Origin of the sequence: Actinomyces sp. Z16, assembly GCF_003111765.1 — a bacterium.
GTDB lineage: Bacteria > Actinomycetota > Actinomycetes > Actinomycetales > Actinomycetaceae > Actinomyces > Actinomyces glycerinitolerans.
On the sequence record NZ_CP027862.1, the window covers coordinates 1,439,697 to 1,555,039 of the forward strand.

General features: G+C 69.1%; 83 protein-coding genes, 1 tRNA gene, 5 pseudogenes and 1 riboswitch (2 of these 90 cut by a window edge). Of the genes and pseudogenes, 51 read left to right on the forward strand and 38 right to left on the reverse strand.

From position 1 onward, the window contains the following. The 4 genes from C3B71_RS05960 to C3B71_RS05975 all read right to left on the reverse strand — a co-directional run. On the reverse strand, positions 1-1,431 hold the 5' portion of the coding sequence (locus C3B71_RS05960) for a TIM-barrel domain-containing protein (protein ID WP_108966778.1). The gene continues 1,056 nt to the left of window position 1, outside the view; the window shows 1,431 of its 2,487 coding nt (coding positions 1-1,431); its start codon is at positions 1,429-1,431; the stop codon falls past the left edge of the window. Between the two features lie 4 nt (positions 1,432-1,435). Continuing rightward, positions 1,436-2,257 carry a carbohydrate ABC transporter permease gene (locus C3B71_RS05965; RefSeq protein WP_108966780.1) on the reverse strand — a complete coding sequence of 274 codons (822 nt, stop codon included), beginning with the start codon at positions 2,255-2,257 and terminating at the stop codon, positions 1,436-1,438. Next, entirely contained in the window at positions 2,254-3,186 is a 933-nt protein-coding gene (locus C3B71_RS05970; RefSeq protein WP_083565231.1) for a carbohydrate ABC transporter permease, read from the reverse strand. The genes C3B71_RS05965 and C3B71_RS05970 overlap by 4 nt, the downstream gene beginning before the upstream one ends. Before the next feature lie 80 nt (positions 3,187-3,266). Next, a complete protein-coding gene (locus C3B71_RS05975) occupies positions 3,267-4,673 on the reverse strand; it encodes an ABC transporter substrate-binding protein (protein WP_234416135.1) in 1,407 nt (468 codons plus the stop codon). 104 nt (positions 4,674-4,777) lie between these two features. Between C3B71_RS05975 and C3B71_RS05980 the strand changes: the two genes are divergently transcribed. Then, positions 4,778-5,794 (forward strand): LacI family DNA-binding transcriptional regulator, encoded by a 1,017-nt coding sequence (locus tag C3B71_RS05980; RefSeq protein ID WP_108966783.1) that lies wholly within the window; start codon positions 4,778-4,780, stop codon positions 5,792-5,794. Positions 5,795-6,530: 736 nt separating this feature from the next. Here the strand turns inward: C3B71_RS05980 and C3B71_RS05985 are convergent. Beyond that, the gene (locus C3B71_RS05985; RefSeq protein WP_108966785.1) at positions 6,531-7,691 is read right to left on the reverse strand and encodes an ROK family transcriptional regulator; all 1,161 of its coding nucleotides are present in this window, start codon (positions 7,689-7,691) and stop codon (positions 6,531-6,533) included. A gap of 143 nt (positions 7,692-7,834) precedes the next feature. On the opposite strand from C3B71_RS05985, the gene C3B71_RS05990 reads away from it, so the two are divergent. The 4 genes and pseudogenes from C3B71_RS05990 to C3B71_RS06005 all read left to right on the forward strand — a co-directional run bounded on the left by C3B71_RS05990 (position 7,835) and on the right by C3B71_RS06005 (position 13,047). Continuing rightward, positions 7,835-9,103 (forward strand): ABC transporter substrate-binding protein, encoded by a 1,269-nt coding sequence (locus C3B71_RS05990; RefSeq protein WP_108966787.1) that lies wholly within the window; start codon positions 7,835-7,837, stop codon positions 9,101-9,103. A 20-nt stretch (positions 9,104-9,123) separates the two neighbouring features. Then, positions 9,124-10,059 carry a carbohydrate ABC transporter permease gene (locus C3B71_RS05995; RefSeq protein WP_234416136.1) on the forward strand — a complete coding sequence of 312 codons (936 nt, stop codon included), beginning with the start codon at positions 9,124-9,126 and terminating at the stop codon, positions 10,057-10,059. Positions 10,060-10,065: 6 nt separating this feature from the next. Beyond that, on the forward strand, positions 10,066-10,986 hold the full coding sequence (locus tag C3B71_RS06000; RefSeq protein ID WP_108966789.1) for a carbohydrate ABC transporter permease: 921 nt from the start codon (positions 10,066-10,068) through the stop codon (positions 10,984-10,986). A gap of 220 nt (positions 10,987-11,206) precedes the next feature. Beyond that, positions 11,207-13,047, forward strand: a pseudogene (locus C3B71_RS06005) (alpha-glucosidase). 134 nt (positions 13,048-13,181) lie between these two features. Here the strand turns inward: C3B71_RS06005 and C3B71_RS06010 are convergent. From C3B71_RS06010 to C3B71_RS06030, 5 genes are all read right to left on the reverse strand, one after another. Beyond that, a complete protein-coding gene (locus C3B71_RS06010) occupies positions 13,182-13,961 on the reverse strand; it encodes a CPBP family intramembrane glutamic endopeptidase (RefSeq protein ID WP_108966793.1) in 780 nt (259 codons plus the stop codon). 16 nt (positions 13,962-13,977) lie between these two features. Beyond that, on the reverse strand, positions 13,978-15,297 hold the full coding sequence (locus C3B71_RS06015; protein ID WP_396027137.1) for a chloride channel protein: 1,320 nt from the start codon (positions 15,295-15,297) through the stop codon (positions 13,978-13,980). Between the two features lie 108 nt (positions 15,298-15,405). After that, on the reverse strand, positions 15,406-16,284 hold the full coding sequence (locus C3B71_RS06020; RefSeq protein WP_108966795.1) for a carbohydrate ABC transporter permease: 879 nt from the start codon (positions 16,282-16,284) through the stop codon (positions 15,406-15,408). Further along, positions 16,281-17,009 (reverse strand): carbohydrate ABC transporter permease, encoded by a 729-nt coding sequence (locus C3B71_RS06025; protein WP_199912586.1) that lies wholly within the window; start codon positions 17,007-17,009, stop codon positions 16,281-16,283. The genes C3B71_RS06020 and C3B71_RS06025 overlap by 4 nt, the downstream gene beginning before the upstream one ends. Positions 17,010-17,190: 181 nt before the next feature. Continuing rightward, on the reverse strand, positions 17,191-18,525 hold the full coding sequence (locus C3B71_RS06030; RefSeq protein WP_073326985.1) for an extracellular solute-binding protein: 1,335 nt from the start codon (positions 18,523-18,525) through the stop codon (positions 17,191-17,193). A gap of 129 nt (positions 18,526-18,654) precedes the next feature. Between C3B71_RS06030 and C3B71_RS06035 the strand changes: the two genes are divergently transcribed. Together C3B71_RS06035 and C3B71_RS06040 are read left to right on the forward strand one after the other, a co-directional pair. After that, positions 18,655-21,423, forward strand: coding sequence for a GH92 family glycosyl hydrolase (locus tag C3B71_RS06035; protein WP_234416137.1), 2,769 nt, complete (start codon positions 18,655-18,657; stop codon positions 21,421-21,423). Next, positions 21,420-21,806 (forward strand): hypothetical protein, encoded by a 387-nt coding sequence (locus C3B71_RS06040; protein ID WP_108966799.1) that lies wholly within the window; start codon positions 21,420-21,422, stop codon positions 21,804-21,806. The genes C3B71_RS06035 and C3B71_RS06040 overlap by 4 nt, the downstream gene beginning before the upstream one ends. A gap of 13 nt (positions 21,807-21,819) precedes the next feature. On the opposite strand, the gene C3B71_RS06045 is transcribed toward C3B71_RS06040, so the two are convergent. Both C3B71_RS06045 and C3B71_RS06050 read right to left on the reverse strand, forming a co-directional pair. Next, a complete protein-coding gene (locus C3B71_RS06045) occupies positions 21,820-22,890 on the reverse strand; it encodes a LacI family DNA-binding transcriptional regulator (protein ID WP_073326980.1) in 1,071 nt (356 codons plus the stop codon). A 57-nt stretch (positions 22,891-22,947) separates the two neighbouring features. Beyond that, the gene (locus C3B71_RS06050; protein ID WP_108966801.1) at positions 22,948-25,326 is read right to left on the reverse strand and encodes a 6-phosphofructokinase; all 2,379 of its coding nucleotides are present in this window, start codon (positions 25,324-25,326) and stop codon (positions 22,948-22,950) included. Positions 25,327-25,594: 268 nt separating this feature from the next. Here C3B71_RS06050 and C3B71_RS06055 point away from each other — a divergent pair, with 268 nt between their 5' ends. The 6 genes from C3B71_RS06055 to C3B71_RS06080 all read left to right on the forward strand — a co-directional run bounded on the left by C3B71_RS06055 (position 25,595) and on the right by C3B71_RS06080 (position 32,344). Continuing rightward, positions 25,595-26,884 carry a cell division protein PerM gene (locus C3B71_RS06055; RefSeq protein WP_108966802.1) on the forward strand — a complete coding sequence of 430 codons (1,290 nt, stop codon included), beginning with the start codon at positions 25,595-25,597 and terminating at the stop codon, positions 26,882-26,884. 3 nt (positions 26,885-26,887) lie between these two features. Continuing rightward, a riboswitch (ZMP/ZTP riboswitch) is annotated at positions 26,888-26,985 on the forward strand. Positions 26,986-27,008: 23 nt separating this feature from the next. Next, a complete protein-coding gene (purH, locus tag C3B71_RS06060) occupies positions 27,009-28,727 on the forward strand; it encodes a bifunctional phosphoribosylaminoimidazolecarboxamide formyltransferase/IMP cyclohydrolase (RefSeq protein WP_108966804.1) in 1,719 nt (572 codons plus the stop codon). Between the two features lie 98 nt (positions 28,728-28,825). After that, entirely contained in the window at positions 28,826-29,200 is a 375-nt protein-coding gene (locus C3B71_RS06065) for a hypothetical protein (RefSeq protein ID WP_234416138.1), read from the forward strand. Positions 29,201-29,344: 144 nt separating this feature from the next. After that, positions 29,345-30,736 carry a dicarboxylate/amino acid:cation symporter gene (locus tag C3B71_RS06070; RefSeq protein ID WP_073326976.1) on the forward strand — a complete coding sequence of 464 codons (1,392 nt, stop codon included), beginning with the start codon at positions 29,345-29,347 and terminating at the stop codon, positions 30,734-30,736. Between the two features lie 142 nt (positions 30,737-30,878). Continuing rightward, on the forward strand, positions 30,879-31,865 hold the full coding sequence (locus C3B71_RS06075) for a malate dehydrogenase (protein WP_073326974.1): 987 nt from the start codon (positions 30,879-30,881) through the stop codon (positions 31,863-31,865). Positions 31,866-32,044: 179 nt separating this feature from the next. Next, a complete protein-coding gene (locus tag C3B71_RS06080; protein WP_234416139.1) occupies positions 32,045-32,344 on the forward strand; it encodes a hypothetical protein in 300 nt (99 codons plus the stop codon). Between the two features lie 23 nt (positions 32,345-32,367). Here the strand turns inward: C3B71_RS06080 and C3B71_RS06085 are convergent, their stop codons facing one another. After that, positions 32,368-32,889, reverse strand: a complete 522-nt coding sequence (locus C3B71_RS06085) for a hypothetical protein (protein WP_234416141.1) — start codon at positions 32,887-32,889, stop codon at positions 32,368-32,370. A gap of 66 nt (positions 32,890-32,955) precedes the next feature. Here C3B71_RS06085 and C3B71_RS06090 point away from each other — a divergent pair, with 66 nt between their 5' ends. Next, complete coding sequence (locus tag C3B71_RS06090; RefSeq protein ID WP_234416143.1) at positions 32,956-33,378, forward strand: GntR family transcriptional regulator; 423 nt, start codon at positions 32,956-32,958, stop codon at positions 33,376-33,378. 35 nt (positions 33,379-33,413) lie between these two features. On the opposite strand, the gene C3B71_RS06095 is transcribed toward C3B71_RS06090, so the two are convergent. Next, positions 33,414-34,814, reverse strand: coding sequence for a hypothetical protein (locus C3B71_RS06095; RefSeq protein WP_073326970.1), 1,401 nt, complete (start codon positions 34,812-34,814; stop codon positions 33,414-33,416). Between the two features lie 382 nt (positions 34,815-35,196). On the opposite strand from C3B71_RS06095, the gene C3B71_RS06100 reads away from it, so the two are divergent. From C3B71_RS06100 to C3B71_RS06110, 3 genes are all read left to right on the forward strand, one after another. Beyond that, positions 35,197-36,393 (forward strand): hypothetical protein, encoded by a 1,197-nt coding sequence (locus C3B71_RS06100; RefSeq protein WP_139240667.1) that lies wholly within the window; start codon positions 35,197-35,199, stop codon positions 36,391-36,393. Then, positions 36,390-37,421, forward strand: a complete 1,032-nt coding sequence (locus C3B71_RS06105) for a hypothetical protein (protein ID WP_108966806.1) — start codon at positions 36,390-36,392, stop codon at positions 37,419-37,421. Before C3B71_RS06100 ends, C3B71_RS06105 begins: the two co-directional genes overlap by 4 nt. 104 nt (positions 37,422-37,525) lie before the next feature. Further along, complete coding sequence (locus C3B71_RS06110) at positions 37,526-38,452, forward strand: tetratricopeptide repeat protein (RefSeq protein WP_108966808.1); 927 nt, start codon at positions 37,526-37,528, stop codon at positions 38,450-38,452. A gap of 32 nt (positions 38,453-38,484) precedes the next feature. Here the strand turns inward: C3B71_RS06110 and C3B71_RS06115 are convergent, their stop codons facing one another. After that, the gene (locus C3B71_RS06115; protein ID WP_108966810.1) at positions 38,485-39,315 is read right to left on the reverse strand and encodes a glycyl-radical enzyme activating protein; all 831 of its coding nucleotides are present in this window, start codon (positions 39,313-39,315) and stop codon (positions 38,485-38,487) included. A 142-nt stretch (positions 39,316-39,457) separates the two neighbouring features. Between C3B71_RS06115 and C3B71_RS06120 the strand changes: the two genes are divergently transcribed. From C3B71_RS06120 to C3B71_RS06135, 4 genes are all read left to right on the forward strand, one after another. Then, entirely contained in the window at positions 39,458-40,306 is an 849-nt protein-coding gene (locus C3B71_RS06120) for a DeoR/GlpR family DNA-binding transcription regulator (protein WP_199912587.1), read from the forward strand. Between the two features lie 11 nt (positions 40,307-40,317). Further along, positions 40,318-42,759 (forward strand): glycyl radical protein, encoded by a 2,442-nt coding sequence (locus tag C3B71_RS06125; RefSeq protein ID WP_108966812.1) that lies wholly within the window; start codon positions 40,318-40,320, stop codon positions 42,757-42,759. Positions 42,760-42,800: 41 nt separating this feature from the next. Next, positions 42,801-43,469, forward strand: coding sequence for a fructose-6-phosphate aldolase (locus tag C3B71_RS06130; RefSeq protein WP_108966814.1), 669 nt, complete (start codon positions 42,801-42,803; stop codon positions 43,467-43,469). A 264-nt stretch (positions 43,470-43,733) separates the two neighbouring features. Beyond that, positions 43,734-45,029, forward strand: coding sequence for a DDE-type integrase/transposase/recombinase (locus C3B71_RS06135; protein WP_108966214.1), 1,296 nt, complete (start codon positions 43,734-43,736; stop codon positions 45,027-45,029). A gap of 400 nt (positions 45,030-45,429) precedes the next feature. On the opposite strand, the gene C3B71_RS06140 is transcribed toward C3B71_RS06135, so the two are convergent. The 8 genes and pseudogenes from C3B71_RS06140 to glgX form a co-directional block, all read right to left on the reverse strand. Then, a complete protein-coding gene (locus C3B71_RS06140) occupies positions 45,430-47,793 on the reverse strand; it encodes a glycogen/starch/alpha-glucan phosphorylase (protein WP_108966816.1) in 2,364 nt (787 codons plus the stop codon). A gap of 290 nt (positions 47,794-48,083) precedes the next feature. Continuing rightward, entirely contained in the window at positions 48,084-48,851 is a 768-nt protein-coding gene (locus C3B71_RS06145) for a class I SAM-dependent methyltransferase (RefSeq protein WP_108966818.1), read from the reverse strand. 791 nt (positions 48,852-49,642) lie between these two features. After that, positions 49,643-51,894, reverse strand: a pseudogene (gene glgB / locus C3B71_RS06150) (1,4-alpha-glucan branching protein GlgB). Positions 51,895-52,005: 111 nt separating this feature from the next. Then, a complete protein-coding gene (locus C3B71_RS06155) occupies positions 52,006-53,472 on the reverse strand; it encodes a maltokinase N-terminal cap-like domain-containing protein (protein ID WP_234416145.1) in 1,467 nt (488 codons plus the stop codon). Continuing rightward, positions 53,469-55,205 carry a maltose alpha-D-glucosyltransferase gene (gene treS, locus C3B71_RS06160; protein ID WP_234416146.1) on the reverse strand — a complete coding sequence of 579 codons (1,737 nt, stop codon included), beginning with the start codon at positions 55,203-55,205 and terminating at the stop codon, positions 53,469-53,471. Before treS ends, C3B71_RS06155 begins: the two co-directional genes overlap by 4 nt. 48 nt (positions 55,206-55,253) lie before the next feature. Next, a pseudogene (locus tag C3B71_RS06165) lies at positions 55,254-57,364 on the reverse strand (alpha-1,4-glucan--maltose-1-phosphate maltosyltransferase). Positions 57,365-57,486: 122 nt separating this feature from the next. Beyond that, positions 57,487-58,638 (reverse strand): tryptophan--tRNA ligase, encoded by a 1,152-nt coding sequence (gene trpS / locus C3B71_RS06170; RefSeq protein ID WP_108966823.1) that lies wholly within the window; start codon positions 58,636-58,638, stop codon positions 57,487-57,489. A 115-nt stretch (positions 58,639-58,753) separates the two neighbouring features. Further along, the gene (gene glgX, locus C3B71_RS06175) at positions 58,754-61,087 is read right to left on the reverse strand and encodes a glycogen debranching protein GlgX (RefSeq protein ID WP_108969633.1); all 2,334 of its coding nucleotides are present in this window, start codon (positions 61,085-61,087) and stop codon (positions 58,754-58,756) included. Between the two features lie 145 nt (positions 61,088-61,232). On the opposite strand from glgX, the gene C3B71_RS06180 reads away from it, so the two are divergent. The 5 genes from C3B71_RS06180 (at position 61,233) to C3B71_RS06200 (ending at position 66,342) form a co-directional block, all read left to right on the forward strand. Then, positions 61,233-62,012, forward strand: a complete 780-nt coding sequence (locus tag C3B71_RS06180; RefSeq protein WP_073326949.1) for an electron transfer flavoprotein subunit beta/FixA family protein — start codon at positions 61,233-61,235, stop codon at positions 62,010-62,012. Between the two features lie 33 nt (positions 62,013-62,045). Continuing rightward, the gene (locus C3B71_RS06185; protein ID WP_108966825.1) at positions 62,046-63,068 is read left to right on the forward strand and encodes an electron transfer flavoprotein subunit alpha/FixB family protein; all 1,023 of its coding nucleotides are present in this window, start codon (positions 62,046-62,048) and stop codon (positions 63,066-63,068) included. A gap of 1,302 nt (positions 63,069-64,370) precedes the next feature. After that, positions 64,371-64,766 carry a GntR family transcriptional regulator gene (locus tag C3B71_RS06190; RefSeq protein ID WP_108966827.1) on the forward strand — a complete coding sequence of 132 codons (396 nt, stop codon included), beginning with the start codon at positions 64,371-64,373 and terminating at the stop codon, positions 64,764-64,766. After that, a complete protein-coding gene (locus C3B71_RS06195; RefSeq protein ID WP_108966829.1) occupies positions 64,763-65,527 on the forward strand; it encodes an ABC transporter ATP-binding protein in 765 nt (254 codons plus the stop codon). The genes C3B71_RS06190 and C3B71_RS06195 overlap by 4 nt, the downstream gene beginning before the upstream one ends. Beyond that, complete coding sequence (locus C3B71_RS06200) at positions 65,527-66,342, forward strand: hypothetical protein (protein ID WP_108966831.1); 816 nt, start codon at positions 65,527-65,529, stop codon at positions 66,340-66,342. Before C3B71_RS06195 ends, C3B71_RS06200 begins: the two co-directional genes overlap by 1 nt. A gap of 28 nt (positions 66,343-66,370) precedes the next feature. On the opposite strand, the gene mnmA is transcribed toward C3B71_RS06200, so the two are convergent. Then, positions 66,371-67,489 carry a tRNA 2-thiouridine(34) synthase MnmA gene (gene mnmA / locus C3B71_RS06205; RefSeq protein WP_073326942.1) on the reverse strand — a complete coding sequence of 373 codons (1,119 nt, stop codon included), beginning with the start codon at positions 67,487-67,489 and terminating at the stop codon, positions 66,371-66,373. A 291-nt stretch (positions 67,490-67,780) separates the two neighbouring features. Here mnmA and C3B71_RS06210 point away from each other — a divergent pair, with 291 nt between their 5' ends. Both C3B71_RS06210 and C3B71_RS06215 read left to right on the forward strand, forming a co-directional pair. Next, positions 67,781-69,535 (forward strand): alpha,alpha-phosphotrehalase, encoded by a 1,755-nt coding sequence (locus tag C3B71_RS06210; protein WP_108966833.1) that lies wholly within the window; start codon positions 67,781-67,783, stop codon positions 69,533-69,535. A 14-nt stretch (positions 69,536-69,549) separates the two neighbouring features. Next, on the forward strand, positions 69,550-71,580 hold the full coding sequence (locus C3B71_RS06215) for a glucose PTS transporter subunit IIA (RefSeq protein ID WP_108966835.1): 2,031 nt from the start codon (positions 69,550-69,552) through the stop codon (positions 71,578-71,580). A gap of 71 nt (positions 71,581-71,651) precedes the next feature. Here the strand turns inward: C3B71_RS06215 and C3B71_RS06220 are convergent, their stop codons facing one another. Both C3B71_RS06220 and C3B71_RS06225 read right to left on the reverse strand, forming a co-directional pair. Beyond that, entirely contained in the window at positions 71,652-72,419 is a 768-nt protein-coding gene (locus C3B71_RS06220) for a UTRA domain-containing protein (protein ID WP_234416147.1), read from the reverse strand. Between the two features lie 82 nt (positions 72,420-72,501). Continuing rightward, the gene (locus C3B71_RS06225; RefSeq protein WP_108966838.1) at positions 72,502-73,740 is read right to left on the reverse strand and encodes a cysteine desulfurase family protein; all 1,239 of its coding nucleotides are present in this window, start codon (positions 73,738-73,740) and stop codon (positions 72,502-72,504) included. A gap of 41 nt (positions 73,741-73,781) precedes the next feature. On the opposite strand from C3B71_RS06225, the gene nudC reads away from it, so the two are divergent. After that, positions 73,782-74,924, forward strand: a complete 1,143-nt coding sequence (nudC, locus tag C3B71_RS06230; protein ID WP_108966839.1) for an NAD(+) diphosphatase — start codon at positions 73,782-73,784, stop codon at positions 74,922-74,924. A 93-nt stretch (positions 74,925-75,017) separates the two neighbouring features. Further along, on the forward strand, positions 75,018-77,135 hold the full coding sequence (locus C3B71_RS06235; protein WP_108966841.1) for an ATP-dependent helicase: 2,118 nt from the start codon (positions 75,018-75,020) through the stop codon (positions 77,133-77,135). A gap of 20 nt (positions 77,136-77,155) precedes the next feature. Here the strand turns inward: C3B71_RS06235 and C3B71_RS06240 are convergent, their stop codons facing one another. Together C3B71_RS06240 and C3B71_RS06245 are read right to left on the reverse strand one after the other, a co-directional pair. Further along, positions 77,156-78,169 carry a thiamine biosynthesis protein ThiF gene (locus tag C3B71_RS06240; protein WP_234416148.1) on the reverse strand — a complete coding sequence of 338 codons (1,014 nt, stop codon included), beginning with the start codon at positions 78,167-78,169 and terminating at the stop codon, positions 77,156-77,158. Between the two features lie 121 nt (positions 78,170-78,290). After that, positions 78,291-79,541 carry a YlbL family protein gene (locus C3B71_RS06245; protein ID WP_395994418.1) on the reverse strand — a complete coding sequence of 417 codons (1,251 nt, stop codon included), beginning with the start codon at positions 79,539-79,541 and terminating at the stop codon, positions 78,291-78,293. A 173-nt stretch (positions 79,542-79,714) separates the two neighbouring features. Here C3B71_RS06245 and C3B71_RS06250 point away from each other — a divergent pair. Continuing rightward, positions 79,715-81,189 (forward strand): annotated as a pseudogene (locus C3B71_RS06250) (zinc-dependent metalloprotease). A 73-nt stretch (positions 81,190-81,262) separates the two neighbouring features. Here the strand turns inward: C3B71_RS06250 and C3B71_RS06255 are convergent. Further along, positions 81,263-81,844 (reverse strand): PPA1309 family protein, encoded by a 582-nt coding sequence (locus C3B71_RS06255; RefSeq protein ID WP_108966845.1) that lies wholly within the window; start codon positions 81,842-81,844, stop codon positions 81,263-81,265. 248 nt (positions 81,845-82,092) lie between these two features. Here C3B71_RS06255 and C3B71_RS06260 point away from each other — a divergent pair, with 248 nt between their 5' ends. From C3B71_RS06260 to C3B71_RS06305, 10 genes and pseudogenes are all read left to right on the forward strand, one after another. Continuing rightward, a complete protein-coding gene (locus C3B71_RS06260) occupies positions 82,093-85,488 on the forward strand; it encodes a UPF0182 family membrane protein (RefSeq protein WP_199912588.1) in 3,396 nt (1,131 codons plus the stop codon). A gap of 353 nt (positions 85,489-85,841) precedes the next feature. After that, positions 85,842-86,981, forward strand: a complete 1,140-nt coding sequence (locus tag C3B71_RS06265) for an SMI1/KNR4 family protein (protein ID WP_234416150.1) — start codon at positions 85,842-85,844, stop codon at positions 86,979-86,981. Positions 86,982-87,124: 143 nt separating this feature from the next. Then, positions 87,125-87,201: transfer RNA gene (locus C3B71_RS06270), tRNA-Met, on the forward strand. A gap of 79 nt (positions 87,202-87,280) precedes the next feature. After that, positions 87,281-88,795: a purine-cytosine permease family protein gene (locus C3B71_RS06275; RefSeq protein WP_108966849.1), complete on the forward strand. Its 1,515-nt coding sequence runs from the start codon at positions 87,281-87,283 to the stop codon at positions 88,793-88,795. Beyond that, positions 88,792-89,706 (forward strand): purine-nucleoside phosphorylase, encoded by a 915-nt coding sequence (locus tag C3B71_RS06280; protein ID WP_108966850.1) that lies wholly within the window; start codon positions 88,792-88,794, stop codon positions 89,704-89,706. The genes C3B71_RS06275 and C3B71_RS06280 overlap by 4 nt, the downstream gene beginning before the upstream one ends. A 149-nt stretch (positions 89,707-89,855) precedes the next feature. Further along, on the forward strand, positions 89,856-91,283 hold the full coding sequence (fumC, locus tag C3B71_RS06285) for a class II fumarate hydratase (protein ID WP_073328112.1): 1,428 nt from the start codon (positions 89,856-89,858) through the stop codon (positions 91,281-91,283). Positions 91,284-91,377: 94 nt separating this feature from the next. Beyond that, positions 91,378-91,485, forward strand: a pseudogene (locus C3B71_RS16400) (VOC family protein); the annotation flags it as partial. A 67-nt stretch (positions 91,486-91,552) separates the two neighbouring features. Continuing rightward, positions 91,553-92,236 (forward strand): DUF1345 domain-containing protein, encoded by a 684-nt coding sequence (locus tag C3B71_RS06295; protein ID WP_234416151.1) that lies wholly within the window; start codon positions 91,553-91,555, stop codon positions 92,234-92,236. Positions 92,237-92,320: 84 nt separating this feature from the next. Then, the gene (locus C3B71_RS06300; protein ID WP_073328117.1) at positions 92,321-92,725 is read left to right on the forward strand and encodes a DUF1304 domain-containing protein; all 405 of its coding nucleotides are present in this window, start codon (positions 92,321-92,323) and stop codon (positions 92,723-92,725) included. A gap of 69 nt (positions 92,726-92,794) precedes the next feature. Then, entirely contained in the window at positions 92,795-93,577 is a 783-nt protein-coding gene (locus C3B71_RS06305; protein ID WP_234416152.1) for an SGNH/GDSL hydrolase family protein, read from the forward strand. 16 nt (positions 93,578-93,593) lie between these two features. Here C3B71_RS06305 and C3B71_RS06310 read toward each other — a convergent pair whose 3' ends face one another. Together C3B71_RS06310 and C3B71_RS06315 are read right to left on the reverse strand one after the other, a co-directional pair. Further along, complete coding sequence (locus C3B71_RS06310) at positions 93,594-94,604, reverse strand: zinc-binding dehydrogenase (protein WP_199912589.1); 1,011 nt, start codon at positions 94,602-94,604, stop codon at positions 93,594-93,596. Positions 94,605-94,624: 20 nt separating this feature from the next. Next, positions 94,625-95,218: a PadR family transcriptional regulator gene (locus tag C3B71_RS06315; protein ID WP_108966855.1), complete on the reverse strand. Its 594-nt coding sequence runs from the start codon at positions 95,216-95,218 to the stop codon at positions 94,625-94,627. A 158-nt stretch (positions 95,219-95,376) separates the two neighbouring features. Between C3B71_RS06315 and C3B71_RS06320 the strand changes: the two genes are divergently transcribed. Genes C3B71_RS06320 through C3B71_RS06335 form a run of 4 tightly spaced genes read left to right on the forward strand, consistent with a single transcriptional unit; the run spans position 95,377 to position 98,493 of the window. Further along, entirely contained in the window at positions 95,377-96,231 is an 855-nt protein-coding gene (locus C3B71_RS06320; protein ID WP_073328163.1) for an ABC transporter ATP-binding protein, read from the forward strand. Continuing rightward, positions 96,228-96,887, forward strand: a complete 660-nt coding sequence (locus tag C3B71_RS06325) for an ABC transporter permease (RefSeq protein ID WP_073328121.1) — start codon at positions 96,228-96,230, stop codon at positions 96,885-96,887. Before C3B71_RS06320 ends, C3B71_RS06325 begins: the two co-directional genes overlap by 4 nt. Continuing rightward, entirely contained in the window at positions 96,884-97,561 is a 678-nt protein-coding gene (locus C3B71_RS06330) for an ABC transporter permease (RefSeq protein ID WP_108966857.1), read from the forward strand. Before C3B71_RS06325 ends, C3B71_RS06330 begins: the two co-directional genes overlap by 4 nt. Further along, positions 97,552-98,493 carry an ABC transporter substrate-binding protein gene (locus tag C3B71_RS06335; RefSeq protein WP_108966860.1) on the forward strand — a complete coding sequence of 314 codons (942 nt, stop codon included), beginning with the start codon at positions 97,552-97,554 and terminating at the stop codon, positions 98,491-98,493. The genes C3B71_RS06330 and C3B71_RS06335 overlap by 10 nt, the downstream gene beginning before the upstream one ends. A 38-nt stretch (positions 98,494-98,531) precedes the next feature. On the opposite strand, the gene C3B71_RS06340 is transcribed toward C3B71_RS06335, so the two are convergent. The 4 genes from C3B71_RS06340 to C3B71_RS06355 all read right to left on the reverse strand — a co-directional run bounded on the left by C3B71_RS06340 (position 98,532) and on the right by C3B71_RS06355 (position 101,215). Next, complete coding sequence (locus C3B71_RS06340; protein ID WP_432416222.1) at positions 98,532-99,080, reverse strand: dihydrofolate reductase; 549 nt, start codon at positions 99,078-99,080, stop codon at positions 98,532-98,534. 65 nt (positions 99,081-99,145) lie between these two features. Beyond that, positions 99,146-100,042: a thymidylate synthase gene (locus C3B71_RS06345; RefSeq protein WP_073328129.1), complete on the reverse strand. Its 897-nt coding sequence runs from the start codon at positions 100,040-100,042 to the stop codon at positions 99,146-99,148. Between the two features lie 107 nt (positions 100,043-100,149). Next, positions 100,150-100,596 (reverse strand): OsmC family protein, encoded by a 447-nt coding sequence (locus C3B71_RS06350; protein WP_073328131.1) that lies wholly within the window; start codon positions 100,594-100,596, stop codon positions 100,150-100,152. Between the two features lie 121 nt (positions 100,597-100,717). Then, positions 100,718-101,215: a DUF2505 domain-containing protein gene (locus C3B71_RS06355; protein ID WP_073328134.1), complete on the reverse strand. Its 498-nt coding sequence runs from the start codon at positions 101,213-101,215 to the stop codon at positions 100,718-100,720. 117 nt (positions 101,216-101,332) lie between these two features. Here C3B71_RS06355 and C3B71_RS06360 point away from each other — a divergent pair, with 117 nt between their 5' ends. Then, the gene (locus C3B71_RS06360; protein WP_073328137.1) at positions 101,333-102,793 is read left to right on the forward strand and encodes a sensor histidine kinase; all 1,461 of its coding nucleotides are present in this window, start codon (positions 101,333-101,335) and stop codon (positions 102,791-102,793) included. Positions 102,794-102,870: 77 nt separating this feature from the next. Here C3B71_RS06360 and C3B71_RS06365 read toward each other — a convergent pair whose 3' ends face one another. Beyond that, entirely contained in the window at positions 102,871-103,119 is a 249-nt protein-coding gene (locus tag C3B71_RS06365) for a WhiB family transcriptional regulator (protein WP_067939003.1), read from the reverse strand. 236 nt (positions 103,120-103,355) lie between these two features. Then, a complete protein-coding gene (locus C3B71_RS15860) occupies positions 103,356-106,628 on the reverse strand; it encodes an FtsK/SpoIIIE domain-containing protein (RefSeq protein WP_159097653.1) in 3,273 nt (1,090 codons plus the stop codon). A gap of 166 nt (positions 106,629-106,794) precedes the next feature. Between C3B71_RS15860 and ligA the strand changes: the two genes are divergently transcribed. Beyond that, on the forward strand, positions 106,795-109,212 hold the full coding sequence (gene ligA / locus C3B71_RS06380) for an NAD-dependent DNA ligase LigA (RefSeq protein ID WP_108966862.1): 2,418 nt from the start codon (positions 106,795-106,797) through the stop codon (positions 109,210-109,212). A gap of 87 nt (positions 109,213-109,299) precedes the next feature. On the opposite strand, the gene C3B71_RS06385 is transcribed toward ligA, so the two are convergent. Next, the gene (locus tag C3B71_RS06385; protein ID WP_108966864.1) at positions 109,300-111,162 is read right to left on the reverse strand and encodes a L,D-transpeptidase; all 1,863 of its coding nucleotides are present in this window, start codon (positions 111,160-111,162) and stop codon (positions 109,300-109,302) included. Positions 111,163-111,519: 357 nt separating this feature from the next. On the opposite strand from C3B71_RS06385, the gene gatC reads away from it, so the two are divergent. From gatC to C3B71_RS06405, 4 genes are all read left to right on the forward strand, one after another. Further along, positions 111,520-111,825, forward strand: coding sequence for an Asp-tRNA(Asn)/Glu-tRNA(Gln) amidotransferase subunit GatC (gene gatC, locus C3B71_RS06390; protein WP_073328145.1), 306 nt, complete (start codon positions 111,520-111,522; stop codon positions 111,823-111,825). Between the two features lie 5 nt (positions 111,826-111,830). Continuing rightward, positions 111,831-113,375 carry an Asp-tRNA(Asn)/Glu-tRNA(Gln) amidotransferase subunit GatA gene (gatA, locus tag C3B71_RS06395; protein WP_108969644.1) on the forward strand — a complete coding sequence of 515 codons (1,545 nt, stop codon included), beginning with the start codon at positions 111,831-111,833 and terminating at the stop codon, positions 113,373-113,375. A gap of 1 nt (position 113,376) precedes the next feature. Further along, positions 113,377-114,873 (forward strand): Asp-tRNA(Asn)/Glu-tRNA(Gln) amidotransferase subunit GatB, encoded by a 1,497-nt coding sequence (gatB, locus tag C3B71_RS06400; protein WP_073328147.1) that lies wholly within the window; start codon positions 113,377-113,379, stop codon positions 114,871-114,873. Between the two features lie 208 nt (positions 114,874-115,081). After that, positions 115,082-115,343, forward strand: partial view of an NAD-dependent malic enzyme gene (locus tag C3B71_RS06405; protein ID WP_073328150.1) — the 5' portion only. It continues 1,124 nt past the right edge of the window; 262 of the gene's 1,386 nt are visible here — the first part of the coding sequence; the start codon lies at positions 115,082-115,084; its stop codon lies off the right edge, out of view.

The window sequence follows — 115,343 nt, forward strand, 5'->3', positions numbered from 1 at the left end:
CACCCAGCGGGCCGTCATTTGATCGTCCTTGACGCCGAGCATGTGGCCACCGATGTCGTTGGACCACCAGTAGTAGCCGATGTTGGCGGAGGTGGCGGTGAATTCCGGCTGGAAGCGCAGCGACTCCCAGGATGTGACCGTGTCTCCGGAGAAGCCGATCGGGGTGCGGTGACTGGAGGCGTCGGCGAACCGGGAGAAGGTGATGGGACGACGCCGATAACTGGTCCGGCCGGGACCACTGCGCTCGCGCCCGGAGTCGAGGTAGTGGACGTGGTTGAGCATCCACAGCGGGTCCAGTCCCGGAATGTCGGTGTCGCCTCCCTGCTGCCAGTCCAGCCACCAGAAGTCGACGCCCTGCGTCTCCAGGGTGTGGTGGGCGTGCTCCAGGTAAGCGGCGGTGAAGTCCTTGTCTCCGATGTTGAAGGGGATGTCGGCTCCCGTGGCGGGATCCAGCCCCAGTGCGCGGGCCACAGGCTCGTAGGCGTCCTCGTGGCGGCGTATGCCCGAGGCAGGATGCAGGTTGAGCGTCACCTGCATGCCGCGCTCGTGCAGGGCCGCCAGGAAGCGTTCCGGATCGGGGAACAGTTCGCGGTTCCAGGTGTAGCCGGTCCAGCCATTGCCGATGGCGGGATCAATGTCCACCAGGTGCCAGTCCATATCGATCACGGCCACCGAGAAGGGCAGCTGTTCGGCGGCGAAGCGGTCCATCAACTCCAGGTAGGACCCCTCGGAGTACCGGTGGAAACGGCTCCACCAGTTGCCCAGCAGCGCGCGCGGGATCAGCGGCGTAGGACCGGTCAGTGCGAAGAAGTCGCGCAGGGCCGAGCGGTAGTCCTGCCCGTAGCCGAAGAAGTACAGGTCCTTATCCGGGGCGGTTGCGGTGTTGGCGGCGTGGGAGTGCGGACGTGGGCGCACCCATTCGTCCTCCTGTACCAGCAGTGAGCCGGAGTCGTCGATGACCGAGTGCCCGGTGATTGACAGCAGACCGGGCTGCACCGCGGTGGCGCCATCCACGGTGTCGAGGGTGCGGACGGTGCCGCCCAGGTTGGTGCGGTAGGCCTCTTCCGGGTCCCACCGGTCCCCGTAGCGCCAGGTTCCGCCGTGGGCGCCAATGACGGCGGTGCGGAGGGTGACGTTGAGGCCGGAGCGGGAAAAGCCGCGCGCGGGCAGGTACGTCAGGTGCAGGTGCTCGGTGATGATCTCGACGCGGTCCTCGCTGCGGCGCACCTCGAAGTCCGGAACCGGGCCCAGATCGCGGGAGACCACCAGCTGGGTGGCTGCGTCCACGAAGTTGCCTTCGCGGGAGTATTCCATGCGGATCAGCCGCGAGGTCAGCACCGTGAACCGCCAGTCGGGGCCCGCGACGACGGCGCCGACGGGGGCAGGCGCAGGACGGGGGTCGTTTGAAGCGGAGGAAAGAGGGGAAGCCATGTAATCAGCCCTTTACTGCCGCGGCGGCGGCGCCGGCGATGAAGCGTTTCTGGAAGATAAGGTAAACCACGAGAACGGGGATGACCGAAATTGTAGTGGCGGCGAACAGGCCGCCGTAGTCGGTGCCATAGCGTCCGTTGAAGGTCGTAAGGCCGACCGCGAGAACCTGCATCTTCTCATTGTCAATCATGAGGTATGGCCACAGGTAGTCCTCCCATGCCCACAGGAACTGAAAGATCGCGAGCGCCGAGATCGGGTTACGGCTCATTGGCAGGACTATGCGGTGGAAGATGTAGATCTCGCTGGCGCCGTCTATGCGCGCCGCCTCGAGTACTGCATCAGGTATGTCATCCATCGACTGCCGCATCATGAAAATGCCGAAGCCGCTCATCGCTGCCGGCAGGATCAGCGATAGATAGTTGTCGCGCAGGCCCCATGCGGCGAACATGGTGTAACGCGGGATGATGGTCACGGCCCAGGGGATCATCATCGTGCCAAGGATGAAACCGAAAATGGCGCTACGGCCGGGGAACCGGTACTTAGCGAGCACGAAGCCGCACAGGCAACTGGTGTATATAGTTACTCCGGTCACAATGAGCGCAATGCCCAGCGAGTTCGTGAAGAAGCGGATGAAGTCGAACTTGTCCTGCAGGTTAAGGAAGTTGTCGAGTGTCCACTCCTGCGGGAGGAGCGTCTGGTTGAGTGCGCGGATCTCCGAATTGGGCTTGAAGGCCGAAAACAGCATCCACACGAAGGGGAACACCGTCGTGACGCCGATAATGAGCAGGACCGCTTCTAGGGCGATGGTTTGGACGCGCTTGGTCATCGCTGGCCTCCTGAACGCCGTGAGTTGAGGCCGAATGACGCCGCAGTGAGTGCCGCGGTGATAACCAGAAGCACGAACGCAATCGCGGACGCATACCCGAAGTCATACTGTTGGAAGGCCTCGTCGAAGATGATGTATGAAATGAGGAACGTGGACTTTCCTGGCCCACCCTGGGTCATGATGAGGATTTGAACGTAGGCTTGCACGTAGCTTATGAGAGAGGTGATGACTACGAATATTGTCATCGGCCGCAGTAGGGGCCAAATGATGTGGCAGAAACGCTTCCATGAACTCGCTCCATCGACGCTGGCGGCCTCAAGAGCGTCCTCGGGCAGGGAGTGCAGTGCGGATAGAAAGAGGATAACCGCATAACCGAAGTCCTTCCACACCGTCATGAGCATGATCGCGGGCAAAGCCCAGTGCGAGTCGTACAACCAGTTGATGTCAATGTTGAGGAAGCTGTGAAAAATGCCGATTTGAGGGTTGTACATCATCTTCCACACGTAGGCGATAGCTACCATCGGAGTGACGGTCGGCATGTAGAAGATGGTGCGGAAGAGGGTCTTGTGGCGAGTCACTTTCGACCAAATGGCGTAGGCGAGCGCGAGGCCGAGACCGACTCGCAGGACGATTACGACGACAGAGAAGTACAGGGTATTGGTGAGGGAGGTCCAAAAAGTCGGATCTCGAAAGAGGTCGGCATAGTTTTGCGTGCCGACCCACTTATAGGTTCCGTTCAGTGGGTTCCATTGGTGAAAGGATCCCAGGAGCGCCTTGCCTATCGGGTAGACGAGCAGAACGGCGTTGAACAGGACGATCAGGGTGACGACGCTGTTGCGGAGAGTTCTTTCTCCCTTGTAAGCGCGGCGGTGCCGCGCGATGGTGCGAGACGGGGCCGATGAGTCGGCCGCTAATACTTGTTGGTTCATGACGATAGGTGGGCGGGGAGACCCCCTCCCCGCCCACCCGTCCTCCTTTAGGTGGCGTCTGGCTGGGTGCGCCGTGGATGTCAGCCGACCAGCTCGTCGGCGTGGGCGTACAGACCTTCGACAGAGCTGAAGTCGGTCTTGGCGATGTCAGCGTCAATGGCCGCCTTTGCGGTGGTCAAGGCCTCGGGGATGCCGACGCCGTTGTAAAGCACGTCGGACACGGCAATCTTCATGTTGTCTTCAACGGTGGCAGGCATAGGCCCGGGCCACACGTAACGGTCGATCGAACCGAGCGCGCTGGTGACGGGGTGCTGCTTGATCTCGGTGTTGTCAGCGAGCGCGACCGACGAGGGGAAGAGACTGTAGTTGAGGCAGAGGTCGACGAGCAGATCGTTACTCGTCAGGAAGAACTTGAGGAAGTCCTGCGCGACCTCGCGTGCGCCGTCAGAGGCGTTCTTGTTGATGCCGGGAGTGGATTCCCCGTTGTAGCGGTCGTATGCGTAGGGGGTCTCGTCTGCGTTGTTGACGGGGAACTGGAAGGTACCGAACTCGATCTCGGGGTAGTCGTTAGCCATCGTGCCGTAAAGGTGTCCCCACGAATAGTGCATGGCGGATAGGCCCTGGCCAAAGGCTTCCTGCGCGTTGGGGCCGAAGTCCGGTGATCCCACCTGGTCTACGTCGTACAGGTCCTTGAAGTACTGGAAATCAGATTTCATCACTTCGTTGTCGACCTGGACGGAAGTTCCGGAAGCGTCGAACAGGTTATAGCCTGACTGGTAGTGCTTCCCCAACAGCATGAGGTAGAGGCTGTCATTGAAGTCGAATCCGGCCTGTTGGAACGAGTTGCCGTCACGCACGGTGAGCTTCTTCGCTATCTCACGGAACTCGTCCCACGTCGTCGGAATATCTTCATCCGTCAAGCCGGCGGTCTCCCACATGGCCTTGTTGTAGAAGATCAGGCCGGTCATGAGTCCGTAGTCGATGTAGTAAACCGAGTCGTCTATTACATGGCCGTCGACTCCGACGAAGTCCTGGGAGAGACTGTCCAGGTCCATATTGTAAGCCTCGCAGTAGGGCAGGACGTTCTCATGGTAGGAGTTGTGGATGTTGAACAAGGCTGGCCCGTCATCACCCTGGAGGGCGAGAGGCAGCTTGGTCCAATAATCGTCCCAGGCCTGGTTTACGATCTTGATCTCTACGTTGGGGTGGATCTTGCTGTAGGCATCGGCAAATGCCTTGAACTTTTCGTCGCCGTCCCATAGCCACCACTCGATAGTGATGGGGTCTCCGTTGTTGACCAGAGTATTCGGGTCGTATGTCAGGTGGTCGCCCTGAATGTCGAGGCCCTTTGCGGCCTGGGTGTCCTGGACTGTCGCGGTTGTATTCCCGCCGCCGCAGGCGGCCAGGGTGGTCAACAGAGCAGCGCTGGTTCCGGCGGCGATGAAACCGCGTCGAGAGATTGGCTTGGGGGAGGGGGTGTGCATCATGGAGTCCTTCGTCGGTACCGGGCTGAGGTTTACCGGTAAACGTCATACACTGTATCGACGGGAAGTACGGCCGTCAAGGTGTTGCTAGCAGGCAGGAGTGGTTCATGTCGACGTTACGAGACGTGGCGGCGCGCGCCGGTGTGAGCGCCATGACGGTGTCCAACGTCATCAACGGCCGCACTGGCAAGGTCTCGGCGCCGACCATCGCCCGCGTGCAGGAGGCCATCGCCGCCCTGGGGTACGTGCCCAGCGCCGCGGCCCGCTCGCTGGCGGGCTCGTCCTCGCGGATCCTCGCCCTGGTTTACGAGGCGGTTCCGGGGCGACCGGCACTGGAGTCCCCGTACGAGTCGATGTTCGTGGGCGTGTGCGAGCAGGCGGCACGGGCGGAGGGCTATGCCCTCATGCTTTGCGGCGCCTCCAAGGCGGAGGACACGGTCGCCCAGCTGCGCTCATGGAATGTCGCCGGCGCGATTGTCATGGCCACCACCCGCATGGCTCCCAGCGAGTTCCTGGAGCGCTCCGGTGTGCCGGCGGTGTTCATCGACTCCTACCGTGACGGCGACGGTATCTCCTACGTCAACATCGACGACGCCGGGGGTGCGCGGATGGTGGGCGAGCGGCTCGGGGCTGTGGGGCATAGGCGTGTGGCTTTCGTCGGCCCCACGACTGATATCCCCGGGGTGGTGCGCGAGCGCTTGCGCGGCCTGCGTGAGGGTCTCGCCGCCCACGGCGGTGGAGTGGAGCGGCGGGACGTGCTGCTCACCGAGGTCGGTTTCGATGAGGGGATTGCCGCGGCGGCGCGGCTGACGGAGCGCAGGTCTCCCGTGACCGCTGTGTTCGCCTCCGGTGACGTGCTCGCCCTCGGCGTTGCCGCGGGACTGCGCCGGGCGGGGCGCCGGGTGCCCGACGACGTCTCCGTGGTCGGCTTCGACGGCCTGGACCTGGCGCGCTACGTCGACCCGCCGCTGACGACGGTGCGTCAGCCGATTCGCGACAAGGCCACCGCCGCGGTTGCCTACCTCCTGGATGAGTTGCGCGACGGCGACGGCGCGCCGCGGCAAGTTGTCCTGCCGGTCACCTGGCAGGAGGGTGGGACGCTCGGCCCTGTTCCGGCGAGCTGATTCAGATAATGACCTGGGTGCGTGTTGCACGACCCCGGGAGTCCCGGGCGGGCGTAAACCAACTCTTCAAGCTCCGGGGTGTGATGCCGGATTCCGGCGTGACGTCGGGTGCGCGGGCGGCCTGCCCACTCGCGGCCCGCCGTCGGCGCCGAGTGCCGTGCGTGGCGGCCCAAAGTGTCCAGGATCGGCATAAACGACTCCGACGTCGCCGGCGACTGTGGGCAGAACGTTGGAATCATGCGGTTTCAAACTCGACCCCTGCGGTCGTCGACGGCCTTTGTGCCGGATTTGGACGTTCCGCCTCCGGCGGGGCGTCCGGGGGCGCGCCCACACCCACCACCCAACATGCCAGGGCAGCAGCGCTCACCCCCACACCCACGAAACAGACAAGCCCGTTTGAGGTCGCCCGCATCCACGTTGACCATGGCGTGCCGGAATCGGCCGCCGGCCGTGCTCGAGTCGGCTGCCGGCCGTGCTCGAGTCGGCTGCCGGCCGTGCTCGAGTCAGCCGCCGGCATCCCGCGTCCGAGTCGGCTGCCGACATACCCATGCCCGGAACCGGGGACGTCTGCAACGCCACTTCGGGGTTAACAACGCCGGTTAACCGTCTGCTGAAGGGCTCCGAGGTATACAGCAGACCGTTAAGTAGCGTTGTTAACGTCTAACCCGCGTAGCAGACGCTCTTGCCCGCCACACCCCCAGACACGAAGGGCCCGTTTTGGGGCGGTCGGCCGCGTTTACAACTGCCCCAGGACTCGGGCACGCAGGGCCAGGGCGGCAGCGCCGGTGGCCCATTCGGCCCGGTCGTGCTCGCGCACGACCACGTCGAGCGGAGTCGCGCTGGCACGGCGCACCGCGGCGATCCCCTGCTGCACCTCGTCCTCGAAGAGCGTGGCGATGGCGGCGCGCTCGCCCGCAACCACCACGACCTCGGGCAGGGTGAACGCCGCGGCCATGCCCAGCAAACGCCCGAGCCTGCGCGCGTAGGAAGCGCATAGAGACACGGCTTCGCCGTCACCCGCGGTCGCCAGCTCGACGACGTCCGCCGCCGCCAGCCAGTCGTGGCCGCGCTGTACCCAGGTGCGTTCGATCGCCTCATTGGTCAGGCAGTCCATCGCCGCTGCGGCGCTGGCCGGCCGAGCGCCGTCGGGCACCGGCACCGTGCCCAGTAGACCCATCTCGGCGTCGGCGTTGGTCACGACCTGGCCGTCCACTACCAGTCCATGGCCGACGCCCGCACCGACCGTGAGTAGGCTGAAGCGGCCGTGTTCCCGTCCCACTCCGAACCAGGCCTCCCGCAGCGTCAGTGCGGTCAGGTCGTTGCCGATAATGGTCGGCACGCCCAGCCGGGCCTCAACGAAATCGGCCAGGGGAACTCGGTGCCAGCCGTAGAACACGGCCTCGTCCACCGTGCGCCCGTCGCGCGCTGTGCCGCCCAGGCTGATCCCCAGGCAGGAGGGTGGCGGGGCGTCCGCGGCGCCACCGGCGAGATCGGTGAGCGCGGCGGCCAACTCGGTGACGATCTCTGCGGGGGAGTGGCCCGTAAGCGGGCGGCGCACAGTGGCGAGCACGCCCAGGCGCAGGTCGGTCAGGACCGCGGTCAGCAAGTTCGTTGACAGGCCAACCCCCACGACGGACTCGGCGTCGGCGCGTACCTCAAGCGGGGACTGCGGCCGCCCGGTGTCGGCCACCTGCAGTGTGTGCGTGGTGAGAAGTCCGGCCTCTACCAGCGGTGTCGTCAGTCGGGTGACCGAACCGGGGGAGATGTCGACGATGCGCATGATCTCGGGGCGCAGTAGTCGCCCGTAACGCAGTAGGGCCAGCACGATCTCGCGCTGGGTGTCGCTGAGAGCGGTCCAAAGCGATGTGGGCCCGGCCGGGGCGCTTGAGTCGGCCATGACCCCATCATGCCCGACTCGGGGGCGACACCTGTGCGCGTGGGCTTGCGCACGGGTTTCTTCTGGTGCAGAATAATCTTTGTTGCCGCCGACCGGTGGCATTCCCACCCCCCCAACCTCAGCAAGGATGCACGGAGGTACCCATGAGAGCACTGAGCAGGCGCTCCTTCCTCGCCGGCACGGCGACGGCGGCGGCGCTCGCGGCCACGGGCGGAACCCTCGCCGGCTGCTCGTCCGGAGACGGCAAGGTTCACCTGGAGCTGTTCCAGTTCAAGAGCGAGGCCATCACCCTGTTCGATCAGATCTGTGAGGACTTCAATGCCGCCAACCCGGACATCGTCGTCACTCAGAACTTCCAGGCCGACAACATCACCTCGTTGCGCGCCCGCCTGGTCAAGGGCGACACCCCGGACCTGATCACCATCAACGGCGACTACAACTACGGTGCCCTGGCCGACACGGGCATCTTCTACGACTTCAACCGCACCGACCTGCTCGACGGCGTGAACCCGTCCATCGCCTCCATCCTGGACACGCTCGGCACCGGTGGTGAGGGCCAGACCAATGGCGTCGCCTTCGCCGACAACGGCTCGGGCATCATCTACAACAGGGACGTCTTCGATGCCACCGGCCTCGAGCCGCCGACCACCTGGGACGAGCTCATCGAAGTCTGTGACGAGTTCACCGCCCAGGGGATTGATCCCTTCTACTGGGCCATCAAGGACAACTGGACCGGCGCACCCGCCTTTAACTCCCTGTCCGGTTCCTTCCTCGCCGACGGCGTCGCCGCCTGGTACGACCAGCGCCGCGACCTCGACTCGGGCACCTCCTTCGCCGAGCTCAGCCCGGTGTTCGAGAAGATGTACCAGGCGATCCAGTACGGCAACGCAGACAAGGCCGCCCTGGGCTACAACGACGGCAACCAGGGCTTCGCGCAGGGCAAGGCGGCCATGTACTGGCACGGCACCTACGCCATCCCCGCCATCCGCTCCTACAACCCGGACATCAACCTGGGGACCTTCGCCGCTCCCGCCGACAACGCGGCCGACACCAAGGTCGTCTCCGGCGTCGACGTGGCTTTGACCATGGGCGAGAACCCGGCCCACCTGGAGGAGAACCTGCGCTTCTTCCAGTACCTGATGGATGAGGCGAACATGACCGCCTACTGCGACGAGCAGGTCGCCTACCCGACCCTGACGACGCTGTCCGCCCAGGATCCCGCCCTGGAGGGGCTCCAGCCCTACTTCGACGCCGGGCGCGTGGCCACCTACTCCGACCACAACTTCCCGCCGGCCATCACCCTGAACGCCTACATACAGCAGTACCTGTTCAACGGCGACCTGGACCAGCTGATCTCCACGCTGGACGCCCAGTGGAACAAGGTCGTCCGCCGCATTAACGAGACGGCCTGAGGCAGGAGGACCGAACCACCATGACCACGCAAACCGCCACTGCGCCGCGGGCCGGCGACTCGCAGGCCGTATCCCACAAGATTCAGGACAACAAGGCCAAGAAGGTCGACCCGGCCTTCATCTGGATGCTCGTCCCCGCGGCCCTCGTCTTCACCGTGTTGCTGACGATCCCGCTGCTGACGGGCGTCTTCTACACCTTCACCAACTTCAAGGGCTACGGCGACTGGCACTTCGTCGGCTTGACCAACTACAAGAACCTGTTCTCCGATGACATCATCTGGGGCTCGTACCTGTTCACCTTCAAGTACTCGATCGTCGCCTCCATCCTGACCAACATCATCGCCCTGGGGCTAGCCCTCATCCTCAACTCCAAGATGAAGGCCCGCACCTTCTTCCGCGGCGTGTTCTTCGTGCCCTACATCCTGCCGGTGCTGGTGGTCTCCTACATCTTCAGCTACCTGTTCACCAACAACCTGCCCCAGATCGGGCAGGCGCTGGGCTGGGAGTGGCTGAGCACCTCGCTGCTGGCCAACGAGGACCTGGCCTGGCTCGCGATCGTCGTCGTCGGCGTGTGGCAGGCGGTCGCCTACAACACGATCATCTACCTGGCCGGCCTGCAGACCGTGCCCGATGAGATCTACGAGGCCTCCGCCATCGACGGCGCCGGCCCGGTGCGGCGGCTGTGGTCCATGACCCTGCCGCTGATCATCCCCTACCTGGGCATCAACATGGTGCTTTCCTTCAAGAACTTCCTGGGCGTCTTCGACCAGATCGTCGCCCTGACCTCCGGCGGCCCGGGCACCGCCACGCAGTCCATCTCCTACCTCATCTTCAAGAACGGCTTCCAGGGCGGCGAATACGCCTACCAGACGGCGAACGGCGTCATCTACTTCCTCATCGTGGTGCTGCTGTCCTTCGCCCAGCTGCGCTTCACCCAGAGCCAGGAAAGGGTCTGATCCGCCATGACCGCCACAACCGCCAACATTGACAACTCCGGCTCCGCTGAGAGCCGCCTTGGCACCGCCGATCCCGAGGTCTACCGGGTTCGCAGACGCTCCAAGGGCGTCTTCGGTCGCACCAACTGGTGGACCACCCTGCTGGCGATCGTGCTCAGCCTGACCGTGCTGGTGCCCCTCTACTTCACCGTGGTCACCGCCTTCAAGACGCCCGAGGAACTGGCCACCTCCGGCTGGGCACTGCCCCGGTCCTGGAGCCTGGACAACTTCGCCACCGCCTGGGAGATGACCTCCTACCCTCGGCGGGTGCTGACTTCCGCCATCATCACCGTCGGCGCCACGGTGTTCACGCTGCTGTCCAACTCCATGGTCGCCTATGCGCTGGGCCGCAACATGCACCGCCCCTGGTTCCGCCGCCTGTACTACTACTTCGTGGCGGCCCTGTTCGTGCCGTTCCCGATCATCATGCTGCCGGTTGTCAAGGAGACCGCTCTGCTGCACCTGGACAACGAGGCCGGCTTGATCCTGCTGTACGTGGTCTACGGTCTGGCCTTCAACATCCTGATGTACACCTCCTTCATCAAGTCCATTCCGGAGGAGCTGGAGGAAGCGGCCGCCATGGACGGTGCCAGCCGCTGGACTATCTTCTGGCGGATCATCTTCCCGCTGCTGTCGCCCATGAACGCCACCGTCGGGATCCTGACCTGCCTGTGGGCCTGGAACGACTTCCTGCTCCCACTGGTGATCCTGACCGACCAGTCCAAGGCGACCCTGCCGCTGGCCCAGTACGTCTTCCAGGGACAGTTCAACACGAACTATCCGGTGTCCTTCGCCTCCTACCTGATGGCGATCGCCCCGATGTTCCTCGTCTACGTGATCGCTCAGCGCTGGGTCATCTCCGGCGTCATGCGCGGTAGCCAGAAGTGAGTCGGCCGTCCGGTCGGGGCAGCCGTGCCTCGACCGGACGGTTTACCGCTCCACCACTTTGACGTAGGCTGGCTCCAACACCACCAGACCGGCACCAGTGACACACCTTAACCGGTACGAGTAACGGCTAGGACCGGTCAAGACGGTACTCGGGGGTAGAGGGATACCGTCGTCCCATGCCCCCGGGCCTCGATATTGTCCAGCCCGGAAGGTTTTCGCCATGACCCAGCCGTCGTTCGTTGTCAGCGCCCATCACGTCGGAGACGACGCCGACTGGTGGCGCCGCGCCGTCGTCTACCAGATCTACCCGCGCTCCTTCCAGGACACCGACGGTGACGGCTACGGCGACATTCCCGGCATCACCGCCCGCCTGGATCACCTGGACGCCCTCGGCGTCGACGTCGTCTGGCTCAGCCCCGTCTACCGCTCCCCGCAGGACGACAACGGCTACGACATCTCCGACTACGAGGACATCGACCCGATGTTCGGCTCGCTGGCGGACCTCGACGCCCTGATCGCGGGGCTACACGCGCGCGGCATGCGCCTGGTGATGGATCTGGTGGTCAACCACACCTCCGACGAGCACCCCTGGTTCGCCGCCTCCCGCAGTGCGAAGGACAGCCCTAAGCGGGACTGGTACATCTGGCGGCCCGCCCGGGTGGTCCCCGGCCGGCAGCCGGGGGAACCGGGCACCGAGCCCACCAACTGGGGATCCTTCTTCTCCGGCCCCGCCTGGCAGTGGGATGAGGACACGCAGGAGTTCTACCTGCACCTGTTCTCCACCAAGCAACCCGACCTGAACTGGGAGAACCCGCAGGTGCGCCGCGCCGTCTACGACATGATGGGGCGCTGGCTCGACCGCGGGGTGGACGGCTTCCGCATGGATGTCATCAACCTGATCTCCAAGACCTACCCACTCGCCGACGGCCCCCGCCCGGACGGCGCCCTGTACGGCGACGGCGCGGCACTGGTCGCCAACGGGCCGCGCGTGCACGAGTTCCTGCACGAGATGAACCAGGCGGTCTTCGCCCCGCGCAGCCGACACATCATCACCGTCGGCGAGACCCCCGGTGTCACCACCGCCGAAGCCTCCCGCTTCACCGATCCCGCGAGCGCCGAGGTGGATATGGTCTTCCAGTTCGAGCACGTTGGCCTGACCGACGGCCCCGGCGGCAAATTCGACCCGCAGCCGCTGGACCGCGTGGCCCTCAAGCGCAACCTCGCCGGCTGGCAGGCCGCTCTCGCCCCCGACGTCGACGCCACCGGCCGCATCACCCGCGAGCGCGGCTGGAACTCCAACTACTGGGACAACCACGACCAGCCGCGCGCCGTCTCCCGCTTCGGCGACGACGACCCCGCCTGGCGGGAGACGAGCGCGAAGACCATCGCCTCCATCCTGCACCTGCACCGCGGCACCCCCTACGTCTACCAGGGGGAGGAACTCGGCCAGACCAACACCGTCTTCCACGGCATCGACTCCTACCGGGACCTGGAGTCCATCAACTACTTCCACGAGCGCACCGGCGTCGGCGACGACCCGGCCGCCCTGCTGGCCGGCCTGGCCGTCAACTCGCGCGACAATGCTCGCACCCCGGTGCAGTGGGACGCGACCGCAAACGCCGGCTTCACCGCCGCCACCCCCTGGATCGACGTCGCCCCCAACTACACGGAGATCAACGCCGCCGCCCAGGTGGGCGTGCCCGGCAGCGTCTTCGAGCACTACCGGGCGCTGATCGCCCTGCGCCACCATGACGACGCCGTCGCCCTGGGTACCTTCCGGCTCCTGGATGCCGACGCCGCCGACTCGTGGACGTTGCTGCGCGAGTACGTGGGGGCCGACGGCGAACGTAAGCAGATCCTGCTGATCGCCTCGTGCACGCGTGCCGGGCTGGAGACCGGGCCCGGTTCCGCCCTGCGTGGTCGACTGGCGGCCGAGGGGCTGGACCTGGGGAGTGGGAGGATGCCGAGCGCGTGCTCATGGCCTCCCTGCCGGCCGATGCGGCCCTGGGCGTGCCCGACCTGGACGGCTGGGACTCCGTGATTCTGCGCCGTCGGATCTGAGAACTGTCCGAATCCGGGACAAACGATCCAGTCTTGCCGATCTCCGGTCTCGGGATCGTTGGAATCATGCGGTTTCTGGATTCGGTCCGGGTCTCACCGGCGGCGTTTGTCCCGAACTCGGACAGTAAGCGGGCTTACGAGGCGTTCCCGTGGGCGGGGTTCGGCGTTCGACTCAGCCACCACACGAGCAGTGCGGCCGCGGCCAGCTGGGCGGAGGTGATGAGCACGGTGGGCGCATCGGGCGCGGCCCAGGACTGTTCCCGCGGAGCCAGTGCGTCGAGGAACACTCCGACCGCGTTCGAGCCCATGTGCATACCCAGGCCGAAGAACAAGGACCGCAGTCGTACCACCGACCAGCCGGCTACCAGACCGAAGACCAGCTTGTCAGGAACCTCGACCGCGTATGCCGATGCGGTCAGCCCGGAATCCAGCCAGGTGGGCAGGTGCCAGGCCACGAACGCCAGGGCGGTGGCGGATATGGCCAACGGCGCGCCCCAGCGCCGGAGCAGTGGATCCAGAAGGACGCGGCGCAGGGCAACCTCCTCGGGAATCGCATTCAGGCAGCAGCCGACAAGCACCGCCATGCCGACAGCGCTCACTAGCTGGGCCGGTGTGGAAGCGGTTACGGCTGTTACGTAGCCGGGCTCCTCCTGCGCGCGCAGGAGGAGCCCACCAATGACCGGTGCGGCGGCGCCGACTGCGAGCAGGGCCCACGTTCTCGATCTCCCGTCCGAGTACATGAGATCGCGCCACGGTCGCTGCTCCGCCAGACGCCAGTAGCACAGCGCGCACAGGTAGAACGCCAGGAGCAGCAACCGCCACGGGCCTCCGCTCAGCGCCAAGAGGATGGCCGTCACGGGGGCGGCGATGAGCAGGGTCAGTAGGAGGAAGGTGGCTTGCGGGCGAGTGGACATGGCGAGGACTCTCGGTTCAGGAACTTGCTGGGCCTCCCCGGCGTCGAGGTCGAATGTGTCTGCCCAGCCCCAGAGGCGAGGTCAGCCACCAGCAGCATACGGAGACCACCGCCATCAGGGCCAGCACCCAAAGCGGCCCGCGGGCGAGCTCCCACACGAACACCGTGCCGAACACGGGCGCTCGCTGCGTGATCGACAGCACGGCGCCGGCGCCGACGAGTGCCAGCACCGGAATGCTCACCTGCCAGCCGGCCAGGTTCGCGGCGACCGCCACCGCCGCGCCCGCACTGCCGCCCAGGGCGAAGGACGGAGCCAGCAGCCCGCCGGTGGCGCCCGCCCCCAGCGTGATCCCGGTCAACAGCGGCTTGAGTACGACGACGCCGAGCAGGCTTGCCAGGGCGGCTGCGGTGGCGGGGGAGACCAGTGCCGCCTCCAGGGCGTCGCGGCCGTTGCCGGGCAGCACCGGCAGCCACAGGGAGGCCGCCCCCGTAAGCAGCCCGGCAGCCCCGATGCCCAGCGGCAGCGCCCAGGTGTCCGGCAGTCGGTGATCCTTGAACCGCCTCCACAACGACCGTGCGCCCACACCCAACAGCGTGGCCAGCCCCGCGACCGGCAACGCCGCCACCAGTGTCGCGGTGTCGGGCGCGCCCATGGTCACCTGAAAGGTGGGTCGCCCGCCCGAGTGCAGCCAGGAGACCACCGTGGCGATCAGGCTCACCGGCACGGCCAGCCAGAGGCCGCGGCGACGCATGCCCGCCAGCATGGTGATCTCGACGGCGAAGGCGGCCCCGCCCAGGGGTGCGTTGTACATGGCCGCCAGGCCCGCGCCTGCGGCCGCGGCCACCAGGGTGCGGGCTGTGCGCGGCTGCAGGCCGAGTCGTGAGGAGACTCGGGCGGCGACGGCTCCGGCCATGAGGCGAGGTGCGCCCTCGCGGCCCACAGAGTTGCCGGCGCCCACCGTGAGCACCTGGAGCACGCCGTCGGCGAAGGGGCGCAGCAGACCCATGTGGCGCCCGGTCCGGCCGGAGACGTCCCCGACCGCCGCTTCCACGCCGACGACGCCGCCGGTGGATCGCTCCCACCACCACAGGGCGCCGGCGGCCAGCCCGCCGACAGCCGGTGCGGCGATCCGCCTCCAGGCGGCGGCCGCCTGCACGCGCTGGGGGAGCGTGCCCTCGCCGACCCCGTAGAAGAGCCATTCGAAGCCCTCCAGCAGGAAGGCCATGGCGATGCCTATCAGGCCCGCCGCCACGCCGGAGACGAGTGCGGCCGCCAGCAGGCGCGCGCAGGTGTGGGACGGCACGGCGGGCGAGTGTGAGGAAGCACCTGAGGTCACCGGATGACCCTACCTACCGGCGGTCGACGACCGCCGGTAGGTGAGGATGTGCCGCCAGGGGAGCTTTTCGGTGCGTGAACGCTATGGGCCGGCCCCGTTCGTCGTCACCTATTTCCCCGCCCCAGCGGTGATTCCCCGTACCAGAGAGCTTTGCAGCAGTAGATACACTATGAGACTCGGTACTAGTGCGAGTACCGATCCTGCCGCGAGTAGGCCCGTGGACCCCGATGGATCATCCCGTAGCAGGGCGATGGCAACGGTGATCGTGTATGAGCCTGGACCGTTGGAGGCGATTAGCGGAAGCAGATACTGGTTCCAGATCATAATGAATCCGAAGATGGTGATGACGCCCAGGGCGGGCTTGCACATTGGCAGAACGATCCTGCCCAGCACACCAATCTCGCTGAGCCCATCGAGCCTGGCTGCCTCGCAGATCTCCTCGGGGATGTCCCGCATGAACTCGGTCATCACCATGATTGAGAATCCCCAGATGCCCACCGGCAGGATGATCGCGAAGACGGTGCCTTTGAGATTGACCCCCAGCAACGGGAGATCACCCAGCACGATGGACAACGGGACCGCGATCACTTCCTCGGGCAACATCATGGTCATGAGGAACAGCATCATTACCAGTGCCTGCCCGCGGAACCTGCGCCGTGACAGTGCATAGCCGGCGAGTACCGACGCCGTCATCTGGAGCAGCAGTCCGCCGCCGGCGATGATCAGGGAGTTGCGTAGGTAGGTGTAAAGGTCCCATTCGCCGGCCGCGCGGAAGTTGTCCAACGTAGGGTCCGTAGGCAACACCGCGAGTTGAGTCGGATCAGAGGTGTGGCTGAAGGCACTGGATATGACCGTGAGGAACGGGACGCCGAAGACGGCCAGCAGCACCGCCGCGATCAGCACCCGGGTCACTCTGGAGCTTGGGCTCCTGGTCCAGCCCAGCGCCGAGTCGAACCGGCTGAGAGTCGGTTTATCAGTGCGTTTCATGAGTCCCTCCTACGCGCGGACAGCCAACGTACGATGATCGTGAGTGTCAGCGTCGTAACCAGCAGCAGAATGGACGCGGCGCTGGCAACACCCACGTCGCTACGGTCGAACCCCTGCGTGTACACCTGCGTCATCCATGTGGTGGTCGAATTGGCAGGGCCGCCGCCCGTCAGCACGTAGACCTCGGTGAAGATACCCAGTGCACGAATGGCAGCGAGCGTCAGAACGATGATCATCGAACTGCGCAGGCTGGGAATAACGATGCTCCACAAGCGCCGCCACCGTCCGGCACCATCGACTGCGGCGGCCTCGTAAAGGTCCCTGTCTATGCCCGCCAAGCCCGCGAGGAATATCACCATGTTGTACGGGGCGCCAGACCAAATACCCACTGCGGCAACTGACATCAGCGCCGTGCTCGGACTGTCCAGGAAGGTGGAGGGTCCGAGATGAAACCACCCCAGAACGGTGTTGAGGAAGCCGCCCGGATCCGGGAAGTAGATAATTCGCCAGATTTCACCGATGACGGCGGTCGCGGTCACTACCGGCAGGACGACAACGGTGCGCGTGAGCCACAAGCCGATGCCGGATCCCTCTAGAACGAGCGCGAGCAACAGGCCGCCTACGACGCTTCCCGTGGTCTGCACCAGTGCGAGGATGACGGTGTGTCCCAGAGCGGCGGTAAACCCGGAGGAACTGAGCACCTTGACATAGTTGTCCAGGCCCACCCAGGTATTGCCCAGGTAGGGGTCACCTTGTGAAAGCTGTAGTAGATCCCTTCTGCCAGCGGGATGAACTTGAACATGACGGCAAGCAGCAGCGCCGGCGCCAGTAGGAGCCACATGGTGACCGTGGTCGCCTTCGGTGTGGGCAGTCTCCTACGTGTGCTTGCATGAACGCTTGGAGCCGTCACAGCAACCCCAGCTCGTCAAAGACGTCTTCCAACTCGGTCTTGAGGTTCTCCAGTTCGTTCACCGGATCCTGCTCCGGGCTGGCGACGATGGTGTTGAGTGACTCGGCAATGACCTGCTTGATTGCCGAAGCATCTGCAACCGCGGGGAAGGCCTGGGACGAGTTCGCCAGGCTGTCCTGTACGACGCCCCAACGTTCGTCGTCGTAGATCGTGGCCGCATCCATATCGGAACGGACCGGAACTCGCACGACCGGCTGCTTACTGTTGGTCATGCACGTGGTCTGGCCCTCCTCGGAAATGAACCAGGAGATGACCTTATTGACGGCGTCCAGCTTCTCGGTGCCAGCAGACACATAGATGTTCTCGCCCTCGGCAAGGACTGTGCCGCCCTGTGGGCCGACAGGCGCCGGGGCGACGACGTAGAGGTCTTTTCCGGGTGCCTCGTCCATTGCCGAGAATTGGTAGGGGCCGGTAAGTGTATGGCCGACCTTGCCCTCGGCGAAGAAGGGGGTGGATACAGAGGTGTCGGCGGTCAGGGCGCCTGGCTGGACGCGCCCGCTGACGGCGAAGAGATCCTGGATCCAGCGAATCGCTGACACTGTAGCTTCTGAGGTGGTGTCCACGGTGAAGGTGCCGTCGCCATTGTCGGTCCATAGCGAGCCGCCGCCCTGCCAGATATAGCTCATAGCCCAGCGGGCCAGGTAGCCGTTCTTGGCGGTTCCGGCGACGTTGGTGCCGTAGGTGTTCGCCGAGCCGTCACCGTCGGGGTCCCCCGAGACGGCTGCGTCGAGAAAGGCCACGTACTCCTCCCAGGTGGTTGGGACCGAGAGGCCCAGTGTCTCCAGCCAGTCAGAGCGGAAACAGTCGACCATCGTTTGTCGGGAGTAGGGCACGGCGTAGGCGCCGCCATCGATCTGAGTCTCGGCCCAGCGGGCGTCGTCGATACCGGAGGCCTCGGCGTAGTCGCCGAGGGTGATCTCCCGGAGGAGGCCCTGACGCTGGTAGGTGCCCAGCAGTACGTCGTCATTGATCCACAGGTCCGGCAGGTTCTTGGACTGGGCGCGGCTTTGAAGCTCCTGGCCGAAGTTGTCCACCGTCGAGAAACTGACGGTGACTCCGGTTGCCTCCTCAAGCGCAGGGACGATTTCGGCGTAGGCATCGGCGGTCGTGGCGCCGCCACGCGCCCACATCTCGATGCTGTTGGCATCGGAGCCGCCGCCTGATGAACCCGCCCCCGATGATCCGCAGGCGGCCAGCAGGCCCGACACGGTTGCGAAGCCGCCGTAGGCGAGCACGGCGCGACGTGAGGGGCGGAAGAAGTGTGTCGACATTTAAGGCTCCTTTGCAGCTCAAACGACGGTGCGTCACGACACCTTGTACATCGAGGTAGTGCAGCGATGTAGTACCACGATGTACTATGAGTGTACATGCATGTCCCCCGGATGGAAAGAGACTTCACCATGTCGCCCTCAGCGCCGCCACAGGCCATCCGCTTCGCCGCGTCCCGTGGCCCGAGTGCGCCGCCGAGTTCAACGCCGCGTTGCGGGCTGTTCGAGGGGGAAGTGCGCGCTTACACGGTTGTTCGCCCCGGGGAGATCGGCATCGGCCTACCCGATCGGCCTGCTGTCGCGGGGGAGATTCTCGAGGTAGCCCTGTTCCCTCAGCTGCTCTTGCAGCACGATGGTGCGCCAGATAGGGCATCCACCCTGCTGGGTGTGGGTGCGGACGATGGACGGGGCGCACTCCGGCACCTGTGTGACGACAACGGGCACGATCTGACTGCCGTGCCCCCACCGCGTCCTGCGCACTTGGCTGCCACAACGCTGATCCCCGAGCAGTGGAATATCTGGCGAGTACCGCTCGACGCTCTTCCGTCCGGAACGCCGCTCAGCGCGGTGAGGCTGATCTCGTTCGCGGACCATGGTGCCGGTTGGATACAGGCGCGTGTAGTGGGCGGGGACTCTTCCACGCAGACGCGTAGAGCTCGGGACGTGGTCGACTACGTGCGTACCACCAGGGGAACTCATACAGGTCGTGGTTTCTCCCGTGGCAGCACCCTGCCGGCGGTCTGCCTGCCGCACGGCATGAACTTTGTTACTCCAGTGACCAACGCCCGCACCCGACGCTGGCTCTATCGCTGGCACGGGGATCCGAATCCACGCCTAGAAGCCGTCGCGTTGAGTCATCAGCCCAGTCCTTGGATCGGTGACCGCGGTTCCATGCAGATCATGCCCTACGTGCACGCCCCGGTGTTGGACCCGCAGCGTCGGGCACTACGTTTCAGCCATGAGGAGGAGATCGCCCATCCCGATTACTATCGGGTGCGCCTTGACGGCGGCATCGAGCTGGAGATGACAGCGACTGCCCGCACCGCGGCGGTCCGCATCTGTTTGCCGTGTGCCGGCGGGATCACCGTCGACCAGGCCTTCGACGGGCGCCTGCACACCAGTATCACCGATACGGGGGTTCTGCTGCATGGCTGGGCTCCTGGAAACGTTGTTCGTCCATCGCATCCCAGCCCACCACGCGTGTTCTTCGTCGGCGAGATCAATGGCGGAGGCGAGGTGATTCCGGCGTTTGAGGATGACGGTCACGTACGTAGCCAAGCTGCGCACGTTCCCCTGCCGGCGGGCACGCACGAGGTTCGCCTGGCCACCTCGTTCATTTCAGTGGAGCAGGCCTGGCACAACCTCAGTCTCGAGTCCGAGGGGCGCGCTTTCGAGGACCTGCGCCAAGCGGCTCACTCCGCCTGGGCGGAGCCGCTTGGCGCGCTCGAGTTGCCCGGGGCCACGGAGGAGCAACGCGAGACTGCCTATACAAGCCTGTACCGGCTCCTGTGCTACCCCAATGTCGCCCACGAGAACACCGGGAGTGAGCGCGTGCCCCGTATTGCGCACGCAGCAGTAGCTTTGCCGCTTGAGCGTGAACACACCGACACGGTCACCGGTTGCCGGGTGCTCCCCGGCGAGCTGTACGTCAACAACGGGTACTGGGATACCTACCGGACTAGTTGGCCCGCCTACCACCTGCTGATGCCGGGACTCGCTGGGAAGCTGCTTAACGGGATGCTGCAGCTGTTTCGAGATGGCGAGTGGATGGGGAGATGGGTCGCTCCCGGGTTCATCGACTGCATGGTGGGTACGGATTCCGATGTGATCTTCGCCGACGCCGCCGTACACGGCGTCGACTTCGACCAGGACGTGGCCTACCTGTCCGCACTGCGCAACGCCATGACGCCGCCGGCTCATACCGAGGTCGGCCGAGCCGGCAATCGGACGGCGCGCTTTCGCGATTGGGTGGACTCCTCCACTCCAGAGGCTCTGAGCTGGACGGTTCAAAATGCGATCGACGACGCTGCGATCGGGCGGTGGGCGAGCCGACTCGCCGACCGCGCCGATGGGGAAGCACGTTCAGATCTGCTCGCAGAGGCGTTCTATTTCATCAACCGCTCACTGCGTTGGCGCAACCTCTTCGATCCCGATTCCGGTTTCCTCCGTCAACGCCGCGATGACGGTATGTGGGAGGTGGCCCCGGCGAACTTCAACCCTCGTGAATGGGGCGGGGGATACACCGAAACGAATGGCTGGGGAATGGCCTTCTCCCCGGTTCACGACGCCGCCTGGCTGGCCAACGCCCTGGGCGGGCCCGCCGCACTGGGAAGAAAGCTTGATGACTACTTCCAAGATCCGGAGAAGGCGGCCGTATCCCAACGCGGGACTTACGGGCATATCCTCCACGAGATGACGGAGGCTCGGGCTATCGGCATGGGACAGTTCGCGGTCTCGAATCAGCCTGCCCACCATGTGCCCTTCATGTATCTGCACTCCGATCGGCCCGATCGAGCCGCTGAGGTCCTGACTGACGCTTTCGATTATCTATTCAACGGTGGACGCATCGGGCAGGGGTGGCCGGGAGACGAGGACAACGGCGAGTTCAGTGCCTGGTGGCTCCTTGTGGCCATGGGGTTGTACCCGCTCGACGTGGGTTCGGGGAAGTTTGTTGTCACCCCGCCGCAGCTGGCCGCTGTGCGCTGGACGCGCCGTGACGGCAGTGTCCTGTCAATAACCCGAGAGGGTGATGGCAAGTACATCGCAGGCGTCGAGGTCAACGGACACCCACTCACTGCTCCGGTAGTAGACGCCTCCACACTGCACGCCGACGTGCATGTCCTGGTTCGTGTTTGCTCCCAACCCCACAGTTGGGGCTTGGCGACCGCCGGTTGTCGATGACCAGCGACGAACACGAATATCAGCGGGACAAGGCGCACTCCGAGAACCTGCGTTCGACAGTGCCGGGGGCTGTTGCTCTCGTAGACGACTCTGCAGATACCGAGACCGTGCTGCCGCCCGACACGCGACTGGAGGTGGAGTTGGATCGTCCTGAGGCGGCACGGGTCGCCACTCTAACCGGAACCGGCAGCGTTGATGTGGAAATAGCCGTCCGTGAAGACGGGGCGTGGTCCGGGGCCGTCAAACGCCGGGTGGTATTTCGCTGGCCCGAGGAAACGCGGGTGATCGGGCTGCCTACGTCGCCGGCGGGGGTACATAACGTCGAGGCCGTCAGCTTGCGATTCCCAACCGGGGCCAGGCTGACTCAACTCGAAATCATTTGACGCTTCGCGACACTTAAACCGAACCGGTACCAGAATCGTCGAGGGTGTTGGCGTCCGCGGGTACTCCTCCGGTGGACTGCCGCACCTCGATATGGAAGGCGGGCTGGATAAGCTCCCTGGGTTGACGGGGCAGGGCGGGATCGCGATGGTGCTCGTCGATCCGCATCATCAACAGGCGGATGGCCTCTCTCGCGAACTCCCGGTGATCCACGGATAAGGACGTGAGGGTCGGGCTGGTGAAGGAAGCATCCTCAATGTTATCGATTCCCACCACCTTCACGGCGTCTGGCACTCGGATGTCATGCGCTCGGAAGCTGTGTAAGGCGCCAATTGCCAGGGCGTCATTCATCGCCACCACGGCGTCGAAGGGAATCCCCGAGTCGATAAAGGCATTCATTCTCTGGGTACCCTGAGGCAGGCGCCAGGTCGACTCCGAAAGCAACAGACGTTCATCGACCTCAAGACCCATCTCCGTATGAGCCGCGCGAAAACCGCGTTCACGCAGTGGAGCCGAGCCGTGGTCGGTACCCGGCGCGCAGCCCAGAAGCGCCACTCTGCGACAGCCCAGGCTGAGCACGTAGGCGGTCAGGGCATGCGCGGCGGCCACGTTCGGCAGAGTCACCCGGTCCAAATCAGGCGGATCGACGCGCTCGCCCAACAACACCAGCGGGAAGTCGACTTGGTACTGCTCCAAGTCTTCCGAGCCGAGGGCCTGAGGACTGAGAATAGTTCCGTCGGTGAAGTGTCGGTTGGGTCCGTGTAGGACGTCGATTTCGCGCTCGCGTTGGCCGTCCGTCTGCGTCACCAGTACGCGGCCCCCTCTGCGTTCGGCCGCGTGAATGACTTCCCCCGAGAGCTCCGCCAGGTAGGGGTCGCGCAGATCCGGCACCGCCAGCGTAACCATCCCAGTGCGACCGCGTCGCAGGCCCCGTGCCGCAAGATTGACCGTGTACCCCAGCTCCTGAATCGCCTTCTCCACACGCTCCTTGGTCTCGGGACGCAGATACCGGTATCCGTTGAGCACATTTGACACAGTCTTTGGCGAGACACCAGCGTGCCGCGCGACATCGGCGATTGTCACCATATCCGCATCATGCCCGAAGCCATACCGGCCGGAGACGCTCTCAACACTGCCGGCCCCTCAGTCCGTCTCCCCGGCGGAGGCCGCCTGGGTGACCGTCTGGCCGAAGTCGGGAACCTCCTGCGGGGGAATCACCCCCAGGTCCTTGTTGACCAGGCCGATGGCGTCGCGCAGGCCCATCCACCACTGGTGCAGCGGGCGGCGCGCGGTCAGGTCCAGTTCCTCATCCATGTGCTCCAGGCGGTGGTGAGTAATCCGCCCCTCCACGAGCCCCACATAGCTGGAGTGATAGGTGCCGGCGTCCAACTGGTCGGATAGCAGGTCCAGCGCGTGCGCCACCAGCTTGGTGGCCATGATGCGGTCGAAGGCGGTCGGGTCGCCGCCCTGTTGCAGGTGACCGATCTGCGCCTGCCGCACGTCGTACAGGCCCTCGCTCTCCTCGGAGAAGATCTTCGCCAGCACGTCCAGGGTGTAGTTCTCGCTGGCCCGTTCATTGCGGATCACCAGGTAGAGCTTGCGGCCCGAGCGGAAGGACTCCACCATGCGGGCCGAGTCCTGGGCCAACTTCTTCAGCGTCAGCCCCTCCTCGTTGAGGTACACCCGCTCCGCGCCGGTGGCTATGCCGCTCATCAGGGTCAGGTAGCCGCAGCGGCGGCCCATCGCCTCCGCCACGAAGCAGCGACGCGAGGCGGCCGCCGACTGCTTGATCGCGTCCAGCGCGCCCACGGCGCTGTTCAGGGCCGTGTCCGCCCCGACCGACAGCTCGGAGCCGGGCAGGTTGTTGTCAATGGATGCGGGCACGCAGATCATGGGGATTTTAAAGGCGGGGTAGCGATCCCGCTCGGTGACCAGCTCATGCGCGGCCAGGTAGGCGTTGAAACCGCCGATGATCAGCAGGGCGTCGATCTGATTGGACTCGATCGTTCGCCCCAGCGCGTACAGCTGCTCAATGGTGGGGATATCCCGGCGTGTGCCCAGCTCGGCGCCGCCGTCGCCGACCCAGCCCTCGACGTCGTCCCAGGACAGTTCGCGCACGTTCCCGTCCAGCAGACCCGGGAAGCCGCCGTACACGCCGAGCATGGTGAAGCCGTGGTCCAGGCCCAGGCGCACCGCGGCGCGCGCCGCCGTGTTCATGCCCGGCGCCAGCCCGCCGGCGTGCACGATCGCCACCCGCCGGGCGCGGCCGGCACCCTGCAGCGTGTCCTCTGCTGCCGGGTCCAACTCCGGCGGGGTGGACATGGTCTCGAAGATCCCCAGCATCTGCTCGAAGCTGGAGCCGCGGGCCGCCACCGCGCCCCGGTAGTCGCCGGCCGCCACCAGGTCCTTTACGGCCCGGGTGGCGCGGATCTGCTCCATCATGGGCAGACGCCTAATGCGGTTGTGCCGCTCGGCGATGATCACCGGCTCGCTCTCCGCGGTGGCCAGCACCACCTCGCGCGCGGCGGTGCAACCCAGCAGGGTGGACATCCAGCGGTCGTAGGCACTCGGCTTACCACCTCGCTGCACGTGACCGAGGATGGTCACGCGGGCCTCCTCGCCGAGGCGCTCCGCCATGACCCGCTTGACGTCGTCGGCGGTGATGGGGTTGCCGGAGCGGTCGGTGGCCCCCTCGGCCACGATCACCATGGACTCGCGGCGCCCCGCCTCCCGGCCCTTGGCGAGCTTGCGGCACATGTCCTCCTCCCACCCCTCGGCGGGCGGCAGCTCCGGCACGAGCACGTAGTCGCAGCCTCCGGCCACGGCCGCCATCAGCGCCAGGTAGCCACAGTGCCGACCCATCACCTCCACAATGAAGGTGCGCTGGTGGGAGGCGGCGGTGGAGGAGATGTCGTCGATCGCCTCCAGGATGCGGTGCAGGGCGGAGTCGGCGCCGATGGTCATGTCGGCGCCCACCAGGTCATTGTCGATCGAACCGACCAGCCCGGTAACCATGAGCACCGGGTGCGCGGCCGCCGTCTGCTCGGTGATGTCCCCGCGCTCGACCAGCTCGGCCACCAGGGACGGCCAGTTCTTACGGAACTCGTTGGTGCCGGTCAGGGATCCGTCCCCGCCGATCACCACCAGCCGGTCGATGTCATGCTCCAGCAGGTTGCGGCAGGCCGCCAGCTGCCCGGCGCGCTCGCGGAACTCCGCCGAGCGGGCGGTGCCGATGATGGTGCCGCCGCGGTGCAGGATGGAGCCGACCGAGTCCCACTCCAGTTTGCGTATCCCATCCCCGCCGGCCACGGCGCCCGACCAGCCCTCCATGACCGCGTACGGCTGTGCGCCCATGCGCAGCGCGGTCCGTACGACGGCGCGCACGGCAGCGTTCATGCCCTGCGCGTCACCGCCAGAGGTGAGCACGCCGATGCGCACGGGCTCATCGCTGGGGGAGGCGGGGGGAGTACCGGCTGCGTCAGCGGGGCCGGTCGAAGTACTGATGAGCGCGTCGTTAGCCATCGTGGGTCCTTCCGTGGGCGTCCGGTGCCTGGTGCTGACCCCGATTCTAGTGTGGTCCGCGCCGCATGCCCCAGGCTCGCCCGGGCTCGTTCACACCTTGTTTACCTTGGCTGCGCGGTTGGCCCGGTTCGCCCGGGTACAGCCAGGAGCTCGTCCCCGCGTCCGCCCGTGTCCTAGCGCGCCCCACCCTCCGGACCGGGTTAGTGTCGGTGCCGATCAGCCCGACGCCGTCGGGAGGTACGCCCCTGAACAGGATGGAGATGCGGGCATGAACCTTAGGGACCGGCTGCACCGACAGCCCCCGCCGACGCCGGGCGGCTCCCGGCGTCCGACCCTGCCCGCCGACTGGCCGCTGGCCGTGCGCGCAGGCGTGGAGGCGGTGGCGCTCGGCTGGGGCGTCGTGGTCCTGCCCACCCTCGTCCTGTACCTGGTCGACTCCTCCCGCGATGCCGCCGCGGCCCTGACCCTGGGCGGCGTGCTGCGCACGGGCACCGGCATTTGGAGCCTCGGCTTCGGCGGCGCCATGGGGAGCCCCGACGGCGACTACGGCACGCTCAGCCTGCCGCTGCTGGGGCTGACGCTGCTGCAGGCGTGGCTGACCCGATCCTCCGTGCGCCGGGCCCGGATCAGCGGGCCCGCCGCCGGCGCGATCGCGGTGCTTGCCGCCACCCTGACGGCGCTGCTGATCGCCGTCGCCACCCACCCCGCCGATTCCCGCACCTGGACCGCGGTGATCGGGGTGACCGTCCTGAATGCCGCCGTCACCGCCGGCTACCTGCAGCGCTCCGGCCGGGGCTGGCCGGCGCCGGCCGCCTGGCAGGAACGGCGCCCCCGGTGGCTCGGGGCGGCGTTGGGTATCGCCCGCGAACTGGCGCTGGTGCTGTTGGGGCTGGCCGCGGTGGTGGCGTTGGCGGGCCTGATCGCGGGGTCGGGTCGGGTCGCCCGGCTGCACGACGCCGTCGCCGGCGGCTCGTTGGCGGCGACGGTGGGCCTGGTGGCGCTGCAACTGGGCTGGCTGCCCACCTGGATGGTGTGGGCCCTGTCCTGGCTGACCGGCCCCGGATTCGTGGTGGGCGCCGGCTCGGTGTTCTCGCCCACCCGTGTGCTCGCCGGGGCCGTGCCGGCGCTGCCGCTCCTGGGTGGGCTGCCGACCGCTGCCGTCGGCACCTGGGGCGGCGCCCTGCCGTTCGTGATTGCGGTGGCTGCCGGCATAGTGGCGTGGCGGCACCGGGTGGTGTTGCGCGAGCTGCCGCTGCGGCAGGCGGCGGCGACAGCGGCGACGGTCACGGCGCTGCTCGGCGTCGGCGTGCTGCTGGTGGGCCTGGCCGCCTCCGGGCAGATCGGGCCGGGGCGCATGGCCGAGGTCGGCCCGCGCGTCGGCTACGTGGCGGTGATCGTCGCCCTGATGGTGCTGGTGGGCGCGGGCCTGGTGGCCGTGCTGCCCCACCCGCGCACCCGCGCGCTGACCCGCCGCGGCGTGGAGGCGACCGCCGCCGCCACCAGCGCGGCCGTCGGCAGTGCCCGGGAGCACCTGAAAACACGCACCGACAGGCGGTAGGCTGGCCCCGGCCGCAACTGGCGAGGGTGGGGCACCACCGGGGAGCGGCCGGCCGGACATCGGTATCCCAAAACGGGACGTCGCCCGCCTGGGCGTCCCGCCGACACCGGCACAAGGAGCCCCCGTGACCACCCAGACCCCCTCCACACCCGCCAGCCCCGCCGCCCAGGCCGACGCCGCCGGGCGCGTCTCGATCCGCCGCGCCCTGGTCTCGGTATACGACAAGACCGGCCTGACCGAGCTGGCCACCGCCCTGGCCCGCCACGGCGTCGAGATCATTTCCACCGGCTCCACCGCCGCAACCATCGCCGCCGCCGGCCTGCCCGTGACCGTCGTGGAGGACGTCACTGGCTTCCCCGAGTGCCTGGACGGGCGCGTCAAGACCCTGCACCCGCGCATCCATGCCGGTATCCTCGCCGACCGCCGCAAGCCCGAGCACCTGGCTCAGCTCACCGAACTCGAGGTCGCGCCGATCGACCTGGTGGTGGTCAACCTCTACCCCTTCACCCAGACGGTCGCCTCCGGCGCCGACTTCGATGCCTGCGTGGAGCAGATCGACATCGGCGGCCCCGCCATGGTGCGCGCCGCCGCCAAGAACCACCCCTCGGTTGCGGTGGTGGTGGATCCCGCCCGCTACGGGGAGGTGGCCGACGCGGTGGCCGACGGCGGCTTCAGCCTGGCCCAGCGCCGCGCCCTGGCCGCGGCCGCCTACGCCCACACCGCCGCCTATGACGCCGCCGTCGCCTCCTGGTTCGCCCAGCAACTCGCGGCAGACGCCGCCGCTCAGGCCGACGAGTCGGCGCCCGCCATGCCCGCCTACGTGGGAGACGCCTACACACTGCTGAACCCACTGCGCTACGGGGAGAACCCGCACCAGCGGGCCGCCGTGTACACCGCCGTCGGCGCCGCTCCCGGGCAGGGCGTCGCCGGGGCCCGACAGCTGTCCGGCAAGGCCATGAGCTACAACAACTACACCGACACCGACGCCGCCGTACGCGCCGCCTACGACCACGGTGAGGCCACCTGCGTGGCGATCATCAAGCACGCCAACCCCTGTGGCGTGGCCGTATCCGCCGCCGGCGACGTCGCCGAGGCGCACCGCAAGGCTCACGCCTGCGACCCCGTGTCCGCATACGGCGGCGTCATCGCCACCAACGCCACCGTCACCGCCACCATGGCCCGCCAGATCAAGCCCATCTTCACCGAGGTGATCGCCGCCCCCGCCTACGACGACGAGGCCCTGGAGATCCTGAGCACCAAGAAGAACCTGCGCATCCTGGTGGTTGCCCCACCCGCCCGCGGCGGCTGGGAGGTCAAGCAGATCTCCGGCGGTGCCGTGGTCCAGGAGCGCGACGCCATCGACGCGCCCGGCGACACGCCCACGGGCTGGACGCTGGTGTCCGGCGAAGCCGCGGACGAGGCCACCCTGGCCGACCTCGCCTTCGCCTGGCGCACCGTGCGCGCGGTGCGCTCCAACGCCATCCTGCTGGCCCACGACGGGGCCACCGTCGGGGTGGGCATGGGGCAGGTCAACCGGGTGGACTCCTGCAAGCTGGCCGTGGAGCGCGCCAACACCCTGGGCGCCCGCGCCACCGGGGACGCGGCCGCCGACGCCGCAGGCACCGAGGGCGCCGAAGCTCCCGCCCCCGAGCGTGCCCGCGGCTCCGTGGCCGCCTCGGACGCCTTCTTCCCCTTCGCCGACGGCCTGCAGGTGCTCGTCGACGCCGGCGTGCGCGCCGTGGTCCAGCCCGGAGGCTCCATCCGCGACGAGGAAGTCATCGCCGCCGCCCAGGCCGCCGGCATCACCATGTATCTGACCGGCACCCGGCACTTCGCCCACTGACGCCATCACACCCAACCGCATCCCGCCGCACCCGGGCGGCGGGATGCGGGGTGAGTAGACGCGGGCAGAGGGCCGGTGGAGGCGCTAAGGTAGCGGCCGTGAGCAACCAGAACGGGGCGGTTGACGGCGTGCCGCCGACCGGTGAATCTGCCGATGCTCCCGCCGTCGGCCCGCGCAGGGGCGACGCCGTGGACGACTGTCCCCAGCGGCAGCAGCCCTACCGCACCCTGGCGGTGGTCGCCGTCGCCGCCTGGCTGGCGGCCGTGCCCGCACTGTCCCTGCTGGGCCACCGGCGCCTGGCCGTCATCTGGCTCGGGGCGGAGGTGCTGGCCCTGGCCATCATCCGGCTCCAGCGCCCCGACGGCACCTGGATCGCGGCCCGCGGGCGCGCCTTCGACGTCGTCTTCGGGCTGCTGCTCGCCGTCGGCCTGTTCGCCCTGTCCTATTACGCGAACCTGCCGCGCGTGCGCTGAAACGGTAGAACCGTGAGCCCGACCGCCTACTGCCGGGCGGAACCGGGTCACTGGGCGGTACCGGTGCGCGCGGGCGCGGGCGAGTGTGGCATTCTGCCGCCGACCAGCGGTCCCCGACCGCCCCATCCAGCCGAAAGGCAGTACATGAGCAACCCATCCCCGCATCCCGAAGCTCGCGCCGGGCAGGCGTCCCCGGGGCCCGTCCGCCGCTTCCTGGCCCGCGGCGGCATCCTGGTGTGGGTGCTGGCCGCCATCATCCTCGCCCTGCTGCTCGGCTCCATCCAGATCGGTGGTAACCACCTGGTGCCCGTGCCGATCGGACGGATATTCGCCACCTTCTCCGACCTGTTCAGCCAGTTCCTGAGCTTCTCCATCCCGCTGATCATCATCGGCCTGGTCACCCCCGCCATCGCCGATCTGGGGCGCGGCGCCGGCCGCTGGCTCGCCATCACCGCCGCGATCGCCTACAGCTCCACCCTGTTCGCCGGCTTCGTCACCTACCTGGCGTGCGCGGCCACACTGCCCCGCGTGCTGGGCGGTACGACGCTGACCGACGTCGAGGAGCCCGGCAGCGCCCTGGAGACCTACTTCAGCGTGGAGATGCCGGCCGCGGTCAGCGTGATGACGGCACTCCTGCTCAGCTTCGTGGTCGGCATCGGCCTGTCCATGGTGCCGCGCGGGGTGCTGCGCAAGGGCTTCATCGAGTTCCGCGCCATCATCACCGCCCTGATCGAACGAATCATCATCCCGCTGCTGCCCCTGCACATCTTCGGCATCTTCCTGAACCTCACCTACACCGGTGAGGCCTGGGCGATCATGCGCACCCTGCTGCGGGTGGTCGTGGTCGTGCTGCTGCTGGAGGTGGTGATCCTCGGGGTGCAGTACCTGGTGGCCGGTGCCGTCGGACACCGGAATCCCTTCAAGGCCCTGGTCACCATGCTGCCCGCGTACCTGACCGCCCTGGGCACCTCCTCGTCCGCCGCCACCATCCCGGTGACCCTGCGGCAGGCTCGCAAGAACGGCGTGGCCGACGCCGTCGCCTCCTTCACCGTGCCGCTGTGCGCCACCATCCACCTGGCCGGCTCCACCTCGAAGATCTTCGCCTTCGCATTCGCCATCGCCCTCACCCAGGGGCTGTCCGTGTCGGCCGCACAGTGGATCGGCTTCATCTTCATGCTCGGCATCACCATGGTGGCCGCCCCGGGCGTGCCCGGCGGCGCCATCATGGCCGCCACCGGTCTGCTGTCCAGCATGCTGGGCTTCAACGACGCCCAGGTGGCGCTCATGATCGCCACCTACATCGCACTGGACGCCTTCGGCACCGCCACCAACGTCACCGGAGACGGTGCCATCGCGATCGTCGTCGACCGGCTCGCCCACGGCCGCATCGGTCCCGAGGGTGATCCGGAGAACACCCGCGAACTCGCCTTCGACGGCATGAAGTACCTGGACCGGGTCAGTGTCGACGGCGTGGTCAGCGCCGAGGAGCTCGAGGCCTCCGCGGCCGCGGCCGGCCCCAACGCCGTCAGCCACTGAACCTCCCGAGCCGGGATGTAGCCCAGATCTCCCCATGCGCGGCGGCCGCTCCGGCCATCGTCCCAAGTCTTCGTACGCGCTACGGCATAGGCTTTGGTCAACGGCCCCCGCGGCCCAACTGACTGTCTCGAAGGAGTCCTTCATGGCCAACGCCCCCGTCAACATCACCGTCACCGGCGCTGCCGGCAACATCGGCTACGCGCTGCTCTTCCGCATCGCCTCCGGTGCTCTGCTCGGCCCCGACCAGCGCGTCAACCTGCGCCTGCTCGAGATCCCGCAGGCTGTCAAGGCTGCCGAGGGCACGGCCATGGAGCTGTTCGACTCGGCCTTCTCCACGCTTGGTTCCGTCGACATCTTCGACGACCCCAAGCAGGCCTTCGAGGGCGCCAACATCGCCTTCCTGGTCGGTTCCATGCCCCGCCGGGCCGGTATGGAGCGCTCTGACCTGCTTTCCGCCAACGGCGGCATCTTCGGTCCCCAGGGCGAGGCGCTTGCCGCCGGCGCCGCCGACGACATCAAGGTCCTCGTGGTCGGCAACCCCGCCAACACCAACGCGCTCATCGCCGCCTCCCACGCCGGCGACATCCCGGCCTCCCGCTTCACCGCCATGACCCGCCTGGACCACAACCGGGCCCTGGCCCAGCTCGCCGCCAAGGCCGGCTGCCACGTCTCCGACATCGACAAGGTCGCCATCTGGGGCAACCACTCCTCGACCCAGTACCCCGACCTGACCCACGCCACCATCAAGGGCGAGCCGATCACGGACATCCTGGCCGACCGCGAGTGGGTGGAGAACGACTTCATTCCCACCGTCGCCAAGCGCGGTGCCGCCATCATCGAGGCCCGCGGCGCCTCCTCCGCGGCCTCCGCCGCCTCCGCCGCCATCGACCACGTGCGCGACTGGTGCCTGGGCACCACCTCGGCGTGGACCTCCGCCGCGGTCATGTCCGACGGGTCCTACGGCGTACCCGAGGGCGTCATCTCCTCCTTCCCCTGCACCGCCGAGAACGGCGAGTGGAAGATCGTCCAGGGCCTGGAGATCGACGACTTCTCCCGCGCCAAGATCGACGCCTCCGCCGCAGAGCTGGTCGATGAGAAGAACGCCGTCGCCGGCATGGGCCTGATCTGACCCACACCTGCGCCAACAGTCAGCGGCCCCGGCTCCTTGCGGAAGCCGGGGCCGCTGCTCTACCCCGCCGACCTTCGTCACCCGGCTGCAAGAACTGGCTCCAGCGCATCTCCACCAAGGAAGGACAGATCGCCGTCAACACCGTAAAGGGCTGAGAGCGCCCGCGCTACAGTCGTGCCATGGCACGCCGAGGATCCCGCAGTTCCAAGCGCCCCTACGCGGCCGGGCATCGGCCGCTGGACATGGGCCGACTGGAGTCGTTGCCGCGCACCCAGACCGGTCCCGGGGGAGCGGAGTTCACGGTGCGGCGCGTGCGCGGCAGAGCCAAGACCTACATCTGCCCCGGCTGCAACCAGACGATCGCCGCCGGTACGCCCCATATCGTGGCCTGGTCCAACGAGTCCCTGTTCGGGCCCGACCGTGGCCTGGAGGAGCGCCGTCACTGGCACACCTCCTGCTGGGACCGTCACCTGTGGTGAGCGGCCCGGTGGTCGGATGCCGGTCAGGCCAGCGGCTCGGGGGAGCGCTCCTCCCATCCCGGCAGTAGCCGGTCCAGGGCGGTGCGCAGGGGCACGATGTCGCCGTCACGGCCGCCCTCGCCAATGGTCATGGGCACCGGCTCGTCGGCCGGCGTCACTCCGAGCAGCCGATCACGCACACTCAACGGCCGGGTGAGGATGTAGAAGCGGCCGGTGGTGTCGATCGCCACCGACTGGTCCTGGCGCAGGTACCAACCGGTCAGCGGGGTGCGGGCGGATCCGCCGCCATAGCCCCGCACTCGCAGCGGGGTCGCCTCCAGCCCCTCCGCCTCGGCCACCGCGATGAACAGGGCGACGATCCGTGCGGCCCGCTGGTGCTCCGCCGCCTGCCGTGCCTGCAGCATGCGTGCCCGCTCGGCCGCCGCGTCGCGACGCCGCCGCGCCCAGTCCGCATCCTGCGCGCCTGGCGACAACGCCGCACTCGCCGCATCCGGGACAGCCGCTGCGGGGTGGTCGGGGGAGAAGTCGGGGTCCGCGTGAGCCATGCTCGTAGCCTACGAGCCGCCGGAAGAGCTGTGGTGTTGCCCGCCGGGTTGCCGCACACTAGAGGCATGAACACGCCCACTCAGCCTCCGCAGCGCCCTCCCGAATCGGCTGTACGGCCGGCACCGATGCCGCGCACCGCCCGGCTCGACATCCACCTTGATCCCGTCTCCGCAGAGCCCGTCTTCTCCCAGATCTGTGCGGCGGTCAGTGCCGACATCGCCGCAGGCACACTCCCTGCGGGCACCCGTCTGCCTCCCACGCGCGCGCTCGCCACCCAACTGGACATCGCCGTCAACACGGTGGCGAAGGCCTACCGCGAACTCGAGGTTCAGGGCTACATCGAGGGCCGTGGCCGGCGTGGAACCTTCGTGCGTGATCAGTCCGGGGTCGCGGGTGAGCGGGAGGCGCTGCGCTTCGTCACCACCATGCACTCCCTGGGCATGTCGCTTAAGGACACGCTCGAGTTGGTGCGCCGCGCCTGGCCCTGAGCCCCGGTCGACGGCCGGGGCCCAGAGACGGGCGATTACGCCGGTGCGACCGCACTTGGCTCGGCGTCGTCAGCGGCCGGCGCTCCGCCGTCGGCGGGCGCATCCGCTTGCACCTCCCCAACCGCGGCGGCATCGTCACTGCTCAAGGCCTCGGTGATGACATCGGAGAAGACCGGTGCCGGCGGCAGTACGTTGCCGAGCACGCCGCGCATCTCCTCCAGGTAGCTGGCCACGGAGTCACGCTGGCGCTCCAGTTCCTCCACGTCTCGAGCGGCCGCGGACTTCTCGGCATCCGCATCGGCGCGGGCGTCCTCCACCAGCTGCTTGGCCTCCTCACGGGCCTGCCGCAGGATCTCCTCCGCCTGCCGGGTCGACTCCGCACGGCGCTCCTGTGCGGACTGATCCGTCTGTGCGCGCACGGCCTCGGCGCGTTCGAGCGCCTCCTGTAGCCGGGCCTCGGCGTCCGCCGCCTGCGTTTGCGCCTGTTCCTGCATCTCAGCGATACGGGCGCGTGCCGACTCGTGCGCGGCGGCATCCTCCTGGGCGGCGGCCTCGTGCGCGGCGGCCACATCCAAAGTTGCCTGCTGGCGCAGTTCGGCGGCCTCGGCACGTGCGGCCTCCGCATCGGCCTGGGCGGAACGGCGCAATTCCTCCGATTCGCGGCGTGCCGTGGACAGTAGCTTCTCAGCCTCGGCGCGTGCCTTCTCGACGGTGAGCCGGGCCTCCTCCTGGGCAGCGGTCAGCGTGGACTCGGCCTGCTCGGAGGAGGAACCGCGCAGTTCCTCGGCCTCCTGAGCGGCGGCCTCGCGCACCCCGGCGGCCTCGCGCTCGGAGGAGATCGCCAACTCTGCCGCGGACTTGTTCGCCTCCGCGCGCACGACCTGCGCCTCCCGCTCCGCCGTGGCACGCAATTCGGTGGCGGCCGACTCGGCTTCGGCGGCGAGCTGGGCGGCCCGGCGCTCGGCGGACCCGACCAGCTCATCGGCACGCGCCTGCGCATTGGACAGTGTGGTCTCCGCCTCGCTTTCGGAGCGGGTACGCAACTCCGCGGCCTCGCGGCGGGCGTCCGAAATCAGCGCGGCGGCTTCGGAGGAGGAGCGTTCGGACAGATTCGCGGCGTTGGCGCGCGTGCGGGTCAGGAGCGCGTTCGCCTCCGCATTGGCCTTGGACAGCACCGAGGCGCTCTGCTCCTCGGCGCTGCGCAGCAATTGCTCGATGCGTGATCCCAGGCCCGCGTACGTCGGCTTGTCCGCCTCCCGCAGGCGACGCTGCGCCTCCGCGAGTTCACCGGCCAGGGTCATCGCCCGCTGATCGAGGTTGGCGACCTCCCGGCGCGCGTCCTGCAGCTGGCGGTTGAGCGCTTCCAGTCGCTGGTCCACCTGCGCACGGTCGTACCCGCGCATGGTGATGGCGAACTCTTCGGTGTCCTCGGCCACGTCAAATCTCCTCCTGGGCCGGGTCGGGACGGCCCACCGTCCAAGCGTAGCCCCTGGGCAATCCGCGCGGAATCGGTACATTCCCGGCGCTTTCGCGCGGCTCGCCGGGGCGTGGGCAATTCCGCCTCCCGGGACGGCAAAACACCCGGCAAATCGGCGCGTCCACGCCCTACAACCGGCGCGGGGAGGGTCTTTGCCCTAGGCTTTTGCTCATGGCGCAGCAACCTGTGATTTTCGCCGAGACCGGTGCGAACCGGCGGCGGTCATGGGATTCTGACGTCCGGCCGCCTCAAACGTCGTCCTCGTGGCGTCGGTGCGAGTCGCGCACACCCGCCGGCCACGTCGGCGGGTCCATGTCCCCCAGTTCGAGGAGAACCGCGTCGTGAATCGACGGATGCTGAGCGTGATCATTGCCGTTCTCGGCCTGATCGCCATAGTCCTGGCAGTCTGTTCCGCCACCGTGTGGCGTCCGAGCTCAACTGCCCGGGCCAGCCTCGCCCAGAGTCCCGACCAGCACTACGTCGTCACCGAGCAGGGCGTGCTCAGCCTCGTGGAGTCCGACGTCGAGGTAACCGCTACCGCCGCCTCCGCCGACCAGCCGGTGCTGATCGCGGTCGGCCACGTACAAGACATCAAGGCCTGGCTCGCCTCGGACCCCTACATTCTGGTGACCGGCCTGACCGACTGGGACACGCTGGAGTCCACGGCGGTCACCACCTCCTGCCCCGAGGAGGCCACCCCCACCGCAACCGCCGAGGCCTCCGCCGCGCCCACCGCTGAGGCTACTGCGACGGCGACGACGGATGCGGACGGCTGCGCCGTGCTGGAGAACAGCGACGCCGATCCCGCCGACTCCGATCTGTGGATCAAAACCGAGACCGGGACCGGCTCGGCCACTCTCGAACTGGACACCGCCGGCTCCGACCTGGCGGTACTGGTGGCCACCGACGGCGCCTCCACCGCCCCGCAGGTGACGCTGGCATGGCCGCGGCACGTGTCCACTCCTTGGCTGATTCCCGGCCTGATCGTGGGCGGCCTGCTGCTGCTGGTGGGGGTGTTCCTGTTCCTGATCGACATTCAAACGCGCCGCGCCGATGAACAGCGACGCGCCCGCGCCGCCGAGCGGGCCGCTCGCATCGCCCAGGCCGACTCGGTGGCCACCGTAGGTATCCCGCAGATCGGCGATCCGAACCGTCCGCTCACCCGCCGCGAGCAGCGAGACAAGGAGCGCGCCGAGGCGGCCGGTGAGGAGTGGGTCGACCCGCGCACCGGAGCCGTCTACGTCGGCGGCGTGCAGGCCCCCGCCGTGCCGCAGGCGCCCGCCCCCGAGCCCGAGGAACTATCCGCGGACGCCGTGGAGGCCTCCGGGGCCGCCCGCGGCAGCGCCGTCGTCCCGGGATTGGATGCCGAGACCACCGCCGCCCACCGTTCCGCCCGTGAACTGGATGAGACGGAGCCCTTCGCCGTCGCCGGCGAGGAGGAGACCGCCTCCCCCGAGACGGAGGAAATGCCCGCCGTCGAGGACGGGACGGCCGCCGACGCGAACACCGACGAGTCCGACGAGGAGCACCAAGCATGATCACTAGCCGCCGCGCCTTCTTCACGGGAGCGACCGCGACCGCGCTCGCCGCCGCCCTGGCCGCCTGCTCCCAGGATGTGCCCACCAATGCCGCCACCGGTACGCCCACGCCGCAGCCGGTGCTCGACTCCGACCGCCTCACCGCCGTCCTCGAACGTGTCCAGGTCGGCTTGGACGCGGCGGATGCGGACAAGAACGCCGACGCGCTGGCCGGCTACCTCACCGGCCCGGCCGCCCGCGTGCGCGGCGAGGAGTACCAGGTCGCCTCGGCCACCGAGGATGACAGCTTCGTGCACACCTTCACCACCACCAGCCAGGCGGGAACCGTCGCCCTGGCCAACGACTTCCCGCGCACGGCGCTGGCCATCACCGACTTCGCCGACGACGAGCAGGGCTACCTGCTCGCCCTCACCCAGGACTCCGCCCGTGAGAATTACCAGCTGTGGGGCTGGACTCAGTTCTTTGCCGGCGTGGAGATCCCGTCTACCTATGCCCCCGCCATCGGCACCGAGCAGATCGCCGCGGATGACGCCACCGACCTGGCGGCCAGTCCGCAGGACGTGCTCGACGCCTATGTGGACGCCCTGAACGACCCCGACGGCGAGAACGGCAAGGCCTTCGCCGATGACGTTCTGCGCCAGCGCATTGCCGCCGAACGGGCGGTCGACCTCTCTGAGGCCGGTGAGGTCAGCGTGACCGCCGAGGCCGGCTCTGACGGCTTCAAGAGCCTGCGTACCGCCGACGGCGGCGTGATCACCATGACGACGCTGAGCTTCACCACCGTTTACAAGAAGACGGTTGCCGGGTCCACGCTGTCACTCGCAGACAGCACGGTCGGTGCGCTGATGGGGGACGACCAGGACGTGGTCGGCACCGTCACCGCCAACTACGACGTCATGATCGCCTTTCTCATCCCGGCGGCCGACGCCGAGGACGCCACCCCCACCGCCCTGGGCATGGACCTGGTGCTGGCCTCCGTGTCCCGCGACGACTCCCAGGCGCCCGCCGAGGAGGATGCGGAGGGCTGACGCCCCGGGCGAACGGGTGCGTCGGGCCGCCCGGTGGAGGACTACGCTCCCGTTCGTAACCAAAGCCAGCAAGCCATGCGGGCACAGCCCGGGAAAGGCACACCATGAGCATGTTCGGTGCCGTCGACCTGTCCTCCCTCGCACCCAAGCAGGGGACCAGTCCCGCCCCCGCCGCCGGTACGGCGGCGCCGGCCGCGGGCAGCGGCGGCGCGGGCGCGCTCGTGGTCGACCTGGACGCCGCCAACCTGCGTGAGATCGCCGAGGGCTCCGCCCGCGTGCCGGTTGTGGTGGTGCTGCACACCCCGCGCTCTCAGGCCTCCACCGACCTGGCGGCCTTGCTTGAGCGCCTGGCCGGCGAGTACGGCGGCCGCTTCCAGCTCGCCCGCGTGGACGTGGACGCCGCCCCCGAGGTGGCTCAGGCCCTGCAGGCGACGGCGGTGCCCACGGTGGTCGCCCTGATCGCCGGGCAGCCGGTGCCCATGTTCCAGGGCAGCGCCCCCGAGGAGCAGCTGCGCGCCCTGCTCGACCAGTTGCTCGAGGTCGCTGCCCGCAACGGCGTGGACGGCCGTATCGCCGTCGACGCCTCGGCGCAGCCGGAGCCGGCAGAGCCGGAGGAGACCGAGGTTGAGCGGGAGGCGCGCGAGGCGATCGAACGCGGCGACTGGGCCGGGGCCGAGGCTGTCTACGATCACGCGATCGCCAACTCGCCCGCCGACGACGACTTGAAGGCCGCCCGCAGTCAGGTGCGCATGCTTGCCCGCATGGACGGGCAGGACCCGGCTGCACTGCTGGCCGCGGCCGACGCTCCCGGCGCGGACCTGGATGCCCAGTTGGCCGGGGCGGACGCGGCCCTCGCCCTGGGGGACGTGAACGCCTGCCTGGGACGCGCCCTGGAGGCCGTGCGTGCACACGCCGGTGATGATGAGCGCGAGCGGGCCCGCCTGCGTCTGCTGGAGCTGTTCGAGGTCATCGGTGCTACCGCTCCCGAGGTGGCTCGGGCCCGCCGCCAGCTGGCCACCATCCTGTACTGAGTCGCGGAGCGCGTGGACGGCGAGCCGGGGAGTCAGAAGAACGCTTCGATGCCCGCGTGCACCATGGCAGCGCGGTAATCCACCAGATCCTCGGGGTGCAAAGCCGGGACTCCGGCCATGCGGTAGGGACGTCCCAGTAGCGTGTACTTGCGTTCGCCGAACTGGTGGAAGGGCAGCAGCTGGACGCGCTCGACCCCGAGCGAGCGCAGCAGGTCGGCGAAGGCGGTGGCGTCGTCGAGAGCGTCGTTGACGCCGGGAATGACGGGGATGCGCACCTGCGTGCGGATGCCGCGCTCGAGAGCGCGGGACAGGTTGCGCAACGGCAGATCGTTGTACCCGCCGGTCCACCGCTTGTGCGCGTCGCGATCATGGTGCTTGACGTCAATGAGCAGATAGTCGAGGTGATCCAACGCCCGGTCGAACACGCGTGGCGCCACGTGCCCCGTCGACTCCATCGCCGTATGTATGCCGCGTTGCTGCAGCTCCTGGAGCAGCTCCGTCGCGAAGACGTGCTGCATCATCGGCTCGCCGCCCGACAGCGTGACGCCGCCGCCTGACTCCTCGAAGAACGGCCGGTCGGCCTCGCACTCCTTGAGTACCTCCGCCAACGTATGCGTCCTGCCCGCGGGGGTCACCTCACCGGTGGTGGGATCGAGGAGCTGCTCGATGCCGGGATTGATGGACTCGGGGTTGGCGCACCAGGGGCACGCCAGGGGGCAGCCCTTGAGGAACACGACGGTGCGAATGCCCGGCCCGTCGTGCAGCGAGAACCGCTGAATGTTGAACACCACTGCGGTGTTGTCCGGCCGATGGGCCGCCTCGTGCGGTGAGGCGAACGGCGCGGCAAGCGGGTGCGAGGTCATAACCCCAGTTCCTTTCGTTCGAAACTAGTATAACTTACGAACGAAGGACCAAAGACCTATGCTTGAAGTGAGTCGTTCGTTTATCGTGGTGTCAACGCTTCAAACGAAGCACTTCACAGTTGCGTACGGTAGGAAAGGGGGTATGGAACCCATGAGTAGCCGTCAGACCACCCTCCTTGAGGCGATCGTCGCCGCCGGGCGCGTTGCCGTCACCGAGCTCGCGCAGCTGGCCGAGGTCTCCGCCGTCACCATCCGCAAGGACCTGGACGCGCTGGAATCGTGCGGCCTGATCCGCCGAGAGCGCGGCTTCGCCGTGCTGGTCTCCGCGGATGACCCGGCCGGCCGCCTCGCCTACCACTACGCTGACAAGGCGCGCATCGCCCGGGCCGCGGCCGGCACCGTCCACGACGGCGAGACCGTCATGGTGGAGGCCGGCTCATGCTGCACGCTGCTGGCCGAGCAGATCGCCACTCAGCACTCCGGCACAACGATCATCACCAACTCGGCCTTCATCGCCGATCGGCTGCGCGCCTTCCCGGCCACGCGGGTCATCCTCCTGGGCGGTGAGCAGCAGCCGGACTCACGCGTCATGGTCGGCCCCATGGTCGAATTGTGCGCGCAGCAGTTCCTGGTCGACCGGCTCTTCGTCGGCACCGACGGCTTCACCGCCCGGCTCGGCTTCACCGCACGCGACTACCTGCGCGCCACCGCCGTACGGGCGCTGGCCGAGCGGGCCGAGCACGTCGTCGTCGTCACCGAGTCCGAGAAGCTCGGCGGACACGGGCCCGTACCGCTGCTGCCCGCCTCGGCCGTGTCCACCGTATGGACCGACGCGGCGGGGGACCCCGCCCAGATCACCGCGCTGACCGACTCCGGCGTCCAGGTCGTCACCGTATCGCCGTCGGGCGCCACCACCACCCACAGCGCCGCCGCCGGCGCAACCACCAGGCCCACGGCCGTAACCCACGCGGGCGTGGGCGCCAGAGAATAGGAATCGTCATCATGACAACCGTTGCCCAATCCACGCCCACAGCCCTCGGCGGCCCCCACTTCGGCGGTCTCACCGACCGCATGGCCGCCTGGCGCGAGGAGATTCTGGACACCGAACCCAGTGTCTGCGTTGAACGCGCGGTCATCACCACGCAGACCTACCGGGACAACGCGGATCAGCCGCTGGACATGGTCCGAGCCCTCATGCTCACGAACGTGCTTGAACGGATGACCATCTACATCGAGCCCGCCTCTCGGCTGGCCGGCAACCAGGCGAGCGCCAACCGGGCCGCCCCCATCATGCCCGAATACGCCATGGACTGGGTGATCGACGAGCTCGACGAGTTCGACAAGCGCCCCGGGGACCGCTTCACCATCTCCGAGGAGGCGAAGCAGACGCTGCGGGAGATCGCCCCATTCTGGCGGGGCCGCACCCTCAAGGAGCACGCCCTGGCCCTCATGCCCGCGGACGCCAAGCGCTTCTACGACCTGGGTATCATCCACCCCGAGGGCAACATCACCTCCGGGGACGCCCACATTGCCGTCAACTACCGGCGCCTGCTGGCAGACGGCCTGGCCACCTACCGGCGGCGCGCCCAGGAGGCGCTCAACGCCCTGGACCTGACCGACCCCGCACAGCTCGAGCAGGCCCCCTTCTACCGCAGCCTCATCGTCGTCTTCGACGCCGTCATCGCCTTCGCCCACCGCTACGCCGACCTCGCCGAGCAGCTCGCCGCCGCCGAGACCGCCCCGGAGCGTCAGGCCGAGTTGCGGGAGATGGCCCGCGTGCTGCGGGTTGTTCCCGAGCACCCGGCCACCACCTTCCACGAGGCCGTGCAGTCGATCTGGCTCGTGCACGTGGCCCTGCAGATCGAGTCCAATGGCCACTCCCTGTCATACGGGCGCCTGGACCAGTACCTGTGGCCCTTCCTGCGTGAGGACCTCGAGGCCGGCCGTGAGACCGATGCCTCCGCCACCGAACTGCTGACCAACCTGTGGCTGAAGACCTTCACTGTCAACAAGATCCGCTCCTGGAGCCATACCCGGTTCTCCGCCGGCAGCCCCCTGTACCAGAACGTCACCATCGGCGGCCAGCACGCCGATGGCTCGGACGCCGTCAATCACCTGTCCTACCTCATCATCGCCTCCGTGGCGCAGACCCACCTGCCCCAGCCGAACCTGACCGTGCGCTACCACCACGGCCTGAGCGACAACTTCATGAACGAGGCCATCGAGCTCATGCGGCTGGGTACCGGCATGCCGGCCTTCAACAGCGACGAGGTCATCATCCCCTCGCTGATTGAGCGCGGGGTGGCCCCCGAGGACGCCCACGACTACTCGGCGATCGGCTGCGTCGAGGTCGCCGTCCCGGGCCGCTGGGGATACCGCTGCACCGGCATGAGCTTCCTCAACTTCCCCAAGGCGCTTCTGGTTGCGCTCAACGACGGCGTCGACCCCGCCTCCGGAACCCGACTGGCGCCGGCCTGCGGGCACCTGCGGGACATGACCTCCTTCGACCAGGTCATGTCCGCGTGGGACTCCACCATCCGCGAGTTCCAGCGCAACTGCATCGTGCTGGATGCTGCCTGCGACCTCGCCTTAGAGCACCAGGTCCCCGACCTGCTGTGCTCCGGACTGGTGGACGACTGCATCGGCCGCGGCAAGACCCTCAAGGAGGGCGGCGCCGTCTACGACTTCGTCTCCGGCCTCCAGGTCGGCATCGCCAACCTCGGTGACTCCCTGGCCGCCATCAAGAAGGTCGTCTTCGAGGACCACGCCATCACCGGCGCCCAGCTGTGGGAGGCTCTCCAGTCCGACTTCGCCGGAGAGGAGGGCGAGCGGATCCGTAAGCTCCTGGTGGCCGCCCCCAAGTACGGCAACGACGACGACTACGTGGACGACCTACTCGTGCGCGCCTACGCCACCGACATCGACGAGATCTTCAAGTACAAGAACTCGCGCTACGGGCGCGGCCCCATCGGCGGAACCTACTACGCAGGCACCTCGTCCATCTCCGCGAACGTGCCTCAAGGCGCCTCCACGGCGGCCACCCCCGACGGTCGTCACGCCGGCCAGCCGCTCGCGGAGGGCTGCTCGCCGAGCCACGGCGCCGACGTCAACGGCCCGACCGCCGTGTTCAAGTCGGTCTCCAAGCTGGAGACCGAGCGCATCACCGGCGGCGTACTACTCAACCAGAAGGTCAACCCGCAGATCCTGGCGGCTCCCGAGGACCGGGCGAAGCTCATCGCCATGCTGCGCGCCTTCTTCAACCGACTCCACGGCTTCCACGTCCAGTACAACGTGGTTGATCGCGCCATGCTCCTAGACGCCCAGGCGCACCCCGAGCAACACCGCGACCTGATCGTCCGCGTCGCCGGCTACAGCGCCTTCTTCGTGGTGCTGTCCAAGCAGACCCAGGACGACATCATCGCCCGCACCGAGCAGACCCTCTGAAATCGCCCGCGGCTCAGAACTGATCAGGAAGGAGAACCGAGATGCAGTTTCTCATCGATGATGCTCGCCTGGACCGGGTGGAGCGCGCCCTGAACACCTTCCCCCTCATCGGGGTCACCACGAACCCGTCTATTCTCAAGGCCGGTGGCCTGACGGACTTCAAGCGCGACCTGCGTGCCATCCGGGAGCTGGTCGGGGACCGGGACCTCCACGTGCAGGTGATCGCCCGGGACACCGAGGGCATGCTGCGGGAGGCCGACTCCATCCGCGAGCTGGTGGGGGAGTCCACCCTCATCAAGATTCCTACGACGGCGGCCGGACTGCCGGCCATGCGGCGCCTCAAAGCCCAGGGGGCTCGCGTGACCGCGACGGCCATCTACTCCACGGCGCAGGGGTTGCTGGCGACGGCGGCCGGAGCGGACTACCTCGCCCCGTACGTCAACCGCATGTCCAATGCGGACGTGGACCCGTACGCGGTCATCCGCGCACTGCGCCAGGACATCGACCGTGAGGGGGTGCCGACCCGGATCCTGGCGGCCAGCTTCAAGAACATCAAGCAAGTCACCGATGCGGCCGCCGCCGGCGCCCACACGGCGACCATTGGTGCCGACGTGCTGGACGCCATGCTGGCCCTGCCGCAGGTGGGGCTGGCCGTGGACGCGTTCGCCGCCGACTTCCAGGCGGCCTTCTCCGCCCCGGGCATCGCCTGAGGCACCCCGGGGGCTTGGCCCCGTTCCCAGACTGAGGCCGCCCCGCCGCAACGGAGCGGCGGGGCGGCGGCACTGGGCTGACGGTTTGCACCTTCGGTTGACGGTTCGGCATTTAGTACCGACGATTCGTACTTTTATACGACGGTTCGGCACCTAGGGGTACTGTGTTGTCTCATGACTTCTGGGACTGTTGGATCTCATGACATCTGGGAGTGTCAGAAGTAGTGAGATTCTGGGGCGGTGTGGGTGGGGTTGGGTTGGGGGATGGGTTATGCAGTTTCGCCGTTCAAGCGTCAGCGCATCATTGAGTTTGACTCGCGGGTTGCGGGTGTGAGCGTGGAGGAGTTCTGCCGGCAGGTGGGGGTCTCGAAGTCCTCGTTCTACCGGATCCGTAAGCGGGCCAAGCAGGAGGGACCGGGGGCGGCGCTGGTCGCCCGTTCCAGGGCGCCGCTGCACCCGGCGCGCCGTTGGGATGAGCGGGTTGATGAGCGTATCGCCCAGGTACGCCGGGAGCTGGTTGCCGATGGGAAGGATGCGGGTGCGTGGTCGGTGTGGTGGGTGCTGTCCGGGGCGGGGGCCAACCCGGCCCCGTCGCGGGCGACTATTGCCAGGCGCATGCGGGCCATGGGGCTGGTGGTTCCGGCGCCACGCAAGCGCCCGCGGGTGTCTTTCAAGCGGTTCACGCGTACCAGTGCTAACGAGCTGTGGCAGCTGGACGGTATCGAGTGGCGCATCCAGGGGCGTGTGGTGACCATCTACCAGGTCATCGATGACTGCTCCAGGGTGCTGGTGGCGCTCAAGGCGGCCTGGGGCGGGGAGACGCATGAGGCCACCCGCCAAATCCTGTCCGAGGCCTTCGACTCCTGGGGGCGGCCCGCAGCCATCCTGACCGACAACGGCAGGGCTTTCAACACTCACCGCACCACCGGATTCGGGCGGACAGAGAGGTGGCTCGCGTCGCTGGGGATCCGTCCGATCAGCGGCGCCATCGGTCACCCACAGACCCAGGGCAAGGTCGAAAGCTCCCATAAGCCCCTCCAGCTGTGGCTGGAAGCGCACCCCTACACCACCCTGGAGGACCTCAACACCGGCCTGGAGTGTTTCACCGCCTACTACAACACCGAGCGCCAGCACCAGGGGCTGGGGATAGCCATAACCCCCATACGCGTGTGGCACCAGGTCCCCCGGGCCCTGCCCAACCCCTCCCCGATCAACCTTGACGCGCTATCCGGGCCGGTGCCGCTGAGCCTGCCGCAGGCAGCCAGCACCGACCCGGCCATCACCAGCAGACAGGCCCTGAGCAACGGGACCGTGACCTACAAGGGCCGGATCATCTACGTCGGTTCCTTCATGGCCGGCCAGAGAATCGAGTTCCGCCAGTACCCCACCCGTCTGGACCTTTACGACCAGGCCGGAACACACTTCGCCGCGATTCCCTGGCCCCAGCCCACCCAGGCACAGACCCACAGCCGGGCCACCATCAACGCTTCCAAACCACCCAACAGAATCATCAGCAGGCCACCCCGCTCACCCCGCTCCCAACCGTCCCAAAACCCATGAGACTCAACCGTCCCAGAAGTCATGAGACTCAACCGTCCCAGAAGTGTGGAGACAGCACAGGCACCTAGGGGTACGTACCGTCGTAAGAAAGTACGAATCGTTGACTAGAAGGTACGAACCGTCGCCGGTAGTGCCGAATCGTCGACCCGAGGGGACGAACCATCAAGCGAGCCACCGAACCTCCACGCCCGGTGACGGTAATCCACCCACCGCAATCAGCCGGGATCCGCCGGCAACCACTGCGATATGCGGGAGCCACCGCGATCCGCTGAGATCCACCGCGACTCGCAGCAATCCGCTGCGGTCCGCCGGAGTTAACGGTGGTCTACCGGCACACGCCAACGGCGCCCGCTCCCAGCGAAGGGGGCGGGCGCCGTCGTCGTGTGCCGCACGCAAGCCGTCAGGCGACCGGCTGCGGTTCGATGCCCCACACCTTGGCGTAGTCGCTGATGGTGCGGTCGGAGGAGAAGCGGCCGGAGCGGGTGATGTTCACCCACGCCTTGCGCTGCCAGGCGCGCTGGTCGGCGTAGTCGACGGCCATGGCGTCCTTGGCCTCGCGATAGGCGGCGAAGTCACCCAGCACGTAGTAGACGTCCGCCTGCTCGTTGCCCTCACCCAGGAGGCTGCGGCGCAGATCCGCGAACCAGCCGGAGCCGTTGTCGTCCAGGGTGCCGTCGGTGAAGGCGTCAAGCACACGCTTGAGGCCGGGGACGGACTCGTAGGTGGCCCGCGGGTTGTAGGTGGCCCGCAGGGCCGGCAGCTCGTCCTCGGTGGCGCCGAAGATGTAGGCGTTCTCATCGCCCACGGCGTCCAGGATCTCCACGTTGGCGCCGTCGAGCGTGCCCAGGGTCAGGGCGCCGTTCATCATGAACTTCATGTTCGAGGTACCGGAGGCCTCCTTACCGGCCATGGAGATCTGCTCGGAGACGTCGGCGGCCGGGATGATGTGCTCGGCGGGGGAGACGTTGTAGTTGTGAATGAACACGACCTTGAGGGTCTGGGAGATCACCGGGTCGTTGTTCACCAGCTCCGCGATGGCGTTGATCAGCTTGATGATGCCCTTGGCGCGGATGTAGCCGGGGGCGGCCTTGGCGCCGAAGATGAACACCCGCGGCGGCACCTGCAGTGACGGGTCCTCCTTCATGCGGAAGTACAGGTCCAGGATATAGATCGCGTTCAGCAGCTGACGCTTGTACTCGTGCAGGCGCTTGATCTGCACGTCGAAGATGGCGTCGGGGTTGATCTCGATGCCTTCGCGCTCGGCCACCCAGGCCGCGAAGTCAACCTTGTTGGCGTGCTTGACCTCGGCCAGGCGGTCCAGCAGAGCGTCGTCGGCGGCATCGGTGTACTCGGCGAGCAGGGACAGGTCCTTGACCCAGGCGTCGGAGCCGGCCACTTCGTCCAGCAGCGCGGACAGGCGCGGGTTGCACTGCCGCAGCCAGCGGCGCGGGGTCACGCCGTTGGTCTTGTTGTTGAAGCGCTCGGGCCACACGTCGTGCCATTCCTTGAGCGTGTCGCGCTTGATGATCTCGGTGTGCAGCGCGGCCACCCCGTTGATGGAGTAGGCGGCATAGCAGGCGATCCAGGCCATGCGCACCTTGTCGCCGGACAGCGGAGCCATGTAGTCGATGCGCATCTGGTCCAGGCCGCGCTCGGCCATCTCCTGGCGGAAGCGGCGGTCGATCTCGCGGACGATCTCCGCGATGCGGGGGAACAGGCGGTCGAAGATGGACATCTCCCAGGTCTCCAGGGCCTCGGCCAGTACCGTGTGGTTGGTGTAGGCGAAGGTCTTAGTGACGATTCCCCAGGCCTGGTCCCAGCCCAGGTGGTGCTCATCCATGAGCAGGCGCATTAGCTCGGGGATGGCGAGCACCGGGTGGGTGTCGTTGAGCTGGATGGAGTTGAAGTCGGCGAAACCGCTCAGGTCATCGCCGTGGTGGGTGACGTAGTTGTCGACGATCTCCTGCAGGGACGCGGAGCAGAAGAAGTACTGCTGGCGCACCCGCAGCACCTTGCCCTCGTAGGTGGTGTCGTTGGGGTAGAGCACGCGGGAGATGTCGGCGGTGCGCTCGCGGTCCACGATCGCATCGGTGAAGCGCTGGGAGTTGAAGGCGTCGTAGTCGAACTCCTCGATGGGCTCGGCCCGCCACAGACGCAGCGTGACGACGTTCTTGGTGCCGTAGCCGGTGATGGGCATGTCGTGGGGGACGGCGCGCACGGTCAGGTCGTTGTAGCGGACGATGCGCTGGGCCTCCTCGCGGCGGATGACGAAGGGGTAGCCCTCCTCCATCCAGGGGTCCGGATGCTCGGTCTGGAACCCGTCCTCGAACAGCTGCTTGAACAGCCCGTAGCGGTACAGGATGCCGTATCCGGCCACAGGCAGGTCCAGGGTGGCGCAGGAGTCCAGGAAACAGGCGGCCAGACGGCCGAGCCCGCCGTTGCCCAGAGCGGCGTCGGGCTCCTGCTCGAGCACGTCGGTGAGGTTCTGCCCGAAGGCGTTCACGGCGTGGGTGGCCTCCTCGACCAGGCCCAGGTTGGTCAGGTTGTTCAGCAGGGCGCGTCCCTCGAGGAACTCGGCGGAGAAGTAGTGCTCCATCCTGCCGGCACGGTACTTCTGCTCGGTGGCGTACCAGTCGTCCGCGATGGCGTCGACGACGGCGGCGGACAGCCCCTGCCAGACCTCCATGGGGGTGGAGGCTTCGGCTGGACGGCCGGAGACTGAGCGCACCTGGGAGGACACGCTGCTGGGGAGAATCTTCGACATCTTTATTCCCTTACGTGGGCGTCAGGACAGCGCTGCAAGGATCTTGCAGCAAGGACAGCATACGGCGATGGTACTCATGATACAGGGCTTACTGCCTCCCGGAGAGCGTGGGCATTGCCTCACGAAGCGGGTGGCTCGTGGATGGCGGCGATGACGACGGTGCGGGCTATGCGGTCGAGGTGGTGAGGATGATGCACGTGGTGAGCTTGGGCACTGAGAGAACAGGTGGGGAATGGCAACATCGGCGTTGGCGCTTGAGGTGAGGGCCCCTGATGGCGAACTGGAACTGGTTAGGATGTCTTCCTCGCCACGATATAAAACCTGTGGATGCTGCCTTCGATTACGCCGGTCCTGTCAAGAACCTCTTGCGCCTCGTACAACTGTTCAAGGCAACCGTCAACAGAAAACCCGGGAAACTCCCAGTCGATGATCCTGGCGAACCAGACAAGCGCGCCCACATCGTAGAACCGTATCGGTCGGCGAGCATCTCCGCCTTCCAGCACTTCAAAGCCCTGCGCAAGGAGCTCCGCTGTTCTCACCTCAAGGTATTGCTTGGGGTATGGTGCTTCCTTGACATGGGGAAGAAGGAGCTGAACCAGTTCTTGGTCGTTCTCTGCGCCAACCTGCTGTGTAAGGAATAGTCCGCCCGGCCTTAGCGTGCGTCGCAGTTCCGCGGTGTCGTATGCCCCATGTCGGTTCGTGATGATGTCGAAGCTGTCATCGGGGAAGGGAAGTCTCTCTTCTCCGTCGGCCTCCTTGAAATCGATCCCCAGGGGCAGCAAGACTTCCTCGCACAGTTTCACGTTGGGCGGATAGCCCTCGATCGCCGCGGTGCGTTCGTTGGGGTGGTGGAAGGAGAGCAACAACTCTCCGCCTCCGGTTTCCATGTCCAGCAGCTGCATGTCGTCTGTCCGGTACTTCTGAACGATCTCTCGAAACTCCCACGGCAGGTCGTCTTCTTCTGTGTATCTGCCGTGAATATGGGAAAAGTCCCAACCGTGAATATGGGCGACGCGCTCTTCTAGCTCCCATGCCTGCTTCAATTGTTCCGCGTTCATTGTATGCTGCTCCTTCCGAAAGAGGCGTGACGACTGAATTCGCCGGCTGTTGGTGTTTGTGGGTGTGGTGGTGCGGGCGTGGCTGGTTGTGTGTTGGTCGGGTTCGGGGCCCTGTTCGACAAGAGCCGGCCCGCCAGGTGGTCGTGTTCGGGTGTGGGAGGTCGTTTTCGGGTGGATGAGGTCGTATTCGGCGGGTGCCGGTTTGCCGAACACGACCTTTTCATCCCCAAACCCTCCACATTCGGGAGGGTTTCGGGCTGATGAGGACGTTTTGGTCGGTCAGAGGACGTTCTCGGGCCGGCGGGGACGATGCCGGGCCGGTAGAGGGCGGCGTCGGAGCGGCGGGGGTGGACGGTTCGTGTGTTCCGGTGACGGTTCGTCAGGTAGCACCAACGATTCGGCATGAACGACGACGGTTCGTACACCTACCCCACGAAGCGTCGCAAGAAGTGCCGAATCGTCGACCGCAGCACACGAACCGTCAGGCCAGCGCAGCCTGATCCACTATCCATCAGCCCTCCCCGCCCCAAGTACGAAGAGCCAATGATTCACGACGAGCCACCTGTCGCGCCGGACTCGCGACATTTCCAGAGCGGCCGGGTGTCTTGGCGCCGCAGCAGCGTGCATTGGCACGGGAGACTTCGCGGCCTGGATGTTCACCTCCCTCCCTAGCATTACATCCCATGAGCGCAAAAGCCGCTTGGTACGCCGGAGGGGCCGGTGAAACACCCAGATGTCTCACCGGCCCCTCCATCCGCCTCAAGGCCCTCGGCCCGGGGACGGCTCGCGGCTCAGTCCCGCGACGGCCGCAGGAAGATGGCGCCCATCGGGGGACCCGCAGCCGCACCGAGGCGGGGCGGCCGTTCCAGGGCAGTTCCTCGGCCTCGACGTGCCCGAGGTTGCCCACGCCGGAGCCGCCGTACTCGGGAGCGTCGGTGTTGATGACCTCGTCCCAGCCGCCGGCGAAGGGCAGGCCCACCCGGTAGCCCTCGTGCGGGGTGCCGGCGAAGTTGACGATCACCGCCACCAGGTCCGAACGCCCGTCCGGCCCAGTGCCCTTGCGCAGGTAGGACAGCACGTTGTGGTCGCCGTCGCCGGCCTCGATCCACTCGAAGCCCCGGTGGGAGAAGTCATCGGCCCACAGGGCGGGGGAGTCCTTGTAGAAGGCGTTCAGATCGCTGACGAGCCGCAGCAGCCCGGTGTGACCGGGATCGTCCAGGATCCACCAGTCCAGGGAGTTGTCCGAGTTCCATTCGGCGCCCTGCCCGAACTCCTGCCCCATGAACATCAGCTGCTTGCCGGGGTGGGACCACTGGTAGGCGTACAGGGCACGCAGACCGGCCAACTCCTGCCAGGCGTCACCCGGCATCTTGGACAGCAATGAGCCCTTGCCGTGCACGACCTCGTCGTGGCTCAGCGGCAGGATGAACTGCTCGGAGAAGGCGTACACCAGGGAGAAGGTCAACTCCCCGTGGTGGTAGCGGCGGTTGATGGGCTCCTCGGCCAGGTAGCGCAGGGTGTCGTTCATCCACCCCATGTTCCACTTCAGCCCGAAGCCCAGCCCGCCGTACTCGGTGGGGGCGGTGACGCCCGGCCAGGCGGTGGACTCCTCGGCGATCATGACCGTGCCGGGGTTCTTCCGGTAGGCGGTGGCGGTGGCCTCCTGCAGGAAGCTGATCGCCTCCAGGTTCTCCCGGCCGCCGAACTGGTTGGGGTGCCACTGGCCCTCCTCGCGGGAGTAGTCCAGGTAGAGCATGGAGGCGACGGCGTCCACGCGCAGGCCGTCTACGTGGAACTCGCCCAGCCAGTACAGGGCGTTGGCCACCAGGAAGTTGCGCACCTCGTTGCGGCCGAAGTTGAACACGTAGGTGCCCCAGTCGGGATGTTCGCCGCGCTGCGGGTCCGGGTCCTCATACAGGGCAGTGCCGTCGAAGCGCGCCAGCGCCCACTCGTCCTTGGGGAAGTGGGCGGGTACCCAGTCCAGGATGACGCCGATGCCGGCCTGGTGGAGCTGGTCCACCAGGTAGCGGAAGTCATCCGGGGTACCGAAGCGGGCGGTCGGGGCGTAGTAGCCGGAGACCTGGTAGCCCCAGGAGCCCCCGAAGGGGTGCTCGGCCACGGGCATGAACTCCACGTGGGTGAAGCCGGCGTCCTTGACGTAGGGCACCAGCTCGTCGGCCAGGCCCCGGTAGCCCAGGCCCTGCCGCCAGGAGCCGATGTGCACCTCGTACACGCTCATCGGTCCGGAGTGCGGGTCGGTGACCGCACGGTGGGACATCCACTCCTCGTCGTTCCACTCGTGGAAGCGGTCGGTGACCACGGAGGCGGTGGCGGGCGGCACCTCGGTGGCGCGCGCCATGGGGTCGGCCTTCTGGTGCCAGGAGCCGTCCTGGAAGCACAGTTCGAACTTGTAGCGGGCGCCCACGCCCACGCCGGGAATGAACAGCTCCCACACGCCGGAGGCGCCCAGGGAGCGCATGGCGGAGGCGGTGCCGTCCCAGTAGTTGAAGTCGCCCACCACGCGCACGGCCCGCGCGTTGGGCGCCCACACCGCGAAGGCGACGCCGTCGACGTCTCCCATGGTGCCGGAGTAGTGCTTCAGGTGCGCGCCCAGCACCTCCCACAGCTCCTCGTGGCGGCCCTCGGAGATGAGGTAGGTGTCCATCTCACCCAGGGTCGGCAGGAAGCGGTAGGGGTCGTCGACGGTGATGGTCTCCTCCCCGTAGGTCACCTCGATGCGGTAGTCCGGGATCTCATCTCCGGGGACGACGGCGACCCATACACCGTCCTGCTCGTGGCGGGCGGGGAAGGAACCCTCCGGGGTGACCACGACGACGGCGTCGGCGAGGTGGCGCACAGTGCGGATGGTTACGCCGTCGGCGCCCACATGGGCGCCAAGCACCTCATGCGGATTGTGGTAGCGGCCGTAGGCGACATCCGCGAGGACCCAGGGGTCCACGGGGACTGGCGTGGGGCCAGTGGCCTGCGGCGGCGGGGCGTCGTTGGATTCGGGGGCGGGCTCGGGGCTGGTGACGTCGGTCATGTTCTCACTCTCCCATGCGGTGACCGGCTGAGGGGGGACTTTATACCGGTGCAACCCGGCGTGGACGAATATGTCTCACGCCGCCGGGTGGGCGGCGCGAGACACGAACGGTCAGGTGGTCAGAATCATCTTGATCCCGTGCAACGGGATGGCGACCCAATCGGGGCGGTTGCGCGCCTCATAGACCGCCTCGTACAGGGCCTTGTCGAGTTCGAGGGCGTTCAGCAACGTGGTCTCCCGGCGGCCGGGTCGGGCGGCCTGGGCGGGGGCCGACGTCGGGGCGGCGGACCAGTAGCCGTCCAGGAAGGCGCCGCGCACCGCGCCCAACCAGTCGGGGTGGGTGGCGTGGCCCACCTCGGCCGCGTAGTCGAAGGAGCGCAGCATGCCGGCCACATCCCGCAGCGGCTGATCGGGGCGGCTGCGCTCGGCCAGCGGGCGCAGCGGCTCGCCTTCGAAGTCCAGCACATACCAGCGGTCCTCCTCGACGGCGTGCAGCACCTGACCCAGGTGGTAGTCGCCGTGTACCCGGGTAGCCGGCTCCAGCCGGTCCAGTGCCGCCAGCTCGGCCAGTACCGCCTCCACACGTGCGCGCAGGCTCGGCAGCCGGCTCTCCAACTCGGGCACCTCGTCCATCGCCCAGTGGGCCCGCGCGCGCAGCGCCGCGGCCAACTCGGTGGGGGCGGGCGGCGCGGTGGCGCCCAGGGCGGAGGCCAGGTGGGTGTGCATCTGGGCGGTGGTGTCGCCCAGGTCCCGCGCCAGGGCCAGGGCCCGCTCGCGCTGCGGGCCGGCGTCATCGGCGGCGGCGAGCGCGCAGAACAGCTCGAAGCCGTCGTCTGCGCGGGGTACGAAGGTACAGGCCACGCCCGCATCCGCGGTGTGCTCGGCGCCGTCCGCATCGGCCCAGGTCAGCGTCGTCCACGCCACCGGGGTACGTACCCGGTCCCAGTCGTCGCGGGCCAGCGCCACCGACACCTCCACGTCCGGGTTGCGGCCGGGCGCGAGCACCCGGAACAGCTTCACGATCAGGTCGCCGGTGGCGGCGTCGGCGTCTCCCGCCGCCGGGGCATCGCCGGGGGCGGGCATAACCACCGAGGTGTTGGACTGCTCGCCGGTGGTCACCCGCAACCGTTCGGCGCGCTCGGCGATGGCCAGCGCCCCGTTGTCCCCGAGGGTGGTGCCGGCGTCCAGGGCGGAGTTGGCCCAGGCACGCCAGAAGCGCGGGTGATGGGCGCCGTCCACCAGCGCCACCGGCTCGCCGTCGGGCCCGGGCATCACGAAGCCCTCGTTGCCGGCCGCCTCCCCGGCGGTGGAGAAGCCGGCCAGTGCGGCGGCTGGTTCAAGCACCAGTGGCACATGCACCAGCACCGGCGTCCCCTCCCCACGGGGTACGGCAACCAGCAGGTCGCGCACGCCGTCGGCCAGCTCCCAGCGGCCCGCGATTCGCAGCGGCCCGCCGGCCGGCTCGCCCTTGAGCGGATACCAACGGCGCTGCCCCATCCAGTCCGCGAGCGCCGCCAGCAGGGCGGCGTCATCGGGCCAGGCCGGGGCGGCCCGTCCGGTAACCATCGGGTTGCTCATCTCTCCTCCTCACGGTTCGGGGCGGCGGCCAGCCACCAGTAGCCGCGCGCCGGCAGCGTGACCGTCAGCCTCCCCCGGGTGTCGACGGCGGGTGGTGCGGCATGCGGGCGGGTCGCCAGCACGGTGCGTGTGGCCCACCCGGCCAGCTCGGGCAACTCCACGCCCACCTCGACGGGGCGGTCAGCCAGGTTTGCCAGGCACACCAGCGTCTGGCCCGCCTCCCGGCCGGCGGCCGCGGGGTCCTCGGTGCGAGTATGCGCCAGGACGGCAGGGTCGGATACTTCGCGCAGCTGGAAGTCCCCGCGCCCCAACACCGGGTGCTCGCGCCGCACCCGCAGCACGCGGCGCAGGAAGTGCAGCAGCGAGTCGGCGTCCGCCAGGGCGTCGGCCACACAGCGGTCGGCGTAGTCGTCGGCGTCGATCAGCGGCAGGGTGAGCGCGGCGGGGTCCGCGCAGGCGGAGAAGCCCATATTCGCCGAGCGGTCCCACTGCATGGGGGTGCGCACGGCGTCCCGGTCGGGCAGCCAGATGTCCTCGCCCATGGCGATCTCGTCGCCGTAGTACAGGCAGGGCGAGCCGGGCAGGGACAGCAGCAGCACATGGGCCAGCTCCAGCTCGGCCCGCGAGTCTCCCAACAGCGGGGCCAGACGCCGCCGGATACCGACGTTGGCGCGCATGCGGTCCTGCGGCGCATACCAGCGGTACATGCGCTCGCGTTCGGCTTCGGTGACCATTTCCAGGGTCAACTCGTCGTGGTTGCGCAGGAAGGTGCCCCACTGGCCGTGCGCCGGGATCGGCGGAGTCTCCCGGAGCACGTCGCGGATCGCGGTGGCCGTGCCCTCGCGCAGCGCGGAGAAGATACGCGGCATGACGGGGAAGTGGAAGCACATGGTGCATTCGGGCGCGTCCGGGCTGCCGAAGTAGGCCACCACGTCGGCCGGCCACTGGTTGGCCTCCGCGATGGTGATGGTGCCGGGGAACTCCCGGTCGAGCATTTCGCGCAGCCCGGCGATCAAGCGGTGGGTGCCCGGCAGGTTCTCACAGTTGGTGCCCTCCTCCTCCACCAGGTAGGGGATGGCGTCCAGGCGGAACCCGTCCACCCCGGTGCGCGCCCAGAAGCGCACCACCTCGTGCACCGCGGCCACTACGGCCGGGTTGTTGTAGTTCAGGTCCGGCTGGTGGGAGAAGAAGCGGTGCCAGAAGTACTGACCCCGCACCTCGTCGTAGGTCCAGTTGGAGCGCTCGGTGTCCACGAAGATGATGCGGGCATCGGCGTAACCGGAGTCGTCGTCGGCCCACACATAGAAGTCCCCGTAAGGGCCGTCCGGGTCGCGGCGGGACGCCTCGAACCAGGGGTGGGCGGCGGAGGTGTGGTTGAGCACCATGTCGATCACGATGCGGATGCCCCGCTCGTGGGCGGACGCCACCAGGACACGGAAGTCGTCCATGGTCCCGTAGCGGGGATCGACGCCGGTGTAGTCGGCGATGTCGTAGCCGCCGTCGCGCATGGGCGAGGGGTAGAAGGGCGGGATCCAAATCGCATCCACACCCAGCCAGGCCAGGTAGTCCAGTCGGGAGGTCAGGCCGCGAAAGTCACCGACGCCGTCGGCATCGGAGTCCGCGAAGGAGCGCAACAGCGCCTCATAGAACACCGCGGTGCGGAACCAGTCCGGATCTGGGCGCAGGCCCGGCCGCGGCTGCGCGGGCAGGACGGGAACACCGGGAACGGTCACGGGGCTCCTTTTACTTGTCGGCAGTTGAGTGGTGGATGGGCGCGGCCGTCACAGGGGCTCGACGGAGAAGACGTGGGCGACACGACCCGCGAAGGGGTCCAGGCGCACGTAGTTCTGCCCCGACCATTCATAGGTGTCCCCGGTGAGTTCGTCCGTGACGCGCAGCACCGGCCGGGACCCATCCACCCAGCCGGGCAGGCCCAATTGCTCCAGGTTCAGGTAGACCTCGCCCTCGCGGGCGCCGTAGGGGTCCAGGTTGACGATCGTGAGGACCACGTCGTCCTTACCGGTGGCGGAGTGGGCGGCGTCCACCCGCTTGGAGTAGGCGATCAGCGACTCGTCGCTGGTGGCGTGGAACCAGACGTCGCGCAGCTGCTGCAGCGCCGGGTGGGCGCGACGGGCGGCGTTCAGGCGGGTGAGCAGATCCTCAATGCCGTTGACGCGGGCCGCCCCGAAGTCACGCTGCTTGAACTCGTACTTCTCGTTGTCGATCTGCTCCTCGAAGCCGGGACGCGGTACCGACTCGGCCAACTCGTAGCCGGAGTAGATGCCCCAGCTGGGCGACATGGTGGCGGCCAGCACGGCCCGCAGCTTGAAGGCGGGCACCTTCCCGTTGGTCATGAAGGGGGTGAGGATGTCGTGTGTGGTGGGCCAGAAGGTGGGGCGCAGGATGTGCGCGGTCTCCTGGGACAGCTCCACCAGGTATTCGGTCAACTCCTGCTTGGTGTTGCGCCAGGCGAAGTAGGTGTAGGACTGGTGGAAGCCGATCTTCGCCAGGGTGCGCATCATCGCCGGGCGGGTGAAGGCCTCCGCCAGGAACAGCACCTCGGGGTTGTCCGCACGCACCTGCCGGATGAGCCGCTGCCAGAAGGGCAGGGGCTTGGTGTGCGGGTTGTCCACCCGGAAGATCGTCACCCCGTGGCTGATCCAGGTGCGCACCACCTGGAGGATCGCCTGGTAGATGCCCTCCGGGTCGTTGTCGAAGTTGAGGGGGTAGATGTCCTGGTACTTCTTGGGCGGGTTCTCGGCGTAGGCGATCGACCCGTCGGCCAGGACGGTGAACCACTCGGGGTGCTCGGTCACCCAGGGGTGGTCGGGCGAACACTGCAGGGCCAGGTCGAGGGCCACCTCCATGCCGAGCTCGCGCGCCCGCATGACGAGGGCGTCGAAGTCCTCGAAGGTGCCCAGCTCAGGGTTGATGGCGTCGTGCCCGCCGTCGGGCGAGCCGATGCCGTAGGGGGAGCCCGGGTCGTCGGGGCGGGCATTGAGCGTGTTGTTGCGGCCCTTGCGGTTGGTGGTGCCGATGGGGGAGACCGGGGTCAGGTACAGCACGTCGAAGCCCATGGCCGCGATCCGGTCCAGCCGTTGGGCGGCCGTCTGCAGGGTACCGCTGTGCCAGTTCCCCTGCTCGTCACGGTGCGCTCCCAGGGAGCGGGGGAAGATCTCGTACCAGGAGCCGGCCAGGGCGCGGCGGCGGTCCACCTGCAGCGGGTAGGTGGCGGACGGGGAGACGTGGTCGCGCAGCGGCAGCCGGTCCAGGACCGCCATCACCTCCCCGGCCAGCCCGGCGGCCAGGCGGTCCGCGGGGAGGCGGACTCGTCGCGCAGGGCGGCGGCGGCGGCGCGCAGCACCTCGGTGTCGGCCGCATCGCGGCCCGGGACGGCGGCCGCCCGCTCCATCACCCGGGCGCCCTCCTCCAGCATGAGGGCGACGTCGACGCCGGCGGGCACCTTCACGCCGGCGTCGTGCGCCCAGGTGCCGTAGGGGTCTGACCAGCCCTCCACGCGGATGCCCCAGTCGCCCGGGGCGTCGGCGGCCAGGCGCGCCTCGTAGCGGTCCAGCCCGATGCCGACCTCGTACATGCGGGCGCTGGGGCCGTCGCTGCCGTCGGGGCGAACCAGGACGGCGGTCGCGCCGAAGCGGTCATGCCCCTCCCGGAACACCGTGGCGCGGATCGGGAAGACCTCGTCCGGCACCGCCTTGGCCGGCCAACGCCCGTCCTCGATGACGGGGAAGACCTCGGTTACCGGGATGCGGCCCACCGGCGCGTATGGGGCCGGCAGTGGGACCTGGGCGGACGGCGGAGCCGTCGGGTCGGCGGGGGCTACGTGGCTGGTGGGCGTCGTCTTCGCCGCGCGCGGCGTGGTGTTAGGGGTCACAGCGCAAGCGTACCTGCCCGCGCGCGTGCGCGGGGCCGCCGCGGCATCGGGAAGATTACGAGCGCCGCACCACGCGTGAACTGGATCGGCTCCGGCCGCTCATGGTTGCCCTTCTTCCCGGCTCAGTAGTTCATGTGCATGGCGGTGCGCACCGCGTCGAGGGTCTGCTCGGCCACCGCATTGGCCTTGGCGTTGCCGTCGGCCAGGACCTGCAGCAGGTAGTCCTCATTGGCGGCCAGCTCGGAGCGGCGGGCACGGATGGGGGCGAAGAACTCGTTGACCGCCTCGGTGGTGATCCGCTTGAGCGTGCCGGCGCCGCCGTCGCCGATCTGCTCGGCCAGCGATTGCGGCTCCCCGGCCCCGCACAGGGAGGCCAGCGTCAGCAGATTCGCCACCTCCGGGCGGCCCTCGGGATCGTAGGTGATGTGACGGTCGGAGTCGGTCTTGGCCTTCTTGAGCGCCTTGGCGGTCTCGTCCGCACTCATGCGCAGCTCGATGGTGTTGTGACGCGACTTGCTCATCTTCTCCCCGTCCAGGCCCAACAGCAGCGGCGCCTCGGAGAGCAGCGCCTCCGGACGGCGGAAGACCGGGTGCTCCTTGACGGCCCGCCCGTAGCGCTTGTCGAAGCGCTGGGCGATCAGCCGGGCCTGCTCCAAGTGAGGCAGCTGGTCCTTGCCCACCGGCACCAGGTTGGCCTGGCAGAACAGGATGTCGGCGGCCTGGTGCACCGGGTAGGTGAGCATCAGCCCGGACATGGCGCGCCCGTCGGTGGCCTCCAGCTCGGCCTTGACCGTGGGGTTGCGGTGCAGCTCGGACTCGGTGACCAGCGACAGGAACGGCAGCATCAGTTGGTTGGCGGCCGGGACGGCCGAGTGAGCGAAGATCGTGGATCGGCGCGGGTCCACCCCGACCGCCAGGGAGTCTGCCACCAGCGACAGCACGCGCTCACGGATCGGGCCCACGCCGTCGCGGTCGGTGATCACCTGGTAGTCGGCCACCAGAATCCACGTGTCCACGCCCCGGTCCTGGATGCCCTTCCAGGAGTGCATGGTGCCGAAGTAGTGGCCCAGGTGCATGTTGCCCGTGGGGCGCACGCCCGTGAGCATCCGGTAGCGGCCGGGATTGACGTCCAGATCGGCCTCGATCTCGGCGCTGCGGGCCACCGAGCGGGCCAGCGAGGCGGCGTCCGTGGAGCGGGAAAGGACCTCACCGGCGTCCGCAGCCCCCTGGGAGTTGCTGGAGGGGCTGGTGGTGGTCATTTCGTGCTGCGTCATGGCGGACATCCTAAGGTGCGATGCCGAGCGGGCCGGAATCGTGTCTCCAGCGGCCGTCGGGCAAAACGCGGCCGCGGCGGCGGTTGCGCGGCGGAGACACAGGGGAGCAGCCCGCCTACTCCTCCGGCAGGCAGACCAGCTTCTCCCCGGACAGGTAGATGCGCAGGGAAAGCGCATCCAGCGTGGTGGTGTCCCCGGGCCGGTCCTGCCGGCAGTCCGTTGCACCGGAGCGCGAGGCGCGGGCGCGGGCAGGGTTGAGTGCGCGGGCGCGGGCCGCCGGCCCCCGGCCGACCCGGTGGGCCAGGGCGAAGGCGGAGGTGTGTGGGCGCGGCACCGCCCACGTGGAGTCCCACATCAGGTGCCAGTCGGTGCCGCGTCCGTCGGGGAGCGTGACGTCCTCCTGGCCGAGGGAGCCGTTGATGACCAGCAGCAGGTCGGCGTCACCCATGGGGGTACCCGAACGGAGCATCTGCACCACGCGCGTCCACGGATCGTGCCAGGCGGCCACGTCCATCGGGTCGGCGTTGGCGCGGAACCAGGACAGGTCCGGCAGGACGTCCCCGTCGGCCGTGGAGCCGCTGGCGAAGGCGGTCGGGCGCAGCACCGGGTGCTGGTCGCGCAGGTTGATCAGGAAGTGGGTGGTGGCGATCAGGTCCCGCTGCCAGGTGGTCAGGTTCCAGTCGTACCAGGAGATCGGCGAGTCCTGACAGTAGGAGTTGTTGTTGCCGTCCTGGGTGCGCCCCATCTCGTCTCCGCCCAGCAGCATGGGCATGCCGGCGGAGACCAGCAGGGTGCCCAACACGTTGCGGGAGGAGCGGCGGCGCAGGATCTCGATGGGGCCTCCGCCCATGCCCTCCGGCAGGGGACCCTCGAAGCCGTGGTTCCAGGAGCGGTTGTCGTCGGTGCCGTCGCGGTTGTCCTCGCCGTTGGCCAGGTTGTGCTTGTAGTCGTAGCAGACCAGATCACGCAGGGTGAAGCCGTCGTGGGCGGTGACGAAGTTGATCGACGCCAGCGGGCCGCGCCCGCCCGGGTACTCGCCGTAGCTGAACATGTCGGCGCTGCCGCTCAGGCGCGTGGCCAGGTCCCGCAGGTCGTTGCCGGGGCGCCCCTTGGACATCTCGGAGGCGTCGTGCAGCCAGAAGGAGCGCACCGTGCCGCGGTAGCGGTCATTCCAGTCGTGGAAGGGGGCCGGGAACTCGCCCGTGCGCCAGCCGCCCGGGCCGATGTCCCAGGGTTCGGCGATCAGCTTGGTGTTCTGCAGCACAGGGTCGGTGGCCATGGCGATCAGCAGCGGATGGCGCGACTGGAACTCGGAGGCATCCCGTCCCAGGGTCACCGCCAGGTCGAAGCGGAAGCCGTCGATGCCGACGTCGCCCGCCCAGTAGCGCAGCGAGTCCAGTACCAGCTGCACCGCCCGGGTGGAGCGGAAGTCCACTGTGTTGCCGGTGCCGGTGACGTCCACGTACTGGGCGGGCCGGTAGGGGGCGTGCAGGTAGTACTCGAGGTTGTCCAGGCCGCGCAGCGACAGTGCGGGCCCGTCCATACCCGACTCGCAGGTGTGGTTGTAGACCACGTCCATGATGATCTCGAGGCCGGCCTCGTGCAGCATTGAGACCATGCCGCGGAACTCGTCCAGCACCGCCTGCGGACCGGCCTCGCGGGCCGCCCGAGTGGCGTAGGAGGGCTCGGGCGCGAAGTAGGACAGGGTCGAGTAGCCCCAGTAGTTGGTCCGCTCGCGCTGGAGCAGGAAGGCCTCGGAGAAGGCGGCGTGCACGGGCAGCAGCTCCACGGTGGTCACGCCCAGTGAGCGCAGGTGGGAGACGGCGGCCGGATGCGCCAGGCCCGCGTAGGTGCCGCGCAGCTCCGGGGGCACACCGGGCATGGAGTGGGTGAAGCCCTTCACGTGCGTCTCGTAGATGACGGTGCGCTCTTCGGGCACGCGTGGGCCGGGGACGACGGGGAACTGCTCGCCGGTCACCACGCCGAGAGCGGTGTGTCCGGCGGAGTCCAACTCGGAGGGCAGGAAGGGCGCATAGGTGGGGGACAGGTCCGCGTCGACGGCGTGCGCGTACAGCTCCGGGCCCAGGCGGGGGGCGCCTTCGATGGCGCGGGCGTAAGGGTCGAGCAGCAGCTTGCGGGGGTTGAACAGCAGCCCCTCCGACGGGTTCCACGGGCCGTAGGCGCGAAAGCCGTAGCGCTGCCCGGCGCGTACCCCGGGGACGTGCGCGCTCCAGGCGCCGCGGACGGGGCCGTGCATGCCGATGCGCCGTTCGGAGGTGATCGCGCCGTCGGCGTCGGTGGTCAGCAGGCACAGGTCCACCGCGTCGGCACGCGGCGCCACCACCACGAAGTCGGCGCCGTCCTCGGTGAGCGTGGCGCCCAGCCGAGTGCGGTCCGAGGCATCGGAGTCGGCACGGGCAGCAGGTTGCGGCTCTGGCGTGGAGGACATGGACATGAATCCTATTGTTGAGCAAGGAGACGCGGGATGTTACACCATTGCAGCGGCTTATGGCGCGCGGATTATGCGGGGCGCGTCGGTGAGGGTGACCGAGCGCTCACCGGTGACGGCGGCGCGATATGGCAACCTTGTACGCATGAAAATAGTCGTCTGCATCAAGCACGTCCCTGACGTGCAGTCCGAGCGTCGTATGGAGGAGGGGCGCCTGGTCCGCGGTGAGGAGGACGTCCTCAACGAGCTGGACGAGAACGCCGTCGAGGCCGCGGTGGCCCTGGTCGAGGACCTGGGTGGCGAGGTGATCGCCCTGTGTATGGGTCCCGAGGACGCCGAGGACGGCGTGCGCCGTGCCCTGCAGATGGGTGCCGACTCCGGCGTCGTCGTCAGCGACGACGCGCTGGTGGGCGCCGACGTACCTACCACCGCCCGCACACTAGCCGCGGCCGTGTCGAAGATCGGGGGCGCGGAGTCCGGGCCGGGTGACGTGGATCTGGTCATCACCGGCATGGCTTCGCTGGATGCCATGACCTCCATGCTTCCGGGCGCGCTCGCGGCCGCACTGCACGTGCCGGCGCTGACCCTGGCCGGATCGCTGGAGGTGAGCGCCGATGAGGCGACCATCACCCGTTCCGCCGGCACCGTGCGCGAGGTGCTCTCCGCCCCGCTGCCCGCGCTGGTGTCCGTCACCGACCAGGCCAACGAGCCGCGCTACCCCAACTTCGCCGCTATGCGGGCCGCCCGCAAGAAGCCGCTGGACGTCTGGGATCTTGACGACCTCGGCCTGCCCGCCGGCGAGCCGAGCATCGCCGTCATCGACTTCACCGAGCGTCCCGCCCGTGAGGCCGGCATCATCCGCACCGACGCCGGTGAGGCCGGGCGCGACCTGGCCGCCTGGCTGGTAGACCACGAGCTCGTGTGAGCGGGAACAACCCGGAAGGAATGACGAGTAATCATGAGTGAAATCACCTCCGAAACCGCTCCCGGCGGCCGTCTCGACGCGCCCGTGCTCGTTCTGGTGGACCGCACCGGCGAGGGCGCCCCGACCGGTGCCAGCCTCGGTCTGGTGTCCACGGCCCGGGGGCTGACCGCTGGCGACGTCGTCGCGCTCGTGGCGGGCGACATCGACACCGACGCCGCTGCGGCGCTGGCGGCCGCCGGTGCGACCCGCCTGCTCACCGCCGACCTGGGCGGCCGTGAGACCGTGGCCGCCGTCGCCGCCGACGCCGTGGTTGCGGCCGTGGGCTCTGTCGCCCCCGCGGTCGCGCTCGTCGGGGCCGACTACCGCGGCAAGGAGATCGCCGGCCGGGCGGCCGTGCTGCTCGGCTCGGCCTGCGCCTCCGACGTCGGCGACCTGCGCGTGGTCGACGGCGAGTTGCACGCCTCCAAGCTGGTGCTGTCCGGCACCTGGTCGACCACCATGACCGTTTCGGCGCAGGCCGACCACACCCCGGTCATCTCCGTGCACCCGAGTGCCGCGGCATCCGCACCGAGCGCGGCCGGCTCCGACGTCCCGGCCGTGGAGGCGCTTGAGGTGCCGCTCAGCGCCGAGGCGGCGGCCGTCAAGGTCGTCTCCCGGGAGGTGGGCAACGCCGCCACGGGCCCCGACCTGTCCGAGGCCCAGCGGGTGGTGGTGATGGGACGCGGTACCGACGGCGACGTCACCCTGGTGCACTCCCTCGCCGATCCGCTCGACGCCGCCATCGGCGCCACCCGTGTGGCCTGCGACGAGGGCTGGATCGAGCGCGCCGCCCAGGTGGGACAGACCGGTGTCTCCATTGCCCCCAGTCTGTACATCGGGTTGGGCGTGTCTGGCGCCGTCCACCACACCAGTGGCATCCAGGGTGCCGGCACGATCGTCGCCATCTGCGACGACTCCGAGGCCCCGATCTTCGAGATGGCCGACTACGGCGTGGTCGGCGACGTCGCCGAGGTCGTGCCCCAGCTGGTTGAGGAGTTGGCGCGCCTGCGCGGCTGAGCGCCACCTGCCGTACTCCTGACGGTCCGCCCCGTCCCGGTTCATTCCGGGGCGGGGCGGCTTCATGCGCCGCGATCGGTAGAAGTTACGTGCTGAGGTCGGTAGTTATGGGGCTATTCGTGTTTGTGGGTGTGGTGGTTAGGTGCCGCAGGTGGTTGTGTTCGGGGGCGAGCCGGTCGGCAAGGTGGTCGTGCTCGGGCTGTTGAGGACGTTCTGGCCGGTCAGAGGACCGTCGCCGGGCTGGCGGGGACGTCCTCGGGCCGACGTCGGGCTGGATACGCGGACGTTGACCTGAACGTACGGGCCGTCGTGCCTGGCACGTCGTGGCAAGGTCGTGTGGTGTAAGTCGTTTGTGCTGGTGGGGCGGTGCTGGCGATGTGGGTGCCTCCGGGCGGGCTAGCCCGTGTGCTCGGTGAGGATTGTTGTGCGCAGGGCGTTCCCGCGGTGTTGGGGACCTGGTTGTCGGCAGCCGAGGGGGCGAGTGGGTCTTGCGCCGCCCTGGTTGGACCGCTCACGCCCCGATGGACCCCTCACGCCCGGTTGGACCGCTGTAACCGGCGGCTACGGCGGTCCAACCGGGGAACAGGGGTCCAACCGGGGAACAGGGGTCCAACTGACAGGCTCAACAGCCACACACCGCCACCCAAGCACTCACACAACAGGACCTAGCGCGCACGCTCCGGCCCAGCTTCCGTCCGTCGCGCCGTGTTGTGCGCCACTGGGGCGCGCGCGTCCACCACCGCCCGGCCGGCCGCCGCTCCTGGCCCGCCACGTCTCCGAGCGCGAGGAGTCTGTGTGCCTGACGGCGAACCGTTTCTTCGTAGGGGGTGTGGAGGTTGGTGGTGCGAGCATCCGGGGTGGGGCGGCGTCGCGGGCGTAGAGCCAGTCGGGACAAGGCCAGGGCCCGATCATTGGGTACGCCCCTTCGGCCTTTGCTGCGCCTTTTCGGCGTCTGCTACGCCGGGTGGACCTCTGCTGAAGGGCTCAGAACCCTTCAGCAGACGCCTAACCGGCGTAGTAAACCCCGAACCGGCGTAGTAGACGACGTCAACGCTAAGCACGCGGGCGAACCGACTCCCGGCTTCATCCACACCCACAAACACGAAGCGCCAGACATGGCGGAGTAGCGCACTGTGCACAACCGCGGTGGGCGTAGGGCTGGTCGGCGCGCCGGGACGGAGCTTGTTGACTTCCGCATGCCGCATGTGTCACTGTACTAGTGCAGTAATACAGATGGCCTTCCGGTCGCCTGTTCGCTGCGCTCATGAGCACATTCGTCCGCCCATCAAGAGGGGAGGCCCCGTGGATCTTGACGGCTCCCGGCCGATCTGGCTGCAACTGGTCGACGACTTCCGCCTGCGGATCGTCACCGGCGCCTGGCCGACCGGCACCCGGATACCCAGCGTGCGCGAACTGGCCACGCAATCCGGCGTCAACCCCAACACCGTCCAACGCGCCCTCGCCGAACTCGATCGCACCGGCCTGACCAGCACCGAACGGACCGCAGGCCGCTTCGTCACCACGGATACCGCCGTCGTCGACGCCGTGCGCCGCGAGCTCGCCACCGACGCCACGGACGCCTTCATCACCGCCCTTACCGCCGTCGGCATGGATCTGGCGCAGGCATCCGCCCTCCTGCGGGAGCGCTGGAACGCCCGTCCCGCCATGCCCCAGGCAGACACAGGAGAAAACTCATGAACCGGCACTCATCGGCTCCGCCGTCGCCCACAGCGCGCTTCACCGCCGTCCCCGTCCCCGACGGCGCCGCCCCACTGATCCGGGTGGCGCACCTGACCAAGGCCTACCGCGGCCGCCCGGCGCTGGCGGACCTGACCCTGGACCTGCCGGCCGGCCGGATCGTCGGCCTCATGGGCTCCAATGGTTCGGGCAAGACCACCCTGCTGAAGATCCTGGCGGGCCTGCTGTCGGAGTACGACGGCCAGGTGCGTGTAGGTGAGTACGTGCCCGGACCGCAGTCCAAGGCGCTGGTCGCCTTCCTTCCCGACGCCGACTTCCTGGCGCCGGAACTCAAGCCCGAGCAGGCCATAGCCATGTTCTCCCGGCTGTTCTCCGACTTCGACGCCGACCGCGCCCGCGAACTGGTGGAGTTCTTCGGCCTGCCCAAGGACCGGAGCCTGAAGGAGATGAGCAAGGGCATGGGGGAGAAGCTGCGCGTCAGCCTGATCATGGCGCGCCGCGCCCGTGTCTACCTGCTCGACGAGCCCATCTCCGGGGTCGACCCCGCCGCGCGGGACGTCATCCTCAGCGGCGTCCTGCAGGGCTTCGACCCCGAGGCACTGATGGTGATCTCCACCCACCTGATCGCCGACGTGGAGCCGATCGTCGACTCCGTCGTCTTCCTCAAGGACGGACGCCTGCTGCTCGCCGGCGACGCCGATGACCTGCGTGAGGCTCACGGCATGAGCCTGGACGCCCTGTTTAGGAAGGAGTACCGCTGATGCTGCGCACACTGTTGAATGAGGAGATCCGCTTCCTGGCCCCCATACACCTGAAGATGCTCGGCATCTGGACGGTATTCGGGCTGGTCTTCCTCGGAGTCATGTTCCTGAACCTGCCAGTACTGAACGTCTTCGGGACGCTGGGCGGGGTAATCTCCTTCGGCCTGGCCATACCGGTGGTGCTCATCCACACCGCAGTCGAGTACTGGCAGTCCATGTACGGCTCACGCGGCTACCTGACCCACGCGATCCCGGTGCGCGGGCGGCTGCTGTACGCCGCCAAGACCCTGTATGCCTTCGCGGCCGGCCTGGTGGCGACGTGCTTCACCGCAGTCGGCCTGTTGGTGACCGCGTGGGTGACCGCACGGGCTCAGGGAATCGGCCTCGGTGAGTTGCTCCAACCCGTGCGGGAAATGCTGGACTTCTTCGGCACCGGCTGGGTGATCGGCTTCGTCGTGTACATGATCGTGGAGCTTGCCTGCGTGATCGTGTGCGTGTCCGCGATTATGAGCATCGGGGCGCAAGGACGCTGGAACCACCTCGGCTTTGGCGCGCCCGTGATCGGCTTCGTGGGACTGTATCTGGCGGCGCAGGTGCTCTCGCTGCTACTGCTGCTGATCGTGCCCGTGAGCATGGGGATTCCGTCCGGGGACATCGTGAATACATGGATGCTGCCGGACTTCATTGAGGCGATGCGCACGGGCGGCGACCCGACCCTGTTGGGGCTGGGATTCATCGCCGTGTGGCCGCTGCTGGCGGTGGCGCTCGGAACGTGGGGCGTGCGCTCCATCGAGCACCACACCTCCCTGCGCTGAACGGCGGCTGTGCGGCCGGGTGTGCGGTTCAGGCGACTGTCGCCTGGGCCAGCACCCGGCCGCCGTCGTCCCCGCCGTAGACGACGACGCTCTGCCCGGCGGCCAGGCCCCGCAGGGGCTGGCGCAGCACCGCGTGCAGCGTGCCGGCCGCGGCATCCACGGTCACGTCCGCAGGCACAGGGCGGCCGTGCGCCCGCACCTGTACGGTCACGTCCTGCCGGCCGACGCCGTCGGCGAGCGAATCGGGGGAGTCCAGCAGTACCAGGTCCTTGCCGTCCACAACGGTGCGCCGCAGCAGCTCGGCGGGACCGACCACGACCTCGTTGGTGCGCGGGCGCGTCTCTATTACGTAGCGGGGGCGGCCATCGGCGGCGGGACGGGTCAGTCCCAGGCCCTTGCGCTGGCCGACGGTGAAGCCGAAGTAGCCGCCGTGGGTGCCTAGCACCTCGCCGTCGGGGGAGACGATGTTGCCCTCCTGAGCGCCGAGGCTGCGCTGCAGGAAGCCGCGAGTGTCGCCGTCGGCGACGAAGCAGATGTCGTAGGAGTCCGGCTTATCCGCCACCGGCAGGCCGCGGCGCTCGGCCTCGGCGCGCACCGCCGCCTTGGAAGGAGCATCCCCCAGGGGGAACAGGGCGCGTGATAGTCCCTCGCGCCCGGAGACGGCCAGCACGTAGGACTGGTCCTTGGCCGCATCGGCGGCCCGATGCAGCTCCAAGGTGTTCGCCTCACCTGGGCGGCCGGCGACGGCACCGCCGCGCAGGCGGGCGTAGTGACCGGTGACGACGGCGTCGAAGCCCAGCGCCAGGCCGCGCTCCAGCAGCACGTCGAACTTGACCCGCTCATTGCAGCGCACGCACGGGTTGGGGGTGCGGCCGGCGCGGTACTCGGACAGGAAATCGGCGACCACCCGCTCCTCGAACTCCTCCGACAGGTCCCACACGTAGAAGGGGATGCCCAGGATCTCGGCCGCCCAGCGGGCGTCGCCGGCGTCCTCGATGGAGCAGCAGCCGCGGGCGCCGGAGCGCGTGGCGGCCCGGTTGCGGGTCAGCGCCATGTGCACGCCGACGACCTCGTGACCGGCCTCGACGGCGCGCGCGGCGGCGACGGCGGAATCGACTCCGCCGGACATGGCTGCCAGTACGCGCACATGTGCTCCTTCCACCGCTTCGGTTCTCTCGCTGCCCGGGCGAGCGGGTGCAGCCTACCGCCGGGGAAGGGGAGGTGGGCTGTTGGGCTGGACACTGCGCAACCGTCGGACATCCGTACGCCTCAGTCGATTCCCGCCGGGGTCGATGCGTGGGGGCGGCCACGGACGAGGGATGCAGGGACCTGCGTCACACCTGGCCGTCTCGACTTGCCATGATCCCGACCGCGGTGTCTACTTGTATATACAAGTTGCCGCATGGGAGCGGCAGCGTGAATGATCCCGGAGCAACCCATGAGCTTTCACGACGCCGTCGTCTACCAGGTCTATCCGAAGTCCTTCAAGGACACCACCGGCAACGGCGTCGGTGACCTGCGCGGCATCCTCGAGAAGGTCCCCTACATCGCCTCCCTGGGCGTGGACTACGTCTGGCTCAACCCCTTCTACCCCTCGCCGGGCCGTGACAACGGCTACGACGTCGCCGACTACTGCGCGGTGGACCCGGCGATGGGCACCATGGAGGACTTCGACGAGCTCGTCGCCGCCCTGGCCGAGCACGGCATCAGCCCCATGCTGGACATGGTGCTCAACCACGTGTCCACCGAGCACGAGTGGTTCCAGCGGGCCCTGGCCGGCGAGCAGCGCTACCGCGACTACTTCTACCTCCGCCCGGCCCGCGGTGACGGCCCGACGGGGCAGCCGATCCTGCCCACCAACTGGGTCTCCAAATTCGGCGGCCCCGCCTGGGCGCCCTTCGGGCCCGTGGACGAAACCGGCCACCCGCGCGGCGGGGAGTACTACCTGCACCTGTTCGACCCCGGCCAGGCCGACCTGGACTGGCACAACCCCGAGGTGCGCGCCCGCGCGGCGGAGGTCATCAACTTCTGGCGGTCCCACGGCGTGCGGGCCTTCCGCTTCGACGTCATCAACCTCATCGGCAAGACCGAGCCCCTGGCGGACGCGCCCGCCGGCACCGACGACCGCCTCGTCTACACCGACGGGCCGCTCGTGCACGACTACCTGCACGAACTGTGCCGGGCCAGTTTCGGCCAGGACCCGGACTCCGTGACCGTGGGGGAGATGTCCTCCACCTCCATCGCCGCCTGCGTCGACTACACCAACCCCGCGCGGCGCGAGCTGTCGATGGTGTTCAACTTCCACCACCTCAAGGTCGATTACGCCGACGGTCAGAAGTGGACCCTGGCCGCTGCGGACATTCCCGCGCTCAAGCACATCCTCAACGACTGGGCACTCGGCCTCCAGGCCGGCGGCGGCTGGAACGCCCTGTTCTGGAACAACCACGATCAGCCCCGGGCCATCAACCGCTTCGGCGACCCGGACCGCTACCACGACGAGTCCGCCACCATGCTCGCCACCGCCATCCACCTGCTGCGCGGCACCCCCTACATCTACATGGGGGAGGAGATCGGCATGACCGATCCTGACTACACCCGCATTGAGGACTACGTGGACGTCGAGGCCCTGGGCGCCTACGCCGAGCTGGTGTCCGCTGGGCACAGCGAGGCGGACGCTTTCGCCATCGTCCACGCCAAGGCGCGTGACAACGCCCGCACCCCCATGCAGTGGGACGCGACCGCAGGCGCCGGCTTCACCACCGGCACCCCGTGGCTACGCCCCACCAACGCGGCTGCGATCAACGTCGCCGCCGAGGAGGCGGGCGGCCGCATCCTGCCCTACTACCGCCGCCTGGTGGAACTGCGCAAGACGGAGCCGGTGATCGCCGAGGGCGACTACACCCCCTGGGAGCTCGACAACCCCGACGTATTCGCCTACATCCGCACCCTGCCCACACCCGGGCCCGGCGCATCCGCCGACGCCGCGGGCCCCACCGTTGACGAGGCCGACGCTGCTCGCCTGCTCGTCATCACCAGCTTCCGTGGTCACCCGACCACGGTCGAGGTTCCCAATGAGTTCCTCACCGGAGAAGTGCTCATCGGGAACTACCCCACAAGGCCGCTCAGCCCCGTCATGACTCTGTCTCCGTACGAGGCACTGGCCATCATCATCCGCACTACGACCAGGCTCTGAGAGGAGCTCTCCGCATGTCCCCAGCATCTGCTTCGGATACGGCGCTGGTAGCGCCCGTCTCCGGCAAGATAATCGCCCTCGCCGATGTACCCGACCCGGTCTTCTCTTCCGGGGCCCTCGGAGCGGGTTTCGGCGTGGCCCCAACCTCCGGCGACGTCGTCGCCCCGGTCTCCGGAACCATCACCATGGTGGCCGAAACCGGCCACGCCGTCGGCATCGCCACCCCCGAGGGGCTGGAGGTGCTCCTGCACCTGGGGGTCGACACCGTCGAGTTGGAGGGGCGTCCCTTCCGCCTCACCGCCGCCGTCGGCCAGGAGGTGCAGGCCGGCCAGTCCCTGGGCACCATGGACCTGGCGGCCATCACCGCCGCCGGCAAGGACACCACCACCATCGTGGCCGTGACCAACTCCGCCAAGGCCCTGGCCGGGCTACAGGTTGTCGAGGGGGAGGCGCAGGCCGGCGCGAGCGTGGCCGCCGCCGCGCTCAAGACCGCTGCCGCGGCGGGCGCCGCCTCGCCCCGGGCCGCCGCGGTCGACGACGGCCTGACCGGCTTCGACGCCACCGCCCGCGACATCATCGCCGGGGTGGGAGGGGCCGACAACATCCGCTCCGTCATCCACTGCATCACCCGGGTGCGCTTCTACCTGAAGGACGAGTCCCTCGCCGACGACGCCGCCGTGACCGGGACCGAGGGCGTCATCGACGTCGCCCGTGCGGGTGGCCAGTACCAGGTGGTCATCGGCGCCACCGTCGGCGACGTGTACGACGCCATTGTCAAGCAGGTGCCCCGCCTGGCCGAGGGGGCCGACGACGCGGAGGCGGCCCCGGCGGCACCTAGGCCCACCACGCCCATCGGCTGGGTCAAGTACGGCTTCTCCTCCCTGATCGGCGTGATCACCGGCTCCATGATCCCCGTGATCGGCGTGCTGGCCGCCTCCGGCATCCTCAAGGGGATCCTGGCGCTGCTCACCCAGTTCAACGTGGTGGACGACGGCACCTCCACCTACACCTTCATCGACGCCATGGCCTCGTCGATGTTCTACTTCCTGCCCATCATCATCGGCTTCACCTCGGCCCGCCGACTCGGCGCGGACCCGATCATCGTCGCCATCATCGGCGGCGTGCTCACCTTCCCGTCGGTGGTCTCCATGGCCGACTCCTCGGCGGAGGACTACCACGTGATCGCCCGGATCGGGCGGACGGTCTTCAACTCCGACTTCTTCGGCATTCCCGTCTCCTTGCCCGAGGGCAACGCCTACGCCTACTCGATCTTCCCGATCATCGTGGCCGCCTGGCTGGCCAGCAAGATCGAACCGTGGCTGAAGAAGTGGATCCCGGCGGTGGTGCGCTCCATCTTCGCCCCGCTGCTGGAGATCTTCATCGTCTCCACCCTGGTGCTGGTGGTGTTCGGCCCGATCGTCATGACGATCTCCGGTGGCATCGCCCAGGCCGTCAGCTGGGTGCTGAGCCTTTCGTACCCGGTGGCCGGGTTCCTCATCGGCGGCTTCTACCAGTGCCTGGTCATCTTCGGACTGCACTGGGCGGTCATCCCGATCATCTCCCAGCAGATCGCCGACCCCGGCTACTCGCCGCTCAACGCCATCGTCTCCGCCTCCATGATCGCCCAGGGCGGCGGCGCGCTCGCACTGTGGGTCAAGGCCAAGAGCCCCCGCATCAAGCAGCTGGCCGGCCCGGCCACCATCTCCGCCCTGTGCGGGGTGACCGAGCCCGCCATGTACGGCCTGAACCTCAAGTACGGGCGCGTGTTCATCACCGCCTCCATCGGCGGCGCCGTGGGTGGCCTGCTCACCGGCCTGTTCGACGTCAACATGTGGGGCTTCACCGGCGCCTTCGTGGGATTCCCGTCCTTCGTCAACCCGGCGGGCCTTGACGGCTCCTTCACCGGCTTCTGGATCGCCTCGCTCGTGACCCTGGCCGTGTCCTTCCTGGCCACCTACTTCTTCGGGTTCAAGGAGTCCGACTTCGAGACCGAACGCACGGTGGAGAAGGTGCGGCTGGGCAACCGCGAGCCGGTGGCTCGCTGACGAGCTCGGCCCCCTGGCGGCCCGGTCGGCGCGCGTTGTGTGCGCGCCGACCGGGCCGTCGGCCTACGCCGTCACCGCTGGGCGGGCAGCCGCTGCGCCGCAGAGACGAAGCCGAAGGTCTGCGGGACGTGGTGGGAGCGGGTGTATTCGAACGGCACCCCGCCAGAGTCGAAGCCGAGCGACTCCATAACCCCCACGCAGTCCAGGCCGCCCAGGTCCAGGTGGCGGCGGTCCAACTCGTCCGCCCCCTCGATGGTGATCATGCGCGAGGCCGTGGCGATATGCACCCCCAGTTCGTTCTCCAGGTAGGCGTAGATGGAGGTCTCTGCGGCTTCCCGGGGAATGTCGGGGACCACCGAGCGCAGGAACCGGTTGTGGTCGATGATGGCGGGCCGGTTGTTCAGCAGCCGTAGCCGGCGCAGGTACAGCACCTGCGCGTCCGCGGTGAGGCCGGAGGCCTGTGCCACCGAGTCGGTAATGGTTTCAACCGTTGCGGACAGCAGCACGGTGCGTACCGTGATGCCGATGCGTCTGCCGGCCTCGGCCAGGGACTCGATGCCGGACAGGAAGAACAGAGACGTCGAACGAGGGCGGTAGATCACCTGGATGCCCTTGCCGTGGATGGGCTGAACGTAACCCTGCGAGCCCAGATACTGCACCGCCTTGCGCACCGTGGGGCGGGTGGTGGCGAAGTCGGCGCTCAGCCGGTTCTCGCTGGGCAGGAAGGAACGGAAGGGGAAGGTGCCGTCCTCTATCCGAGTGCGCAGGAACTCGTAGATCTCCTGATACTTCGGCACGTGCGCATGCTCGCGTTGGCGCGGGGGCTGAGAGGCGGCCACGGTGTGCTCTCCTCCGGTCGGGTGTTGGACGGCTGGGGCGCCGGGTGACGCTAGCCTATGCGCCCGCCCCGGCGTGAACCGCCTACGCGTGCACGGCGCCCCGCCGCGTCCGCGCCCGGCGGGCGGTGTTAACGGCGTCGGGCAGGGCCGCCAGCAGGCGCTCCACGTCCGCGGCGCTCGTCTCGCGCCCCATGGAGCAGCGCAGCGTCGCCCGGGCCGCCTCCTCCCCGTAGCCCATCGCCAGCAGCACGTGGCTCGGCCGGGAGACCCCCGCATGGCAGGCCGACCCGGCGGACACGTCGATGCCCGCCATGTCCAGCGCCATCAGCAGCGCCTCGGCGTCGGCGTCCTCCACCCACAGGTGGGCCGTGCTCGGCAGATGCGCCGCGCCATCGGGCAGGGTCGCGTGCACGCCCGCCAGCGCCGTCGCCCCCGTCAGCAGGCGCGTCCGCAGCGCCTCGAGCCGCGTCGCCTCCGCCGCCCGCTCGGCCACGGTCAGCTCCACTGCCAGCGCCAGCGCCCGCGACCCGACCACGTCCTGTGTGCCCGAGCGCAGCCCCCGCTCCTGGCGCCCGCCCCCCGTCGGTGCCACCAGGGAGAAGTCTCGCCGCGCGACCAGGGCGCCGACGCCGACCGGCGCGCCGAGCTTGTGCCCGCTCAGCGACAGCGCATCCAGCCCCCAGCCGTGAAAGTCCAGCGGTATCCGGCCCACCGCGGCCACCGCGTCGGTGTGCACGGGCACGTACCCGTCCGTGCCGGGCCGGTCGGCCCCGGTCGCGGCGCGCACCGCCGCCACGATCCCGGCCAGGTCCTGTAGCAGGCCGGTCTCGTTGTTCGCCGCCATCACGCTCACCAGGCAGGCGCCGCCCGCCAGCGCCGTGCCGAGCTCACCGGCCTCCACCCGCCCGGCGCCGTCGACCGGCAGCGGCACGTGCTCGGCCCCCAACTGCGCCGCCGCGGTGCGCGCACTGTCCAGCACCGCCGGATGCTCGATCGGGGAGGTGACCACGCGCGGACGCTCCACTCCGGCGGCACGGGCCGCCAGCACCCGACCGGCGACCGCCAGCGCGTCCGCCTCCGTGCCACCGCCGGTGAAGATCACCTCGTGCGGGTCCACGTTCAGCGCCGCCGCCAGCCGGGACCGCGCCTGCGCCAACAGTGCCCCGGCCCGGCGTCCCGAGGCGTGTTGCGCCGCCGGATTCGCCCACCCGCCCAGGCCATCGGCCAGGTCTTGGGCCACCTGCTCGGCCACCTCCGCCCGCACGGGCGTCGTGGCGGCATGGTCGAGGTAGACGCGTGCGGCGGCGGTTCCGGAACTCATGCGGGCAGCGTATCCGCCCCGCCCGCGCCTAGGCTGCCCCCATGACCTCCACGCCCCAGCCCGCCGTCCCTGACGACCCGGAAGTCCCTGCCCCGACTCGCTCGTCGCGGACCGCAGCCCGCTCCCTGTCCCGGGCGACCACCGACCGCGACGCCTCCCGCCGCAGCCAGCCCGGCCTTATCGCCGCGCTCGCCGCCGACCCCGCCACCCGCCTGCTGCTGGTGGACGCCCGCGGCCGCATCGCCCTGGACGCCCCGGCCATCGGCGCAAACCTGCCCGACGACGGCCTCACTCCCGCCGCACCGCACGACCGCGACGCCTCCGTCTGGCGGTCCGGCCGCACCGCCTCCTCGGACGCCCGTCCCCGGCTCGCGCCCCTGACCGCCGCGGACCTCGACGTCACCGGCCTGACCTGCTTCTACCTGGGGCGCGAGCAGGGCACCGGTACCGGCGACGCCGCCGGGGCCGCCTGGCTCGCCGTCGTCGTCCCCACCGACGACGTCACCTCACCCACCGACGCCGAGGGCGCCGGACACCCCCACCCGGCCCTCAGCGCCGTCCTGGACCGCTACCCGCTGTCCGCGCTGCGGGCCGTCGGCGCCGACCTGGACGCCCACGACGCCGGCCTGGCCACCCCCGCCAGCGCCCTGGCCGCCTGGCACGCCCGCTCCGGCTTCTGCCCCCTGTGCGGCGGCCGCACCCAGATCGTGCAGGCCGGCTGGGCCCGCCGCTGCACCAGCTGCGGCGCCCTCGACTTCCCCCGCACCGACCCCGCAGTCATCATGGCCGTCACCGACGACGCCGACCGCATCGTCCTGGTCCACGGCGCCACCTGGGACCACCACCGCTACTCCACCGTCGCCGGCTTCGTGGAGGCGGGGGAGGCCGCGGAGGCCGCCGTCGTCCGCGAGGTCGCCGAGGAGACCGGGCTGAAGGTTGCCGGTGTGGAGTTCGTCGCCAGCCAGCCCTGGCCTTTCCCCCGCTCCCTCATGCTCGGCTACCGGGCCCGCCTGGCCCCCGGCGAGCACCTGGCCCGCCCCGACGGCGCCGAGGTCACCGACGCGGTGGTCCTCAGCCGCGCCGAGCTCACCGACGCCATCGCCGCCGGCACCGTCGTCCTGCCCGGCCCCACCTCCATCGCCCGCATGCTGATCGAGGACTGGTACGGCGGCCCCATCGGCTGAACGCCTGCTCGCGCGGGCCGAGGCCGGGCCACCACGGTCGGTCCGGGCCGCGCCGGTCAATCGTGTCGGCCCGGCGTGGCAGGCTGGGCGGTGATGAACGACCACGCCCCGGCACCCGACGCCCCGCGCCCTGCGGGCACGCCCGGCGCCCTGCCCACCCCCGCCCAACTGCTCGACGCCCTCGACCCCGACCAGCGGCAGGTCGCCGAGCACTTGGAGGGGGCCCTGTGCGTGTTGGCCGGCGCCGGTACCGGCAAGACCCGGGCGATCACCTACCGGATCGCCCACGGGGTGGCGGTGGGCGCCTACCAGCCCACCCAGGTCCTGGCCGTCACCTTCACCGCCCGCGCCGCCGGGGAGATGCGTTCGCGCCTGACGGACCTGGGTGTGCCCGGGGTTCAGGCCCGCACCTTCCACTCCGCCGCCCTGCGGCAGCTGACCTACTTCTGGCCCACCGCCATCGGCGGGCGCCGCCACGAGATCGAGCGGTACAAGGGCCGCCTGGTCGGCACCGCCGCCCACCGCCTGGGCCTGTCCGCGGACCGGGCCCTGATCCGCGACCTGGCCGCGGAGGTCGAATGGGCCAAGGTCACCATGACCCTCCCGGAGGACTACGCCCAGGCGGCCGCCGCCCAGGGCCGCGTCGGGGTGGGTGACCTCGACCCGGCCACCGTCGCCCAGCTGCTGGCCGTCTACGAGGAGGTCAAGGCCGAGCGGGGCGTGATCGACTTCGAGGACGTGCTGCTGCTCATGGTCGGCATCCTCAAGGACCGCGAGGACATCGCCGCCCAGATCCGCGGCCAGTACAAGCACTTCGTGGTCGACGAGTATCAGGACGTCTCCCCGCTCCAACAGCGGCTGCTGGACCTGTGGCTCGGGCGCCGCCGCCAACTGTGCGTGGTCGGTGACGTGTCCCAGACCATCTACTCCTTCACCGGCGCCACCCCCGAATACCTCACCGGTTTCGCCTCCCGCTACGACGGCGCCCGCACCGTGCGGCTGACCCGCGACTACCGCTCCACCCCGCAGGTGGTGTCCCTGGCCAACCGGGTGCTGTCGCGCTCGCGGCGCGGCGCCGGGGCACTCGCCCTGCCCGCCGGGGCGGTGCAACTCCAGGCGCAGCGGCCCTCCGGCCCCGCGGTGCGCTTCGAGGCCTACGACGACGACGTCACCGAGGCCGCCGGGGTGGTCGCCCAGGTGCAGCGGATCCAGGCGGCCGGTGTGCCGCTGTCGGAGATCGCCGTCCTGTACCGCACCAACTCCCAGTCCGAGGTGGTTGAGCAGGCGCTGGCAGACGCCGGCATCGGCTACCTGGTGCGCGGCGGGGAGCGCTTCTTCGAACGCGAGGAGGTCAAGCGCGCCATGGTGCTGCTGCGGGCCGCCGCCCGCACCGAACGCGCCGAGCTCACCGGGGATCCGGGCGCGGACGCCCGCATGGTGTTGGCCCGGGAGGGCTGGAGCGAGCAGCCGCCCGCCACCCGTGGCGCCCTGCGCGAGCGCTGGGACTCCCTGAACGCGATCGTGGAACTGGCCGACCAGCTCGGCGAGCGGCGCGGCACCGACCTGGACGGCCTGGTGGCCGAACTCGCCGCCCGTGCGGACGCCCAGAACGCCCCCACCGTCGACGGCGTCACCCTGTCCTCCCTGCACGCTGCCAAAGGACTCGAATGGGATGCGGTGCTGCTGATCGGCGCCTGCGAGGGGCTGCTGCCGATCTCCTTGGCGGAGGGGCCCGCCGCGGTCGAGGAGGAGCGGCGCCTGCTGTATGTGGGCGTCACCCGCGCCCGCGAACACCTGGTCATCTCCTATGCGCGCGCCCGCAACCCCGGCGGCCGCGCCTCCCGCAAGCCCTCCCGCTTCCTGGACGGTATCTGGCCCACCGACGTCGATGGGCCCGCCGGTCGGCGCTCCGGCGCCGACGGCGGGTCGCGCGCCCGCGCCAAGCAGGCCGCCGCCGAATTCGAGGCAGAGAACGATCCGGCCACCGTGGCCCTGTTCGAACAACTGCGCGCCTGGCGGGCCCAGGTGGCCAAGGACGCGTCCAAGCCCGCCTACACCGTGTTCGCCGATGCCACCCTGCGCTCGATCGCCATCGTCAAGCCCGCCGTGCTACCCCAGCTGTCCCTGATCCGGGGAGTGGGGGCGGTAAAACTCAAGGAGTACGGGCCCGACGTGTTGCGCATCGTGCGCGAGTTCGGCGCCGGGGAGTAGCACGCGCCCCGTTCATGTCTCTAGGGCCGGTACGCCTCTAGTTCCAAGGAGGAGAAACCATCCGCGTCGGCGGGGTCGCCGACCGCCCCCGGCGCATCGCTAGCGTCCCCCGCGCCCGTGGGTCCTACGGCCAGCCGACTGCACAGGCAGTCGGGGTGGGGCCGCCAGTGCCGCTCCACCCCCGCGGGATCGGCCGCGGACAGCTCCACGCTGCGTCCCTCCCACAGCGGCCCGCGCCCGGTGACGACGTCGATCACCGCCCGCGCCGCCAGCGCCGCCGCCTGATGCAGCAGCAGTCGCTCCAACACCGGGGCCGGCAGCAGTCGCAGCTGCGTGGCCAGGGCCGGCCAACAGGGGTCGGCGTCCCGCGCCCACAGGTCCAGGCAGGTGGTGCACACCGCTGAGTGCTCGGCCACCAACGGCCCCACCCGCACGCTCACCTCCCGCACCACCACCGGCAGATGGGTGATGCCCGCCCGCGCCAGGTCGCGGGAGCGTATCGGGTCGACGACGTGCCCGCTCAGGGAGACGACCACGTCCGGACGCAGGTCCAGCGGGGCCCGGGTACGCACCGCGGGGGACAGGTCGGCCGCCCAGTCGGCCAGCGCCTCGTCGTCGGGCAGGATGGTCACCACCCCGGCCTCCACCAGCAGGCGGATGATCTCCCGGGCCAGATTCCCACCGCCCAGCAGCCCCACGCTGCTCGCCCGCAGCATGGCGGACCGCTCGGCCGCGTCGACGGCGAGCCGGTCCCAGTAGAGCGTGTCGGCGTCGTCCGTGGCTTCGGGGGAGGCGTCGATAATGCCGATTTCGCGCAGTTCGCGCACGATCTCGCGCGCCCGTTCCAGCGGCACCCGGCTCCAGCGGGCGGCGCGGTAGATGCCGGCGGGCCGGATCTCCTCCGGCAGCCGGTCGAGCAGCAGTTGCTCCGCGTTGGTCAGCCCCGACAGGATCGTGGCGTGCCCTGGCTCGGCGCCGATCTGAGTCTCCCCGGGGGCGCGCCACAGGATGGGGGAGTGGCCGCGGATACGCATGGGTGCTCCTGTCTGCCCCCGCCGGCACCGGCGCCGGCGGCATCGGCTCCAGCATGGCACCGCCCCCGCAGGCCCGCCAGCCGGGGCGGGCGACCTGTGGAAAACCTCCCCGGGAGCGGGCTCAGTCGCCCGCGAGCACGGCCTCGCAGGTCAGTAGGTCGGAGGTGTCGTCGTCGGCGATCGCCTCAACCGTACGAACCGCCTCGTGCAGTGTGCCCACCGCATACACCTCCAGGCCGTCGGGCACGTTGCCCACCACCTCGTTGCAGTTGGCGGCCGGAGCCAGGAAGTAGTCCGACCCGTCCTGCTGCGCGCCCGCCATCTTCTGCTTGATTCCGCCGATCGCGCCGACCGTGCCGTCGACGGCAATGGTGCCGGTGCCGGCGATGTCCTTGCCGCCGGTCAGGTCGCCGGGGGTGATCTCGTCGATGATGCCCAGGGCGAAGATGGTGCCGGCGCTGGGACCGCCCACGTCGGACAGGCCGAAGGAGGCCTCCACGTCGGAGTCGGCCCGGGCGGACAGGCTCAGCCCCAGCAGCGACCCCTCCGAATCCGGCTCGCCGTCCCCGTCGGCGTCCTGCGGGTCGATGGTGGTCAGCTCCACGTCCACGTCGGTGCCATCCCGGTCCACCCGCAGGGTCAGGGGCGTGCCCGGAGGAATCGTGGTCATCAACTCCCGCAGCTGCGGATAGGAGGTAATGGTGGTCGTCTCGCCGTCGGCGGTGGTGATCGACTCCAGTACATCGCCGGCCTGGACGCCGACGCCGGCCTGTTCGTCCGCGGTGCCCGCAACGGTCAGGATCATGCGGCTGGCCTGGCCCGTCTCCATGAGTGCGGCGACCACGGCGGCGTCCTGCGAGCTGGTCATCTGGGCCTGGTTGACCTCCTCGACCTGTTCGGCCGTCAGCGACTCCGGACACACCTGGTCCCGGTCCAGGACGGTCTTGTCGCTGCTCAGCCAGGCGTCCACCAGCATGAAGAAGGTGACCGGGTAGCCCGGGCAGCCGGAGACAGACACGGTGGTCATGCGCAGGGCGCCGGTGGTGTCATAGGTGTCGGTGCCGGTGACGGTCAGCAGGTCCTGGTCGGCGCCGTCGGAGGTGTCGGCCAGGACGTTCCAGGTGGGGCCGGGCGCCTGAATGACCTTGTTTATCGGTACCGTGGCGCCCGCCACCACGAGTGCCACCACCACCGCCAGGCCGGCTAGCAGCCGGGCCCGGCGGCGGCCGCGGAAGATCCGCCGGAAGCCGGCCTGGCCGCCGGCAGCGCCGGTGTCCTCGGCGGGGGCGGTTGGCGAGTCGGGTTCCGGGGCGGCCTCGGTGGAGGCGTCGGCGTCGGGGGTGTCGGAAGGGCGTTGCGTCACGGGGGTCATCATGACCCGGATTCCTGAGAAGCGCGCGACCGTCGGCCTATGCCCGGCTGGGGATCCGCGGTGGAACGTGGCCGCCCACAGGAATGGATGACATGATCGGGGTGTTTCCACCAGGCGGCCGCCCCGCGGCCCGGGCAGCGGCGCACACGCGCCGGAATCACCGAGAGGAACCCATGAGCGAGGACCCCTTCGAGGAGATCGAGCAGATGCTCGCCGCCATGTTCGGCCCACAGATGGCGGCCGACGCGGTGGGCGCGTTGCGGGCCTCCGGCGTAGACCCCAACCAGCTGGCACAAATGAGCGGCATGGGAGACCTGTCTAAACTCACCCCGGCCCAGTTGGGCGGTCTGCAGGCACAGATGCAGCAGCTGTTCACCGGTGCGGGCACCGGCGCCGTCAACTGGAACATGGGGCAGGACCTGGCCCTGCGTACCGTCCGCAGCGACGGCGACCCGGTGGTCACCGCCGCCGAGGCCGAGCAGACCCGCAGCGCTCTGGCGGTCGCGGATCTCTGGCTCGACGCCGCCACCGACTTCATGCCCGCCCCGGGGCCGCGCGAGGCCTGGAGCCGCTCCCAGTGGGTGGAGCGCACCCTGCCCGTGTGGAAGGACGTGTGCGCCCCGGTCGCCGACGCAGCCACCTCCGCGCTCGCCGACGCCCTGGAGCACCAGATCGGCCGACTGTCCGACTCCGACGCCGCGGCCGCCCAGATGGGTGCGCTGGGCAAACTCATGCGCTCCATGGCCGGCACCGCCTTCGGCCTGCAGCTGGGCCAAGCCATCGGCGAGCTCGGGCGAGAGGCGGTGGCCGCCACCGACGTCGGCCTGCCCCTGACCCGTGAGCCCGGCACCGCGCTCGTGCCCACCAATGTGGCCGCATTCGCCGCCGAACTGGAGGCGGATGCCGAGCAGGTGCGGCTGTTCCTGGCGGTCCGGGAGGCCGCCGCCGCCCGCCTGTACGCCCACGTGCCCTGGCTGCGCAGCCAGTTGCTCGCCGCCGTCGAGGCCTATGCGCGCGGCATCGTCATCGACGTCGACGCCGTCGAGCAGGCGGTTGCCCAGGTCGATCCGAACGATCCCGAGGCCATCCGTGCGGCCCTGGAGTCGGGCATGTTCGCCCCGCAGGAGACGGACGCGCAGAAGGAGGCCCTGGAGAACCTGGAGACGCTGCTGGCGCTGGTCGAGGGGTGGGTCGAGGTCGTATCCGCCCGCGCCCTGGCCCCCACCTGCCGCTCGCCGTCGCGCTGCGCGAGATGGTGCGCCGCCGCCGCGTCCAGGGCGGGCCGGCCGAGCAGGTCTTCTCCCGGCTGATCGGCCTGGAGTTCCGGCCCCGGCGCGTGCGCGAGGCCGCCCGGTTGTGGGAGAAGCTGGGTGCGGAGCTGGGGGATGCCGAGCGGGACGCCTTCTGGCGTCACCCCGACGTGGTGCCGACGGCGGCCGAACTGGCACACCCCGACGACTTCCTGACCATGCGGCGCGCCGCCCAGGAGATGGATGCACAGATGGATGCCGACCTGGCCTCGCTGCTGGACGGCACGCTCGGCTACGCCGACGGCGCCAAGGATGCCGACGCCGGCCCCGGGGGCCAGGACACCGACCGCTCCGACGACGACCCCGGCGACGACTCCGCTGACGAACCCGGCGCCTGAGACTCGCCGAGGTCGGTAGCAATATCCGCTGCCGCTGAGGCCGGTCGCGATGGTGCCGGCTCGGGCGGCGCGGCTACTGCAGCGTGCGGCGCAGCGCCTCCACCAGGCCGGGCACCAGATCGGCACCACCCGCTACCTCGCCGGCCGAGTCATGCGAGCGGGCGCGCACGGCGCACCAGGACTCCCCGGAGCGCAGCACGCCCACGACCATGCGCACGTCATCCCGGTCCGGCCGGGACATGAGGTAGGTGGCGCGCTCCTGCGGGTCCTCGATCGCTGCCGCCGCCTGCTCCGCCGCGGCGGGCAGTACCACGCGTTCCGTGGCCACGGCCGTGCCATCGACCTCATCCGGCCAGACGATGCCCGCCAACAGCTCCTCCAGGCTGTTCGCGGGTGGGAGGTCCCCCTGCTCGATCGCAGTCAGCGCCTCCGGGGCGGTACGGGCCTCGGCGAGCGCGGCAGCATCGAGCATCCGCTCCAGGGCGGGGTCCTGCTTCAGCGCGGACGCCGTGCGCACCAGCGCGAAGACGCCGACGGGCGCGTCCCAGCCGGCCCGAGCCACATGTTCCTCAAGCTGGGCGACAAGACGCACGAGGGCGGCCTGGCGTGGCGTGGTCGCGCTGGGGGAGGTGGTCGGGGGCAACTGATCGCTCATGACCTCATCGTCTCATCACCCACCGGTTGGGGATCGCAGCGGCCCGGCGGCCCCGCAAATGGGCGACTACGTACCCGCGTGAAATAGCCGCCGTTGCTTAGAGCCGGCGCAGCGACACCTATGGATGGACTGAATTTTGTGAGGTCGACGTGACCTGTGCAACGATGGGCCGCGGTGGCGCCACCGGCGCCGGCCGCTGTGCGCCCAGTGCGCACGCACAATGACACGGAACGACACGGAGCGTGAGCGTGAGCACCAGGCCCGACGACGATCCTATCGACAAGCCCGACGACGAGTCCGGTTCCGCCGACTCCTCCGAGACTGGCAGCCGCGATGACCGCGTACGCGGCGGCTTCTTCCAGTCCGACAGCCCTGAAGACCCGTTCATCCGCCGCGGCGCGAGCGATGGCGCGGGGACGTCGTCGTCGCCCCACGAGCCGGACGACACCGGGGACGACGACGCGGACGAGCCCGAGGAGTCCGGTCCCTTCGCCGCGGCCTTTGACCCCTCCGCCCTGTTCGGCCTGGGCGCCTCCCGGCAGCGCAGCGCCGCGGGCGGCGTGCCGCGGCGGCATCGGCGTCCCGGCGGCGGTTCGGGTTCCGCCACCCCGCCTGTCCGCAGAAGCGGGGCTGGGGGGCGCCGTCGCCCTGGGCCATTGGGGCTGACCATCGGCATCCTCGCCCTGCTGGCCATCGTCATCGGGTTCCTGTCACGCACCTGGACGGAAGTGCTCTGGTTCAGCCAGCTGGGCTACTCCCGGGTGATCTGGACCCAGTGGATCGCCGCGGGCGCCATGTTCGTGATCGGCTTCGTCATTATGTTCTTCGCCGTCTTCGCGGCCATACGGTTGGCGTACCGCGCTCGCGAGATCGGCCTGCCGCGGGATGAGGCGACCCGCAACCTGGAGGCCTACCGCTCTGCGGTTGAGCCCATGCAGCGGCAGCTGACGTGGATCGTGCCGGCGGTGCTGGCCCTGATCAGCTCGGCCTGGGACGTCGCTCCCCGCTGGCGGGAGGTGCTGCTCGCCCTAAATGCCCAGTCCTTCGGAACCACGGACCCGCAGTTCGGACTGGACGTGTCGTTCTACGTGTTCATCCTGCCGGTACTGCAACTGGTGGTGTCCTACCTGACGCGGGTGGTGGTGTTCGCGGGCATCTGCTCCGTGGTGGTCCACTACCTGTACGGCGGCATTTCCGTGTCCCGCACCCCGCACTTCACCCGGGCGGCCCGCATCCACATGACGGTGTTCCTGGCCCTGTTCGCGCTGCTGCGCGGCGGCTCCTACTGGCTGGGACGCTACTCCGCCCTGTACGCCTCCAACTCGAAGTTCGACGGGGCGGGCTACACCACCGTCAACGCCTCCATCCCCGCCAGCGCGATTCTGGCCGCGATCAGCGTGGTGGTGGCACTGCTGTTCCTGTTCTCCGTGCGCACCAGCTCCTGGCGGCTGCCGATCACCGGCGTCGCCGTCATGATCGTCTCGGCGCTGCTGATCGGCACCGCCTACCCGGCCGTTATTCAGAGATTCGTGGTCAATCCCAACGCGCAACGGGAGGAGGCGGCCTACATCGACCGCAACATCAAGGCCACACTCACCGCGTACGGGCTTGACGACATCGAAACCAGCAATTACGACGCCAAGACCACCGCCGAGGCCGGACAGCTGCTGGAGGATGCCGAGTCCACGACGTCGATCCGCCTGCTGGACCCGAACCTGGTCTCCCCGACCTTCCGGCAGTTGCAGCAGAACAAGCAGTACTACTCCTTCCCGTCCTCGCTGAACGTCGACCGCTACAACATCGACGGAACCAGCCGGGACACCGTGATCGCAGTGCGCGAGCTGAACCTCGACGGTCTGGGCGCCGACCAGCGGACCTGGGTCAACGAGCACACCGTCTACACACACGGCTACGGCGTGGTCACCGCCTACGGCAATACCGTCGCCTCCGGCGGCTACCCCTCCTTCTGGGAGGGCGGGATCCCCTCGGTCGGTGACCTGGGGGAGTACGAGCCGCGCATCTACTTCGGCCAGGCCTCGCCGTCGTACTCCATCGTGGGGGGCGACGACGGCGGCAACCCGCGCGAGCTCGACTACCCCGATGATGCGGCGGAGTCCGGTCAGGTCAACACCACCTTCACCGGTGATGGCGGCCCGGACGTGTCCAACCCCTGGAACCGGTTGCTGTACGCCGTGCGCTTCCAGGAGATGAACATCCTGTTCTCCCAGGAGGTGCGCAGCGGGTCACAGATCCTGTACAACCGCAACCCCGCGGACCGGGTCGCCGAGGTGGCCCCGTGGCTCACCCTGGACGGCAGCCCCTATCCGGCGGTGGTTGACGATGACGACGACGCCTCCACCCCCAAGCGGGTCGTGTGGATCCTCGACGGCTACACCACCACCAACAACTACCCGTACTCCCAGCACGAGTCGCTGGAGGACACGATGAGCGACGCGACCTCCGAGTCCGCGCTGTTGGGAGCCCCAGAGGAGTCCAACTACGTGCGCAACTCGGTCAAGGCCGTCGTCGACGCTTACGACGGCTCCGTGACCCTGTACGAGTGGGACCAGGACGACCCGATCCTGGCCGCCTGGAAGGCGGTCTTCCCCGGCTCGGTCACCCCGATGAGCGAGATGAGCAGCGACCTGATGGCGCACATGCGCTACCCGGAGGACCTGTTCAAGGTGCAGCGCACCGTGCTGGCCAACTACCACGTCACCGACCCGGAGGACTTCTACTCCGGCGGCGACTTCTGGAAGGTGCCCGACGACCCGACCAAGTCCGGCGACGACGCGCAGGCCCCCTACTACCTGACGCTGAAGATGCCCGACCAGGACGAGGCGACCTTCTCCCTGTCCAGCGTCTACATCATCGGCGGCAACACCGACCGCAACGTGCTCACCGGCTTCCTCGCCGTGGACTCCGAGACCGCCGGTGGTGAGGACGGCGGACGCAATCCCGACTACGGCAAGCTGCGGCTGCTGGAACTGCCACGCTCATCGAACGTGTCCGGACCCGGGCAGGTGCAGAACAACTTCAACTCCAACGCCACCGTCTCCCAGGTGCTGAACCTGCTCTCGCAGCAGGGCTCGGAGGTCATCCGCGGCAACCTGCTGACCCTGCCGGTGGGCGGCGGACTGCTGTACGTCCAGCCGGTCTACGTGCAGGCCTCCTCCGGCACGCAGTACCCGCTGCTGCGCGAGGTGCTGGTCTCCTTCGGCGACCAGGTCGGCTTCGCCGAGACCCTGTCCGAGGCGCTGGACCAGGTGTTCGGCGGCGACTCGGGCGCCACCACCGGGGAGGAGGCCGTCGACGGCGATGCCGCAGCCGCCAACGACACCTCGGCGGAGGCCCAAGAAGGCGCCGACCAGGCCGTGCCCACCGCTGCGCCGACCGAGCAGGCGAGTGCGGCGGCCACGCCGGAGGCGACCGCCGACGCAAACGCCAGCACCGCTCCGACCGGTTCCGGCGATCCGGCCGCCGACCTGTCCACGGCCCTGTCGGACGCGCAGACCGCCATGGACGACGCCGAGCAGGCCATGCAGGACGGGGACTGGACCGCCTACGGCGACGCCCAGGACCGGCTGACCGAGGCGCTGAACCGGGCGGTCGCCGCCCAGCAGCAGCTCGACGCCCAGGGGTGAGCGGCTGACACGGACGTCCGCGTGACGGCGGGGAGAGGACGCATGTCCTCTCCCCGCCGGCCGTTCCAGCCTCATCTCGTAGGCGCCGGCTCAAGTGATGCGCGGATACCGGTGGCAATCGCAGGTGTCGGATGCTTGAAGCCGACGTCTGTTGTAATAGAGGAATGGACGCTCACGAGGTCATGCCTTCGCCATCCCGGACTCTGGCCGAGACCGTCGCCCGTCATTTCGACGGCGCGTCCGTAACCGAGGAGGGTGAGTGCGTCACCGTTCACCTCGGTGCGGGGCTGCCCGCAATTGATTGCTTTGTTGAACCGATCATTCCGCGAAGGCCGGCAAGTGCGTTCGCATGGATGAGTATTCGTGGCGCGGTGATGGGGCGCAGCGGTGCGCTAGTCACCGCCAGCGGATATGGGGACACGGACCTGGAGGCAGTGGTGGCTGCGGGATGCAACTGGGCCTGCGCCTTCGGGCCCGTCCTCCTGACTGCTCTCGGGCATCCCGAACGCATCCGCACACCCGCACCCGACGTCGAGCAGTATGACGCGACTGTCGGGGGCAGACGCTACCGGATCACCACAGGCGGTTTGGACCGGGGCATCAGCGTGCCCGCGGAGGAGGTCGCTTCCTTCCGCGCGGAACTTGGCGGTTCGTGCGCGCTGACACGCCGAGTACTGGAATCGGGCACCATTCCGGCGACCCGTCTCGACGACGTCGTCTCGCTCGGGACTTTCTTGGCCGTCGGCCCACGCGTCAGTGCGGAGGTGAAACTCGGCGCAGCGGATTGGCCCGCGGCAACCGCCGTTCTGAGCCGGTTGCCGAGCGCGGAGCCGGGTGTGCGCATGCTCCGCGAATGGGCTCTGCTCGTCCCGCTGGAGCCCGCACCCCCGCTGACTCGTGATGGTCTGCAAAGCACCCTGAACCTGCTCCGGCATTGCCGCGACAACCCGGACTCGGAGGCCTGGTGGCTCGGGGGACGCACCCATGGTATGCAGCTGGGAGACACCGCCCCCGCTGATGCCGACCTTCCGGAGGACATGCGCCGCTTCATGGCAACCGTTGCGAGCTCTGGGGCCGGTCCCGGCTACGGACTGAACGTGCGACGCGAGGAATCTGGATGGGTGCATCTCGCCGATGCCGGATGCGGGGCGGAGTGGGTCCTTGAGCTTGCGGAGAACATTGTCTGGCTGGACGCACGTGCGTGCGATGGCTCGATGGTGCCCGTCGCCTCCTCCTTCACCGGCTGGTACGAGTCGTGGCTGGACAATGCGATACGCAACGGTGGTCCCTTCGCGAAGTGGAGTTATGAGGTTGACGCCGCCTACAAGATGCTCGCCGATGCGGTTGACAAAGTGGGACCCGACGCCGCACACGACCTGGTACGGACAGTGAAGATTCGTGAGCCGGGTGGAAGCCTGGTCGGGCCCTGTCATGCGTGTCAACGCGTCTACTATCGCTACCAGATCCCGAGCACGGTCTTCCGACTCGACTAGAGCTCGGGGTGCGCGTGTTCACTGCCTCTCGCATCGGGGAGTCGATTCGGCGCGGTCGTCGGTCATGCCGACTGGTGGTGAGGAAGGGCACGTCGCCTGGGTTTGCGGTCCCGACGGCCGCCGGACTAAAGTACTAACCACGACGCGGGGTGGAGCAGTTCGGTAGCTCGCCGGGCTCATAACCCGGAGGTCGCAGGTTCGAATCCTGCCCCCGCTACCACTCCGGAGGCCCCGGCACCAGCAGGTGCCGGGGCCTTCTGCTGCCCGGGCATCGCGTTCCTTTGCGGTAGATTCCCGCCATGAAAGACGCCCCATCCTCTCCACCCGATTCCCCGGTTTCCGCCGCCGTGCCTGGCCCTCAAACCGCCGCTGACGCGGACTCAGCCAGTTCCCGGATTGAGAACGCCGGTTTGGACGTGATCGCCGAATCCGAGCGCAAGGGCCGCCCCCGGGACCTGTTCATGCCCTGGTTCGCCGCGAACATCTCGGTGCTCGGCCTGTCCTGGGGCGCCTGGGTGCTCGGCTTCGGCCTTTCCTTTGCGCAGGCCGTCGTCGCCGGCGTCGTCGGGGTGATCGTCTCCTTCATGCTGTGCGGCTTCATCGCCGTGCTCGGCAAGCGCGGCAGCGCCCCCACCCTGGCCCTGTCCCGCGCCGCCTTCGGCTACCACGGCAACCGCCTGTCCGCCGCCATCTCCTGGATGCTCACCGTCGGCTGGGAGACGGTGCTGTGCGTGTCCGCGTCCCTCGCCTCCGCCACGGTGCTGCAGGCCCTGGGCTGGCACAACGAACTCGGCGCCCAGATCGTCGGCTTCCTGCTGACCGTGGGACTTGCGGCCAGCGCCGGCATCCTCGGCTTCGACACCATCATGCGGGTGCAGACATGGATCACCTGGGCCACGGGCATACTCACCGTCATCTACCTGATTCTGGTCTCCCCGCAGATCGACTTCGGGGCGCTTACCGCGCTGCCCGCCGGCTCGGCCGCGGCCTTCATCGGCGCCCTGGTCATGGTCGCCACCGGCTTCGGCCTGGGCTGGGTCAATGCCGCCGCCGACTACTCCCGCTACCTGCCGCGCAGCGCCTCCACCGGCGGCGTGATCGCGTGGACCACCATCGGCTCCTCGCTGCCCGTCGTCGTCCTCGTCATCGCCGGCATCATGCTGGTCGGCTCCGACCCCGAGCTCGGCACCGCCATCGACTCCGACCCCATCGGCGCGCTGACCACCATCCTGCCGCCCTGGTTCCTGATCCCCTTCGCCGTCGTGGCGATCCTGGGGCTCGCGGGCGGCATCATCATGGACCTGTACTCCTCCGGGTTGTCGCTGCTCGCCACCGGCCTGCCCGTGAAGCGGCACGTGGCCACCTCCATCGATGCCACCATCATGACCGTGGGTACCATCGCCGTCATCTTCGGGGCGGACGACTTCCTGGGACCCTTCCAGGGATTCCTGACGACTCTGGGGGTGGTGATCGCGGCTTGGGCGGGCGTCATGCTCGCCGAGGTGTGCCTGCGCCGACGCGACTATGACGAGGCCGCCCTGTTCACGCCCGACGGCGTCTACGGCTCGGCCAACCTGGAGGCGATCGCGCTGGTCGTCCTCGGGGCCGGCGTCGGCTGGGGCCTGGTCGTCAACTCAGCCGCCTCCTGGTTGAGCTGGCAGGGCTATCTGCTGGGCCCGCTGGGCGGCCGGGACGGCACCTGGGCCGGCGCGAACCTGGGCGTGCTGGCAGCGCTGCTGATCGGCCTGCTCGGACACCTGCTGCTCGGTCGGCGGCGCGTGCGCGTCCAGGAGCGGGCGGGGGAGCGCGCATGAGCTCCACCGGCTCCCTCCCACAGCCAGTTTCGGGGCCCGACGGCGTTCCCGCCGAGTTGCTCGTCGCCCTCACCGAGTCCGGTGGCGGGGACGGTCCCGGCCCCGCCGTGGAGGCCGCCCACCAGATCGCCCGGCGCACCGGCGCTGCCCACCACGACGTGTTGGTCGTGCTCGGATCCGGCGCCGACACCGCCCTTGACGGTTGGGGCGCGCCGACGGCGTCGCTGCCGCTCTCCGACCTGCCCGGCGTCGTCGGCCCCATCGCACCCGGGCATGTAGACCGGCTCGACTCCTACGAGTGGCGCCCGTCCTCCGGCCTTGACGAGGTTGGAAGCCCGACGACGGCGCCCCGCAGCCTGCGTGTGCTGGTGGCCCACGGCCGTACCCACCTGTATGAGGGACGCGGGCCCGGCACCGTCGTCGCCCTGGCCCGGGCCGCCGCCGCCACGGGCGTACGCGCCGCCGTCCTGGTCAATGCCAACGGCTGCCTACGCGACTGGGCGATCGGTGACGTCATGACGATCACCGATCACCTCAACCTTTCCGGCGCCTCGCCCTTCGACGGCACCGTGTTCGTCGACCAGCGTGAGCTGTGGGATCCGCAGCTGACCGCCGTTCTGCGCGGGCACACCCAGCGTGCCGGCGTCTACGCCATGGTGCGTGGCCCGGAGTACCAGACCCTGGCCGAATCCCGCATGCTGGCGTCCCTGGGGGCCGATTGTGCGGGCATGTCCACCATCCTGGAGGCGATCGCCCTGCACCAGTTGGGCGTGCGCGTGTCCGGGATGAGCGTGGTGTCCGACCTCTCCTTCGCGGCTGCTCCTACCGACCCGGATGAGGTCGTGCGCCTGGTCGCCGCCGCTCACGGCACCCTCGCCGCCGGCATTGAGGCGGTGCTGGCCGCCCTTTAGAACCGCGGGCGGGATGCACCCCGGACTCGGGCGGGGGAGTGGCCCCGTCCGCCTCCGGGGCGCACCGCTGTGCAGCTCACGGCCCGCAAGTGCGGACATAGGACGCCCGTCCCCGCCCGCACGCGTCCGCATCCGGCTAGCCTTGGACCATGGCACCTGAGAATTCCACCGGCGCGACGACGCGCACCGAATCCGACTCCATGGGCACCGTCGAGGTCGCCTCCGACCGCTACTGGGGTGCGCAGACCGAGCGCTCTCTGCACAACTTCGACATCGGCCGCGAGACCTTCGTCCTGTCCCACCCGCTGATCCGGGCCCTGGGCGTGCTCAAGAAGTCCGCCGCCCTGGCCAACGCCGAGCTCGGTGAGCTGCCCGAAGACATCGCGAAGTTGATTGCCCAGGCGGCCGACGAGGTCATCTCCGGTGAGCTCGACTCCCACTTCCCGCTCGTCGTCTTCCAGACCGGCTCGGGAACCCAGTCCAACATGAACGCCAACGAGGTCATCTCCAACCGCGCCATCGAGCTGGCCGGAGGCCAGATGGGCTCCAAGACCCCCGTCCACCCCAACGACCACGTCAACCGCGGCCAGTCCTCCAACGACACCTTCCCCACCGCCATGCACATCGCCGTGGTCTCCGAGCTGGCGGCCATGTACCCGCGGGTGCAGCAGCTGCGCGACACGCTGGACGCCAAGGCCAAGGAGTTCGACGACGTCGTCATGGTCGGTCGTACCCACCTGCAGGACGCCACCCCGATCCGTCTGGGCCAGGTCATCTCCGGCTGGGTCGCCCAGATCGACTTCGCGCTGGACGGCATCCGCTACGCCGACTCCCGTGCCCGTGAACTCGCCATCGGCGGCACCGCCGTCGGCACCGGCCTCAACGCGCACCCGAAGTTCGGGGAGCTGGCCGCCAAGAAGATCAGCGAGGAGACCGGCATCGAGTTCAAGCAGGCCGACAACCTCTTCGCCGCGCTGGGCGCTCACGACGCCCTGGTGCTGGTCTCCGGTGCTCTGCGGGTGCTGGCCGACGCCCTGATGAAGATCGCCAACGACGTGCGCTGGTACGCCTCCGGTCCTCGCAACGGCATCGGCGAACTGATCATCCCCGAGAACGAGCCCGGCTCCTCCATCATGCCCGGCAAGGTCAACCCGACTCAGTGTGAGGCCATGACCATGGTCGCCACGAAGGTCTTCGGCAACGACGCCACCGTCGGTTTCGCCGGCAGCCAGGGCAACTTCCAGCTCAACGTGTTCAAGCCGGTCATGGCCTGGTGCGTGCTGGAGTCCATCCAGTTGCTGGGTGACGCGTGCGTGTCCTTCGACGAGCACTGCGCCTACGGCATCGAGCCGAACCGGGAGAAGATCCAGGCCAACCTGGACTCCAACCTCATGCAGGTCACCGCCCTCAACCGCCACATCGGCTACGACAAGGCCTCCAAGATCGCCAAGAACGCGCACAAGAAGGGCCTGTCACTGCGCGAGTCCGCCCTCGAGCTGGGCTTCGTCACCGCCGCCGAGTTCGACGCCTGGGTGGTCCCGGCCGACATGACCCACCCGTCCGCCGCGGACGAGTGATCCGGGCGGTTCGCCTGACTGCGGCCAGACGATCGAAGTAGACATCGTTGCCCGGCGGCGTAGTGGCGCCGCCGGGCAACGTGCCGTCTGCCGAACCGGCGACGGCTACTACGAGGCGGTTCTGCTCGATCCCGAGGGCAATCGGGTGGAGGCCGTTGCCGGGGACTACACCGATGAGGTGGCTGAGCGCCTCGGCCTTTGAACCCCGCATCCGCCACGCCTCAAGGACCTACACGCATGTCGGCCACGGCTCGTGGCAGGCTTCGGCCATGAAGCGATCGAGCGTTTTCGGTCTTGTCGTGGAGGCGGTTCTCGTCATTCTGGGGCTGGTGGCCGTATTCGGAGGAGAGAGTGAGCTGGCCGCGTACTGCTCGGCCGCCTGGGTCTTGGTTGCGCTGGTTTACGTTGCGATCGTGGCCTGGGCCGCGTGGCGACGCCGGGTGCTGGCGGACGACGGCGAAATCCAGGAGCCTGCGCTCAACCTTCCCCGCTGGCTGATCGCTCTGCTGGGAACCTCCCCGGCAATAGCGGCGCTCGTGGGTCTGGTCAATGTGCTGACCGGAATTAACATTCCACAGGAACTGATCGACCAATTGGCCGTCATCAACGGCGCGGCGCAGGTGAGTGCCCTGACTCGGGCCCTCCAAATCGTCGCCACGGTGATTACGATACTCACGGCCATGCTCGGTTGGGCGCTTCTCCACCTGGGATATGCCCGGCATTACGAACGTCTGGACCACCTGTTCGGGCCGGCCCTGCAGTTCCCGGGCACAGCGGACCCGGATCTCACCGATTACGTGTACTTCTCCCTGACCGTGGGAACCACCTTCGCCACCTCGGACGTCGCCGTGACCTCTCGCCGCCTGCGCTGGACAGTGGCGGTTCACTCCGTCTTCGCCTTCTTCTATAACGCGATCGTGCTGGTGGTCGCGTTTAAGTTCATCACGGGCTGACCGGGATCCGCGGAGCGGCGACTTCCGAATCGCCGCCCGGCCCGCGCCGCGGCATCACCAACCACCCCCCTTAAGCTTCGGCCCGTGAATGCACTCCTCGTCATCGGCCTTCTAGCCGCCGTCCTCGCCGCAGCCCTGCACATGCTCATCTTCTGGATGGAGTCGATCGCCTGGGAGGGTCCGCTCGCCCGCAAGACCTTCGGCGGAAGTCCCAAGGAAGCCAGACCACACGCCTTCTACGCCTACAACCAGGGCTTCTACAACCTGTTCCTCGCGGTGGAGGCCCTGGCCGGCGTCGCCCTCATGGCCCTGAGCTCCGGCGCATGGCACACCGCGGGCAGCGCCCTGGCCCTCTACGGTACGGGCTCTATGCTCGCCGCCGCGCTGGTACTCGCCCTGAAGTCCCCGGCACACCGCCAGGCTGCGCTCAAGCAGGGGGCGTTCCCACTGATCGCCGTTGTGTTCCTGGTCTTGGGGCTTTTGCACTGAGCCGCGCTGCCCGAACGGTCGGCGTTGCCCAACGACGGCTCCGAGAATAAGTTACTAGACTGCCAGTTCGTGAATCCCATTGACCCCGACCCATCCCGGCCCCGCACGGTCCCGGTATCCCTGCTTCGTGCCGCCCGTCGACCGATTGCGGCGGCAGAGGCGGCACTGGCGCAGCACACCGTCCACCTGGCGCCCGAACCGCCCGGGGAGCGCTTCGGCCTGGTCACCCCGGACGGAGACGCAACGCCAGGGGCGGACAGTCAGATGAAGAGCATCCCGCTCCGTTTTGAGGCCATTGGCGACTCACTTGTGGCCGGCTCCGGCGTCGATGACCAGTCCGAGGCGCTGGTGCCGCGCATCGCCCGGCAAGTCGCCGCCGGGACCGGTCGCGACGTGCACTGGTCCACACACGCGCGGTTGGGCGCAACCATGCGCCGCGTCCGCTACCGCTTCCTGCCGGAGCTCGACGGCGCCGACGTCGTCTTCGTGTGCGCCGGCTCCAACGACCTCATGGCACGCCGCACGCTGACCGAATGGGAGGAGGACCTGAACGCGGTGCTCGACGGCGCGGCCGCTGTGGCGCCGCATGTGGTCGCCTGCTCCGCCGGCCAGTTGTACAAGAGCCCCGCCCTGCGGCCCACCCTGCGCGCGGTGCTGCGCGAATGGACCGACGTGCAGACCGACGCCTCCGCCGCGATCTGCGAGGCGCACGGCGTGCCCTACGTGGACGTCGCCCACTGCGAACTGGTCGACGACTTCTGGGCCGCCGACGGCTTCCATCCCTCGGCCGCCGGTTACGCGATGGCGGCCGACATGATCGCCGAAGCGGTCATCACCGAGCTGGCCGCCTGACCGGCGTCCACGCCGCTCACGCCCAGGGCAGGCCGACCAGCTTGCCGGTGTGCGCGCCGGCGGCCATGTCCCGCTGCGCCTGAACCACGTCCTCCAGCGGGTAGGTGTGCACCGGCAGGAAGTCCAGGGCGCCCGTCTCAATCCGGTCCAGCACCCGCTGCAACTCCGCTTCCGGCAGGTCGGAGGCCTGGCCGGAGTAGGTGGTCAGCCGCACCCCGTTCGGGATCCAGTCCAGCGGATAGAAGTCCTTGATGGTCCACGAGTCCGAAAGCATGCCGGTGAAGCACACCGTGCCGTGCACCGCGGCGGCTTGCAGCGAGTCGCGCAGCGTCGGCACACCCACCAGCTCCAGCACCGCGTCCACCCCCGCGGGCGCGTGCCGACGTACCTGCTGTGCCACCGCGCCGTCGTCGCGCAGTGCCATCACGCCCCGGGAGGAGAGCAACTCCAGTCCGGCATCCCGGCGGGAGGTCGCGTAAACCGTGCAGCCCATGTCAAGTGCGAGGGCTGCTGTGGCCAGTCCCAGCGCCGACGTTCCGCCGCGCACCAGCAGGCTCTGCCCGGGTTGCAGATTCAGTCCGGTGGTCAGGGAGCCGTAGGCGGTCTGCAGTGTCTCGGGGACCGAGCCGATCACCTCCCAGGGCAGGCCCGAGTGGAAGGTGATGACCTGCTCGCGCGGCACCACCACGTATTGGGCGTAACCGCCGTCGAAGGCCCGGCCCATGCCGCCCATCATGGTGACCGCCTGGGTTCCCGGGGCCAGACGCCTCTCGGGATCCAGGTCCACGACGCCGGAGGCCTCGATCCCCAGTACGCGCGGATAGCTCATGCCGCCGGCCTGTCCGGTCACCGAGTGGTACTCGCTGCGGTTCAGTCCGAAGGCCATGACCTTGAGCCGTACCCAGCCGGGCCGCGGCTGCGGGACGGGCACGTCCAGCACGTGCAGGTTCTCAATGCCGGGGGCGGTCAGCACGGCGGCGCGCATGCTCGCGGGCGTGGTGGTGCCAGACGGTATGGCGACGGTCATCGGATAACGCTCCTGGGTTTTTACGGAAGTGGTTCGGGGTGTCGGGGCCGGCACTCCGGCACCTGGGAGTCCGGAGTGGTGCTGGCCTCGTCGGCGGGGGCGGCCAGTACCTGCTCCAGCCAGTCGATCTCCGCCCGACGGGATGCGGCCACGATGCGGATCATGCCGCGCCGGTACGGATCGGGCTCGGTGCTGGAACGGCGCGGCGCGTCGTCGTCGTAGAAGAATGCGGGTGCCGGCTCACGCAGCACGGCCAGACGTCGACGCAGCACGGCCTCGCGCCCGGCCGGATCGGGTAGGCGGGAGAGGAAGGCGAGCAGAACCAGGAAGCGTGGCTGGGAGGCGATGTCGACCTCGGCGGGATGGCGCAGCAGATCAAGCAGGCGCTCGCGGCCGGTCGCCGTGATCTCTAGCCGCTTGCGGGGGCGGCCCCGGGCCCCGGGCTCGTCGGTGCGGACGAGCAGACCGGCCTTCTCCAGGCGCGCCAGAGCGGGGTATAAGGAGCCCTCGGAGAGATGACTGCCGGGCCCGTCCAACTCGTTGATCCGGCGGCGCAACTCATAGCCGTGCAGCGGTCCCTCGGAGAGGAACCCTAGGATCTTGAGTTCAAGCACGCCGTCACACTACATCGAATCGACATATCCGCAAAGCGTTGTTACGGTAGGGCGACGTCGCCGCTCGGCGGAGGAGAGGAGACAGTCGTATGGGACTGGGAACCGGGACTCGGATCACCGACGCGTCCGCGCCTGCCACCGCAGGTTCCAGGCCGGCCATGACAGGGGCCAGCACGATCGAGTTCTCCGATGTCACCAAGCGCTACCCGGGACCTGCCGGCAACGGGGCCGCCGTCGACTCCTTCTCCGCCGTGCTGCCCGCCGGCTCCATAACCGTCCTGCTCGGCTCTTCGGGCTGTGGGAAGACGACCCTGCTGCGCATGGTCAACCGCATGGTCGAGCCGACCGCCGGCCGGATCCTCCTCGACGGTGAGGACGTCCAAGACGGCAGCCCGGTGGCCCTGCGCCGTTCCATCGGCTACGTCATGCAGAACGCGGGACTGTTGCCTCACCGGCGGGTGCTGGACAACATCACCCTGGTGCCGCGCCTGAACGGCACCGGCCGGTCCGCGGCACGGGCGCGCGCTCGCGAGCTGATGGACATGCTGGGCCTGGCGGAGGACCTGGCCGACCGCTACCCGGGGCAGCTCTCCGGCGGCCAGGCCCAGCGCGTCGGTGTGGCCCGCGCCCTCGCCGCCGACCCCGGCGTCCTCCTCATGGATGAGCCCTTCGGCGCCGTGGATCCGCTCGTGCGCCGCGACCTGCAGCGAGAGTTGCTACGCATTCAGGGCGAACTCGCCAAGACGATCATCTTCGTGACCCACGACGTGGACGAGGCCCTGATGCTCGGTGACGAGATCATCCTCTTGCGCGAGGGCGCCCAGATCGCGCAGCGCGGCACCGGCGCACAGCTGCTCGCCGATCCGGCCGACGACTTCGTGGCCCGTTTCCTCGGGCTCGACGACGCCGACCGCGTCCTGCGCCTGGCCGACGTCGCCGGCGGCCGGGTGGTTCTGGACCGGGTCGGCCGGGCGATAGGGCGGATCGACGCGGACGCGGAGATGCGCTCGTGACCTGGGTCCTGAACAATCTCCCGGCGATCGGCTCCTACCTGATCGCGCACGTGAGTCAGGCGGTGCCCGCGATCCTTGCGACCCTGGTGCTCGGCATCCCGATCGCCCGCCTGACCCAGCGGTTGGGGCCGCTGCGCGGCGTCCTCGTTTCGGGCGCCTCCCTGCTGTACGCCATCCCCTCGCTGGCGCTGTTCGTGATCCTGCCGGTCGTGCTCGGCACCGGTATCCGCGACACCATCAACGTCGTCGTCGCATTGACGCTCTACGGCCTGGCACTGCTGGTGCCCACCACCGTAGACGCGCTCGACGCAGTCGACCAGCGGGTGCTCGACGCCGCCACCGCCATGGGCATGGGGCCGCTGCGCCGCTTCGCCACCGTGGAACTGCCGCTGGCCGGGCCGGCGATTGTGGCCGGCCTACGCGTCGTTACCGTCTCTACCGTGTCGCTGACCACGGTCGGGGCGGTTCTGGGCGTGCGCAGCCTGGGCTGGCTGTTCACCGACGGCTACCAGCGTGGCATCACCGCGGAAATCCTCGCCGGAATCCTCGCCACTGCTCTGCTCGCGGTCGCGCTCGACGGCCTGGTGGTGCTGGGCGGACGCGCCCTGCTGCCGTGGGCGCGCCCCACGCGGCTGCGTGAGGGGGCGATGGCGTGAACTACGTCGGTGAGGCGATCGCCTACATTTTCGCCGCCGCCAACTGGTCCGGATCGCTCGGCATCGGGCGGCTGCTGGTGCAACACATCGGGTACTCGCTGCTAGGGGTGGCCGTTGCCGCCGCCATCGGGGTGCCGTTGGGCTGGTGGATCGGACACACGGGGCGGGGGCGGGGCGCCGCCATCGCTCTGGCCGGCGCCGTGCGGGCCCTGCCCACCCTCGGCCTGATCACCCTGTTCGGGCTCGCCCTCGGCGTGGGCCTATCCGCCCCCATGCTCGCCTTCATCGTCCTGGCCCTGCCCAGTGTGCTGGCCGGCGCCTACACCGGCATTGAGTCCGCAGATCCCGTCGCCGTCGACGGCGCCCGCGCCAGCGGCATGAGTGAGATCCAGCTACTCACCCGCGTGGAGATCCCGCTGGGCGCCCCGCTGCTGGTGGGCGGCCTGAGGTCCGCCACCCTGCAGGTGATCGCGACCGCGACCCTGGCCGCCTACACCGGCGCCGGCGGGCTTGGGCGGCTGATGTTCCTCGGTCTCAAGACCCAGGACTACGGCATGATGCTGGCCTCCTCACTCATGGTCATTGCCCTGGCTCTGATATCCGAACTCATCTTCATCCTCCTCCAGCGCGCCGTCACCCCGGTCGGTGCACGTAACCGAAAGGAATCCCCGTGAATCCCAATGCTGACAAGCGCACGGTGCTCACCCGTCGCAGTGTCCTGGCCGGCGGTGGTCTGCTCGCCGTGGCCGCCACGCTCGCCGCCTGCTCCAACTCCGACCCGCTGTCCTCGGGCACGGCCTCCGGCACGATCGTAGTGGGCAGCCAGCAGTACTACTCCAATGAGATCATTGCCGAGCTGTACGCCCAGGCGCTCGAGCAGGCCGGTTTCACCATCGACCGCCAGTATCAGATCGGGCAGCGCGAGGTCTACATCCCCGAGCTCGAATCGGGGGCGATCAGCGTGCTGCCAGAGTACGGCGGCAATCTGCTGCAGTACTACGACTCCGATACCGACGCCACGGACTCTGAGTCCATCCACGCCGCCCTGTCGGACGTGCTCCCGGACTCGTTGATGGTGCTCGACTATGCCGAGGCCACCGACCAGGACTCCTATACCGTGACCAGCGAACTCGCCGAGGAGTACGGCCTGGTCTCCATCGGCGACCTGGCCAAGCTCGACGGCACCGTGATGGTGGCGGCGAACTCCGAGTTCAAGACGCGTCCCTACGGCCCGACGGGCATCAAGGCCGTCTACGGGGTGGATGCCGACGTCTACCCCGTGGAGGACGACGGCGGATCGCTTACCATCGGCGCTCTCAAGGACGGAACGGTGCAGGCGGCCGACATCTACACCTCTTCGCCCGCCATCGACGCCAACGACCTGGTGGTCCTGGAGGATCCGGAGGCACTGATCCTGCCGCAGAACGTGACTCCGCTGGTCGCCGCCGACCTCGACGAGGGCGCCGTCACCGCGATCAACGCCGTCTCGGCGCTGCTGACGCCGGAGGCGCTGCGCGCGCTCAACGCCCGTTCGGTGGACGAACAGCTCGACTCCGCCACGATCGCCACCGACTGGCTCACCGAGCAGGGCATCCTGTCCGACTGAGTGCGTCCCATCACCGCCCTCGGCGGGCGCGTGTTCGGCTACGACACCGGACCGTGGTTGCCCGGACGGCGCAGGTAGTGCTCAACCCGCCAGGTGGCGTCCCCGGAAGCGGGGCGCCACTGGCCCGGCGGGTCCGTACAGGGGCCGCCCGGACTCCACTGCGACGGATCAAGCGCCGGAGCGTGCACCAGAAGCCCCGGGTCCATGCCCGCCGCGGCCGCGCGGGCACCGGCGTCCAGGTCGATCACCGACACCAGTAGTTCGTCCACGCAGTCGGCCGCAAGCGCCTGCGCGTATACGCTGCCGCCGCCGATTACCCACACCCGTGGCAGGGTGCGGTAGATGCCCTCGCGGGGATCCTCACCGGGGGCATCGACGGCGTCGTGCGCCGCCGCCAACCCGGCACGCAGGTCGCGGGCCACTACCGCGTCCTGCGCGGCCCAGTCCGGCCTGCGGGTGAGCACGATGCTCGTGCGCCCGGCCAGTGCGCCCCCGATCGACTCCCAGGTGGTGCGGCCCATGACCACGGCACCGCCCAGGGTGGCCGCCCGAAAGTGGCGGAAGTCGGCGGGCACCCGCCACAGCATGCCTCCGTCGGCGCCGATGATGCCGTAGCGATCCTGTGCCCAGATCGCCCCGACGGCACCGCCGCTCACACCGCCACCGGCGCCTTGATCGTCGGATGGTGCTGGTAGCCGGCGGAGGCGTCGATGTCATCCATGGTGTAGGCATCGATCGAGTCGGCCCGCTTCAGCCGCAGCCGCGGGAACGGGTAGGCCTGCGGGACCCGGGACAGCTGCTCGCGGACCTGGGAGACGTGGTTGTTGTATATGTGGCAGTCCCCGCCGGTCCACACCAGTTCCCCGACCTCCAGCTCCGCCTGCTGGGCAAGCATGTGGGTCAGCAGCGCGTAGGAGGCGAGGTTGAAGGGCACGCCCAGGAACAGGTCCGCTGAACGCTGGTAAACCTGCAGCGACAGGCGCCCGTCGGCCACATAGCACTGGAAGAAGGCGTGGCACGGGGCCAGCGCCATGCGATCCAGTTCGCCCACGTTCCAGGCGGATACGAGCATGCGGCGGGAGTCGGGGTCACGGCGCAGGGTCTCGATCACCCCGGTGATCTGGTCGATCGCCCCACCGTCCCGGGCCGGCCAACTGCGCCACTGGGCGCCGTAGATGGGGCCGAGCTCGCCGTCGGCGTCGGCCCACTCGTCCCAGATGGTGATGCCGCGCTCCTGCAGCCAGCGGGCGTTCATGTCGCCGCGCAGGAACCACAACAACTCGCCCTTGACGGCCTTCATGGCCACGAACTTGGTGGTGATGCGCGGGAAGCCTGCCGTCAGGTCGTAGCGCAGTTGCCGGGCGAACACCGAGCGGGTGCCCGTGCCGGTGCGATCGCCCTTGGAAACGCCGTCTAGCAGAACCTCGGCCAGCAGGTCCTCGTAGGCTGCGTCCACGCCGGCCGGTGCCTCCAGACCCAGTCGCGCCAGGTGCGGATAACGCCTGGTCTCGCCGTGGCGGTGCGCGCTCTGCTTACCGCTCTCACTCATGTGCGAACCTCCATCTCAACGCCGCGCCGGCCTTCGCTGGGGGCACTCTATCGACTCCCGTCGCGACCGTGCGGCATGCGGGCCCGACGCGGCGCAGGACCGACCGGCTATGCGTCGGGGTCGTCGAGCAGGTGCAGGCGCAGGCCGGCGCCGTGCTCCAGGGTGTGACCGACGGTGCAGCCGCGTTCGATCGCACGGTCCACCCGCTCGCCGAGCGTCTGGCGCTGCTCGGGGCTCAGCGAGGCGAAGTCGGCGACGATCTGCACGTCCAGATCGCTGTAGCGCTCCTCCTCCTCATGCTTAATGGAGGCGGCGATGACGTTGGCGTCGAAGTCCTCACCGAGTGCCTTGGCCAGCCGGTGGTCGGCGGACAGCGCGTTGCAGGTCGCCAGGGCGAGCTTGAGGAGATCCCCCGGGGAGAACTCGCCCGGGCCCATGCCGACGCGCACCTCGGCGCCGCGGGCGTTGTGGCCCAGGTACTGGCGATTTCCGGTGCGTTCCGCCCACACCGAGTTGGACTCGGTGGGAGTGATGACGTCATTGAGGTCGTTCATGGGGGAGATGGTGTCACAGGGCCGGTGGGGCGACTAGCGCATGCGCGTTGGGCGGAACGGGAATATTCGGTAGCGCCCGCCGGGACGTCCCCTCAGGCCGGTCCCGGCACGGCGGCTCCGTTCAGGCGTTCAGCCAGGCGGCGCCCCGGCGCTCCTCGTCGGCCACAACCCGGTTCGCCTGTGCCAGCGCCTTCTCCTCCACGCTGCGCCCCACCAGGGGCACGGAGACCGAAAGATCCAGGTCGACGACGACGCGGGTGGACTCCCCGCCGGCGTCGGGGCGCATGCTGGTGGTGGCGCCGGCCCTTACCGGGGCCCCCTTGACCGCGAGGTCGAGGCTGCCGCTGCGTGAGCCGTCGTCGGCGGGTTCTCCCCAGGACTCGGTCAGGCCGAAGGAGACGGCGGAGCGGACGAAGCGGGCGGCGGCCGCCGGCAGGTGGCCGGGTGATACCGATCCGGAGATGGTCGCCACGAAGCCGCGGCCGCGTGCGGCGACGTCGACGGAGGCGTCCTCCAGCTGGAATCGCTCGATGCGGCCACGCTGGTAGGCCGGATCGGCCAACATGGCGGCCACGCGATCCGGGCCGGCGGGGTAGGTGATCGTGACGCGCTGCTTCATGGTCCCGATCCTGCCACGCCTCGGCGGGTGGCGCCCACGACGTGCCGGGCCCTGGTTGCGGACGTGTCCCATGGCTCGGGAAGCCGAGCTCCCACCTGTACCCGGTAGCATCGGGGCGTGTCGAGTCTTCTGCCCTCCACGGTCCGCGGCGTCGTCAGCCTGCCCCCAGCCGACCTCGACTGGCTTCATCAACTCATGGCGGACTGGCAGGTGATCGCGGACCTGTCCGTATCCGACCTGGTTTTGTGGGTACACACCGACTCCGGCCGGTTCGTGGCTGCCGCGCATTCGCGTCCGGCTACCGGTGCCACCGTGCACCTGGAGGATGTGATCGGTCGACGCATGCCCGCCGCCCGCGAGGCCATGGCGCTGGAGGCACTGATGAGTGGGCAGATCGTGGTGGCGGCCGCCCCGGAGTGGACCGGCTCTTCGGCAGTGCGCGAGGAGTATGTCCCGGTTATTCACGGCTCCCGTGCAATTGCCGTCGTCACCCGGGAGACCGCCGTCGGCGTGCTGCGCGGCGGCCGCATCGTGGACAAGCCCCTGGAGGAGCTGGCCGACGCCCTGTGCCTGATGATCGCGCAGGGGAGCTTCCCCATCAACGGCGCCGCCACGGCCGTGCGCCACGGCACCCCCCGTGTGGGCGACGGCGTGGTCAGCCTGGATGACGACGGCGTGGTCACCTACGCCTCACCCAACGCTCAGTCCTGCTTCCACCGGCTCGGCGTTGAGGGCGACATCGAGGGCAGTCAGCTCGCCGAGGCCGTCACCAGCATCATTCCCGAGCGCACTCCCGTGGATGAGACCATGGCGGTGGTGCTGATGGGGCGGCAGGCGTGGTTGACCGAGGTGGAGGTTGGTGGCGTATTCCTGTCAATGCGCTCGATTCCGCTGCGTCGCGACGGGGCGCGGGCGGGCGCCCTGCTGCTGGTTCGCGACGTCTCGGAGATTCGGCGCCGGGAGCAGGTGCTGATGAACAAGGACGCCACCATCCGCGAGATTCACCACCGGGTCAAGAACAACCTGCAGACGGTTTCCGCGCTGCTGCGAATGCAGGCGCGCCGTGCCACCAATGAGGAGACGCGTTCCGCCCTGACGGAGGCGGAGCGACGCGTGGGCACGATCGCCACCGTGCATGCGGCGCTGAGTCAGAACGTTGATGAGCAGGTCAACTTCGACGAGGTGTTCTCCTCGGTGCTGCGTTCCGCCGCGGCCGTGGCCACCCCCACCGGGCAGGTATCTACTCGCCTGGAGGGCAAGTTCGGGGTGATCGAGGCCGACGTGGCCCAGGCCTTGGCCACCGTGCTGGCCGAACTGGTGACCAATGCGGTCGAGCATGGGCTGGAGGATCGCGACGGCACCGTGACGGTGCGGGCGCAACGCGACGGCGAGCAATTGACCGTGCATGTCATCGACGACGGGGTGGGCCTGGTCCCCGGCAAGGAAATGACCGGCCTGGGCACACGGATCGTGAACACCCTGGTGCGTGGTGAGCTACGCGGCTCGATCGACTGGCGTCCCGCCCCGGGCGGGCAGGGCACCGACGTGGTCCTGCACGCCCAACTTGGTGAGGCCTGAACCCGGGACGACGGGGCGGACGGTGCAGTGGGAAAGGGGCCGGTGGCGCACCGGGGTGCGGCGCGCCACCTGACGGCTCAGGAGGAGCGGCGGGCCCGGGCGGCGCGCCGCTTGAGCGAGCGCCGCTCGTCCTCACTCATGCCGCCCCACACGCCGGCGTCCTGGCCGTTCTCAAGCGCCCACTTCAGGCAGGTGTCGACCACGTCGCAGCGGGCGCACACCTCCTTCGCCTCCGCGATCTGCGCGATCGCGGGGCCGGTGTTGCCGACGGGGAAAAAGAGTTCCGGGTCAACCGTGAGACAAGCTGCCTGGCTCCGCCAGTCCATAGAGGGCTCCCTTCGGGGACGTGAATGCTGCTGCGGTGCGCGTGACGTGCCGTCCCGAATTCGCCGAGGCGGGCGCTGGACCACCGCGTCCTGCCCCCAACTTTCACACGCCGACCGGGCCGGGGCAAGACCTCGCAGGTGAGACCTGTGCCGACGGCCTGTAGTGATAGTCACAGTCCCGTGCGTCGTTTCTGCAATGGTTACAGGAGCGAAACCTCGGCTCGACGCGCTCTACGTTAGCGGTCTGCCCCATCCGCCGCCACCTGCAGCGGCGTGATGGCACCGCGCCACACCAGCACGCCCCTGCCCGGCACGGTCGCGCCGCGCGGATCAATCGCCCCACGCAACTGGCGTCCCGCTGCCTGCGCCGCCGGCCCCAGCCCCGGCCACAGCACGACGACGGCGCCCCGCTCGCGCAGCACGGCCAGCGGTCCCCGATAGGTTCCCGCGGCCCGCTCCGTGGTTGCCGCCGCGATCACCCGACGCCCCTGTCCGAGCGCCTCCTCCACCCGTGCCTGCGTCGCCGCATTGCTGAGGTCCAGGTCGTCCACGACCAACGGTTCCTCGGCGCCGAGCCGGCCCCGGATGCAGCTCGCCAGGGCAGCGACCGCGCAGCTGCGCCCCGACCCCGGTGGGCCGACCACGAGCACACTGCCGTCCGGCAGCGGCACCGGGGCGGCCTCATCTCCGCCCACCGCCCACACGCCCGGCGCGGGGGCAACCAGCCGGGGAATCTCCTCTAGTCGGCGCGGTCCCGCCCCGAGGCCGGGCCCCTCGTCCGCAGTCGGCACCACCACCTGGCAGGCGATCGCGTCGCCGCCGTCGAGCAGCACTCCGCGCCCGGGCCCCGAGCCGGTGACGACGCCGCGCGGCAAGCCCGCCAGCGAGGCCTGTGCCGGCTGTACCGCCCCCAGCACGAGCCGGCGTCGCAGCGGCACGGCCCAGCGGGCATTGGCCACCGTCAACGGTGCGGCCACCAACACCCCGGTGCCGGTCGACGTTGCACCGCGCACCAGCGACTCCAGCAGTGCCTGTCCCTCACCCGGCCCGAGCGCCTCATCCACGGCCGACAGCATCACGTCAACGTCGTCGATCGCCAGCAGGTCCCCGTGTAGGGAACCGGCGGCCGCCAGCGACCACAGGCGGGCGAGCCGGCGCGGATCCTGGCCGCCCACGACCGTGCCCACCCCGGCCCGGCCGGCCAGAGCCGCAGCGGGGGAGCGGGGTTGTGCGCACACATGCACCGTCATCCCGCTTCCGAGTGCACCCAGGGCGGCGGTGTACACGCCGGTCGAGCGGCCGCAGCCCGGCGCCCCCATGAGCAACAGGGGCTCGGAGGGCGACCACTCCCAGGTGCCCAGGCACTGGCTCTCCGGCAGATCCGTCAGCAGTAGCGTGCACCCGGCCTTGTCCGCCTCCGGCCGGGCGAGCGGGGACGCACCCGCTGACGCGCGCGTGGGGCCGTGGGTGGCGAGCGCTTGCGCCTGCTGGCGGTCCACGTGCGCGGGTAGCGGCAGCGCCCAGGGACGCCAAGGAGCCGCCGCATCCGCGGCGGCCGCGATCTCACCGACCAGCGCCGCCAGATGCCGTTCCGTACCACACCAGGGAGCCTGCAGCACCGGCTCGGACTGTCCCTGAACCCCGGTCGCGACAATCACCCGCCCCGGATGCGCCGGCAGGCGTGCGGCTCCATCGTGTCCCAGGATGTCGCGCGAGTCGGCTGGATCGAGTACCCGCAGACACACTCGCAGATTCGTGTTGGCACGAATGGTGGGCGAGACCGCGCCACTTGGACGCTGGGTGGCCAGGATCAGGTGGATCCCGAGGCTGCGCCCCTGGGCGGCCACCCGCACCAGTGCATCCAGCACCTCCGGATGCTCGGCCGCCATAGTGGCGAACTCGTCGACCACCAGCACCAGTCGCGCGGGGGCATCGGCCGGGTCCAGGTAGGAGACGTCCTTGGCGCGGTGCTGGGCCAGCAGGCGCTCGCGGCGGCGCACCTCGGCCTCCAGGGAGGCCAGGGCCCGGCGCGTGCCCGCCGGATCCAGGTCGGTCAGGACTCCGGCGGTATGCGGCAGCTCGGCGAGTGGACCGAAGGCCGCGCCGCCCTTGTAGTCGACCAGAACCAGGCTCAGCGCCGAAGGCGGGCGGGTGGCGGCCAGTTGCAGCAGCCAGGAGATGAGCAGCTCGGACTTGCCGGACCCGGTGGTGCCGGCCAGTAGGGCGTGCGGCCCGTCCCGGACCAGGTCGACCGCCACCGGGCCGCCCGCGCCCACCCCGAGCACCGCGGGCAGGCCGGCGGGCACCATCTGCTCCCAGCGGTGCCGCAGGAGACCGCGGTCGATCTCCGCGCATACCTCCTCCAGACGCACCGTGGACGGCGGCCCGCCGTGTCCGGCGCCATCGGCTCCGTCCTGTACCGGCAGCCCGGCGACGGCGCGCAACGTGGCCCACCATCGTCCGCCGGGGTCCGGCGCCCGCCCGCGCACCGGCAACACGCTGACCGCCCGGGCCGGTGCTCCGCTGCTGGCGGCCGTGACCGCCACCTGACTGCGGCGTCCCTCGGGCCCCCAGGACACGCGCACGCTGGCATCGCCGGCCTGCACCTGCCCGAGGCCGCGGGCAAGCACCTGCGCGCCCCACCAACGCACCGCTCCGACCGCCCACGGCCCGGTCAGGGCAATCCGGTCGCCCGCCGCCACCCGCAGTACCGTGCGTCGACGCCGCCGTCCGGTCCACGCCCTGATCGCCTCCTCGTCGTCGGCCCTGCCGGCCGTCTCCGGCTGGTTGCGGCCGCCCGCGTGCCGCACCGCCACGGCCAGCAGCATGCCGGCGGGATCGGGAGTGCGTGCCCGGGCCCCGCGCCAACCGGCGGTCCCGGCCTGGCGGCCGGCGCCGCGTCCCCGCCCGAGCAGGGGCAGCAGTCGCAGCGCTGCCATCATGCCCATGGGGGCCATGGCCAGCGCCCCCATGGCGCCGCGGCTGCCGGTGCGCACCGCGACAACCGCCAGCACCCCCAGCAGCAGCACCGCCAGCGCCGAGCCTAGCGCCATCCACCGGTTCTGTGCCGGGGTTGGTGGCTTCGGCGGGTGCAGGTCGGCGGGGCGACGCCGCAACTCCGCCACGGTGTCGCCCAGGCGCAGCCGGGTTCCTTCTCGGCAGGTGTGTGGGCGGTTCCCCAGCCTGCGCCAGCACCAGCGGCGGCGCACACGCGCACCGTTGGCAGAGCCGGCGTCCGACAGCAGCACGCCGCGGGGTGTTTGGCGCACCCGCAAGTGGGAGCGGGAGACCGCCTGATCGGTGAGCACGCCGTCGCGCCCCACCGTGCCACGTTCGGGCAACGGGATCACCAGTCCCTCGTCGCGGCCGGAGAGGACGGCCAGGTGCCAGGTGGAGGACAGCGCCGCATAGGCGGCCGCCGCGGCCACCGCCACCTCACCGGTCATCGCCGTGGGGCCGGATTCGGGAGCGGCGGGGGCCCGGGTGCCGGGGGAGGAGTCGGAGTGCATGCCATGAGCCTGCCTTCGCCACCGGTGGGCCGCCGGGGGCCTGTGGAGACGCCGCCGAGGGGATGTCGCGAAGCGCGCCTGTGGACTTCGGCGCCGTACCTGTGCGCCCCGCCGGCACCCGCCCTGTCGGCAACCGCGGGGGAGCGCCTTGGGGGAAGATGGCCCCATGAGCGAAGCCCGCCCCACGCCTCCAGCCGCGTCCGCCACCGCCCTGACCGGCGTGCCCGCCGCCATACGCACCCGCTGGAGCGAGCTCGTCCGGGACATTGAGCGCGCCCGCGACGCCTACTACGACGCCGTCGACGCCCAGAGCCCGTGGTCCGACGCCGAATACGATGCGCTGTACCGCGAGCTGGAGGCCTTGGAAACCGCCCACCCCGCGCTGCGGCTGCCCTCCTCACCGACTCAAACGGTGGGCGGACGTGCGGTTACGGACTTCGCCCCCGCCCCGCACCATGAGCGCATGTATTCCCTGCAGGACGTGTTCAACCTGGACGAAGTGGAGCAGTGGGCGCAGCGCATGGCGGCCGAAACCGGGGTGCCCGACGCCGAATTGCCCATGACCGCCGAGGTCAAGATCGACGGCCTGGCGGTCGCCCTGACCTATGAGCACGGGGTGCTCACCCGTGCCGCCACCCGCGGCGACGGCGTGGTGGGGGAGGACGTCACCGGCAACGTCCGCACCATTGACTCCATCCCGCTGGTGCTAGCCGGCGACTCGCACCCCGACCTGTTGGAGGTGCGCGGCGAGGTGTACTTCCCGGTCGAGGCCTTCCATGAGTTCAACGAGCGGCGCCGTACCGAGAACCTGCAACGGGAGGCGGACGGCCGCCCCCGCCTGCAGGTGTTCGCCAACCCCCGCAACGCGGCCGCCGGCTCCCTGCGGCAGAAGAACCCGGCGGTGACCGCCGCGCGTCCGCTGTCGATGATCGCCCATGGCGTCGGCGCCATCATCCCGGCCTCCGGGGAGCAACTGCCAACCTCCCAACATGCCTGGTACGAGCTGCTCTCCGCCTGGGGCCTGCCGGTCTCTCCCTATAACGCGGTGGTACGGGGCCGGGCCCAGCGGGAGGCCTATATCGCCCGCTACGCCGACCACCGCCACGACCTGCTGCACGAGATCGACGGCATCGTGTTCAAACTCGACTCTCGTCCGCTGCAGGCCGAACTGGGGTATACCTCGCGCGTACCCCGGTGGGCCACCGCCTACAAGTACCCGCCCGAGGAGGTACACACCCGTCTGCTGGACATCGACGTCCAGGTCGGCCGTACCGGCCGGGTGACCCCCTTCGGGATCATGGAGCCCGTGCTGGTGGCCGGTTCGCGCGTCTCCCGCGCCACCCTCCACAATGCCGCCGAGGTCGCCCGCAAGGGTGTCAAGATCGGCGACTTGGTGGTGCTGCGCAAGGCCGGCGACGTGATCCCGGAGATCGTGGGACCCGTGCTCGAGCGGCGCGACGGCAGCGAGCGGGACTTCGTCATGCCGCAGCATTGCCCCTCCTGCGGGACGGCGCTGGCGCCGGCCAAGGAGGGCGACGTCGACCTGCGCTGCCCCAACACTCGCTCCTGCCCGGCGCAACTGACCGAGCGCATCGCCCACATCGGCTCCCGCGGCGCACTGGACGTGGAGGGGCTGGGGGACGAGGCCGCCTCCGCCCTGACCCAGCCCGATGCCGGACGCGTCGAGGCACTCGCGGCCGTAGCTGCCGGCCACGTGCTGGAAACCGAGCGGGGGCGCCTGCGCCTGCCAACTGAAGAATTGCAAGCGCTGCACCCCGCGGAGCGGATCGGGGCCGCCGAGGCCCTGCTCACCGAGGGGGACGCGCCCGCTCAGCGGCCGGTCCTGACCGGTGAGGCCGCCCTGTTCGAACTGACGGTCGACGATCTGCGCGACGTGTTCGTCTACCGTCCCATCACGCGTGGCGGCGTCCCCACCGGCGACTGGCGGCGGTTGCGCTTCTTCTGGTCGAAGCAGCTCTACGCCAAGGACGGCGCGATCAAGCGTCCCACCGCCGCCGGCAAGAACGCCACCGCAATGCTGAAGCAGCTTCAGGCTGCCAAGCAGCAACCGCTGTGGCGGGTACTGGTGGCGCTGTCGGTGCGGCACGTCGGTCCGACGGCGGCCCGGGCACTGGCCGGGCGCTTCGGCTCCATGGATGCGTTGCGGGCGGCGAGCCTGGAGGAATTGGCGCAGGTCGACGGTGTGGGACCGACCATCGCCGCCGCCTGGCAGGACTGGCTGGGCGCCGATTGGCACGAGCAGATCCTGACGCGCTGGGCGGCAGCGGGGGTGCGCATGGCGGACGACGCCGAGCCGGCCGGGCAGACGCCCCAGACGCTGGCGGGCCTGACCGTCGTCGTCACCGGCACCCTGCAGCACTTCACCCGCGACGGTGCCAAGGAGGCGATTGTGGCCCGTGGCGGCAAGGCCTCCGGGAGCGTGTCGAAGCGGACGAGTTACGTCATCGTTGGCGAGAACGCCGGTTCTAAGGAGACCAAGGCCCGGGAGCTGGGGCTGCCGCTGCTGGACGAGGCCGGGTTCGAGACGCTGCTGGCGGGTGGCCCGGACGCGCTAGAAGCCTGAGACGTGACTCGGCCCGCCCACCGCTTCAAACGGTGGGCGGGCCGAGTCTGGGCCGTTCGGGCGGTCGCGACGGGATGCGACGAAGGCTCAGTAGTGAGAGACGACGGTGGTGCCGATTTCCGCCCAGTCGTAGATCCACTTGGCCTCGGCCACCGGCATGTTCAGGCAGCCGTGCGAGGCGGAGAAGCCCCAACTCGACCACCACGGGGCACCGTGCAGTGCGTAGCCCGCGTAGAAGTAGGAGATCCACGGCACGTTCTCCGTCTCGTAGTCGGTGCCGTCCGCGTTCTGCCCGCGCATGGTCTGGGTCTCGTACTGCAGGTAGACGTGGTACGTGCCGGTTACCGTGGGGGTGGCGGCGGCGCCGTCGACGATGGTTACCGGGCCGCGCACCACGGTCGCACCCTCGTAGGAGGTGACCGTCTTGGCCGACAGGTTGATGTCGATCCACTTCTCGCCCTCGGCCGCCTGGTAAACCAGGTTCTCGGCGCCGTCGGCGATCTCGCGTTCCTCCCACTGCTCCTCGTCGGTGGTCATTTCGAAGGCGCCGGCGTAGGCCTCGCCGCTGGAGAGCGAGTCGGCGATGGCCGTGGTAATGGTCTCGGCGTTGTTAACCGTCTGGCCGGCAACCGCCTCAACGCTCGTGGCCACGACCTGACCGGAGGAGTTGACGTTGCGCTGTCCGACAACCGGCTCGACGTTGGCTGCGGCCGCCTGGGTGCTCACCCACTCGGCCACCTGGTCGCTGTCAATGGACAGGGTGGGGGCGGCATCGAGGTTCTCGGTGACCTCCACCCAGGACGCCTTGGTCGCGATGTCGGCGGTGTAGGACGCGGTTCCGTCCGCGTTGGTGATGGTGACGTCTTGAGAGATCCACTGGTTGGCCGTGTCCGCCACGGCCTGAGCATCCGCATCCGAGACGGCGGGAAGCGTGTTGACGTACGTCAGATCCACCGAGGCGGGGGTCAGTGAGGACGCGGCCTGTGCCGTGGCCGCGGCCAGATCGGTGGTGTCTATGCTCACGCCCGCGCTGGCGGCACTCACCTCGAAGGTGGTGACGTCGGTGTTGAGCACCACCGAGGCGTTTTGCGCCTTCGCCTGGTCCTCGGGCACGAGGCCGTTGGCGTATTCCTCCAACACGGCGTCATCACTGGTGGTGACGACTTCGATGTCGGATCCGCCCAGCAGTGCCGTGAAGCGGTCGACGACGTCGGCACCGCGGCTCATGGCAGCGTCCGCGGTCGCCTCGGCGTCGACGGTTGTGCCCAGGTCTGTCAGGGAGGCGGTCGCCTCCACATCACCGGTGACGGTGACGGTGGCGGCCTGTACCCGGGCGTTGATCGCAGCGACGATCTCGTCCCGACTCATGCCGGCCATGTCGGTGCCCGCAATCGTGGTTCCGGGCACGGCGACGTTGGCGTAGTGCGCGGCATAGGCGTAGCCGCCCACGCCGACCAGGAGCAGCGCGGCGGCCAGGGATGCCAGCGCCCAGCGGCGCCGACGGTGGGGCCGCTTTTCACTCTCCGAAGCATCCGGGGCGAGCGGAGCGCTTTCGGCGGAAGCCGGTGATGCCTGCCCGCCCTCCGGGGTCGACGCCGTTTCGGTAGGTGCTACCGCTGAGGTCTCCTCGGCGTCGGGGGCCGCATCCGGCTCGGCCGGAGTGATTGCGCTCGGGGCGACGGGCGCCGCTGCATCCACCGGTTCCACCGGGGCGTTCTGCTGCGTCTGGGCCGCCTGCGCGGTGGCTTCGGCGTCGGCGGGGGGGTGCGCCGTCGGCGCGGCGCTCGCTGCGGCAAGGATTGAGGTCCGCGCCACCGCGGGGGTCTCGCCATACGGGCTCTTCAAGACGGTGTCCGGGGCAGCATCGGTGTCAGCGGGTCGGTCGGTCAGTGCCGACGACTCGTCGATCTCCTCCGGGGCCGTCCCGGTGGGGAGCTTGTCGCTGTGCATAGGATCCTTATTCGCTGGCGGCCCGGCGAAGGCGGGGTCGTCCTGTTCTGGGTATCCGCACTAACCGCGGAACCTCTGCCGCCAATGACACCGGCACCCGCTGGGAATGTCAATGTTGTCCGCCACGGTGTGCCTGTGACTTCTCGCATGAGGCGTGCGGAAACGCCGTAGTGCGCCCGCAGTTTCGGTATGCGTCGCGCCACTATGTAATGTTATTGTGATGAAAGCGCAATTGCTGTGCAAAGGTTGCGGGTGACAAATCTCCGGCCGAGGAGCCGATGCCGTGCGTGGGAGCGGAGGGGCGGGCGAGCGGGCGCCGACTCGGCAGGGGGCCGGCAAGTAGATACACTCGGGCCCATGTCTGCTATCTCCAAGGATGAGGTCATTCGCGTCGCGGCGCTTGCGCGCGTGGCCCTGAGTGACGAGGAGGTGACGCGGCTGGCCGGTGAGCTGGATGCGGTCGCCTCCGCCTTCGCTCGGGTCAACAGCGTGGTCACCCCCGACCTGCCGGCCACCTCGCACCCGGTTCCGCTTACCAATGTGATGCGCGAGGACACGCCCGGCCCAACGCTCAACATCGAAGAACTGCTCGCCGGCGCCCCCGCCGCGGAGGACTCCGCGTTCATGGTGCCTCGCATCCTGGGAGAGGACTCCGCCTCGTGAAGCCGATGAACTCTGACACCATAACCGCCGCCGCCCTGGTGCGGGCAAGTGCTGCCCAGCAGGCCGCCGCCCTGGCCGCCGGCGAGGTCTCCTCCCGCGAGCTGACTCGCGCCCACCTGGACCGCATCGCCGCCGTCGACGGCGCCGTGGGTGCCTTCCTCGACGTCGACGCCGAAAAGGCCCTGGCCGACGCCGATGCTGCCGACGCCGCCCGCCGGGAGGCCGACGCCGCCGGCGAACAGGTGCCCGAGCTGACCGGCGTGCCGACGGCGGTCAAGGATCTGATCGTCACCCATGGCCAGGTGACCACCGCCGCCTCCCGGATTCTGGAGGGTTGGGTGCCACCGTACGACGCCACCCTGGTGAAGAACCTGCGTGCCGCGCACCTGCCGATCCTGGGCAAGACCAACCTCGACGAGTTCGCCATGGGTGGCTCCACCGAGCACTCCGCCTTCGGCCGTACCGCCAATCCCTGGGACCTCGAGCGCATCCCCGGCGGCTCCTCCGGCGGCTCGGCCGCCGCGGTCGGCGCCTTCGAGGCGCCCGTCGCGGTTGGCACTGACACCGGCGGTTCGATCCGCCAGCCCGCCGCCGTCACCGGCACCGTCGGCGTGAAGCCCACATATGGCACGGTCTCCCGCTTCGGCGTGATCGCCATGGCCTCCTCCCTGGACACCCCCGGCCCCATGGCGCGAACGGTGCTGGACACCGCGCTCCTGCACGACGTCATTGCCTCCTACGACCCGCTCGACTCCACGTCGTTGCCGGACGCGCCGCGCGGTATGGCCGAGGTGGTGCGTGCCGCTCAGGCCGGAGCCGACCTGAGCGGACTGCGCGTCGGGGTGATCGCCGAACTCGATGGGGGCGAGGGCTACCAGAGCGGCGTCGTCGACTCCTTCCATGCCGCTCTGGAACTGCTTCAGGAGGCGGGTGCCGCGGTGGAGACCGTCTCGCTGCCCCACCTGGAGTACGCGCTGGACGCCTATTACCTGATCATGCCCGCCGAGGCCTCCTCCAACCTGGCCCGCTACGACGGCATGCGCTACGGCCTGCGCGTCGAGCCCGCGGAGGGCCCGGTGACCGCCGAGACGGTCATGTCCGCCACCCGTGGCGCCGGATTCGGCGACGAGGTCAAGCGGCGCATCATCCTGGGCACCCACGTGCTGTCGGCCGGGTACTACGACGCCTACTACGGCTCCGCCCAGAAGGTGCGCACCCTGGTGCAGCGCGACTTCGCCGCCGCTTGGCAGCAGGCGGACGTGCTGGTCTCGCCGACCGCACCGGTTACGGCCTACCGCTTCGGGGAGAAGGACGACCCGCTGGCCATGTATAAGCTCGACGTGACCACCATCCCCGCCAACCTGGCCGGTGTCCCGGCGATGAGCCTGCCTTCGGGCCTGAGTGACGGTCTGCCCGTCGGCTTCCAGATCCTCGCGCCGCAGCGCGCCGACGACCGCCTGTATCGGGTGGGCGCGGTGCTTGAGCAGATGTTGGAGAACAAGTGGGGTGGTCACCTGCTTGCCCAGGCCCCCGAGCTGGAGGTGAAGTGACATGAGCGAGAAGCTGATGGACTACGACGAGGCCGTGCGCCGCTACGACCCGGTCATCGGTCTGGAGGTGCACGTCGAACTGGGCACCGCCACCAAGATGTTCGACGCCGCCCCCAACGTGTTCGGGGCCCAGCCGAACACCATGGTGACACCCACCAGTGTGGGCCTGCCCGGTTCCCTCCCGGTTGTCAACGGCAAGGGCGTCGAATACGCCATCCGAATCGGGCTGGCCCTGGGCTGCCAGATCGCCGAGACCTGCCGCTTCGCCCGGAAGAACTACTTCTACCCGGACCTGTGCAAGGACTTCCAGACCTCTCAGTCGGACGAGCCGATCGCCTACGACGGTGCCCTCCCGGTGGAACTCGAGGACGGGACGGTCTTCACCGTGCCGATCGAGCGCGCTCACATGGAGGAGGACGCCGGCAAGAACGTGCACGTAGGCGGCACCGACGGGCGTATCGAGGGCGCCGACCACTCCCTGGTCGACTACAACCGGGCCGGCGTGCCGCTGGTGGAGATCGTGACGCGCCCCATTGAGGGCGCCGGTGCCAGGGCGCCCGAGGTTGCCGCCACCTACGTGCGCACCCTGCGGGACATCTTCCGGGCACTGGGCGTGTCCGAGGCGCGTATGGAGCGCGGCAACGTGCGCGCCGACGTCAACGTCTCCCTGCGCGAGGGCCCCGACGCCCCCATGGGCACTCGCACCGAGACCAAGAACGTCAACACCTTCCGCGGCATCGACGCCGTCGTCCGCTATGAGATCAGCCGCCAGGCGGCCATTCTGGCCGACGGCGGCACGGTCCAGCAGGAGACCCGGCACGGCCAGGCGGACGGCACCACCCGTGCCGGCCGTATCAAGTCCGACGCCGACGACTACCGCTACTTCCCGGAGCCGGACTTGGTGCCGCTCGCCCCCAGCCGCGAGTGGGTCGAACAGATCCGCGCCAGCCTGCCCGAGATGCCGGCCGCCAAACGGCGTCGGCTGAAGGCGGAGTGGAACTTGGCCGACGACGAGATGCGTGACGTCGTCAACGCGGGCGCGCTAGAACTCATCGAGGCGACCGTCCTGGCCGGTGCGACCGGCCAGGCGGCGCGCAAGTGGTGGATGGGTGAGTTGTCCCGCGCCGCCAAGGAGCGGGAGGTCGCTCTGGAGGACCTGCCCATAACCCCCGTGCAGGTCGCTGAGCTGCAAGCACTGGTTGACTCGGGCCGCCTTACCGACAAGCTCGCCCGGCAGGTGCTGGAGGGTGTGCTGGCGGGCGAGGGCGATCCCGAAGCGGTGGTGGAAGGCCGCGGGCTCGAAGTCGTCTCCGACGAGGGCGCGCTGCTGGCCGCCGTCGACGAGGCTCTGGCTGCAAATCCGGATGTCGCCGAGAAGATCCGCGGTGGCAAGGTCAAGGCGGCCGGAGCCATTGTCGGCGCAGTCATGAAGGCCACCAAGGGGCAGGCCGACGCGCGCCGGGTGCGCGAGTTGGTGATGGAGCGCGTGGGCGTTTGACCACCCGACCACGCCGTTGGTGACCGACAACTCGCGGCGTTGACACGGGACATGCGGATCCGGCTGTCTCTCCGCTGTGAGCCGAGAGACAGCCGGAACTGTTTAGCGCTTTATGGGGATAAGCTCACTCCGTATACACAGTCATCTGGCCGAGACCTGCGACCGTCGTTGGTCTGTCTGACTTACCCCATAACGGAGGATCCAACCCATGGCACAGCCGAGTCCCAGCTACACCGTTGCCCTGCACCTGGAGGTGCCGGCCTCACAGAAGGCCGTCACGACGCTCGTCGACACGGCTTCGGCAACGGGAGCCATCGTCAACGGCGTAGACGTTGCGGACACCGACGGCGACACTCTGATCGTGGACCTGACCGCCGACACCCGTGACTCCAAGCACCGCGGTGAACTGGTAGAGGCTCTCAAGCAGCTCGACGGCGTAATCGTCCACAATGTCGGCGACTCCACCTTCC

Bases quoted from the DNA above. Each gene is read 5' to 3' on its own strand.
- C3B71_RS05965 (WP_108966780.1), bottom strand. From the start codon at position 2,257: ATGACCAAGCGCGTCCAAACCATCGCCCTAGAAGCGGTCCTGCTCATT.
- C3B71_RS05970 (WP_083565231.1), bottom strand. From the start codon at position 3,186: ATGAACCAACAAGTATTAGCGGCCGACTCATCGGCCCCGTCTCGCACC.
- C3B71_RS05975 (WP_234416135.1), bottom strand. From the start codon at position 4,673: ATGATGCACACCCCCTCCCCCAAGCCAATCTCTCGACGCGGTTTCATC.
- C3B71_RS05980 (WP_108966783.1), top strand. From the start codon at position 4,778: ATGTCGACGTTACGAGACGTGGCGGCGCGCGCCGGTGTGAGCGCCATG.
- C3B71_RS05985 (WP_108966785.1), bottom strand. From the start codon at position 7,691: ATGGCCGACTCAAGCGCCCCGGCCGGGCCCACATCGCTTTGGACCGCT.
- C3B71_RS05990 (WP_108966787.1), top strand. From the start codon at position 7,835: ATGAGAGCACTGAGCAGGCGCTCCTTCCTCGCCGGCACGGCGACGGCG.
- C3B71_RS05995 (WP_234416136.1), top strand. From the start codon at position 9,124: ATGACCACGCAAACCGCCACTGCGCCGCGGGCCGGCGACTCGCAGGCC.
- C3B71_RS06000 (WP_108966789.1), top strand. From the start codon at position 10,066: ATGACCGCCACAACCGCCAACATTGACAACTCCGGCTCCGCTGAGAGC.
- C3B71_RS06010 (WP_108966793.1), bottom strand. From the start codon at position 13,961: ATGTCCACTCGCCCGCAAGCCACCTTCCTCCTACTGACCCTGCTCATC.
- C3B71_RS06020 (WP_108966795.1), bottom strand. From the start codon at position 16,284: ATGAAACGCACTGATAAACCGACTCTCAGCCGGTTCGACTCGGCGCTG.
- C3B71_RS06030 (WP_073326985.1), bottom strand. From the start codon at position 18,525: ATGTCGACACACTTCTTCCGCCCCTCACGTCGCGCCGTGCTCGCCTAC.
- C3B71_RS06035 (WP_234416137.1), top strand. From the start codon at position 18,655: ATGTCGCCCTCAGCGCCGCCACAGGCCATCCGCTTCGCCGCGTCCCGT.
- C3B71_RS06040 (WP_108966799.1), top strand. From the start codon at position 21,420: ATGACCAGCGACGAACACGAATATCAGCGGGACAAGGCGCACTCCGAG.
- C3B71_RS06045 (WP_073326980.1), bottom strand. From the start codon at position 22,890: ATGGTGACAATCGCCGATGTCGCGCGGCACGCTGGTGTCTCGCCAAAG.
- C3B71_RS06050 (WP_108966801.1), bottom strand. From the start codon at position 25,326: ATGGCTAACGACGCGCTCATCAGTACTTCGACCGGCCCCGCTGACGCA.
- C3B71_RS06055 (WP_108966802.1), top strand. From the start codon at position 25,595: ATGAACCTTAGGGACCGGCTGCACCGACAGCCCCCGCCGACGCCGGGC.
- C3B71_RS06070 (WP_073326976.1), top strand. From the start codon at position 29,345: ATGAGCAACCCATCCCCGCATCCCGAAGCTCGCGCCGGGCAGGCGTCC.
- C3B71_RS06075 (WP_073326974.1), top strand. From the start codon at position 30,879: ATGGCCAACGCCCCCGTCAACATCACCGTCACCGGCGCTGCCGGCAAC.
- C3B71_RS06080 (WP_234416139.1), top strand. From the start codon at position 32,045: ATGGCACGCCGAGGATCCCGCAGTTCCAAGCGCCCCTACGCGGCCGGG.
- C3B71_RS06085 (WP_234416141.1), bottom strand. From the start codon at position 32,889: ATGGCTCACGCGGACCCCGACTTCTCCCCCGACCACCCCGCAGCGGCT.
- C3B71_RS06090 (WP_234416143.1), top strand. From the start codon at position 32,956: ATGAACACGCCCACTCAGCCTCCGCAGCGCCCTCCCGAATCGGCTGTA.
- C3B71_RS06105 (WP_108966806.1), top strand. From the start codon at position 36,390: ATGATCACTAGCCGCCGCGCCTTCTTCACGGGAGCGACCGCGACCGCG.
- C3B71_RS06110 (WP_108966808.1), top strand. From the start codon at position 37,526: ATGAGCATGTTCGGTGCCGTCGACCTGTCCTCCCTCGCACCCAAGCAG.
- C3B71_RS06115 (WP_108966810.1), bottom strand. From the start codon at position 39,315: ATGACCTCGCACCCGCTTGCCGCGCCGTTCGCCTCACCGCACGAGGCG.
- C3B71_RS06120 (WP_199912587.1), top strand. From the start codon at position 39,458: ATGGAACCCATGAGTAGCCGTCAGACCACCCTCCTTGAGGCGATCGTC.
- C3B71_RS06125 (WP_108966812.1), top strand. From the start codon at position 40,318: ATGACAACCGTTGCCCAATCCACGCCCACAGCCCTCGGCGGCCCCCAC.
- C3B71_RS06130 (WP_108966814.1), top strand. From the start codon at position 42,801: ATGCAGTTTCTCATCGATGATGCTCGCCTGGACCGGGTGGAGCGCGCC.
- C3B71_RS06135 (WP_108966214.1), top strand. From the start codon at position 43,734: ATGGGTTATGCAGTTTCGCCGTTCAAGCGTCAGCGCATCATTGAGTTT.
- C3B71_RS06140 (WP_108966816.1), bottom strand. From the start codon at position 47,793: ATGTCGAAGATTCTCCCCAGCAGCGTGTCCTCCCAGGTGCGCTCAGTC.
- C3B71_RS06145 (WP_108966818.1), bottom strand. From the start codon at position 48,851: ATGAACGCGGAACAATTGAAGCAGGCATGGGAGCTAGAAGAGCGCGTC.
- C3B71_RS06155 (WP_234416145.1), bottom strand. From the start codon at position 53,472: ATGAGCAACCCGATGGTTACCGGACGGGCCGCCCCGGCCTGGCCCGAT.
- trpS (WP_108966823.1), bottom strand. From the start codon at position 58,638: ATGACGCAGCACGAAATGACCACCACCAGCCCCTCCAGCAACTCCCAG.
- glgX (WP_108969633.1), bottom strand. From the start codon at position 61,087: ATGTCCTCCACGCCAGAGCCGCAACCTGCTGCCCGTGCCGACTCCGAT.
- C3B71_RS06180 (WP_073326949.1), top strand. From the start codon at position 61,233: ATGAAAATAGTCGTCTGCATCAAGCACGTCCCTGACGTGCAGTCCGAG.
- C3B71_RS06185 (WP_108966825.1), top strand. From the start codon at position 62,046: ATGAGTGAAATCACCTCCGAAACCGCTCCCGGCGGCCGTCTCGACGCG.
- C3B71_RS06195 (WP_108966829.1), top strand. From the start codon at position 64,763: ATGAACCGGCACTCATCGGCTCCGCCGTCGCCCACAGCGCGCTTCACC.
- C3B71_RS06200 (WP_108966831.1), top strand. From the start codon at position 65,527: ATGCTGCGCACACTGTTGAATGAGGAGATCCGCTTCCTGGCCCCCATA.
- C3B71_RS06210 (WP_108966833.1), top strand. From the start codon at position 67,781: ATGAGCTTTCACGACGCCGTCGTCTACCAGGTCTATCCGAAGTCCTTC.
- C3B71_RS06215 (WP_108966835.1), top strand. From the start codon at position 69,550: ATGTCCCCAGCATCTGCTTCGGATACGGCGCTGGTAGCGCCCGTCTCC.
- C3B71_RS06225 (WP_108966838.1), bottom strand. From the start codon at position 73,740: ATGAGTTCCGGAACCGCCGCCGCACGCGTCTACCTCGACCATGCCGCC.
- nudC (WP_108966839.1), top strand. From the start codon at position 73,782: ATGACCTCCACGCCCCAGCCCGCCGTCCCTGACGACCCGGAAGTCCCT.
- C3B71_RS06235 (WP_108966841.1), top strand. From the start codon at position 75,018: ATGAACGACCACGCCCCGGCACCCGACGCCCCGCGCCCTGCGGGCACG.
- C3B71_RS06240 (WP_234416148.1), bottom strand. From the start codon at position 78,169: ATGCGTATCCGCGGCCACTCCCCCATCCTGTGGCGCGCCCCCGGGGAG.
- C3B71_RS06245 (WP_395994418.1), bottom strand. From the start codon at position 79,541: ATGACCCCCGTGACGCAACGCCCTTCCGACACCCCCGACGCCGACGCC.
- C3B71_RS06255 (WP_108966845.1), bottom strand. From the start codon at position 81,844: ATGAGCGATCAGTTGCCCCCGACCACCTCCCCCAGCGCGACCACGCCA.
- C3B71_RS06265 (WP_234416150.1), top strand. From the start codon at position 85,842: ATGAGTATTCGTGGCGCGGTGATGGGGCGCAGCGGTGCGCTAGTCACC.
- C3B71_RS06275 (WP_108966849.1), top strand. From the start codon at position 87,281: ATGAAAGACGCCCCATCCTCTCCACCCGATTCCCCGGTTTCCGCCGCC.
- C3B71_RS06280 (WP_108966850.1), top strand. From the start codon at position 88,792: ATGAGCTCCACCGGCTCCCTCCCACAGCCAGTTTCGGGGCCCGACGGC.
- fumC (WP_073328112.1), top strand. From the start codon at position 89,856: ATGGCACCTGAGAATTCCACCGGCGCGACGACGCGCACCGAATCCGAC.
- C3B71_RS06295 (WP_234416151.1), top strand. From the start codon at position 91,553: ATGAAGCGATCGAGCGTTTTCGGTCTTGTCGTGGAGGCGGTTCTCGTC.
- C3B71_RS06310 (WP_199912589.1), bottom strand. From the start codon at position 94,604: ATGACCGTCGCCATACCGTCTGGCACCACCACGCCCGCGAGCATGCGC.
- C3B71_RS06320 (WP_073328163.1), top strand. From the start codon at position 95,377: ATGACAGGGGCCAGCACGATCGAGTTCTCCGATGTCACCAAGCGCTAC.
- C3B71_RS06340 (WP_432416222.1), bottom strand. From the start codon at position 99,080: ATGCTGTGGCGGGTGCCCGCCGACTTCCGCCACTTTCGGGCGGCCACC.
- C3B71_RS06345 (WP_073328129.1), bottom strand. From the start codon at position 100,042: ATGAGTGAGAGCGGTAAGCAGAGCGCGCACCGCCACGGCGAGACCAGG.
- C3B71_RS06350 (WP_073328131.1), bottom strand. From the start codon at position 100,596: ATGAACGACCTCAATGACGTCATCACTCCCACCGAGTCCAACTCGGTG.
- C3B71_RS06355 (WP_073328134.1), bottom strand. From the start codon at position 101,215: ATGAAGCAGCGCGTCACGATCACCTACCCCGCCGGCCCGGATCGCGTG.
- C3B71_RS06365 (WP_067939003.1), bottom strand. From the start codon at position 103,119: ATGGACTGGCGGAGCCAGGCAGCTTGTCTCACGGTTGACCCGGAACTC.
- C3B71_RS15860 (WP_159097653.1), bottom strand. From the start codon at position 106,628: ATGCACTCCGACTCCTCCCCCGGCACCCGGGCCCCCGCCGCTCCCGAA.
- ligA (WP_108966862.1), top strand. From the start codon at position 106,795: ATGAGCGAAGCCCGCCCCACGCCTCCAGCCGCGTCCGCCACCGCCCTG.
- C3B71_RS06385 (WP_108966864.1), bottom strand. From the start codon at position 111,162: ATGCACAGCGACAAGCTCCCCACCGGGACGGCCCCGGAGGAGATCGAC.
- gatC (WP_073328145.1), top strand. From the start codon at position 111,520: ATGTCTGCTATCTCCAAGGATGAGGTCATTCGCGTCGCGGCGCTTGCG.
- gatA (WP_108969644.1), top strand. From the start codon at position 111,831: ATGAACTCTGACACCATAACCGCCGCCGCCCTGGTGCGGGCAAGTGCT.
- gatB (WP_073328147.1), top strand. From the start codon at position 113,377: ATGAGCGAGAAGCTGATGGACTACGACGAGGCCGTGCGCCGCTACGAC.